This window comes from Marinimicrobium alkaliphilum, assembly GCF_003259155.1.
Lineage (GTDB): Bacteria > Pseudomonadota > Gammaproteobacteria > Pseudomonadales > Cellvibrionaceae > Marinimicrobium_A > Marinimicrobium_A alkaliphilum.
This window is the reverse complement of the sequence record NZ_QGMQ01000009.1, coordinates 57,672-172,489: the sequence shown is the minus strand read 5'-3', so window position 1 is coordinate 172,489 and position 114,818 is coordinate 57,672. Positions and strand designations below refer to the sequence as shown.

Here is a 114,818-nt window from a genome sequence, read left to right as displayed (position 1 = left end):
GTATGTGCTCCACGGACCGGGAGATGGACCTGAGGGAATTTTTGATGACAGCTCTAGAACGATCGCACTGATTCTTCCCGAGGAAGAAATACAGTCTTCCATCCAAGAATATCAGCCGAGAAGAAGGGGCTCTAAAGCAGTAAGCATCGTGTTATATGGGGAGCAACTTGATCTGGCTAACATTGGTGCGTCAGTTTTGTCGACATTTGACATGAGTACATTAGAGAAAGAGATAGATGAATACACAAACCACATGCGCTACTACAGGATGCCGAATAGATGGCTGTTGATCGACGAACATTATGAGCTAGTGGCTTTGTGTGGGGCGTCCGGTGTAACAGGCGAGGAAATAGTCTCGTGTGATTTTAGAGAAAATATTAAGGGTTTTGGAGTTCAATATTCCCTTAGAAGTGAGAATATGGAGTTGATCGAGAAATTCGAGAGTTTTATCGCAGAAAAGCTGGATGAGTGGCTCCGGTAGGCACCTCTGAGTACCTGCTTCAGGCGGTGGGTGGGAAATGCTTGTGGTAGATATCGGATTGTACGCACAAATAATAGGTGTTAGGGATCAATTTCCTGATAGCACCATATGCTCAATGAATTTAGGAATATGCAATGCCATTATGTCGTTCTGATCAAGATAGGGATATACATCAAATCGTTTATGAGGGTAACTGGCATCCGGTAGGGTTCTATAGTATTCCGTGTATTGTTACTAGTATGTCTCTGGGCCTTAATATTGAATACAATTATCAGAAGTATATTATTTTTACTCTTTCTTTTTCTGCACTGTATTTACTTAGCAAGTACATGTTTGGTCAAATTTATGGAGGGTTTTTTGGGTTTTCCAGATATTTTGTTTCTACGATTTCCTCTGGTTCGGTGATGCTATCGATAATTTATTTTGATAACCGTATTGTTTCTGCAATACTGGCTGCGTTAGCTTTTTACTTGGTGGTGGCTTATTTTAGAAGTACGTTAGCTCGCCAAAATATTACTAAATAACATATTGCATTTGAGTAAGATCGATGGCCTTAGGGATGACCCTGCCTAACAGTCAGTATTACGGATGTCGGTCATGCCATTGTTTTCACTGATGCTACAGATGCAGGTTGTATGGATACGGGTGTTTCCTTACGCTGGTCGCGGTCTGATCAATAGCGAAATCCACTAGTCATCCGTTACCACCTTATAGTCAAGCTGTTTCAACTAGCGTTGGAGCTGTGATCTCAGCGTATTAATCGGTTTAGAACTATGAGCCTTTTGGTTGTTGCTCTACTCCTAGTGATGTTTTCCATTAACAATTTACTAGTAGCTCGATGTATTAAGAAGCACTTTAATGCTAAAGAGTCGACTATTTAAACGGTGTTTATATGTAGATTCAGGTGATTCGGAGGCCCGAATCCTAGCGTGTTTGGTCCGACATGGTATCCGCCTGATACTGCCAAGGATGCCTTGCCTTAATTGGACGCATTAGTCAGGAGCAGCCGGCCATCACAACCTCACCTCTCTGCCACAAGCGCCACTCGCCGGGACGATAGATATCCCAGGTCTCATCGCTGGTGAGTGGCTCGGTGACTATCACGCTGACAATATCGTTGGGTGTGGTTTCGGATTCGAAGTCCACCATTACATCAGCGTCTTTGAGCCGGGCGGGGCCGAAGGGGGCGCGGCGCGTAATACTGGCCATTTTTGTGGAGCAATAGGTGAACAGCCAGTCGCCATTACTCAGTAAAAGGTTGAAGACGCCCTCGCGGGCATAGCCCGTGGCGAGATCGACCAGGTGGTCAACGAGGTCTTTGGTGGGTGTTGTTTTGTCGCACTGCTGACGCAAATGGTTGAGGATGGCGCAGAACAGGGCTTCGCTGTCGGTGGTGCCCACCGGTTCGTAGAAGCCCGGTACCGGTGAGAAATTCGACAGCTGACCATTGTGGGCGCAGACCCAGTAGCGTCCCCAGAGCTCGCGCGTGAAGGGATGGGTGTTCGCCAAGCAGACGCCCCCGACATTGGCCTGACGTATGTGGCAAATGGCCACCTCGCTTTTGATAGGGTGGGTCTGCACCACCTCGGCGATACGTGAGGAGGCGCTGGGGTCCGGGTCGTGAAAACAGCGCACCCCTTTCCCTTCATAGAAAGCCACGCCCCAGCCGTCTTTATGGGGGCCGGTCTCGCCGCCACGGCGGGTTAAACCGGTAAAGCTGAAGCACAGGTCGGTAGGGGTGTTGGCGCTCATGGCCAGCAGTTCACACATCGTCAGCAGACTCTCCCGTAGTACTCACATGTGATCAACGCGTTACCGAGACTTCTTCACCGGTCTGCTCCCGCCACAGAAAGGTCAGCGGTGCGTCCTGGTAGCGCAGGGTAAAGGTCACATAGGGGTTGGCCGAGGTGCCCGTGTAAAAACGGGCACCAAACACGGGTGTTTCGCCGTTGCTGACGGTCAGCGTTTCCACCAGTTGTTGCGGCGGTGCCTCCGATCCGTCGGTGCGAACGCCGGTTTCCATGGGGTGGTTGATCAGGGTGCGGTATTGACCCGGTTCTCCGCTCCTGGCGTTGCGCGGTGGCGCGACGCGGGGGTTGCGCATGACGATGTCGCTTTCGGGAACATCGTCCATCAGGCAGCCGCTGGTGGCGACACGGGTTTCGTGGGCGGCAATCCAGTAGTTGTCGGCGCTGCTTTTGGCCAGGGCGTAAACGGTTTGGGTTTCGCTCAGGCGTATGCGGGTGGCGACGTCGGGCAGGGCGTCGGGGGAGTGAAAATGAAAGTCGATGACTTCGGGGTTGGGGTTGCGCGGGGCGATGACCCGCACTTCGACGATGCGTTCGCCGTCCGCCAGGTCGCCGTCAAAGCTCAGTGCCAGGGGCACTTCGCCACCGTTCTCGGCGACCAGGGGCAGGTCGATGTCGATACCGCCGAGGGTTGGTTGGGCGTCGCCGACAATATCCCGTAGCGCGCCGATTCGCTGCCATTGGCTGTCGGCCCAAAGCGGGGTGCTGAACAACAGGGTTACCATCAAAACACCAACACGTTGAATCACAACAAACTCCTAAAAAAACATCAGTGAGCACTTGGGCTTTTGACCCGAGCCAGGCCTAGGCGTGTGCCCAGAATAATGGCCGCCAGGGCCAGGGGGCTGCCGAGTGCGAGGGTCGAAAATCCGGTCAGCCCCTGACCGATGCTGCAACCCAGAGCCAGAACCCCACCGACGCCCATCAACCAGCCACCCAACAGGTAGCGGCGCATCTGGGCGGGGCCGTCAAAGCCCTGCCAGCGAAAATCGCCACCGGCCAATGCGGCGATCAGGCTGCCGAGTAGAATGCCCGCTACGGTACATACGCCGAAGCGCAGGGCGGTGCCGGTGGAGAGCATCAGGTATTGCAGGCTGTCGCCAATAGGCGCGATAAACGTGAAAGACGCTAGCGGGGTCGGGTCGAAGTCGTCGGCCCCCAGTACGCCGGTCACCCACCAACCGGCGGTCACCAACAGGCCGATCAGCAGGCCGCCGAGCCAGTCCGCGGGCGAGCGGCGCAAGGCAGCGCTGGACAGGCTCCACACCAGCAATGGCAGCGCAATAAGGAGTGAGACCAGCAGGCGCGCCAGCGGTTCAGCGATGCCCACACCGGCGAGCAGGCCAGGCCAGTGAGTGGCGGGTAGGTTCCAGCGCCAGAGGTCGCCGAGCCACTGACGGGTGCCCGCGAGCAGCCCGGACATGGCCATGTAGGCACCGATCCCCAGGACCAGCAACACCACTAGCGAACGGAGGTTGCCGCTCCCCAGTAGCACCAGTGAGCGGGCGCCGCAGCCGTTGGCCAGGGCCATACCGAAGCCGAAGATCACGCCGCCCACACCGATGGCGATCACCGGTAGCGCACGGGGTTGGTAGTGGGTCTGGTGCAGGGCCAGTTCGGCGCTGTGGCCCAGCGCCTGGGTGGCGAGCACGGCAGTAGCCAGGGCGATGGCAAAGGCGCGCAGTTTGCGCCCGTCGTCCTGATGCCAGTAGTGCTCCAGCCCGCGCAACAAACAAAACCGGCTGCGCTGGGCCACCAGGCCCCAGAGTAACCCGAGGATCAGACCACCCCAGAGCACAGCCTGCAGCGGATCATCAAACAACCCGTTGATCATCAGCTCCCCCAGGTGTCCTGGGCGATGGCGTTATACCAACTGTAGGCGTACTCGGCTTCCAGGCGTCGGGTCGTGCCCGGTGCCTGGCCGGGGCTCAAGCCGCCCGAGGCGATGCTGATCTGATCGTTCTGGACGTTGTACACATGGGCCACCGAGATGCCGTATTCCGGGTTGATCAGGCTGTAACAGGTGTTGGCCCAGCGCGCCTCGAGCAGGGGCGTGCCTTCGAGGGAGGAAACAATGGCTGCCGCCGCCACTTTGGCCTGAGTGTTGGCCACAAAGCCGGACTTGGGCATGGGTGCGGCCACGGTGGCGTCGCCCACGACGTAGATGTCTTTCACTTGCGTGGACTCAAAGGTGTTCGGGTTCACCGGCACCCAGCCGGAGGCGTCGGTAACCCCGGCGCGGTCCGCAATGAGGCCGGCCTTTTGGGGCGGTACCACGTTGAGCACTGAGGCTTTATGGATCGACCCAAACTCGGTTTCCACTTCCCGGCGTTCAGCATCGACGCGCATGACGGCACCGTCACCGGACAGGCCCACCCATTCAATACGGTCGCCATAGAGCTCTTGCCAGGCGGAGGTGAACAGGCCCTGCTTGGAGAAGTTGTCTTTGGCATCGAGGATCAACACCTTGGCCCGGGGCTTGTGCTGGGTAAAGTAATGGGCGATCAGACTGGCGCGCTCGTAGGGCCCGGGCGGGCAGCGGAAGGGATCCGCCGGTGCTGACAGGATAAATACCCCATCATCGGGCATGCCTTCGAGTTGGCGCCGCAGTAACTGGGTCTGATCACCCGCCATCCAGGCGTGGGGCGCGTGCTCGGCGGCGGCGCGGTCGTAGCCTTCAATCGCGTCCCAGCGGATATCGATGCCGGGAGACAGTACCAGCCGGTCGTAGGTGAGCCGGTCGCCGTTGTCCAGGGTCACGCGGTGGCCGTCCGGGTCGATATCGTCGGCGCGGGCGTGAATGACCTGCACGCCGTAATGATTTTTCAATTCATCGTAGCTGTGGGCGATGCTTTCCATGCGTCGCTCGCCCGCGAGTACCAGGTTGGAGAAAGGGCAGGTATGAAACACTTTATTGGGCTCGATCAGCGTGACCTGCAAATTGGGCCAGAAGCGTTTCAGGTATTTGGCGGCGGTGGCACCGCCAAAGCCGCCGCCCACCACCACGACCCGTGGGCCTGAGGCATCGTTGCCACTACCCGGAGGGCCGCAGCCGATCAGCGGGAGCAACGCCCCTGCGCCCAGGCCTTTTAACAGGGTGCGCCGGGAGGCGCTGAGTGAAGCTGTGGTTGAGCGAGTCATGGCGCCTCCTTAAAGTTCTGGTTGATTGGCGAAGTAGTCCGCCAGGGCTTTGAGTTCGTCATCGGAATAGCCCTGGGCGATGCGGTCCATGACTGTTGCCCCGGCACTCTCGTCGTGCTTGAAGGCGAGCAGTTGGGACTCCAGAATCGACGCCGGTCGCCCGGCGATGGCGGCCAGGGTCATGGTGCCGCGCCCGTCGGTGCCGTGGCAGTTGGCGCAGGAGGAGGCCAGAAGCGCCGTTTGACGTTCGGCCTGGCGCTCGTCGGCAAGTGCGCCCTGGCTGGTCAGAGCCAACACGGTGGTCAATAAAAGAAGGCTACGCATAATCATAGGGTTTCTGCATTATGGGTGGGTGTTGTGAGCTGCTACCCCTTTCGGGAGTGTTAAAACCTTAGCCAGCTTTGCGTGCAAAGGCAAATACGCCGTGCTTATAGCACTATATGGAAGCATTATAACGGAAACGCAAATACCTGAGTATTTTACTCGGGTATTTATCAGCGCGGCGGCGGATGGTATTATTCGGGTAACGAAGGAGAGTCTATGCAACCGAGAATTCACATTTCCGACGATGCCAATCGCCACCTGCAAGCCTTGCTGGCACGTCAGGGCGTTGACGGAATGGCGGTGAAGCTGTTTGTCACCAACGCCGGTACCAGCCGGGCCGAAACCTGCCTCGCCTATTGCCGCCCCGGCGAGGAAAAGGATACCGACGTACGCCTGGAGCGCGATGGTCTGCTGGTGTATCTCGACAAAAAGAGTGTGCCCTATCTCAGGGACCTGGAGCTGGGCCTTAAAAAAGGTGAAAACACCAGCCAGGTTACGCTGCGCGCGCCCAATGCCAAACGCCCCCATAACGCCCAGGGCCAGACGGTCACCTTTGAGCGTGAATGCGAGGTCAAGATGGTGCCCTCGGGCGAACCCCTGTCGGTGCCGCCAGGTGCCGAAGCCATGGTGACCCAGGCGCTGGGTGCCAGTTATACGCTGCTCTACCACGGCAACCTGATCCGGGTAGAGGGCAGGGATGCAGACGCGCTTGGGCTGGCCTCCAACAGCCTCGACTTTGAGGTGCCCAGCGATGGCAAGATCAGTGAAGCCCAGGTTTGGGAGGCACTGGGCACCGTGTATGACCCGGAGATTCCGGTGAATATTGTCGAGTTGGGGCTGGTGTACAAGCTGCAGATTGATCAGGAAAAGCGTCATGTCTTTGTCGAAATGACACTCACCGCGCCGGGCTGTGGTATGGGTGATGTGCTGGTCGAGGATGTCAAAGCCCGGTTGGCCGAAGTCCCTTACGTGCAGTCGACGGATGTGCAGTTGGTGTTTGACCCGCCCTGGCATCGCGAGATGATGAGCGAGGCGGCGCAGCTGGAAACCGGCATGTTCTTCTGATTTTCCCTCCTGTAGTTGATCTCGTTGTAGAAGCAAGTTGTTATTGATATTGTTGTTGACAATGATTCTCATTATGATGTTTAATCGCTTTACCGTTTTAAAGCGCAGGCCGGTCTAGCGGTGCCTGCGGTAATGAGTTCAAACCAACGCCAATTTTCAGGATTGTTTTTATGACGCGAAAGATACTACCAGGACCCAACAAGCTCGCACTCGCCATCGCCGCTGTATTGCTGCCCGGCTCTTTGCTGGCCCAGGCGCAAGAGCCCTTGCGCATGCCCGCGTTGGAGGTGGTTGGCTCAGACGAGGACGCCATTCTGCGTCAGACTGGCGCATCTGTGGTGGTCGATCGCGAGCAGATTGAACGGGTTCAACCCACCTCGACCGAGGATGTGCTCCGGCGTATTCCCGGGGTCAACGCGAAAACCGAGGAAGAGTCAGCCATCGTCAGCAATATCGGCTTACGCGGTCTGTCGGCCAGTGAGTCCAAGTCTCTGGTACTGGAAGACGGTGTGCCGGTAGCGCCGGGTCTGTTTATCGGCAACGACCGTTACTTCAATCCGCGTATCCAGCGTATGGAGCGTATCGAGGTACTCAAGGGCTCTTCGTCGCTGCGCTACGGCCCGTCCACAATCGGTGGTGTGATCAACTACGTGACCAAAACCCCGGATGACGGCATTGCGGCGACGGCTCGGGTCGGGTCCTGGAATACCCAGGAGCTGAATGTCGAAGCCGGTGGCCGTTCGCCCTCGGAAGACGCGTTTGCCGGCTTTGTGGCCACCCATGTGAGCAGCGACGGTTTTATGGACAAGGGTTATGAGATGAGTGACCTGATGTTCAAGTCCGGTGTGAGTGTTGGCGCAAACCAGAGCCTGGGTTTTAAATTCTCCTGGCACGAGAACGATGCCAATATCTCCTATCGGGGTCTGTTTCTGGATGATTATCTGAACGGTGAAACCTACAACCCTGCACCGGATGATTACTACCTGACAGATCGCAAGGGCTTTGATCTGAACCACGAATGGAATATCAGTGAAAGCGCGACCCTGAAAACCCTGGCCTACTGGAGTGAAGTCACTCGCGATTACTGGCGTTACAACGTCGATACCGCCGCGTCCAATGAGGCGGGTCGCTGGGTGTATACCGACGACCTGACCGGCAATAACCGCACCTTTGATCGCTTGGGCGTCGAGTCCCGGTTGATGTTGGATCACGCCCTGTTTGGACTGGAAAACCAGGCTGAGTTCGGGTTGCGAGTCATGAAGGAAGAGGCGAATGACACCCGTATTCGCGCAACACGGAATCAGGACCGCACGGGCACCAACGATCGCCACCGTCTTGATGTTGCTGAAAGCGTTGCCGCTTACGTGCACAACCGCTTTGTGGTGAGCGAGCGCCTGACCGTGACCCCGGGGCTTCGCGTAGAAGCTTACGAGCAGGACCGCACCGTACTGACTCAGAACAACGACTCAGCGACCACGCGCAATACCGAATTCCTGCCCGGCATCGGCGCTACTTTCCAACTGGCCTCGGTGGCTCAGGTGTACGGTGGCTACTACCGCGCGTTTTCACCGGCGTCCAACGGTGTAGCGCTGGATGGTCTGGCGGATCAGAATCTGGACGGCGAGCGTTCCGATAACCTGGAGCTGGGTGTGCGCGGCCGCTCCGGCAACTTCACTTACGACGTTACTGCGTTCTATATGGATTTCAGCAACCAGGTGGTGACCGGTAATACCGATCCCAACCTGTCCCAGTCGAATGCCGGTGAAACCCTGCACTATGGTGTTGAGGGCGCCGTGGCCTATGACATCGGTCAGGGCTTCAGTGTCGATGCCAATATGACCTGGGTGCCGGTTTCGGAATTCCGCACCGGCGAGCTTGACGGTAATCGTTTGCCTTACGCGCCTGAGTATCTGGCTAACCTGTCGCTTAACTACAGCGCCGGTAATCTCGCGGCAGCGCTGAGCGCGACTCACCGTGGCGAACAGTACGGTGACCCGGAAAATACTGTGGAGATTCCCGACGGTGCCGCGGGTGGCATCTGGGGGGGGCAATTGCCGTCCTACACGGTGCTTGATCTGACGGCACAGTACCAGGTGAGCCCGCAGTTGCGTGTTCAGGGTGCGATCAAGAACCTGACTGACGAACAATACATCACAGGCTTGCGTCAGGGTATTTATGTGGGGCCGGAGCGTTCGTTCGAGATCGGGCTGACGTATCGGTACTGATTGCGTCCACTGACGAGAACGGCCTTGCGGAGACGCAGGGCCGTTTTTTTGTGCGCGCCTGATTAGCGCAGATTAAAACGGGCGGGGACTTCGATCACAAAGCGTTGGCCAGTGAGCGTGTCCGGTACCGGCGGTACCGGGTCGGCGCGTTCGATCATGTTCAGCGCCGCTTCGTCCAGAAGGCTGTGGCCGCTGGAGTCTACCAGACGGGCACTGATTACTTCGCCCTGTCGGTTGATCTCGAGCAGCACGTTGGCCTCGCCTTGTTGGCGGAGTCGTTGGGCCTGGCGAGGGTATTGATGGTAGCGGAACAGATGCTGTGCCAACTCCGCCAGGTAGGCGGGGACGGCATCGTGGCTGCTGGCTGCCAGGTCCACGGTGCCCAGGGACTCCTCCGGGTCACCGACGGGAAGTTCGATGGCCTCGGCGATGTGCGCCTGTGCATCGGTATCGGTGTCTTGGGGTTCAACCGTTGGTTCTGGTTCTGGTTCTGGCGTCGGTTCGGGTTCTGGCTCCGGCTCTGGTTCTGGTTCTGGCTCAGGCTCCGTTTCCGGTTCTGGTTCTGGTTCTGGTTCAGGCTCCGGCAGTGCCTCGCGCCTCTCTTGCGCGGCCGGGCTTGGGGGCGGGCTGGCGGTGCTCACCACATACCCTTTTGGCTGAGGGGTGCCCGCTGTCAGCTCCTGGCTTTGACGCGGCGACAGCCCCAGTAACAGGGCGTGTACCGAGACGGCGGTCAGCAGGGATAACGCGAGGGTTAGATGCCGCTGTTGTTCGGTCATGGCGCAACCGGGTCTGACAGCAGAATAATGTCCGGGTGCCCCGCCTGACCCAAGCGCTGCAAGAGCGTCTCCAACTGAGTCATGGTGACCTCGCCACTGGCGGCAACCACCAGCCGTTCCTCCGGGTTGTAATCCGGTAGCAGGGCGTTCAGTTGATCACGCTCGATGGCCTGTCCGGCCCAGCTCAGGGCGCCGTCGCTGTGGACAATCAGGTCAGCGCCGGACAGGCGCTCGGCCTCCCGGACCTCACTGCGGGGCAGGTCCGGCAGTTGGTCTTGCATCAGCACCCCGGCCAGCATAAAAAACACCAGCAGCAAGAACACGATGTTGATCATCGGCAATAGGCTGGACTCCATCCGGTCGAGCAGGCTGGGGTGGTCCAGTTCCGGGATGATGAGCGAGTCGTACTTCATTCAAGGCTCCCTGCGCCACTGAGGTTCGAGCCCCTGAGCGCGGACTTCCCCCAGCCACAAGGTAAAAGCCGATAGCGGTGTTTCCGGATCGGTGCTGATGCGCACGCGCTCACCGGAAAACTGTGTCAGGGCGGCACGCACTTGTTCGGCGCTCTGGTTGTTGCCGTCCAATAACAGCTCTCCACTCACTGCAATATGCAGATGCAGCAGGTCGGGTATCTGGGTGGTCTGGGGTTCACCGGGTGCGACTTCGGTGTCCAGATTGATAAGACCAAAGGGGGTCATACGCGAGGCGAGCATAAAAAAAATCAACAGAATAAACACCACGTCGATCAGTGGTGTCATCCGTATCGGCAGTCGCTTGACGGGGCGGGGTTTAACGAGCTGCATAGAGCGGGCGGTCGGCCTTCGCGGCGGGCGTCGTTTGCTCGGCGCCCACTTGTGCGCTCGGGTCGGGGAGATCGCCGGGGACCGGGGCCTGAAGTACGCGCACCAGGTAGTCGTTCAACATCTCTTGTTGGCGTCGCAAGCGGAATTCCATCAAGGCGGCAATGGCCGCAAAGGGAATGGCAACAATCAGGCCGGCGGCGGTGGTCGACAGGGCCTCATAGATACCGCCACTCAGCTGTCCCGGATCGGCTTGCCCGGCGGTGGATGCCATTACCTGGAAGGCGGTCATCATCCCCAAGACTGTGCCCAGCAGGCCCAGAAGCGGGGCGAGGGCGGCGATCACTTCCATCAGTTTTAACGGTGGCTCAAAGGGGGCGATAACTCGCTGGACCCGACGGGCCAGCTCTTCCCGCAGGTTTTGCTCGTTGCGACCCTGCTGGCGGCCGTCCATTGCAGCGCTTACCAGCTCCGCCATGGTGTTGCGACAGGAGGTGAGCGCGCTTCGTGCCGCCTGGCCCTGTCCGTCGCTCCACAGACGGGTTGCCTCCTGAACCCGAGCGGTTGCTCTGGGTGCTGAACGCAGGGTTAGTACCAAGGAGTAGAGCGCCGCTGTCAAACCGATCACAGACATGGCCAGCAGGACCAGAATCACCGGCCCGCCCATCTCAGCGAGGTTTTGAAGGGTGTTTCCCTGGGTGAGGGAAGCGGTGGCATCGTTCATGGCGACTCCTCGGTTGACCGGTGCCAAGAGGGGGATAAGCACACTAATAAGAACCAATATCATACCGAAAACGTTTTTCGTTATCAAATGATAATCAATGTTGTTTGTTGTGGTTAGCCCTCTGTGGGTAGCGGTAGCCTTTATTTGATCTGGATCAGAAACAAAGCGCGTCTGATCCGTACCATACCCTACATGTTGTTGCTTGCTGGGCTTGCGGGTACAAGATGGGGTGAATTTGAGCTTTTCTCCAGTTGATCTGCATAGTGGCTGAGCAGCCGGTAGAAGGGCCGAGGCAGTTTTTGTTCCGGCTCCAGAGTATCGAGAAAGTTCTTGATTGCCAGGCCCAATTCGGTGTCACCACTGACGCTCAGTAAGCGACGAAAGAACAGGGTATCGGGGTCGACTCGGCCCGCGAGCATCAGGGCCAGGCCCCGGTGGTCCCCTTTGAAGCGAACGTCACACGGGGTGGAGGGCGCTGTTTCCACCACCAGTCGCCGGTTGAGCAGTGTCAGGGAAAAGTGTAGTGCCAGGTCCGGCACATCTATCGCCAACCAACGACCGGCGAGAAAGTCGAGCTGACCGTCGCGGATGTCCGGTTTGAACAGGGTGTTGAAGAGCTGGCTGAGTGTTTGCGCCGTCAGCCGTTTCGGCAGGGGTTTGAGTAGCACTTTTGTCAGGGCGGGGACGGCGTCGAGAATTGTGCGGGTCATGTTCGTGGACTGGGTCATTGTTCAGAGCCTCCTGGGGAGCAGTGATACTAGCAAAGTGTTTTCGCGGGCGTTAATCACCTGAGAGAGGTAGCTATGGAGTTATTGTGTCCCGCTGGTAGTAAGCCAGCCTTGAAGGCGGCGCTGAAACACGGTGCCGATGCCATCTATGTGGGTCTCAAAGGCGAGACCAATGCGCGCCATTTTGCCGGGCTCAATCTCAATGACCAGGGGTTGGCCGAGGCCGCCGCCGAGGTCCATCGTCAGGGCCGCCGGTTGCATGTGGCCATCAATACCTTTGCCCACCCCGGCCACTGGAAGCGTTGGCAGGAGGCGGTGGATCACGCTGTGCGCGCCGGCGCGGATGTATTGATCATTGCCGACATAGCGGTTCTGGATTATGCCCATCAGCGTTATCCGGAGGTGGAGTTACACCTGTCCGTGCAGGCATCGGCAACCAACGTCGCCGCCATTGATTTTTATCAGCAACAGTTCGGGGTCAGCCGTGTGGTCTTGCCCCGGGTCTTGTCCATGCCCCAGGTGTCGGCGTTGGCGCGCAGTGTGTCAGTTGAACTGGAGGTTTTTGCTTTTGGCAGTCTGTGCATCATGGCCGAGGGGCGTTGTTATCTCAGTTCCTATATGACCGGGGAGTCGCCCAATAACGCAGGGGCCTGTTCGCCCGCCAAGTTTGTGCGCTGGGAGGAAAAGCCCAATGGCCAGTTGGAATCGCGGCTTAACGGCATTTTGATTGATCGCTTCGAAAAAGACGAAAACGCCGGCTATCCGACCTTGTGCAAAGGGCGTTTTGAATCCGGCGGCGAACGCTATCACGTGCTCGAGGAACCCACCAGTTTGAACACGCTGGCGTTGTTGCCCCAGCTGCACCAGGAGGGCATCAAAGCGGTAAAGATTGAGGGTCGACAACGCAGTCCGGCCTATGTGGCGCAGGTGACCCAGGTGTGGCGTGCGGCTCTTGATCGGGTGCTCGCGGACCCGCACAACTATCAGGTGGCTGAGGCCTGGAATACCCAGTTGGCGGGTTTGTCTGAGGGCAGCCAGACAACGCTGGGTGCTTATCATCGACGTTGGAGGTAGGTCATGCAATTTGCTTTGGGGCCGGTCCTGTATTACTGGTCGGCACAGAAGATGCGAGATTTCTATACACAGGTGGCGGCATCCCCGGCGCAGGTAGTGTATCTGGGCGAGACCGTCTGTCCCAAGCGTCGGGAGTGGCGCTTGCCCGATTATCTGGCAGTGGCACACGAGTTGCGCGAAGCCGGTAAAACGGTGGTGCTGTCCACCATGACCTTGTTGGAGTCGCCGGCAGACTTGAGAGAGCTGCGTCGCCACTGCGATAACGGCGAGTTTACGGTGGAGGCCAATGACATTGGCGCCGTGGGTCTGCTGCATGAGCAGGGGTTGCCCTTTGTCGCCGGGCCGGCGATCAACTGCTATAACCCAAGAACATTGAAAAAGCTGGCGACCTTGGGCATGCAGCGCTGGGTCATGCCGGTCGAGCTGTCCCGCGATTGGTTGGCCGAGCTGTTAGATCAGCCTGAGGTGCAGGATATTCGCTCGGCGTTTGAGGTCGAAGTTTTTGCCTTTGGACATCTACCGCTGGCCTGGTCGGCGCGCTGCTTTACCGCGCGCTCGGAGAACCGACCCAAGGATCAGTGCGGACTTTGCTGCATAGATTACCCGGACGGTAAAGCTGTGCACAATCAGGAAGGGCAGCGGCTCTTTACGCTCAACGGCATTCAGACGCAGTCTGGCAGCCGTTACAACCTGATCAACGAGTTACCCAGTATGGCGGGCCTGGTGGATTGTGTTCGTTTGAGCCCCCAGGCAGAGGGCACCTTCGACTGGTTGGCGCGCTTCCATGCCAATAGCGGGGGTGAATGCCCGGTCGCATTGGAACCCAATGACAGTAATGGTTACTGGCTCAAACTGGCCGGTATCGAGCAGGTAGAAACCGCATAACCAACAACAATTGACAGGGGAAACGCTATGACATCCGAGGAAAAACCACGCACAGCCGTCGAGCAGCCGCTGCTGGATCTGCAACCGACCTCTCAGGAAATCTGGGATAGCAAGTACCGGCTTAAAGACGATAAAGGCGAGCCCGTGGATCGGGACGTGCACGCCACCTGGGCGCGGGTGGCCAAAGCGCTGTCGGATATCGAGCCCAAGCGCAAAGCGCATTGGCACAAGGAGTTTCTCTGGGCACTGGAGAACGGCGCCATTCCCGCCGGACGTATTGTCTCCAATGCCGGTGCCCAGGACTACAAGCCGGCGACGTCCACGATCAACTGCACGGTGTCGGGCACCGTCGAAGATTCCATGCTTGATATTCTGGAAAAAAATACCGAAGCGGGCCTGACACTCAAGGCCGGATGCGGCATCGGTTATGAGTTTTCCACGCTACGCCCAAAAGGCGCCTACGTGGCGGGTGCGGGTGCGACCACTTCGGGTCCGCTGTCGTTTATGGATATCTTCGACAAGATGTGTTTTACCATTTCGTCTGCTGGCGGTCGGCGCGGTGCGCAAATGGCCACCTTCGACATCCATCACCCGGATGTGGCGGAATTTATCCGCGCCAAACGCGAAGATGGTCGCCTGCGTCAGTTCAATCTGTCGCTGCTGATTACCGACGAGTTCATTCAAGCCGTCAAGGCCGACGCCACCTGGGGCCTGTCCTTTCCTTTGACCGAACGCGATCAGGCTCGTGAACAACTGGATCTGGCGGACGTCGATCAGGTTACCTGGCGCCGACTGGACCACCTGGGGCCTCACTACCTGCGTAATGCCGAAGGTGAGGTGGCTTGCAAAATCTACAAGCGTCTACCGGCCCGACAACTGTGGAACCAGATCATGCGTTCCACCTACGATTACGCCGAGCCCGGCTTTATCCTGATTGATCGGGTGAATGAATGGAACAACAACTGGTATTGCGAAACCATCCGGGCGACCAATCCCTGCGTAACGGCTGACACTTGGGTACACACCAGCGATGGTCCACGCCAGGTACACCAGCTATTGGGTTCGCCCTTTCGTGCCCGCGTCGATGGTGTGGATCATGCCAGTGGCCCTGAGGGATTTTTCCAAACGGGAGTCAAGAGCGTTAAATGTCTGTTAACAGAGGACGGACACCAGCTCCAGCTCACCGAAGATCACAGGGTGCGTAAGGTCACTGCGCGTACCCGATGGCGTCTGGAAACGGAGTGGACACCTGCCCGGGAGTTGCAACCCGGCGATGAGGTTCTGCTTAACAATCACAGGGGTAACAGCGCTTGGCCCGGCGACTACAGCTATGAGCAGGGCTACCTCTTGGGTGCATTGGTAGGCGACGGAACCCTCAAGCAGGATGCCGCAATCCTCTCGGTGTGGCCGCAAGCTCAGCAGGTGAACGGCAGGGCGGGTCTCGACTCGTCAGTAATGAATGAAATCAGTCGGTGCGTGGCGACGCTGCCCCAACGAGCGGATTTTGCGGGCTGGATGCCGGTAGCAGGGCGCGGCGAGTACCGGCTGAAGCTCGCTGCGCTCAGGCACCTTGCCCTCGACGTGGGGATGCGTCCGAGGCAAAAAGTGATTACCCCGGTTATCGAAGCCGCATCCAGCGATTGCTATCGGGGCTTCTTGCGGGGCTTCTTTGATGCTGACGGTTCTGTTCAGGGCACACAAGTCAAGGGTGTGAGTGTGCGCTTGGCTCAGTCGGACGTCGAGCGCTTGGCGACTGTTCAGCGAATGTTATTGCGTTTGGGTATCAATAGCAGGCTATACCGTGAGCGTCGTCCGGCCGGTCCTCAGCGACTGCCCGACGGCAAAGGCGGTCAGGCTGATTACGCGATTAAGGCACAGCATGAGCTGGTCATTGCCGGGGACAACCTGGCGGTGTTTGCGCGGGAAGTGGGTTTTGCCGACCGCGAGAAACAGGCTCGCCTGGAACAATCTTTGACCGAATACCGACGGGCGCTGAACAAGGAGCGTTTTGTCGCACGCGTTTGCCAGTTGATCGATGTCGGAGATTTGCCGGTCTTCGATGTGCAGGTGCCGGGAGTCAATACCTTCGATGCCAATGGCCTGCATGCCCACAACTGCGGCGAACAGCCGCTGCCGCCCTACGGCAGCTGCTTGCTGGGCTCGGTAAACCTGACAGGATTTGTGGCTCAGGCATTTACCGAACATGCCACCTTTGACTGGGAGAAGTTCCGGCGATTGGTGCGGGTCTTCACCCGGATGCTCGACAATGTGGTGGAGATCAATGGCCTGGCACTGCCCAGGCAGCGGGAGGAAATTACCCGCAAGCGTCGCCACGGTATGGGCTTTCTCGGGCTCGGTTCGGCCTTGACGATGTTGCGTATTCCCTACGGGAGTCCGGCCTCGGTAGCTTTCACAGAGCAGGTCAGCAAAGAACTGGCACTGGCGGGCTGGGAAGAGGGTGTGGCTCTGGCCAAAGAGAAAGGCGGCGCGCCTATCATGGAGGAACGGTTCGAGATTACGCCCGCGCTGATCGCGCAGCGCCCGGAACTGGGGCGAGCGTACAAGGTAGGTGACCAGGTGCCGGGCAAGGTGTTGATGGCCCGCTACGGTCGCTATATGCAGCAGTTGGCTGACGAAGCGCCGGAACTGGTGGCGGCCATCGCCGAGCACGGCAGTCGTTTTACCCACCACAGCTCTATTGCGCCCACGGGTACTATCTCGCTGTCGTTGGCGAACAATGCCAGTAATGGTATTGAGCCGAGCTTTGCCCATCACTACGCGCGCAATGTGATTCGTGCCGGGCGCAAATCCAAGGAGAAAGTGGATGTGTTCTCTTACGAGCTGTTGCGCTACCGCCAGTTGATCGACGCCAATGCCAAACCCTACCCGCAAGCGGGTGAAACCGGCCTGCCGGATTACTTTGTGGTCAGTGACCAGATCAACCCGGAGCAGCATGTGGATGTCCAGGCGGCGGCACAGAAGTGGGTGGATTCCTCGATCTCAAAAACCATCAACGTACCGACCGATATCCCTTATGAATCCTTCAAGGACATCTACCTGTATGCCTATGAAAAGGGTCTCAAGGGCTGTACCACGTTCCGCTACAACCCGGAAGCCTTCCAGGGTGTTCTGGTAAAAGAGCAGGACCTGGAGAACACCGTCTACGTATTTGAGCTTGAGGACGGCGCCAAGGTGGAACTCAAGGGCAATGAGCCGGTGGTTTACGACGGCGAGACCCATACCGCTGCGAATCTCTACGACGCCTTGAAAGAAGGCTACTACGGTAAATTTTAACAGGAGCCTGCCATGACCGTTACCATTGACAAGAAAATCACCGGCTTCAGTGTTAAGAAGCCGGTTGTGCCCGAGCCCACACCCATTGAGCATATGCACGAGAAGCTGGAGCGCCCGGAGATTCTTCAGGGATCTACCTACAAAATCAAAACGCCCCTGTCAGACCATGCGCTCTATATCACCATCAACGATGCGGTGCTCAATCCGGGCACCGACCACGAGCAGCGCCGGCCGTTTGAGATTTTTATCAACTCCAAGAACCTGGAACACTTCCAGTGGGTCGTGGCGTTGACGCGGGTGATCTCGGCGGTGTTTCGCAAGGGCGGCGACATTACTTTTCTGGTGGAAGAGTTGAAGGCGGTGTTCGATCCCCAGGGGGGGTACTTCAAATCGGGGGGGCGTTTCATGCCTTCCTTGGTGGCGGAAATTGGTGATGCCATTGAAACCCACCTCAAGTTTATCGGCCTTATCCAGGAAGAGGTACTCTCTGATGCTCAGAAGCAGGTACTGGCTGACAAGCGCAAGGAGTACGAACAAAGGCATAGTGTCTCTACCAGTGAAGGTGGATATCCGCCGGGCTCGGAACTGTGTTTAAAATGTCATACCAAAGCAGTGATTGTTTTGGATGGCTGCAAAACCTGTTTGAGCTGCGGAAATTCCAAATGTCAGTAGTGATGAGAAAAGACTTTTTTGACCCCCTGAACGTCTCTTTGATGCCCTGACGGCTGGCCTGCAAGTTATTCGCTTGCAGGCCTTTTTTTTGCGCGCAAACCGGCTTGCATAATTCCCTGGAAAAAGGTGTGGGTTATGTGTTTGTGTGTTTCCCTTCCTCGTCTGTTCCTTATTGCCAGTGCGCTCTTGTTTGCACTGGGTTTCGCTGCTCCGACATTGGCCGACCCGGGTAAGGCGGGCTATGCGCGCCATTGTCAAGCCTGTCACCAGGCATCCGGCGACGGTATCCCCGGCGTTTTTCCGCCTTTAGCCAACAATAACAACATCAATAACAACCCGCAGTATCTCGCCGAGGCAATTGTGCAGGGTGTCAGTGGTCCCCTTGAGGTCAACGGCCAGCGCTACAACGGCACCATGCCCGCCATGGGCTATATCAGCGACCAGGAAGTGGCCGCCATTGTGAATTACATCATGGAGCGCTGGGGCGAGAGCGAGCAACGCCTGGCGCAAGACGACGTGAAAACCCTTCGTTAATCCCTTATTAAGGAGTCGTTATGTCGACTTTACTGAGTTCTGTTATAAAAGCATCCGCGCTGGCGGCCGTGGTCGGGCTGGTGGGTTGTTCGCAAGCGGCGTCTACGCCCAATGGCAACGAGTTTGTGATCGACGGCATGGTCTTTGGTTTGCCCGAGGCGGAAGTGTTTCGTGAGGACTACACGGGTCCAGCGGTGGTAGGTGACACCCTGAGTGCGTTGCCGCATCTTGAACCACTGACTTACAGCGGCAACCGGACCCACGAGGTACGTATTGATACCTTTGCCCAGGAGGTGGAAGTGGCACCGGGGGTCAGCTTTAACGCCTGGACTTACGGTGGTGCGGTACCGGGGCCGACGCTGCATGTGCGCGAGGGTGACCGGGTGATCTTTACCATGAAAAACCGCTCGGACGAGGAGGTGATTGTCACCGACCCGATGAAGGGCGGCTCGCCCTTCTTCCATCAGTTGGCGGCCAACCCCTACCAGAACAATCAGCCGTCAATCAGCCCCATGCCACACTCCATGGACTTCCACAGCGGTACGGTTGCGGCTGACGACAAATGGCGCACCATCGCACCCGGCGAGACCATCCGCTTCGAATGGGTCGCCAACTACCCTGGCGTCTATATGTATCACTGCGGAACGCCCAGTGTCCTGATGCACACCGCGATGGGTCAGTACGGCGCCGTGGTGGTTTCGCCTCGAGGCGGGTTCCCCACGGATCATCTGGTGGATCGCGAATACGTGATTGTGCAGTCGGAGTTCTACCTGGAAGATACCGGCAGCGGGCACATCTATAACCACCAGGCGGCCATGGCCCGCGATCCCAGTCACGTCACCTTTAACGGTCATGTGTCGGCACTGGTGGACGAACCTCTGCGAGCGGTTGAAGGTGAGCGGGTGCGGATCTACTTCCTGAATGCCGGACCCAGTGATACTTCCAGCTTTCATGTGATCGGCGCGATTTTTGATCGGGTCTGGTACGAGGGTAACGTCGAGAATGAATGGCGGGGCATGCAGACCGTTTTGCTGGGCGCCAGTAACAGTGCAGTGATGGAGTTTATCGTACCGGAAGCCGGCGTCTACAAATTGGTGGACCACGAGTTTGCCGATGCCGAGCGCGGTGCTGCCGGTGCCTTGATTGCCGCTCCGAGGGCACGCTGATGGCTCTGCGTCCGTTATTACTGGCTGCGAGTTTATGCGTGCCCTTGGTGACGGGCGCAGCGCCGGTGGTGATTCCGGCGGGGGACTTTACCTCGCCGGTATTGCTAGAGCGGGAACGGAGAACGGTGCCAGTAGCGGCGTTCAAACTGGACTCTGCCCCGGTGAGTGAGGCGCAGTTTGCCGGCTTTGTCGCGGCGAATCCCGGCTGGCAACGGGACCGGGTTCCCGCGATTTTCCACGACGGTGGTTACCTGCGCCACTGGTCGTCGCCGTCAACGCCTGGACAGGACGAGGATCGCCCGGTAACGCGGGTGTCCTGGTTTGCGGCGCGAGCCTACTGCGACGCGCAGGGCGGGCAGCTGCCCACACTCGAACAGTGGGAATACGCACTGGCGCATTTACGCGCGCGGGCTCAGATCACCGATGATGCTTACGCCCGTCTGGTATTCGCCTGGTACAACCAGACGCCCCTGGTCGAGCGCCATCAGACGGCGATCGATACCCTCGGTATGCTCGGGCAGGTCAACGAATGGTTGGAAGATTATCAACTGTTGCTCAGCAACGGTGAACAGATCGATTTCGGCGGCGGCTCCTGCGGCGATACCGCACGCTTGCTGGCCAGCTACGACGCCGCACACTACGCGACGTTTTTACGTTATCAGTCGCGCAGCGGGTATACCCCGGTAACTACTACCAGCACTCTGGGTTTTCGCTGCGCTTATCCTTTGGAGTCAGCGTTATGATGATGAATCAATACCTCTGCGCGGCGCGCGTGTTGGGTCCCCTGGCGGTTGGTTTTGGTCTGCTCGCCGCGCCACATTTTCTCAGCGCCGAGGAACCTTGCCCGCACCACGACCACAGCGCCATGGCGGCAGCGGAGGTCAGCAGCGAAGATTCGCTCTACCAAAGTGGCATTCTCTGGCAGGATCAGTTTGACCGGACCTTGCCGGTGACGACGCTGGCCGGCCAGCCGGTGTTGGTGACCATGGTCTATACCCGCTGTGCGACGGCCTGCCCGGTGCTGGTGGAAGACATCAAACAGATTCATTCGGCATTCGCCGACCAAGGCACCGACGCGCAGGTGTTGGTGGTCAGTCTCGACCACGAGCGCGACGACGCGGCCCATCTGCACGCTTTCGCGGAGCGGCACGGGGCCAACCGTGAAGGGTGGCACTTTGTCAGCGGTTCGGCGGCGGATATCCGCACCTGGGCGGCGCTGCTCGGGGTTCGCTATCGGCGCACAACCGAGGGCAATTACGATCACAGCAATGTGATTGCGGTGTTGGATGCCAGCGGCGAATTGGTATTTCGTCAGGAGGGGTTGGCGCAGGGTCCACACAAGGCCGTTGAGGCGCTGGCGCGCTTACCCCGCTAGGGGTAGTTGACTCTCGGCTTTGATATAAGTCAACGCTCGGCTGCCAGGCTGGGCGTAGCATCCTTCTTGTCAAATTCGACGTGATGGAGATAAGGAGGGCTGCTATGAGCCGCACTCAGAAACCGTTAGTCTACGCCTGTTCCGGCTGTTCCAATGTCGCCCAGCTCGCCAATGATATGGCCGTGGTGATGGATCGCGAAGGTCATGCTCAAATGTCCTGCATTGCCGGTGTTGGTGGTGATGTCAAAGGGTTGGTCAAGATCGCCCGCTCGGGCCGCCCGATTCTGGCCATAGACGGTTGTCCGATCGCGTGTGTGAGGGAAACCCTCGCACGCCACGGGGTAAAACCGACCTGGCACATGGATCTCACCGATATGGGCATCAAAAAGCGCAACGGAGAAAGCTGTAGCGTGCGAGAGCAGCACCGAGCCCTGTCCAGGGCCTATCAATTGCTGGAAATCATCCCCACACAAGTACTGGGTGCATGATTATTGAAAACGCTTTCCGCTCAGAGTAAAGGCTTGGGCTCGAGCGCGGTGTTCGTCGTGCGCTTGCCACGCTTTGCCTTCCGGTAACAGATAATCTGTTTTTCCTGCCGTGGTGTAGTCGACCCCCACGCCGGGTGTCTTGTTCATTTGATAGTACCCCTGCTCGACGATCGCCGGATTCTTGAAAACCCCCTCGTGCACGCTGCGGCTCTCTTCGGCCACAAACTCGAGAATATCGTCGACGCCAGCGTTGTTGGCGCGCCCGAACAGGGCCTGCTTGATGGCCTGAACCTGACGCATCCCTTCACACAGACCAATACCGCCGGTGTGCGGGCAGATACGAACATCGCGCCCCTCGCGCCGGGCCTTGATCGCGAGCAACAGTATCGCGAGGTTGTCGCAAATGCCCGCGACCCGGGCATAATCCATTTGAATCACGTCAATGGCGTAGTGTTTGTCGTTGCCCTCATAGTCGGGCGCAAACAGCAGATCTTTGAACACCACCGGTGAGCTGCCTTGCTCGCCGGTGGAGATGGGGACCCGAAGCGGTGGATCGTAATCGGCAAAGGCGCGGTTGAGTGCTTGCTGAATCGCGACATGGCTGATGGCACTGTGCTGGTTGGCCGGTTCTTCAAACCAGGCAATCTGGTAACGCGGATTGGCGCGATAGAGGCGTTCGGCCAGGTGCTTGATAAACACAATCGCTGAGCGGGTATCGAACACCTGATTGCTGTCGACGGCCACCAGCATTTTGGTACTGCGGCTGTCTTCCTTGTCGATGGTTTCATACACCAGAATCAATCGTTCGGCATCTTCCTCGGCGGCTGCCAGGGCCATTTGGTCCAGCTCCTCCCGATCCAGACGCTGGTCACTCGCCTGGGCGTTAATGCGTCGTTCAGACCAACTGGAGCCGACCTTCACTTTGATCTGCGGCCAGCCGGCGTGAATCATTTTTTCCGTTTCCTTGACCAGTGCATCGGTGCTGATGCCACTCCAGCCTGCGGTGTTGTAGGCCAGCAGGCCCCGCTCGTACACGTCGGCAATGCGCGCGTCCTTTCCCTCCTGGGCTTCCTCAAGCAGCGTGTAGGCTTCGGCGGGGCTGAGCACATCGGCGATGGGTTCGAAATCGATAAACTGGATCAGGTCCGCAGGTGCCATGCGCGCGATCAGTTCCCAGGCGGGCAGCCCCTGGCATTTGGCGGCGAGATCCCACAAGGCGTTGATCACCGCGCCAATCGCCATGCGCGAGATGCCCACGCCCCCGAGCCAGGCATAGTCGGAATCCTGCAGCATTGCCCGACCCAAACGCCCCAGGTTGCCGTTCTCGTGCAGGTGGTCGACGTCAACCGGTGCGTCTTTATCCAACAGAAAGCGTGTGGCGACACTGCGGGTCACACCACAGGTTTCCATCAGACCGTGACCATTGGTGAAAATAACGCCGGTGCCTACCAGTCCGGGTTTATCGGTGATGATTTCCAGTACCACATTGGCGTAGGTGGGGCCGCCCTGGGCGATATTGCGCGCGTCGCCGCCAAAGCCGGTAGGCGGGGCGGCAATGGCTTGCACATCAATGTCGACGATGGTGACCATAATGCCTCCTGTCATTGTGTACGGGGTTACCTAGAGTCTAGCAGGTGGACTTGGCGTCTACAGAACTTAACATAACTTAAAACTGCGGCGTGCCCGGGCCGGGGAGAAGGTGACATCGCGGCGCGCATCTGTTTACATAAGTTTTTCAACCAAAAATAACACAGAGGTTTCTGATGAGAGAGCATCCGACATACCCTTCGTTACGCCGGCGGATTCGCACCATGCTGGCGCCGGCGTTGCTGGCAGCGACATTGATACCCGCTGCCGGTGTCGCCGACGATATTTTCGCGCTGGAAGTTGAGGCCACCGAGGCGTCGAGCTGGTCGACGAGCTTGAGCCAGCGGGCATTGCCCCTGGCGGTGCAGATCCTGGTGGACGCGACTCAGCCGGTATCGGCCCGGCACGCGGCGGCTCGGCTGCTGGACCACGCCGGCTCGGAAGCCCTGAGCCAGGTGCCCGCGCTGATGGATAACCTGACCAATATGGCCCCCGATGATCGCTGGCGCATTGGTCCGGTATTTGTGCGGGCACTGGAACAGGAGCGGCTCTCCCCAGGCGCCTTGCAGGAACTCGCGCGCGAGCACAGTGACCCGGGCATCCGCCTTTTTGCTGTGCGTGTATTGTCCGCCGGCGCTGAAACTCAGTCTCCGGCCCGGTTTGCGGCACTCATGAACGATATTGTCAGTGCCGACCCCGATGCCCAGGTGCGTCGTGCGGCTTTGCGGGCGCTGGAACTGCACAGCTACGAGTCCCCCGAAGCGATTGCGACTTTCAAACGGTTACTCGATACCTCGGCTACGGATCAGCGCTTGATCGCTGCGCGAGGACTGGAGCGCGCGGGCCCGGCTGCGGCGGATGCGGTCACCCACCTTCTGGCGAGCCTGTCGGCGGAGGATGCGCACCCGGCGGTGCGCGAGCAGCTCTGGCGGGCGCTGGTCAGTGCCGGTGCTGACGATCCCCGGGTCATCGGCCCGGACGTGCCCAGGGCGCGCGGCGCCGACGCGGATGATCGTCGTCCGGGGATGAGACAGCGCTTAAGCGACACTTTTCAGCGCCGGGCTGAGCAGACCGAGCACCAGGCGGACACGGATAACGCCGGCGCCGCTTACTACTCGGGCAGTGGCTGGCGCAGTGATCGCCCCGCCTTGCCAGCCTTTCCCGATGCCCAGGGGTTCGGTATGTGGACCCCCGGTGGCCGCGGCGGCGAGGTGCTGCGGGTGACCCACTTGGGTGACAGCGGACCCGGCAGTTTGCGTGCGGCGGTGGAAGCCGAGGGGCCGCGAATCGTGATTTTTGATGTCGCCGGTGTGATCAATTTGCAGGATTCGCTCACCATTACCAATCCTTACATTACCATTGCGGGCCAGACGGCACCGGGGGAGGGGATTACCATTGCCGGACATCACACGCACCTGGGCACCCATGATGCGATTGTGCGTCACCTGCGCTTCCGGCCCGGGGGCAGCGCACCCTCGGGTGCCAAGGCGATCAACGTGCGCGAGAGTGATAACGTGATTGTGGATCAGGTGTCCACCAGTTGGGCCAAGGAGGAGACCCTGTCAGTGGTGGAGAGTGGCCGGATTACGGTTCAGCGCAGCTTTATCACCCACGGGTTGGTCAATGCCGGTCACCCCAAAGGCGAGCGGGGTTATGGCTCACTGGTTCGCGGCGCTGGGCCGGGCCGTCGTGATTATGCCCAGGGCGCTTATTACAGCTTTATCAACAACCTCTGGGCGCACCAGCGCTCGCGCGCACCGCGTCCGGGTAACTACGTCAACCACCGGGATGATCCGGTCGGACCTCTGTTCGATTTTCGCAATAACGTGTATTACAACTGGGGTGGTCTGAACTCGGGCGACAACTTCGACCGCGAGTCCATCTCCCGCTACAACTTTGTCGGGAATTACTTCAAGCCCGGCCCCAACAGTGACGGGAGCTACGGCTTTAACGAAGCCTCGCCCCACGCCCGGGCCTTCTGGAGCGACAATGCGCTGGATGGCGAAATCCCGGAGGATCAGTGGCGTCTGGTGCGCGGCGAAACCGGTGGCGACTACCGGCAGCTTGAACCCTTCAAGACCGGTCTGGTGCATACAGACTCGGCCCTCGCCGCCTTCGAGCGGGTGCTGGACGAGTCGGGCGCCTGGCCCCGGGATCGCTACGATGACGGTGTTGTCGAGGATGTGCGCACGCGCGGCGGACAGTTGATCGACGACCCGAGCGACGTGGGGGGCTATCCCAGCGTGCGCCCGGCATTGACCGTGGTCGATACCAGCGGCAATGGCATGCCCGACTGGTGGCAGGTGAAATTCGGGTTGGCGCCCGCCTATCCGTTGCCGACCAACGGCGATCTTAACGGCAGCGGCTACACCAATATCGAAGAGTATCTGAACGGCACCGATATGGAGGCTTACATCGACCCCGTTGGCGCTCACCGGTAACGATCAGTCCGCGCAGACCACGCAATTCCGGCCCTGGCCCTTCGCGGCGTAAAGGGCCTGGTCGGCGCGGTTAAACGCCGCTTTGAAGTCTTCACCTTGCTGCAGGGGCGCGATGCCGATGCTGATCGTGACCGAGCGCCCGTCGAGCTCTGGGTGTTGAATGGCCATCACTGCCTGGCGCAGGCGTTCTGCGAGGCGATAGGCGGCCTCGGTGTTGGCACCCGGCAATACCAGGAGAAACTCCTCACCGCCCCAACGGGTAGCACGGTCACTCTGGCGGGAATGGGCATTGATCACCTGCGCCACCCGGCTGAGCACCTGATCACCCACTTCGTGCCCGTAGGTATCGTTCACCGGTTTAAAGTAGTCAATATCCACCAGTACCAGGCTCATGGGCCAGACCAGGTCGGTGCTCTGCTCAAAAAAATTCGTCAGCCCCTGTCGGTTGAGTAAACCGGTCAGTGGATCCGTCATTGACAGGGACTGGAATCGAGCCTTCTCCCCCTGTAGCTCTGAGGCGTAGCGGCGCAGTATATAGATGCGCCCAAGCCCGGCAGCTGCCAACAACGTCGCCCAGGCGATCACGATCCCCAGATACCAATTTTCCGCCGACACCCAGGGGCCAATCAGGGTAACGCTATTGAGGCGGATCTGATGGTGGCCCAACGTGGAGGGGTGAGCGATATCGACACCGAACAGCATGACGTTCTCGCGGCTGGGGGTGGACAGGTGACGCGGCACATTGTTGTTATTGACCCACCAGTCAGCTACCAGAAACTCGTCCATATGGAGAGTCAGCGGCGTCTGGGTTTCAGATGAGGGCGCATAGGCACCCAGGTATTTTGTTGTCGCCGTGGTGATGGGGTCGTCCGGATCAGAGAAGCCCGGGACGTACTCGCTGAGGTAGAGCCTGAGCTTTTCGTTGCCGCCTTGATAATCGATGTCGACGACCATCCGCTGGTAGTTGCTGAGATCCACTGACCGGCGTTCGGGGGTGTCAAAATGGACATGAAAGCCGCAAAAAGGGGGGAAGCCCCGGTCGTTGGGCTCAAGCTCGCAGGAAAAGTGGATCTGCCCCTCATCAATCCACTGGGCGGAGCTGTTGCCGCCGTGAATTTCGTCGGCATAGATATGGGCAACGATGTCGGTGTCCGGTAGCCACTCCCAGTGCTTTTCCGGCAGAAGCTGATACGCGCCGGCAATCAGCAGAGTCACCAGCGCCAGGCTGAAGAGTATCCGGCTGATCCAGGGGGATTGGGGCATGCCTGGTCCTCTATCGGGGAGATTGGCGCAATATTCAACATTATGATAGCGGAAACCACTTTCGTTATCAAACGCTGGCATTGAACAAAAAGTGTGCTATATTATTTGTATAATAATAACATAATAGTATCAATAACCAATAATATAGGTCTCTATCATGATAGTAGCAACTAAAACCCCTCTGCGCCCGCTGCGTCGGGTGCTGGCTCTTGCCACGCTTGTTTTTGGTAGTCTGTGTGTTAACACGGCTTTAGCGCTGGATCTCACCGGTATTACCAACTCCCACGACCCCTCGACCCTGGTGCGTGACGGCAATACCTACTTTCACTTCACCACGGGCGACGGCATCTGGTACTCCACTTCGTCCGACCTGGTTCAGTGGGGCAACCCCGGCACGGTATTCCCCGTCGGAACCTGGCCCAGTTGGATCAATGACGCGGTGCCCGGCTTTGAAGGACACTTTTGGGCGCCGGATGCCATTCAGATGGGCGATTATTATTATGTCTATTACTCGGTCTCCACCTTTGGCAGCTCCCGTTCGGCAATCGGGGTAGTGCGCACGCCGTCGCTGGAAAATCCGAGCTGGCAGGACATGGGCATGGTGGTGCAATCCCATGGCGGTTCCAATGAAATCAACGCCATTGATCCCGCGGTGTTTCGCGATCACGATGGCCGTGTGTATTTCTCTTACGGCTCCTGGTTTGGCGGCCTTGGGGTAGCGGAAGTCAACCAGAGTAACGGCATGCTCGCCGAACCGGTGACACACATCTATGGCGGTGGTCACGACTCGATCGAAGCACCCTATATCACCCGCAACGGCGACTACTATTACCTGTTTTTTACGCGCGGCCGCTGCTGTCTGGGCGTTGATAGCGAGTACGAGATCCAGGTGGCGCGCTCGACCAGCGTCTATGGTCCCTATACCGGTGAACGCAATCTGTTCCCCAATGAGGTGGGCAACCGCAAGGGACCGGGACATGTGGGTATCCTGAAACAGGATGGCTGTAACTATGTGTCTACGCACTACTACGATTTGAATGACAATGGCAATTCCAAGCTTGATATTCAGATGATGAATTTCGTCAACGGTTGGCCGACGATTACCGACAACTTCACCAGTATTCAAAGTTGCGGTGGTGTGACTGAAGGCCTATACAGTTTTACCGCGCAGCACAGTGGCAAGAGTATGGAAGTGGAGTATGCGTCGACAGCCAACGGTGCCAACGTTGTGCAGTTTGACTTTATGGGTGGCTTGAATCAGAAATGGTATGTGATCGATCAGGGCACCGGTGAGTACAGCATCATCAATGCGCTGAGCCTGAAAGGCCTGGATGTCTGGAATGTCAGCACCGATGCCGGCGCCAACATCGCACAGTGGGATTATTGGGGCGGTACAGGGCAACGCTGGCAGTTCAATGCCGTGACCGGTGGCTACGTGGAAATTCAGTCAGTGCTCAGCGGGCATGTGCTGGATGTACAGGGTCAGAGTTCGGCAAATCACGCCAACATCCTGCAGTGGCCGAGTACTGGCGCCAGCAACCAGCGGTGGCAGATGCAACGCGAGTATTGATCTCGATTTTTCAAAAACAGAGGAGCCGGGCCGCCAGTGCGGCCCGGTTTTGCGTTTACTTGATCAGACGAATTGCAAAGGGTACGCGAAAGCCGTTACCTTTTGAGGTCGAAACAGCCCCCATGATGCAGAAAACCAGATGGCAGATGCCAATCACCGGAATCAGAAAAACGCCAATCACAATCACGGTCAATATGAGAGCGACGATATAGGCAAAGATGGCGGTGATCGACCAGTTTAGCGCCTCCTTTGACTGGTCCCGAATGTAGGCACTGTCGGTTTTGACGAAGTAGATGATCAGGCCGGGAATAAAGCCAAAGAACAGGGTCAGAATCCAGGTGATCAGGCCCATGTTCTTTTCATCCTGGTCTGTCGTTGAAATCGGCGTTCTGGCGCCCGTCGCCTCTTCGATAATATCGTTTGTCATGGTGTAGCCTCCTGTCAATCATCGTTGTTGTTCGAATACCTTCCTACCGATGGGTACCCGATCGAGTATAGTTCCGTTTTTTCACGATTGACAGCGAACGCCGCTGAGCATCTTCACGACCAGGGCCGGCGCGCGGTGAGCACAACCGCTGCGATGCGATCCACATCGGCATAGCCGGGCTCGGCCAGTTCTTCGCCGAACACGTCCGGATCGAGCTCCTGATAGTGCCACTGTAGGCCAGAGTCGGCGAAATTCGGAGTGACTGCCGTGAGGAACCGATCCGTACCGTTGACCACGGCAGCGCCGGTATAAAGCAGCAGCGAGCCGCCGGGGGCGAGCCTTGTTTTGGCCAGCTTCGCAATTGCCAGAGAAAGTCCTTCGCCAAAGCTGCCGCCACCGTGCCGGTAGCTGCGCTCATGGGCATCGAGCAGATAAGGGGGATTGGCGACGATCAGATCAAGGTCTCCGTCAACGCCATTGAGCAAATCCGAGTGCTGAGCGACGACGCGTTCGGTACCGGCGAGGTGGGCGTTGACGGCGGTGTAGTGCAGGGCGATGTCATTGATGTCTAGCGCAAACACGTCGGCGTGTGGCCGTTCAAGTGCTACGACCACGGCGCCGGGGCCAGCGCCGCAGCCGATGTCGACGGCACGCCGAACGGATACATCACTGGAAAGATAGCGAGCAATCGTGTTTGCGAAACGGTAGCTGTCCGGTCCGAAGAAAATCGCGTCGGTGGCTGTCGTCGGATAAGCCGAGTGGATGAAAAGTTGCCCGTGTAGCGTTGACGCGCGCACGCGCGAAACCCAGCCTTCACCGTGGGGGTTGAGCAGATCCGCGGCGCTCATCGCCTCGAACAGTTGAGGTGCTATCACCCCGGCCTTGAAGGGTCGGCTCCAACCGAAGACATCTGTGCTGTTACGCGCCCAGGCATTCTTCAGCCGTGAATTGACGCGCGCATGGGTGGCCGGTGTTACTGTGGTAAATGCATAGCCGGTAGCTTTGAGCGCGAGTGCCAGACGCAGGAGGCGGTCATCGTTCATGGTTAAAGCACTTGCTGAAAAAGATCGGTATAGAGCTTCGTTGCTGCCAGTCCTGCAGGCGTCGGGTGGTTGCCTGGCGAGAGCATTCCTTCTAACACCGCGAACGCCTTCGCCTTGGTGTCGGCCCTGGCCAAGTGACGGAAAAGCGCATCAACGTCCGGGCAGCTACCGGGGCTCGGTGCTGCATCGGCGTGGTGGGCAATAATGCGTTCGAGGCTGGCATCGCCGGGCACTACGGCGGTGGTCTTTTCGACATCTGCTAACCTGGGGCGACTGCGAAACCGGTTGCTGGTACGTGCTGTCGGTGTTTGCCCGGTATCCGCCAGAATCCAGTCCCGCAGAAGCTGTTGCTCATAGCCGTCGAAGACGCCGAACATGGGTGCCTGCTTATCGGTCACCAGATGCCAGAAGCGGCTTTTCTCCGGGCTCTCGCCGCGCCGGATCCATCCGGCGGATTGGAGCGCCTTGAGCAGGTCTGCAATCTCGCCCGGCGAAGTAAGCCAGTCGCTTACTGACCGTCCCGCAACCAGGCAGTAGTCAGAATGCAAGTTCGCACCGACCAGCGCCTTGTCGGCAAGAACCCGCAGCAGTTCTTGCTCGAGGTCGAAGGACGCAATGACCTGAGGCGTACCCACGCCCACCTGATTGAGCCGGAAACCGTTCCCGACACGGCGAATAAAATCGGCGGCATTGCCGATGCTTGGCGTACAGTCGAGCAGGCACTGCAGGGCCTTGCGCGCGTGCCCGGTCGAGGCATTATCGATCGTAATGTGCAGGGTGAAGTAGTAGGGGTCAATGTCGAGTTCGTTCAGCTCGTAGGCAGTGATGGGCAAATGCAGGGGCAACTGTTCGTAGCCCAGATTGTAGCCGATCAGCTCGGGCAAGAATTCGTGCGCGTGATGGGCCAGGGCGAGCTGCACGGTGCCTTGGGTGAAATGCTCTTCGGGACCGTTCTGCCACTTGTCGCAACCATAGCGCGCGAGCAGCCCCTTGTAGAGCAGGACATGATTTTGCAGCGTATTGCCGCAGCCGAGCTCTTCGAGGTAGGTTTGGATAAGGGGCGCGAGCCGCGGGTCCTGCCAACGCTGCAACAGGCCGTAGAGCCAGGCGCCGTCCACGAGCTTCGTGGGTGCCACGGCGCGAAGGAAGTACATTGCATGGGAGCGGCTGCTGAAATAGCTCCGGGGTGCACCGCCGTGACGCCGGTCGAGATAGTGTCGGTAAGCCTGGGCCGCATGCTTGTGGGACTGACGTAAAATGTGAGGCAATGACTGCAGGTCGGCGGGAAAGTCAGTGTCGATCGCCGCTGCCGCGCTCAGGTGTTTCAGCAGGAAGGTGCGCGATGTGGCGCGTGTCAGTTCGTCGATCCGTCCCGTTTTGTCGCCGCGTTCGTCCAGCATCGCGAAGTAGAGTTGCCTGCTACGCGCTTGCTCTGGTGCCAGATAAGGGGAGGCCGTTCGCAGAACTTTACGTGGTACTGAAAACATTATCTCTACGCCCTATGCCGCTTGCTCGCCAAAATGCTATGGGTCGGCAGCATAAGGCGTTCTTAACGCAATCAGCACCGAAGGTCTATCGTGCACCGCTCCACCCTAGGAGTCTGTTCGATGTCCCACACTCTGACCGCCTATCCGTGCGCACGTTGCACCATCTCCGCCGTGGATGTTGCTAAGGGTCTGGGGTAATCCCTGGGGGCGTTACCTAATCCAGAGTCCGAGCCCGAAGGTATTCCTCGCAATTCTCCGTTGTAAGCGGCTTGGCGTATAAAAAGCCTTGGCCCGCGTTGCAGCCCAAGGCTTGGAGGTGGCCTTCCTGTTCTTTGGTTTCAATCCCCTCGGCCAGCACGTCCAGCCCCAGGCTGTGTCCCATTTGAATGATCGCACTGGCAATCGCTCCAGTTTCCGGCTCGCCGCTCAGCTCCCGAGTGAATGACTGATCTATTTTTAGGCGATGGAGCGGAAACTGATTCAGGTAGTTCAGACTTGAGTATCCGGTGCCAAAGTCGTCTATGGCAAGCGTGACCTGCAATTCGCGAAGTGCTTTGAGCGTCTGGGTGACCTGGTCAATACTTTGCATGACGACGCCTTCCGTGACCTCCAGTTCCAGTAGGTCGGGCTGTAGTCCTGTGCGTGAAAGCACCTCGCTTATCCGATCACAAAAATCAGCCTGGCGGAATTGATGTGCTGAAATGTTCACCGCAATAGACCCTTTCGTCAAGCCTTGAGATACCCAGCGAGCGTGCTGTGTGCAGGCAGTTTCCAGCACCCAGTTCCCAATGGGTATGATTAGGCCGCAGTCCTCTGCAATCGGTATGAATTGGTCAGGGGGAATAAGTCCGCGGGAGGGGTGCTGCCATCGGACCAGGGCCTCCAGGCCGAGTACTTCGCCAGTGTTGAGGGAAAGTTGTGGCTGATACATCAGAAACAGTTCGTGACGTTCTACAGCACGATGCAAGTCACTTTCAAGGGTCAGACGATCCAGCGCTCGCATATTCATTTCAGGTGCGTAGAACTGGTAGCGGTTACGCCCCAATTCTTTGGCGACGTACATTGCCGCATCTGCATTGCGCAGTAAGGTTCCCGCATCCTCTCCATTGCGGGGGAAACAGGCAATTCCGATACTTATGCCCAGGATAATTTCGGTCTTCTCCAGAATAAATGGGGCGGCAATGACAGTGAGGAGCTTGTCGGCAACGAGAGCAGCATCTTGTTCTTTCTTGATTCCCGTAAGAGCCACGATAAACTCATCACCCCCTTGCCGGCTTACCGTATCCCCGGAGCGCACACAGCGGCACAGCCGCTTTGCAACCTGATGGAGAAGCTGATCGCCCAGTGCATGCCCAAAAACGTCATTTACATGTTTGAATCGGTCCAGGTCCAGGAAAAGTAAGGCGACTTGTTCATCATGCCGCTGAGCGTGTGACAGCGCTATGTTGAGCCGATCGGTTAGAAGCAATCGATTGGGTAGGTCTGTGAGCGGGTCATGAAGGGCCATATGGCTAAGCTGATCATTAGCTCTTTGGCGCTCGGCTGCGGCACCGAGGATATTGGCAACACCTTGCATAAAACCGACGTCATCAGCCGGAAACTCGCGAGGCTTAGTGGCGTAAGCGCCCAGCACGCCGACAGGATTTTCATTGCCACCAATCAAGACATCGACACCGCTTACAACGCCATGATGAGTGAGCAACTCGGACGGAGTGAATTGTGAATCCTCACTGAAATCATGAATGATGACGGGTTCGTGAGATGTAAGGATCCGATAGGTTTGTGTCTGCCCCTTTGGTTCCGCGACTTGGTGCCCAATCCAGCCTGCTTTCCAGCCGGTGCCAGCTTTCAGTACCAAAGGTTTTTGGGGGCCATCCAGTAGCAGAACGCTGCTAAACTCTACTTTCAGACCTTGCGTGACTGTCGATGCCGCCTCCGTATACACCTCGTCGAGACTCGCGGCAGACAATGCAAAGCGTCCTAGCGCGGCGACAAGTAGTTGTTGCTGTGCCCTTGCGTGTAGCGCCAGTTCGGCCTGTTTTCGTTCAGAAATGTCCTGAACCGTGCCAAAGAATCCTATGACCTCGCCACGATCATTTTTTCTCGGTACCGCGACTATCTGAACATGGGATACTTTACTGGGACCTTCGCTTGTTTGTAGGTCAAATCTTTGACTTTCACCTGATGTTGTCCCCAGATTGATCATTTTAGTCAAAAGCGCGGCGCTTTCAGAGTCGTACAGCATCGTGATCTCATGAAAGCTCTGGGGAGGACCAAGCCGACAGTCTCTTCCCAAAATTTGATACAGTACCTCGGACCAGGTTGATTGTTCGGTTATGAGACTGTATTCCCAATCCCCGATCTTGCCGACGCGCTGGGCCTCATCGAGGCGCTCCTGAGTTCGCTTCAGATCGTCAATGTCCGTGCAAGTGCCAAACCACTTTACGATGTTTCCTGCCGCATCGCGCATTGGCACAGCCCTGCCGAGCATCCAGTGATAAACCCCGTCCCATCGACGCAACCGGTACTCAATCTCATAGGGTTCTCCGCTGGTCGTCGCTTGCAGCCACAACTTGGCAGCATGATCCCGGTCCTCTGGGTGGAAGGGCGGATTCCAGCCAAACCCGAGGCTCTCTTCAAGTGTCAGTCCCGTGTAATCGAGCCAGCATTGATTAAAGTCAATATGCCAGCCATCGGGGCGGGTAACCCACACAATTTGAGGCATGGTTTCAACCAGCGTCCGGAATTCCGCCTCGCTTGTGCGCAACGCGTCCTGGACCCGGTTGAGCTCTGTTTGCCGATCGCTAAATAGCATGACAGCTAATCACTCGCTTTGCCCTCAATGGTAAACTCTGAAAGTGCAGTCTACACCCTATTGCGCTGGTGATATGGACTAATAGAGTTGGAAGCCGAGCTTCCCCTGCGCGCACCTCAGGAACGGGGGACTATTAACGATAGAAGCCGTCTGCTGCGTTGCGCGCCCAAGCATTGAAACGCGACCCGCTGAAAAGATCGCGCGGGGGAGGCGGGCCAGTAGGGAATCACGCGAACATATACCGAAGATATATCGTGCGCCCAACCCTCTCAGGAGTCTGTTCGATGCCCCACACACTGACGGCCCGTTGGTAATAGGTAGGCCGTACCACAAGGTACCGATGGTGATGAACCCCAAGTCGTTAGACACAATAATGACCAATAAAGGAAAAACCGATAGTTCTGTAGAATCAACAACCTATGCGTGCTTTTCAGGAGATATATCCCGAGCCTGGGCTCAAAAAGCAGTGCAGTTAAAGTAGAGAGTCGGGCAATACGTCAGCTCTCTTGTTTATAAGTTGCTGAAATTTAAAAGTATTTGTAAGGTTTCTGCCGTCAATGAGCGGTATTTTGGCCGTAGGGTTCGCCCTCAGAAAAGGATCCTTGACTGTCACGTAACGTTAGCGTTCAAGATGCTCAAGGTCGATGATTACAACATTCAGGAGAGTAGCCGTATGGACAATGAGCGTATCTACAGCGTCAGTGAGTTGAGTCGGTTGGCGGGGGTATCCGTACGAACGTTGCACCATTACGATCAGGTGGGCCTTCTGAAACCATGGCGGAAAGAGAACGGTTATAGGGAGTATGACCGGAAACACGCCGTTCGGCTTCAGCAGATCATTATTTATCGGGATCTTGATTTCTCTCTTGAGGAAATAACTCGCCTGTTAGATCTGGATGCTGATAACCAGGCAAAGGCACTGAACTCCCAGAGAGACTTGTTGTGGCAACGACAAAAGCAAATTCAACGCATGATTGACAGCCTTGAGGTCACTATGAAAAGTATTCAGTCTAAGCAGAACGTGGATATTATGTTTGAGGGCTTACCGAAAGAGAAGATAGCAGATTATGAAAAATCTGTGCGTGACAGGTTTGACCTGAGTTTTGAAGGTATTACCGAAGATTTACTTGGGGGGTTCAGCTCAGAAGAAGCAAGGGCGCTGAAGGAGGAGGGAGATCGATTTGCTGAGGATTTTGTCAATGTCATCCATCTTCCGGTGGAGTCGGAACAGGTTCAGCGCTTGGCCGAGCGTCATCACGATATGATAAGTAAAATGGCCAGCTTTGCAGAGGAGGGCGTTGAACTCGACTACGATACAGCTCTGAAAGCTTCTCATTTTTTAGCGAACGACGAAGCGACACAGGAGTTCTATAGCTTTTACCACGACGACTATGCAAGACGCCTTGGGGAAGCGTGGAGGTACTTTGCAGAAACCAGATTGAAGAGCTAGCCGGTTTGGCGGTGCTGGAGGGTGGCCGGGTTAGCCACCCTCCGTCTCTAGATATTGGAAATGGGCTGTTATCAATCAATTAGCCCTCTGTGTAAGCCTCCGGGCTCGGGCAGGAACAAATCAGATTGCGATCCCCGTAGACGTTATCAATCCGGTTGACGCTCGGCCAGACCTTGTGGATCTTGAGCCAGCTCGCGGGGCGCGCGGCGGTGTCGCGGTTGTAGGGGCGTTCCCAGTTGTCCGTAAGCACGTCGTCCTGGGTGTGGGGCGCGTGGCGCAGGGGGCTCTGGTCGGCGTTCAGTTCACCGCTTTCCACTTGTGCAATCTCCCGGCGAATGGCGATCATGGCGTCGCAGAAGCGATCCAGTTCGGCCTTGGATTCGGACTCGGTGGGTTCAATCATCAGGGTACCCGGTACCGGGAAGGACATGGTCGGGGCGTGGAAGCCGAAGTCCATGAGGCGCTTGGCGATATCTTCCTCAGTAATGGTGCTCGCCTCTTTGAGCGGGCGCAGGTCGAGCAGACATTCGTGGGCCACAAAGCCTTCGCTGCCCTTGTACAGGATGGGGTAGTGGTCGCCCAGGCGTTTGGCCACATAGTTGGCGTTGAGAATGGCGATTTCGGTGGCCTTGCGCATGCCCTCGGCGCCCATCATTTTGATATACATCCAGCTGATCGGCAGAATACTGGCGGAGCCCCAGGGCGCCGCGGAAATGGTGCCGTTGGCCGGATTGGTGCCCGGCACCGCGGAGATCGGATGGCCGGGCAGGAAGGGGGCCAAGTGGGCGCCCACACCGATGGGGCCCATGCCCGGGCCACCGCCGCCGTGAGGGATGCAGAATGTCTTGTGCAGGTTCAGGTGCGAGACATCGCCGCCGAATTGACCGGGCGCGGCCAGGCCCACCAGCGCGTTGAGGTTGGCGCCGTCGATATACACCTGGCCGCCGACCGCATGAATCATGTCGCACAGTTGGGTAATGCCCTCTTCAAACACCCCGTGGGTGGAAGGGTAGGTGACCATGATGCAGGCGATGCGCTCGCCAAAGGTATCGATTTTGGCTTGAAGGTCGGCCAGATCCACATTGCCTTTGCTGTCGCAGGCGGTCACTACCACCTTCATGCCCACCATCTGGGCGGAGGCCGGGTTGGTACCGTGGGCTGAAGCGGGAATCAGGCAGATATCCCGCTCGGTGTCGCCTTTGCTTTCAAAGTATTTTTTGATCGCCACCAGACCGGCGTATTCGCCCTGGGAGCCGGCGTTGGGTTGCAGGCTGATGGCGTCGTAGCCGGTGCAGGCCTTGAGCAGGTTCTGCAGCTCCTCAAACAGCGCCTGATAGCCCTGGGTCTGCTCGAGGGGGGCAAATGGGTGCAGCTTGCCAAACTGGGGCCAGGTCACCGGAATCATTTCGGCGGTGGCATTGAGCTTCATGGTGCAGGAGCCCAGCGGAATCATCGAGTGATTCAGGGCCACATCCCGGCTCTCCAGACGCTTAACGTAGCGCAGCATCTCGGTTTCACTGTGGTAACTGTTAAACACAGGGTGGGTCAACACGGCGTCGGTGCGTTTCAGTGACGCGGGGATGCCCGGCGTGCCCTGGGCTGCCAGCTCGGCATCCATAGCTTCCAGATCGAGGGCGTGGTCGCCAGCGCAGAAAACGTTGAGCAGACGGCTGACGTCGTCCAGGGTCGTGGTTTCGTTGAGGCTGATCCCCAGACGGGTCTCGTCGACCTTGCGCAGGTTGATCTCGTGAATCAGTGCCGCCTGGTAGATGCCTTCCTGTTTTTTGGCGCTGCCCATATCCACGGTGATGGTATCGAAGTAGCTGTCGTGTACCACGATAAAGCCTTTGGCGCTCAAGCCTTCGGATACCAGCGCCGCCAGCCGGTGGATGCGCTCGGCAATGCGTTTGAGGCCTTCGGGGCCGTGGTAGATGGCGTAAAACACGCTCATCACCGCCAGCAGCACCTGACTGGTACAGATGTTGGAGTTGGCTTTCTCGCGGCGGATGTGTTGCTCGCGGGTCTGCATGGCCATGCGCAGGGCGGGCTTGCCTTTGGTGTCGACGGATACGCCGATGATCCGTCCCGGCGCCGAGCGCTTGAACGCTTCCCGGAAGGCAAAGAAACCGGCGTGAGGGCCGCCAAAACCCATGGGGATACCGAACCGTTGGTTGGTGCCCACTACCACATCGGCTCCCATGCTGCCGGGTGATTTGAGCAGCATCAGGCCCATCAGATCGGTGGCCACGGTGACCAGGGTCTTGTTGTCGTGGGCCTGGGCAATAATGTCGGTAAGGTCGCGCACAGCGCCAGTGGAGCCGGGGTACTGGAGCAGGGCGCCGAAGCACTCGGTACTCGCCAGCTCATCGGCGCTGCCGGTGACCACCTCAATGTCGAAGTGCTCCGCGCGGGTGCGAATCACGGCCAGGGTCTGGGGGTGAGTGTCGGCGTCGACAAAGAAGGTCGTGGAGCGGTTCTTTTTGTTCTGGCGCGCGCACATGGCCATGGCTTCGGCGGCGGCGGTGCCCTCGTCGAGCATGGAGGCGTTGGCCATTTCCATGCCGGTGAGATCCATGATCATCTGCTGAAAGTTGAGCAGGGCCTCGAGCCGACCCTGGGCGATCTCCGGCTGGTAGGGCGTGTAAGCGGTGTACCAGCCCGGGTTTTCGAGCACGTTGCGCAGGATGACGTTGGGCACGTGGGTGTCGTGGTAACCCATACCGATATAGGTCTTGAAGAGCTTGTTCTTGCCCGCGATAGCGCGTAGCTCAGCCAGTGCCTCGGCCTCGGTTCTGGGGCCGTTGAGTGCCAGCCTGCCGTCCAGGCGGATACCGGCGGGGACGGTTTTGCGCACCAGCTCGTCAATGGATGCCAGGCCCAGGGCCTGAAGCATGGTTTGGGCCTGCTCGGCGTCGGGGCCGATATGGCGCTGGATAAACTCATCCTGGCCCGTCAGTTGGGACAGCGAAGCAGTGCGAAAATCAGCGGACATAGACGGGGTGCTCGTTCTGGCTGGACTACGGACGGGGCGGGCGCTCGGCACCGCCAGGGAAGGCCGCAATAGTAGCAATCACAGGCGGTTACGGCAATCAATCCGGGGCTTGTTTGACCTGGATCGGGTCCCGTTTGTCTGTCGAAGTGCTAGGATTGTCAAAAAGCACAACGGTGAGCCTAAGGATGCCCATGACCGACGATAAACCCCACAAAATTACCTTCCTGGGTGCTGCCCAGCAAGTGACCGGCTCTTGTCACCTCCTGGAAACCGGGGGTGAGCGCTATTTACTGGATTGCGGCATGTTGCAGGGCGAGCCCTCAGAGCAACCGGGTTTCACGTTCAAGCCCGCCAGTATCGACGCGGTGATTCTGTCTCATGCCCATCTGGACCACAGCGGGCTGCTGCCGCAACTGGTGCGCGAGGGCTTTGGCGGTGCCATCTATTGCACGCCGGGGACGCAACGGCTGCTGAAAATTCTGTTGGAAGATGCCGCCGGGCTTTACTTGCGCGACCTGGAATACGACAACCTGCGCCGTGAGCGCGCCGGCAAGCCCCTGCTGGAGGCGCGCTACACCCGCGAGGATGTGGCCGAGGTGTTGAACCGGTGTGAGGCGATCCCCTACGGCGAGCTCACCCGGGTCAGCGATCAACTGCAGCTGACCTTTTACGATGCCGGGCATATTCTCGGTGCATCGGTGGTCGAGTTGGGTGTCGGTCCGGGCAATCAGCGCAAAACCCTGGTATTCAGCGGCGACCTGGGCAACCCGGAGACCTCGCTGATGCGCGATCCGACCCGGTTGGAAAAGGCCGATGTGGTGTTGATGGAAGGCACTTATGGCGACCGGGATCACCGGGGCTTTGCCGAGACGGTGGCGGAACTGGAGCAGGTCTTGACTGAAGCCCGGGCGAGCAAGGGCAATGTGTTGATTCCGGCGTTTGCCGTGGGGCGTACTCAAGAGTTGCTGTTTCAGCTCGGTCACCTGTACCAACAGGGCAAGCTCGACGGTTGGCAGGTGTTTGTCGACAGCCCGATGGCCAAGGCGGTCACGGAGGTCTATGAAGACTTTCGCAGCACCTGGGACCGGGACGACCGGGCACTCTTGGCCAAGTACAAAAGCCGTACCCTGAAAGACTTTTTACCCTGTCTGTCGGTGACTGAAAGTGTGGATGAGTCGATTCAGATCAATCGTATTAAAAACGGCGCGATCATTATCGCCGGGAGCGGTATGTGTACCGGGGGGCGTATTCGCCACCACTTCAAACACCGCCTGTGGAAGGCCAATACCCATGTGGTCTTTGCCGGCTTTCAGGCGCGCGGAACCCTGGGGCGGATGTTGGTGGACGGCGCCAAGCTGATCAAGCTGTTCGGCCAGGAGGTGTATGTGCGCGCCCAGATTCATACCATCGGGGGTTTTTCGGCGCATGCGGGCCAGTCGGAGTTGCTGGCTTGGGCGGGCAGCTTCGTCAATAAGCCTAAATTCTATCTGGTGCACGGGGAAGAAAAGGCGCTCGACACGCTGGCCGAAGCCTTGTGGGAGCACACGCGCATTGAAGCGACGGTGGCGGCCAAGGGCGCCACCGTGCACTTCTGATTACATGCGGTCCATGACCTCGATGCCCAACAGCTCCAACCCGGTCGCCAGGGTCTGTGCGACCAGATGGCACAGGCGCAGGCGGCTGGTGCGCAGCGCCTCGGGCACGTCCGATTTCAGAATCGGGCAGTGCTCGTAAAAGGCCATATACAGGCTGGCGATATCGTACAGGTAGGTGCACAACAGGTGCGGCTGCGCCTCGCGGCCGACCTGTTCCAGGGCTTCGCTGAGTTGCAGCAGGCGAATAGCCAGGGCACGCTCCTGTTCCGCGGCCACGCTGATATCCCCCGACAGGCTCCCGGGCTCTACGTCAGCCTTGCGGAAGATGCTCTGAATACGGGTGTAGGCGTATTGCAGGTAGGGCGCGGTGTTGCCATCGAAGCTGAGCATCTTGTCCCAGTCGAACACATAGTCGTTGGTGCGGGTCTTGCTCAGGTCCGCATATTTGACTGCCCCGATACCCACTTTGCGCGCGATTTCCGCCGCCGCTTCCGGGTCCAGCTCGGGACTTTTGGCGAGCACCACCTGAGCGGCACGCTCGACCGCCTCCTCCAGCAATTGTGCGAGCTTGACGGTGCCGCCGGTACGGGTTTTGAAGGGTTTGCCGTCCTTGCCCATCATGGTGCCAAAGGCGTGGTGCTCCAGGCTCACCTCCGGGTGCACAAACCCGGCTTTACGCGCGGTAATAAACACTTGCTGCATGTGCAGGGACTGGCGCGCATCGATAAAGTACATGATCCGGTCCGCATCCAGCTGCCCGGCGCGGTAGCGCAGCGCTGCCAGGTCGGTGGTGGCATAGAGATAACCGCCACCCTGCTTTTGTATGATTACCGGGGAAGGGTTAGCGTCCTTGTCTGCGAGCTCTTCCAGAAAGACCACCTGGGCACCCTGGTCCTCGACCGCCAGTCCCTGGTCCTGCAACTCTTTGACCAGCACTGACAGGTCATCGTTGTAATAGCTCTCGCCGCACACGTCGTTGTCGGTGAGGGTGACGTTGAGCTTCTGGTAAATCTCTTTGCTGTGCTGGAGGGAAACCGTGCGGAACTCTTCCCACAGTTTCAGAATCTCCGGGTCGCCGGATTGCAGGCGCACCACATAGTCGCGCGCCTTGTGGGCGAAGGCTTCGTCCTGATCGAAATGCTTTTTGGCTTGCTGATAAAAAACTTCCAGGTCCTGCAGGGCCATTTCCGCGTCCCGCTCTTTGCCCAACTGCTCCTCCAGCTCGGCAATCAGCATCCCGAACTGGGTGCCCCAGTCGCCCACGTGATTCTGGCGGATGACATTGTGCCCCTGAAACTCCAGCAGGCGGGCGAGGGCATCGCCGATGATGGTGGAGCGCAGGTGGCCCACGTGCATCTCTTTGGCCAGGTTGGGGCCGGAATAGTCGATGACCACGGTCTGGGCTTCGGCGTCACTGGCCTGGGCGATGGCCAGGCGAGGGTCTTTCTCAGCCGTGCTCAGCTGCTCGGCCAGCCAGGCCGGATCCAGGTGGATATTGATAAAGCCCGGACCGGCGATGTCCAGCTTGGCGGCGATTCCGTCCAGCGCCAGGTGCTCAAGGATCTTGCCCGCCAGCTCGCGCGGGTTGCTCTTGGTCGCCTTGGCGGCACCCATGGCGCCGTTGGCTTGATAGTCGCCAAAGCCGGCTTTTTTGGATGGCGCCACCAGGGCCTTGCATTCAGCGGGAATACCGGCCGCCAGCATAGCCTGCTGGACTTTGTCGTTCAGGAGTTCGCGGATGTTCATAAGTGATGGGGTCGCTTTTAAATGAACGCGAATTGTACCGGCGCGATGGGCACCTGTCATCCTGAGCGGACGGTCTTTGGCCGATCGGTTTAGCCGAGCCAGTCAAGGCCCAGGATCAGCCGGGGTTCGCCCTCATTGGCGGGTGAGCGATGAACCAGACCGCGCCCTTCATTGCCCTCCCAGGCCTCGCCCTTGAGCAGGGCGACGGCGCCGGAGGATAAACGTTGAATGTGCTCTGGCTCCACGACCTGCTCCGGTAATGCTCCGGGTTTGTCTGCGCGCCTGACCTGGGGTTCGGACAACCATTCGGTGCCGGTTCCCCTGTAGGTACACAGCAGTCGGGCGGGGACACGGTCCACATGGAAGCGCGGACACATCGTGGACTTGATCAGGTGCAGACGCAGCCCCACGGCGGCAGGCTCAAACAGGCAGCGATACATGGCGACGAGCTGCGCTACGTCCTCCAGCCAGGCTTCGGCATGGGGCAGTGCCAATGCCCAGTCAGGTAGTATCCCGGCCGCGCCTCGGGTGTGCTCCAGGCTGACAAACCGTTCCAGTGTGCCTGCCCGCAGCGCAAAAGCCTCGGCAAACCCGGCGATCTCGGGGCTCAGAGTGCGCTGCCAAACCGCGAGGTTGACGTCATTGCGAAAGATCTCTGTCAGGCACTCGGGTTGGTCTCCCACAATGGCGATGGGAGCCGTCAGGGCATCGGGGTATCGGGTCATGGAGAGCTTGCCGTCTGGTTGAGTAGGAATAGTTATGATATAACATAATGAATATGAGTTGAACCGGGACACGGTTCGAAATTTCGGGAGTAGGCCATGTCAGATTTAATACCACAGCGCTATGAGGAATGGCGGCACTGTATTACCCACACCTGCGGTATCCCCTTGACGGAGCGTTATATTCGCGAGCGAATCAAGGCGCTGAACGACAGCCGTGATCATATGACAGCAGGATTCGTTCAGTTGTACGGCGAGGGTCATCGGCGTCAGACGCTGGCCTGGTTTGAGCGGGCGTTGGAGGAACTGAACTGAGGGAGGGGTGCGCACAAAAAAGGCGGCCCCTTAACGGGGGCCGCCTTTTTAAGAACCTCGGGGCCGGAGCCCCGCGTTCAAAACTATTAAGCGCAATGCTTAGATAGCTTGAATGTTCTCGGCTTGCGGGCCTTTTTGGCCTTGAGTCACATTGAAGCTAACACGTTGGCCTTCAGCCAGGGTTTTGAAGCCTGAACCGGTAATGGCGCTGAAATGAGCAAACACGTCTGCACCAGACTCTTGCTCAATAAAACCAAAACCTTTTGCTTCGTTGAACCACTTAACTGTACCAGTAACTGCTGACATAATCGTACCTAAATAAAAATATTGAGATTGGCCCTTGTGGACCGGTAGTGCTGGAAAGATTCTATTACTTAAAAAAGACAGGACGATTACGTGCGACTGAGTTGCTAGCTACTGGCAGGGACTCGAACGGGTTTTTACAATATAAATCAGAACTTCCTAACCCGACCCATAGTACAGGGTCTGTAGGCCTTGTCAACGCTTTTCGTATCCCTTGTGGCAGGCCGGGCCTGGGGCGAGGCGTCGGATTCAATGACTGCAGAGGCCCCGAGTCGCTTCGGCGTCAGCCCGTTGGTGCGAGTAGTCCGGAATTCACTGTCGGGGTAGAATAAGCAAATTTATAAAATCGAGGGATGATATGAAGCGCGTAATAGTAGGATGCTTGTTGGTTGTTATTGTGGTGATTTTTGGGGGTAACTATTACTACGGGCGCCAGGTGGATAAACACCTGGATGATGCCGCCCGGCTCATGGCAGCCATGGGTGGCTCTCTGGAGTACGACGGTACGCGCATTACACCGGGCGGCGATATTCGCATCAACGGTTTACGTCTGTATGCGCAGGGCGAGCGACTCGAGATCGACCGGCTAGTAGTGCGCACCGGAAGCATGTTGGGTGTCCATCGCCTGGCAATGGCTGTCCGCAAAGACCGCTTCCCGGAACAGTTGGGTCTATCCATCGAAGGGATGCGCCTGCCCCTGGGCGGGAGCGGTTACAACGAGCTCGACTTCATGATGGGCGACAGCGGCGGTAGTTTTGCCGCCGCTGGCTGTGGCGACCGCACCGACTTCAGTGCCCAGGACCTGGTTGCCATGGGCTACAGCACGCTGGTGATGGACAACCACATGGATTATCGGCTCATCGGCGGCGGTGAGTTGATGGAGCTAAGCATCAGCACCCATTCTCACGCTATGAACGATGTGGCCTTGAAGGCGGAATTCTTCCTGGGGGCTCGCTCGACCGGTATGCAAGCCATCGCAATGTCGATGGCCCAGGCTCAACTGCACTCTGTGGACCTGGAGTACCAGGATCGGGGATACGCCGGTCGCGTCATCGACTTTTGTCAGGCGGAAACCGGCCTGAGCCGGGAAGCGTTCCTCGAGCAACATCTGGAGGCCTGGCAAGGGGTTTGGAAGATGGCGGGCTTTGAAGCGGGCCCCAATCTGACCACGGCCTATCGGCAATTTTTGCAGAACCCCCAACATATTGGCGTTCGTGTGACTCCTCAAGGGCGGCTTGGCCTGGCAGAGCTGGCGGGCACGTCAGCAGAGCTGTTGATGTACCAGCTGCAAATTTCCCTGGACGTTAACCGCCGTGACGTGGGTCGGTTTGATCTGGCGGTCATCGGCCATGAGGCTCAGCAAGCCGAGCGACGCGAGCGGCGTCGGGCTCAGAGCCCGGCGTTGACGAACTCCGAGTCAGGCGCACCGGCCAGCGCTCAGCAGCCGCCCGAGAGTACCGGGCCAATCGCGGTCGAAGAGCTGCGTCGGCACCTGAATGCAGAGGTTGAACTACGACTCAGAAGTGGCCGGCAACTGCAGGGGCGTATCCGCGAGTTGGGTGACCATTCGCTGCGCCTGCAGATTTACCAAAGCGGGGGCCACCTGACCATGCCCGTGACCTATGCCGATATCGCCGAGGCTTATCTCAGATAGTGACCCATACCTTCGCTATACTCAGCTGATCATTGGGGGCTAGAGCGAGGAGGATTTATGAGTGTGACGGTAGCGTTAACCGGTCAAAGAGTATTGGTGGTCGGCGGCACCAGCGGTATTAACCGAGGTATTGCCGAGTGCTTTGCCCGAGCTGGTGCCAAGGTGGCGGTGGCCAGCCGTACCGAGCAGAAGGTCGAGGACACTCTTGTGGCCCTGCAAAAGCTCGGGGCTGAGGCGCGGGGCTTTTGCGCCGACGTGCGCGATGCCGAGGCCATCAAGGCAGGGGTTGATCAATTAGGCGAGGAGTGGGGCGGCCTGGATGTGGTGGTTTCGGGCGCCGCGGGCAACTTTCCGGCGCTGGCGTCGGACATGTCCGCCAATGCCTTCAAGTCAGTCGTGGATATCGACCTGTTGGGCACCTTTCACGTGATGCAGGCGGTGTACCCGCATTTGAGCCGACCGGGTGGCTGCGTTATCAATATTTCCGCGCCCCAGGCCGCGGTGGCTCTGATCGCTCAATCTCATGTCTGTGCGGCCAAGGCGGGTGTGGATATGCTCACCCGGTCCCTGGCGCTGGAGTGGGGGCCGGAGGGTATTCGGGTCAACTCGGTGATGCCCGGGCCCATTGATGGCACCGAAGGTATGGCACGCTTGGCGCCCAGCGAGCAGGCGCGCCAAGCGGTGGTCGACTCGGTGCCCTTGCGCCGTCTGGGGACGCCCGAGGATATTGGTCGGATTTGTGTACTTTTGGCATCGGAGTGGGGAGGGTATATTTCCGGCGCGGTGCTGCCGGTGGATGGTGGTTGGTCGCTCGGGGGTGTGTCCGCAATGAACAACTGGCACTGAAGTTTTCCTTTAATTCTGTTTTATCTTAAAAATCAGATAATTTTTTCTATTCTGTGAACTCGCTCTCACAGATGGCGCGTGAGTTTCTTCTCATCATTTTCAGGCTCCTTATACTGCGTGGTGATGTAACCGTTTCCACACACTGAGAATAGAGAGAGAAAAAATTATGTGCGATTTACTGTTACGACAATACCGTCAGTGGTTAGGTGCGACACTCGCACTTTTTGTGGCGTTCAGCGCGAGCTTTTCAGCATCCGCCGTGGCTCAGCCGAGCGCGTGTGAATACCGGGTTCAAAATGATTGGGGCGCCGGTGCGGTGGTCGAGGTAGAGGTTACCAATACCACCGATACAGCTGTTGATGGCTGGAGCGTGAGCTGGAGCTATGAGCACACCACGATCGACAATCACTGGAATGCCCAACTCAGCGGCGATAACCCTTACACGGCTGTCGATGCAGGCTGGAACGCCAGCTTGCAGCCGGGGCAAAGCGCCATCTTTGGCCTCCAGATCAGTCATCAGGCCGGTACCGAAATACCCGAGCTATCGGGCACCTTGTGTGATGATACTGACCCTGGCAACGGCAACGGCAACGGCAACGGCAATGGAAATGGCAACGGCAATGGAAATGGAAATGGAAATGGAAATGGAAATGGCAACGGTGGCACGCCTGACGGCCTGAGCAGTGTTGAGCTGACCTACCAGATGGGTATTGGCTGGAATCTGGGCAACTCCCTGGAAGCCGTTGGCGGCGAAACCGCCTGGGGCAATCCGCCCACCACTCGCGAATTGATCGACGCGGTGCGTGACGCCGGTTTCGACAACATTCGCATCCCCGTGGCCTGGAGTGTGTTTTCCGACGAGCAAAACTACATTATCGATAGTGACTGGATGGCCCGTGTTGAAGAGGTGGTCAACTACGCGTTGGACGCCGATTTCTATGTCATGATGAATATCCACTGGGATGGTGGCTGGATGCAGCCCACCTATGCGGATCAAGAGTACGTCAACAACCGTCTGGCGATTATGTGGACACAGATTGCCGAGCACTTTGAAGATTACGATTATCGTCTGCTGTTTGCAGGCACCAACGAAGTGATGGTCGAGGGTGACTATGGTACCCCCACCGAGGAGTACTACACGGTGCAAAACAGCTTCAACCAGACCTTTGTGGATACCGTGCGCGCCACGGGCGGCAACAACGCTGATCGCTACCTGATCGTGCAGGGCTTCAACACCAACATCGACCACACCGTCAACTTTGCCGAAATTCCCGACGATCCGGCCGATGACCGTTTGCTGATGGAAGTTCACTACTACGACCCCTACAACTTCACGCTCAATGAAAGCAGCGACATTACCCAGTGGGGCAGCATTGCCACCGACCCGAGCGCGACGGAAACCTGGGCTGACGAGCCCTGGGTAGATACGCAATTCCTGCGTATGAAAACCCACTTTGTGGATCAGGGTATCGGTGTGATTCTGGGTGAGTACGGCGTGATCTCGCGTCCGAACGTGCCGGATCACGAAATCTATCGCCGCTACTGGAACGAGTACATCACCGCCTCTGCCCTTGAACACGGTCTGGTGCCCGTGTACTGGGATAACGGGTGGGCCGGAAACTTCGGCTTCGCGCTGTTTGATCGTCACACCGGCGCTCAGATCGAACCGGAACTGATTCAGGTGATTTTGGGCACCGCGGACTGACCCTCTCAATCGCAACCAAGCGACAAAGCCGGGTATACTCTGTATGCCCGGTTTTTTTATGTAGAGGATATAACGCTTTATGACGACAACGGCCAAGCGCCCCCTGGACGGCGTGCGCGTGATTGAACTCGGCCAACTGATCGCCGGCCCCTTTGCCGGCTGCCTGCTCGGCTACTTTGGTGCCGAGGTGATCAAAGTGGAGCCGCCGGGCAAAGGCGACCCGCTGCGCGGCTGGCGCGTCGTGGAAGAGGGTACCTCGCTCTGGTGGCGAAGCCTCGGGCGCAACAAAAAAAGCGTCACCCTCGACCTCAAACAGGACGAAGGGCGCGCCCTCGCCAAACAACTTATCGACAGCGCCGACGTCGTCATCGAAAACTTCCGCCCCGGCGTCATGGAAAACTGGGACCTGGGACCCGAGACCTTCAAAGAATCCAACCCCGGCCTGATTTATACCCGTATCTCCGGCTACGGCCAGACCGGTCCTTACGCTCAGAAGCCGGGCTTCGCCTCGGTGTGCGAAGGCATCAGCGGCTTTCGCTACGTCAACGGCTTCCCCGACCAGGCGCCGGTGCGGCCGAACCTGAGTATCGGCGATTCCATCGCCGGGTTGCACGCCGCCCTGGGTATCGCCCTGGCCCTGTTCGAACGCGAACAGGACGACGCCCGTGCCGGGCAGGTGGTGGACGTGGCGTTGTACGAAGCCATGTTCAACCTCATGGAAGCGGTGGTGCCCGAGTACGACGGCGCCGGTGTCATCCGCGAACCCTCGGGCACCACGGTGACCGGCATCGTGCCCACCAACACCTACCGCTGCAAAGACGGCAAATACGTTGTCATCGGCGGCAACGGCGACTCCATCTTCAAACGCCTCATGGAAACCGCCGGACGTACCGACATGGCCGAAGACCCGAGCCTCGCCACCAACGCCGGGCGGGTAGAACACGAAGTCGCCATCGACGCCGCCCTGGCCGCCTGGTGCGTCACCCTGGACTCCGCCGACCTGCTCCAAAAACTGGAAACCGCCCGGGTACCCTCCGGCCCTATTTACAACGTCGCGGACATGTTCGCCGACCCCCACTTCAACGCCCGGGGCCTGTTCGAGCAAGTTGAAATCAATGGCAAACCCCTCAAAATTCCCGCTATGGCGCCACGCCTCACGGGCACCCCCGGACGCACCGACTGGGCCGGCGAAGATGTCGGCACCCACACCGATAGTGTCCTGGGTGATCTCTTGGATTTGGATGCTCAGTCGCTCGCCAGCTTGCGTGAGCGCGGAGTGATATAATTTTCGACTTGCCAGTCGTTCTCCCGCTGCTCACCATCAATCAGGTAGCGGTACTGGAAGTTAAAGAACTTGCTGGTGTCGTTCCTTAAAAAACACCTGAACGGATAAAACAAGGAGCTCGTTCTGAATAAGCGCCTGAAACAAGGTCTTGGTTGGCTGGATACGCCCAGCGCGGAAGTCGAACATCAACCGACTGTGGCCAACTTCGATGCCTTCCTGAGCAAGGCGCCAGAGTCCAGACTGGGTGCTCGCTGGCAGGTTGCTCGCTTCTGGCCTCTGATGGCTGGTTTCAATGGTGTGCTGGCGATGAATGCGTTGATGCTGTGGCCAAGCCGCAGTGGGGTGCATTTGCTGATTTTCATTATGACCCTGGTGCTGCTGCCATTTTTGTTGATGTTGTGGACGGCCCTTGCCGGCCTGATTGGGGGTCGAGCACCCTGGTGGCGGTGGCTGGTGACACAGCACCGGGATCCGGCGATCAATCTCTGGAGTTGCCGTCAGGCCCTCCTGGCGCAAGCGTCTTTCGTGGGCTCGGCGCTGGTCTGGTTGTGGTTGATGTTGATTTCCCGACAGATGGTCTTTTACTGGAGTACCTCCATCGAATGGGTCAGCCAGCGGGTCGATTCTCTGTTTCAGGTGCTTAGCCTCGGCGTGATCACTGCACCCCGAGCCCTGGTGATCAGCGCATCCGAGGCCGGCGCCATTACCGGTTGGGAAACGGCGTTACTCTCCCATGCGGCTTATTGGGGCGCCTGGCTGAGTCAGGTCATGCTATTGTGGGTGATTGCTCCGGCGCTGATACTGGCCGGTTTGTGCCATTGGCGCATGCGCCGCACCCTGGCGCATTGGCCCGACCACAACGCCCAGTTGCGTCGCTATTACCACAGCCTGAAACAGGACCCTTTGCGCTATACGGCACTGGAGCCGGCGCAGCCGGATGCTTCGCTTTCAGCCAATAAGCTGGCCATAGCCCGACACCCTTTGACTGAACCCGGCTTTGGCTGGCTTCAGCCAGAAGGTTATTTGCCGGCGGGCTCAGTGTATTTGGGGAGGGGAGGGCACAAGGCGGATGAGCAAAGTGTGCGCAACGAAGGCGGCGTGCTTAAGCACTGGTATTGTCGCGTGGACCAGGTTGCGACCGGCGACCTGGCCGATCTGATTCAACTCCATAGCCAGCAATGCGATCACCCCACTTTGATACTCTGTGTGCCAGACCCGGAGCCCTCAGAATTGAATAACCTGTTGCGCAGTTGGCAAACCTTCGTCGAGCGGCAACAGCTCAGGGTGCACCTGACTGTGGTGCAGCCGGAGGTGCAAAAGCATGGCTGAGTTTCCTTGTTTTGCCGTGGTGGGGCATCCCAATCAGGGGAAATCCAGTGTGGTGTCTACCCTGGCCCAGGATGATCACATCGCCATCTCCCCCGTCAGCGGTACGACCCGAGAAGCGCACCGCTATCGGTTGGTGCTCAAGGAGCGGGTGCTCTATGAGTGGATTGATACACCGGGTTTTCAGCGTGCGCGCCAGATACTGGAATGGTGTAATGAGCGAGCGCACTCGGCTGCGGATCGGCCCGCACTCTTGTCGCAGTTTGTCGAGGAACACAAAACCGACCCGCGCTTTGCCGACGATTGCGCCGTGTTGACACCGGTTTTGGCTGGAGCGGGCATTATCTATGTGGTCAATTCCAGCCAGCCCTACTCGGCGGCCCACGACGCCGAGTTGACGCTCCTGTCCTGGACGGCACAACCCAGGTTGGCCTTGCTTAATCCCATGGGGCCAGCAGATCAGGTAGCGGCAACCCGCACTCAGTGGCAGCAGGCGCTGCAACAGTATTTTTCGCTGGTGCGCACCTTTAACCCGCTGCGTGATTCCTTTACCAGCCAACTGGCGCTGATCCGTAGCCTCGCTGAAATCGCCCCCGATTGGCAAAGCGCTTTGCTTGAAGGTGTTGACGCTCTTGAGCATCAGCGTCAGGAGCGTCATGACCAGGCGGCAGATGCTGTGGTCGGTTACTGTGAGCAGGTTTATCGCTTTCAACTGCAGGTCCCCCTGGCCGGGCCCAAGGAGCAACTGAAAGCGCGGGCGCTGGCGCAATACAATGCCGAATTGCAACGCCGAGAATCCCGGCTACAACGAACGCTGGCGCGCATCTATGGGCATCATCATCTGGATTGGGAGGGCGAGTGGCAGCCACTGAGCCATCGAGATTTGACCGATCGGCGCGAGTGGCGTGCCTGGGGGCTGCCACGGCGCCGACTTGCCGCGTTGAGCACGGCCGCCGGTGCGGCGTCCGGGTTGGCTGTTGATGCAGCGGCCGGTGGCACCAGCTTACTGCTGGGTGCTGCTCTGGGCGGCGTGATCGGTGGTCTGGCTGGAAACTTTGCTGGTCGTGATCCGGTCACCGTGCAATGGGTCGAGAAGATACCCGGTTACGAGCATTGGCAATTGGGGCCCGTCAGCAATCTCGAATTTGCGGTTGCGCTGTTCGGGCGAGCATTGCGCATCTGGTATCAGGTTCGGGTGCGTAACCACGCGGATCGTGCGGCGCTGAGGCTGTCCGGGTCCGACTTGAACCAGTGGCTCGAAGGCTTGGCATCCCGTCAACAGGTCCAGTGGTTGTACTGGCTGCGCAAATGGTTGAAGCGATCTCTGACGGAAAGTGAACAAAAACAGATGAAGCATCTGATATTGTCGATTGGGGATCAAATGGATAGCCTTTAATGCGTCTTGATGGCTAAGGCGATAGGAAAGAGATACACTTTTACCGAGCTTTCAGCGCGACGATCCACTATCGAGACCATGAATATGACCCCAGAACCCGGCCTTTACCGTCACTACAAAGGCAGCGACTACGAAGTCATCCACACCGCCACCCACAGCGAAACCGGCGAACAACTCGTCGTCTACCGCTGCCTCTACGGCGACTACAGCTGGTGGGTGCGTCCGCTCGCGATGTTCACCGAAACCGTCACCCTCGACGGCAAAGAACAAGCGCGTTTTGCCTACGTCGGTCCCCTCGACAAAAGCGCACAGTGGGCCGGCCAGTGACCGAAACCAGCCTCGAAGAAGTCGATCAACAGTGGATGACCCACGCCCTGACTCTGGCTGAACAGGGTAAGGCCTTGGGCGAAGTGCCCGTGGGCGCGGTACTGGTGCGTCAGGGCACCGTGCTTGGGGAAGGTTTCAACCAGCCCATCAGCGGCTGTGACCCGTCCCTGCACGCCGAAATCGTCGCCCTGCGCCAAGCTGCAAAAGCGGCCAACAACTATCGCCTGCCGGGCAGCACCCTCTACGTCACCCTGGAGCCCTGTACCATGTGCATTGGCGCTCTGATCCATGCGCGCATCGAACGCCTGGTGTACGGCACCACCGAACCCAAAGCCGGCGCTGTCGTCAGTCAGTTACAGTTGCTCGACAGCGACCACTACAACCACCACATCGACTACACGGGCGGCGTTATGGCCGACAGTTGCCAGCATCAACTCAGCGACTTCTTCCGCGAGCGACGGGCGGCGGCCAAGGCCGCGAAAGCGACCGCCCCCCAAAGCGAAGGTCAATGACCCATCAGGGTCTCGACTACGGGTAAGAGTTCACTGGCCCAAATTTCATAGCCGACCTCTGACAGGTGCAAAAAGTCCGGCATCACCTCCGGCGACAGATCACCGTTGGTCATGACCAACTGCTCACCGATATCCAGATAGTGGACCCGGACCTGCCCGGTGGCCAGTGCTTCCAACTGGCGGTTAACCGCCTTCACCTTGTCCCGCTCCGGATCTTCCCCGGACTCCCGGTGGGGAAAAATGCCGTGGACAATGATCTCCGCCTCGGGAAAGTGGTGGCGCAGCTCCGTCACCACCGCCTCAATACCCCGATATACCTCATTCACATTATCCCCGCGCAGCCCGAAGTTGTTGACCCCGATCAGCAGAGATACCACTTTGGGTTCCAGCGTCCCGCTGGCACCGTGGCGCAAGCGCCAGAGCAGATTGTCAGTCTGGTCGCCCCCAATACCAAAATTAGCGGGCTGATAGCGCCCAAAGTGCTTTTCAAGCAAGTGCGTGGGCCAGCCCTCGGTAATGGAATCACCGATAAACAACAGCTCCACCGGCTCCCGCGCCGCAATGCCCACATCTTCGGCGTGCATCTGATACCAGCGCTCAAGGCTCATCCAGGGATACTCGACCATACGGGGCTTGGGGGTGATTGACTCGGGCGCTGCAGCGGACGCGTCCTCCGGGGAATGGGCGCAGCCAGCGGCGATAACACAGGCAAAGAGGACAATTAGTGTGGAGTGGCGCATTGGGGGAATCTCGGTTGTTATTGGAAAGCGAGATTGTAAACGGTTACACGGCAGGAATGCCAGCCCCGACAACAGCACAAAATTTGGCTGCAAAAGGGCCTGTCTTAGGCTTTCGCTACCTGTGAAATTGCGCTAGGATCGCTGAAAACTGGTTCGTTCTTATTGTAGGTTTTACGCGTTTATCACGCGCAACTGGTTTGGGCATTGGCCTTCGCTTCGTTCTGGGCCGCTGAACCTGACGCTACCCGTATTAGGGAATCAACGATCAGCTCAACCCCATAAAAGTCGAGCTTTCAAAATATGGGGAATGTCGGCAAAAGCTTTGACGGTGCGTGGGCCATGCCAGGGGATCTGCTCGATAGACACGCTGAAGCTGAAAGGTACACATGCGACGACGGTTATTATTGGGTCTGTAAGCAGTGTTTTAATGAATGTAAACGGAAATTTGGGCTAGTGCTGGTCCAGGGCGGCTAATAAATGTCAATGTCAGTGAGAGAGGTGCTATACCGGCAACTTGAGCCGAGCGCAAGGGAAGCAGGCCTGTCCTTTACAAACCGTTGTATCGCTTGTCTGATTATTTTTGCGACCCTGGTAGCTGTGTTTGAAACTGAAGTTACCGTTAGGTCTTTGTTTCCGGGGTTCTTTCTTTATGCCGAGATATTCTTTATTGCCCTGTTCTCAGTGGAATATATTGCGCGCTTAATAGCTGCTGGCGAGCAAGAAAAATATGCAGGGTTTGCAGGCCGTATCCGATACCTTTTTAGTAAATGGTCGATCATTGATCTTATAGCCATACTGCCGTTTATCCTGACGTTGGGCGGTGTCAATTTGGTGGTTGTCCGGCTGTTAAAGTTTCTTCGCCTGGTCAGGATTCTGCGGTTAGGGCCCTTCGGCGCAGCATGGTCGATTATGGGTGAGGCTATATCACGCCGAAAATATGAGCTGCTGTTGTCTTTGGTTGTTGCGGGTTTTCTACTGGTTTTTTCTGCATCGTTTATTTACGTGGCCGAAGCTGCGGCTCAACCGGAGGAGTTCGGGAGTATTCCGCGATCACTGTGGTGGGCGGTCGCCACCTTAACGACTGTTGGTTACGGCGATGTTACGCCGGTGACAGTGATGGGACGCATATTTGCAGGCTTTGCGGCGGCCGCTGGTATTGGCCTGGTAGCAATGCCTACCGGGGTTCTGGCTGCCGCTTTCAGCGACGCGTTTCAGGATCGCCGCAATAAAATGGAAGCCAAGGGTGACAGCGACCGGCGTTTTTAAAGCTATTGAGCCATTTACTGCTGCAGTACTGTAACGTCTAAGGGCTTTGGCTGCACCTTGGTTTGGCTATAGGAAATTTAAGCCCAGCATCTACAATGCTCAATATCACACAAGGAAAAAGGAATGAATGACAAAAAAGGTTTTCTAGGCGGCGCGGCGTTGGTTGTCAGCGCTGCTGTTGTTTTCGGTCTTGGAAAGTTTGCAGTCGGCAGTTTTTTGGGCGGTTCTAGCGAGGCGAGTATTCAGGCGGCATTGCTGGATTCCGCTGACCAGTTGAATGCGACCCTGCCCATGATGGTTGATGAGGAAACGCGCCTGGACTCGGCGTCGGGAAGCGACCGGACGTTCCGCTACAACTATACGATGGTCAATTACGCCTCAGAGGATATTGACCCCGAGGTGTTTGTGTCGCATATGCGGCCGCAGCTGACGGCCGGGGTGTGTACCAATAAGGAAATGGCGGTTTTCGTCAAGCATCGCATACCGGTGGTGTATGCCTATTATGGCAATCAGGGCAAGGAGATTGCCACGCTTGCGGTGCAGTCAACTGATTGTGACTGAGCTCTTCCCGATGGTACCCGCTACAACACTGACATCGACGCCGTAAATTCCGGGACGCGCCGCTCGCCGGCGTCGCGTTCGTCCAGTTCCAGGCTGGCGTCTTCCAGTAGGGCTTCTTCTTCGAAATGGCGGGCCATGGCCAGGCGGCGCTGCTCCTGTTGATCGTGGAGTGCGATGATGTTGTAGAAGTTGCGGATGTTGCGTACGTAAGTCACCGGTTCCCAACCGCGGGCGTAGCCGAAGCGGGTTTCCCGGTAGTACTGGCGCCGCGCCAGTAGGGGCAGGTATTGGCTGACGTCGGTCCAGCGGTTGGGATCGCCGCCATGTTCCAGGGTAAGCGTGCGGGCATCTTCAAGGTGGCCCAGGCCGACGTTATAGGCGGCCAGCGCCATCCAGGTCCGGTCTTCGCCGGTAACTTCCGGGGCCAGGCGGTCGTACATCCAGCGGTAGTATTTGGCGCCGCCATAGATGCTTTGAGTCGGGTCGAGACGGTTGGTTACGCCCATATCCTGGGCGGCGGCCTGGGTCAGCATCATCAGGCCGCGCACACCGGTGCGCGAGCGGGCATTGGCATTCCAATGGGATTCCTGGTAGCTGATGGCCGCGAGCAAATGCCAGTCCAGGTCAAAAGTTTCGGCGGCGGTGCGCATCTCTTCTTCCCAGCGCGGCAGGCGGTGCTCCAGGCGATAGGCGAACAGCAGGGCGCCTCCGGTGTTGATCTCATCAATATGGTCGTAGAGCTCCGCCTCCAGCTGCGCGAGGCTGCCGTCATGTTGAATGCGCGCGAGATACTGCTCGGCACGTTCCAGCAGGCTGCGATCGCGGCCTTTGGGGAAGGCCCAGGCCAGCGCCTGGGGGGTGCCCACGTCAAACGCCACCTGGGCGCGGGGGAAGACGTTGCGGTTCAGCTTGTAGGCATTAGAGTCCACCACGGCATAGTCGATCTCGCCTTTGTGCACCATTTCCAGCAGGTCGATCATTTCCAGCGCGTCGCGTTCTTCCCAGCTCAGGGCGGGGTGGATCTCTTTGTACTCCGCCAAGCGCTCCGCATGGGAGGAGCCGGCAATGACCAGCAGCTTTTTATCGGTCAGGTCTTCCAGGGTGCTGGGGCGCTCGGTGCGGCTGTTGTATATCAGCTGCTGGGTTACGTGTTTGTAGGGGAGGCTGAAGTGTACTTTGTGTTCGCGGCTCTTGGTGACGGTCAGCCCTGCCGCCGCGAAGTGGCTCTGGCGCTGCGCGATCCGGTCGATCATCCGGTCGAGCTTTTCTTCATCCTCGATAACGAGCTCCAGGCCCAGTTCGTCGGCAAAGCCCTGCAGGATGTAGTATTCAAAGCCGGTGCGGCCGTAGGGGCCTTCGTAGTAGGTCGTCGGCCCGTTGCGTGACAATACCCGCAACTCGCCTTGCGCAAGCAGGCGTTCCAGGAGTGTCGCGGGAGTCGCGCTGCCTGTTAACAGGGCGCTGATGCCGATAAAGAGCAGCCCACCGATGGCGTTCATAAAAGAAAAGCGCGCAGGGGCGTAATGATCGTTCATATCCATATATTGGTGTCTCCGGTTAAGAAACAGCGGCCGGGGGCTGCTTTTGGCAGGCCTTGTGGCCGGGTCCGATCCAAAGGTGGCGCGAATTTTACTTGTTCAATCCGTGAACTACCAGCTTGTTTTTTACACTAAAATCAGGTAGCACAAGCACGCACTGAACAAATATTAGCCAACTTTGGCCTCGAAATCCACATTTTTTCAACTCTTTAGTCGTCCGATCCAGAATCTTGGTTCAAAAATGATCGGCGAGGCTGCCTTGAGCGGCCAGATCAAGTACAATTCGCGCACTTCAAAACCCCCTGATAGCTCAAGGTCCGATCCCATCATGTTGATTCTGCGTGGCGCACCCGCTCTTTCCGCTTTCCGTACCCAAAAACTTTTGGCCAGCCTGCAGCAGGTAGCGCCCGGTATTCGAGGCGTCAGCGCCGAGTTTACGCACTTTGCCGATGTGGCCGCGCCGCTCTCGGAAGATGAGCAGCAAGTATTGGCGGGGCTGCTGACCTACGGCCCGCACCTGGAGCAGACTCAGGCTGACGGCGCCCTGTTTCTGGTAGTCCCGCGACCCGGCACCATCTCGCCCTGGGCGTCAAAGGCGACAGATATCGCGCGCAACAGTGGCCTGGCGTCGGTTCGTCGTTTGGAGCGAGGTATCGCTTACCGTGTCGCCGGAAACATTGAACCACAGGAACAAGGCGCGGTCGGTGCGGTACTGCACGATCGCATGGTGGAAACGGTACTGTCCGATCCGGAGCAGGGCAATCAACTATTCGTGCACCAACAGCCCGCGCCACAGACCACGGTCGATGTCCTGGGGGGCGGTCGCGAGGCGCTGACAAGGGCGAACCGCGATCTGGGTCTGGCTCTGGCCGATGACGAGATTGACTATCTGGTGGACAGTTTCCGCAACCTGGGCCGCAATCCGGTGGATGTGGAGCTGATGATGTTTGCCCAGGCCAACTCCGAGCACTGTCGGCACAAGATTTTCAACGCCTCCTGGACCCTGGACGGTGAGGATCAGCCCCACAGCCTGTTCAAGATGATCAAGAACACCTATGCCCTGGGGGGCGAGGATGTGCTCTCGGCCTACGCCGATAACGCGGCGGTTATTGCCGGTCCCGTTGCCGGGCGTTTTTACCCCGATCCCGACAATTTCACTTACGGCTTCCACGAAGAGCCGATCCATATTCTGATGAAGGTGGAAACCCACAATCACCCGACCGCGATTGCTCCGAATCCTGGTGCGGGCACTGGCGCCGGTGGCGAGATCCGCGATGAGGGTGCAGTAGGGCGCGGCTCCAAGCCCAAGGTGGGCCTGACCGGCTTTACTGTCTCGAACCTGCAGATTCCCGGCTTTACCCAGCCCTGGGAGCAGGACTACGGCAAGCCGGGCCGGATTGCCAGCGCCCTCGACATCATGCTTGAGGGCCCGATCGGCGGAGCCGCGTTTAACAACGAATTTGGCCGCCCGAATATCTGCGGTTATTTCCGCACCTTTGAAGATAATTTTGACGGCGAGCGCCGTGGCTATCACAAGCCCATCATGTTGGCCGGTGGTTACGGCAACATCAAAGCCGAGCATGTGGATAAGCCTGAATTTGAACCCGGTGCCAAGCTGGTGGTCTTGGGCGGCCCGGCGATGTTGATCGGCCTGGGCGGTGGCGCGGCCTCGTCCATGGATTCGGGCACGTCCACCGAGGACCTGGACTTCGCCTCGGTGCAACGGCAGAACCCGGAGATCGAGCGTCGCTGTCAGGAGGTGATCGATCGCTGCTGGCAGTTGGGCGAACACAACCCCATCGCCTTTATTCACGATGTGGGTGCCGGTGGTCTGTCCAACGCGTTCCCCGAGCTGGTCAAGGACGGGGGTTGCGGCGGCGAATTTGAATTGCGCAATGTCCCTAACGACGAGCCGGGTATGAGCCCGCTGGCGATCTGGTGCAATGAGTCCCAGGAGCGCTACGTACTGGCAATTCAACCCAAAGACCTGGCGCGCTTTGAGGCCATCTGTGAGCGCGAGCGCGCGCCCTATGCGGTGGTGGGCGAAGCCACCAGCGAGAAGCACCTGCGGGTCAACGACAAGCACTTTGACGCCAAGCCGGTCGACTTGCCAATGTCTGTATTGTTCGGTAAACCCCCGAAAATGCACCGCGTGGCCGAGCGCTATCAGGGCGCGACCCAGAGCTTTTTGACCAGTGATATTCACATTAACGATGCTGCCGAGCGGGTCCTCAAACACCCGGCCGTGGCGAACAAAAGCTTTCTGATCACCATTGGCGATCGCTCGGTGACCGGTATGGTTGCGCGCGACCAGATGGTAGGCCCATGGCAGGTCCCGGTGGCCGACTGTGCCGTGACCACCGTGAGCTACGACAGCACCCGGGGCGAAGCCATGAGTGTGGGCGAGCGCACCCCGGTGGCTTTGCTGGACGCCCCGGCTTCTGGCCGTCTGGCGGTGGCCGAAGCGATTACCAATATCGCCGCGACGCGCATCGAAAAGCTGTCCGATATTAAATTGTCTGCCAACTGGATGTGTGCGGCGGGCCATAAAGGTGAGGAAGAAAAACTCTACCGCACCGTGGAAGCGGTGGGCATGCAGTTGTGCCCGGCGCTGGGCATCACCATTCCGGTGGGCAAGGACTCCATGTCCATGCGTACCGCCTGGCAGGACGGTGACAAGGAAAAGGCCGTGACTGCACCTCTGTCACTGGTGATCTCGGCTTTCGCGCCGGTGCTGGATGTGCGTCAGACGCTGACGCCGCAAGTGCGTGTAGATAAGGGCGCGAGTGACCTGATCCTGGTGGATCTGGGTAACGGCAAGCACCGCCTGGGCGGCTCGATTCTGGCGCAGGTGTACAACCAGATGGGCGAGGAAAGCGCGGATCTGGACAGCGCCGAGCAGTTAAAAAACTTCTTTGGTGCGGTGCAGGAAAGCCTGGCCCAGGGGCAATTACTGGCCTACCACGATCGCAGCGACGGCGGTCTGTTCACGACCCTGGCGGAAATGGCGTTTGCCGGCCACTGCGGTCTGGATATCGATATTACCGGCCTGGGTGAGGACCCGCTGGCGGTGCTCTTCAGCGAAGAGCCCGGTGCTGTGCTGCAGGTGGCCAGTGAGCACACCCGGGTGGTGCTTGAGCGCTTTGAGCAGGCCGGGCTGATGGCGAAGACCATCGGTGCTCCAAACGATGAAGACTGGCTGCACATCAACAAAGATGGCGAGATGATCTTTGATCAGTCGCGCGTGATTCTGCAGACGCTCTGGACCGAAACCAGTTACCAGATGCAATCGCTGCGTGATAACCCCGAGTGCGCCCAGCAGGAATTCGACCGCCTTTTGAGTCGCGACCCGGGTTTGAGTGCATCGCTCAGTTTCGATCCGCAGGACGATGTGGCCGCACCTTATATCAACACCGGCGCCCGCCCGAGTATCGCCGTGCTGCGTGAGCAGGGCGTGAATGGCCACGTCGAAATGGCCGCTGCCTTTGATCGTGCGGGCTTCCAGGCGCAGGATGTACACATGAGTGATGTGCTCTCCGGGCGCGTGTCGCTGGCAGATTTCAAAGGCCTGGTGGCCTGCGGGGGCTTCTCCTACGGCGACGTACTGGGGGCGGGGGAAGGCTGGGCCAAGACGGTCCTTTACAACGCCCGGGCCCGGGACCAGTTCCAGGCTTTTTTTGAGCGTCCGGAAACCTTCAGCCTGGGTATCTGTAACGGCTGTCAGATGATGTCCAATCTTAAGTCCCTGATTCCGGGGGCGGGGCATTGGCCGCACTTTGTGCGCAACCTGTCCGAGCAGTTTGAGGCGCGCTATAGCCTGGTGCAGATTCAGGAATCGCCCTCGGTGCTTTTTGCCGGTATGCAGGGGTCGCACTTGCCGGTGGCGGTCGCTCACGGTGAGGGGCGGGCCGAATTCGCCAATGAGCAGGCCGCGGGCCAGTGCGACACCAGCGGTTTGGTGGCGATGCGCTATATCGACAACCAGCTGTCGGTGACCGAGACCTATCCGGCCAACCCCAATGGGTCGCCCCGCGGTATCACCAGTGTTACCAGTGAAGATGGTCGCGCCACCATCATGATGCCGCATCCCGAGAGGGTGTTCCGCACCGTGACCCATTCCTGGCACCCGGAGGATTGGGGTGAGGATAGTCCCTGGTTACGCCTGTTCCGCAACGCCCGGGTGTTTGTGGATTGATCATCCGACGGGAACTACAATGGGGGCTTCGGCCTCCATTGTCGTTATTGGGGTCTGTGGCCCGTATCCAATCAGAGAGTCGAGAGTCTATGTTGAACGCCTTAGCCAGAATTGCCCTGGTCAGTTTGGTCGCCCTTGTTCTGGGTGGCTGTGCCACCACGGCGGAGGAGCCGTCTGCCGGCCCCGTCGAAGAGCCCGTGCACGAAGGGGTGTTCGTGGCTCACGATGCCGATTTCAGCGGCTACCGGCGCCTGTTGGTGACCGACCTGCAACTGGATTCCGATGTCAGTGTGGAGTTGGGGGCGCCCGGGTTTGATCCCAGTGGCTGGGGCTTGAGTGACGCCGATCGGCGCTACTACCGCTCGCTCTATTCCGAGCTGGTGGTGCACTACCTGGTCGGCGAGGCCGGCTGGGGGATGAGTATTGATCCGGATGAGGATGTCCTGATTCTGGTATCCGAAGTACGTCAGTCACCGCCGCCACCGCGTTCCGCGGAGGGAGGGGACAGTACCGGGTCATTGATCATCAATATGGAGCTGTACGATGCCCAGAGTAACCGGTTGTTGGCGGTGATAACCAATCGCCAGCCGTTTGGTCAGAGTTGGCAGAGCAATAACCGGTCGGTGACCCGTGTGCAGGTGCAGCGGGCGTTTGAGCGTTGGGTGCGGATGTTACAGATGGAGTTGGATGATTGGGTTGAGCGTTATTGAGAGGGGTTTGGTTGAGGCTGGGTGCCTCATTGTCGGATTACGGCTTCGCCTAATCCGACCTACCTGAACAATGGCGCGATGTTTGGGTCGGGTGCGTGATTGTCGGATTACGCCCTGCGGGCTAATCTGACCTACTTGAACAACGGCACGCTGCTTCCAGTAGGTCGGATTAGGCGAAGCCGTAATCCGACACCCGTGGCACCATCACTCGTGGTTGATCACCATCACATCATCATCCAATGCTGCGATGATCCGCTCGGCGGTATTCCCGCGACGGGTCTTGAGCATGCCGGTCTGACCCAGAGTCCCCATCACCACCAAATCGGCGTTGATTTCTTCCGCTACCTGCGCAATCACGTCGGACGAGTAGCCGTTTTTCACGTGAATACGCTCGGACGGTGTCTGGGTCTCTTTCGCCAGGCGGCCGCGGTCCGGATAGAGCATGGAGTCCAGATAGGCATTCACCACGTGCAGTTCAGCGCCGTACACTTCGGCGTAGTGGCGAGCCTGCTCGATAATGATGGTGTTGAGCTCGCGCTGGACGTCGCGCCGTGCCTGGAAGTTTACTGCCGCCAGGATCACCTTGCGCTGGGGCTTGGCACCCGGGCGGATCAGGACGACCGGGCAGTCAGCGCCTTTGAGCAGCTCCCACTTGGATTCGCTGAAGGTAAATCGGCGGGTGTTGTGCTTGGCCTGTACCGGCAGGTAGATCAGGTCGGCACCAAAGCGCTTGGCAGACTGATGAATCGACTTCTGCCACTCGGTGGACCAGGAAACCTCAATCAGGTAGTCAAGTCCGGCAGATTCCAGGGGCTGTTTGATTTGCTCGTCAAACCAGCGCTGATCACGGAATAGGCTATCGTTACTGGCCCGGGTATCGGTGGCATCGCCATCCACAGCCACGAATACATAAATATACGGTTTGGTGGCGTGCAGGGCAGAGGTGATGACCGCGCGCTCAAGAGCAACGTGCTCTTTGGCGCTGGGGTCAACGACCACGAAAATTTTCTGCTGTATTGACATTAGGGGGCTCCTTAGTCGGTAACTGTCAATCGCTGACAACATACGTTGTTATCGTGTTGAACCGCTTGTGGCAGCAAACATACCCCAAGCATGCCCGCGCTTACAAGCTTTCAATGGCGGTGCTTTGATCCAGATCCAATGACGGCAGCCGTGGGCGGGATTGGCTAGTTGCCGCCTTGGCTGTTCTTCTCCCGCTGCTCCCGGGCCTTGCGCTCGGCCTCACGCTGGGCAAATTCAGCCTCCTTGCGCTGGCGCGAGGCATGTGAACGCTTGACCCAGTCGTCGGATCGGCGCTGCCACTGCTGGGAGTTGCTCATGAATCGGTCTCCGTGTCCTGGTCTTGCTCAAAAGGTTGCCAGCCGCCCAGCTCTTTCCAGCGGTTGACGATATAGCAGAACAGGTCTGCGGTTTTTTCGGCGTCGTAAGCGGCCGAGTGCGCTGCGCTGTTGCTGAATTCGATATTGGCGGCACGGCAGGCCTTGGCGAGCACGGTCTGGCCGCAGGCAAGTCCGCCCAGCGTCGCGGTATCAAAGCAGGAAAAGGGGTGAAACGGATTGCGCTTGATCGCGCAGCGCGCGACCGCCGCATTGACAAACCCAAGGTCAAAGTGGGCATTGTGACCAACCATGACGGCCCGTGTGCAGCCGCTGTCGCGCACTGCCCGACGCACGGCCTTGAGCAGGTCGTTCATGACCATATCTTCGGGTTCGGCCGGGCGCTCCGGGCTGTCGGGGTCGATGCCGGTAAAGTCCAGTGCCGCTTGCTCGATATTGGCACCTTCATAGGGTTCGACGTGAAAGTCGAACGTCTGGTCCCGGCGCAGGTAGCCCTCATCATCCATGAACAGAGTCACGGCGGCGATCTCGAGCAGGGCGTCGGTGTGGGCGTTGAAGCCCCCGGTTTCGACGTCCACAATGACCGGAAGGTAGCCGCGAAAGCGGCGTGCCATGGGTGATTTTTCGTCCTTTGCTTGTACCGGTTCGTTCACAATCTGTCCTTAGGTCAGTTGCCAGCTCAGGGTGTCCCCGGCGCGCAAAGGCACCAGAGGCTGGTCGCCCATGGGCAGGGTTTCAGGTACCTGCCACTTGCGTTTGACCAGGGTAATGGTGTCGGTGTTGCGTGGCAGACCGTAGAAATCTGCTCCAAAGTGGCTGGCAAAGCCCTCCAGTTTGTCTAGCGCGCCCGCCTCCTCAAAGGCCTCGGCATACAGCTCAATGGCCGCATGGGCAGTGTAGCAGCCGGCACAGCCGCAAGCGGCCTCTTTTTTGTTCTTGGCGTGGGGGGCCGAATCGGTGCCCAGAAAAAACTTGGGGCTGCCGCTGGTGGCTGCGTCGATCAGGGCGGCCTGGTGAGTGTTGCGTTTGAGGATCGGCAGGCAGTAATAGTGCGGGCGAATCCCCCCGGCCAGCATGTGGTTACGGTTGTAGAGCAGGTGGTGCGCGGTGATGGTGGCGGCGACGTTGGCGGGAGCCTGTGCCACGAATTCAGCGGCGTCCCGGGTCGTGATGTGCTCAAGCACCATTTTCAGTGCCGGAAAATCGCTTACCACCTGTTTAAAGGTGCGCTCGATAAAGGTCTTTTCCCGGTCGAAGATATCGATGCTCGCGTCTGTCACTTCACCGTGGAGCAGAAACCGCATATCGGCGGTTTGCATGGCCTCGAGCACTGGGTAGATTTTTGCCAGGTCGGTCACGCCAGAGTCAGAGTTGGTGGTGGCGCCCGCGGGGTAGAGCTTGGCTGCGACCACGCCCGCTGCCTTGGCGCGGGCGATTTCGGCCGGGTCGGTATTGTCGGTCAGATAGAGCACCATCAGCGGTTCGAAGCGGCTGCCGGGGGGGCGCTGGGCCAAAATACGTTCGCGATAGGCTTCGGCCTGGGCGGCGCTGGTGACCGGGGGCACCAGGTTGGGCATGACAATAGCCCGGGCGAAGGTTCGTGCAACGTCGGGAACCGTGCGTGTCAGCGCGTCGTCATCACGCAGATGGATGTGCCAGTCGTCCGGACGGGTCAGGGTCAGTTGTTCGGTCATGGGGCCGAAAGCTCTCCAGGGTCGGGTTCTGAGGAGCTTGCATCCTACCAAAATTGCCACGCGAGCGCACAAATTGCCGCTAAAGGCCCGGCCGTTTGCGCCGATAGACTACTGTAGAGCCATTTTCCCTTAATTAACGCCGGTGGGGCCTGTGTCGCAAACTTTCTGGAACCGGATCAGCCGTGTGCGCCTATGGGTGGTGTGCGCGTGTGTGTTGCTGCCCGCCGGGGTGGCGGCGTCGGCGGTGCAATTCGGTACCACGCTGAGCGATGCCCACTGGCGTGCCGACAGCTCGGTCTTCCAGTGCCGGCTGGTGCACCCCATTGATCAGTACGGCAGCGCCGTGTTTGAGCGGCGCGCGGGTGAAGGTCAGATTTTCTACCTCTACCAGAGTAACCACCAGTTTGCCCCGGGTGAGGCGCAGGTGGTGTCCCTCAGTCCGGCGTGGCGTCCTTTTACGGGGCAACAACCGTTGGGCGCTGTAGAGGTACAGCGTCGGGATCGCGCTCTGCAGCTTGATTGGCAGCGCTCTCAAGCCCTGGTGACCGAGTTGCAGGAAGGTCAACGACTATTGTTTGAGCGTGTGGCCTGGTATGACCGCGAGCAACCGGTGCAAGTGCTGGTGGAGCCGGTCGGGTTTCGTGTGGCCTACCGGGAGTATCAAGGGTGTCTGGCGGGGTTGCTACCCGCAAACTATGATCAGGTCGCCCGAACGGTGCTTTACTTTGGCAGTGCCCATGAAGATATGGCTGAAGCTGAGCTGCGGAAGCTCGATAGCCTCGCCCGCTACGTCCTCGCCGATGACGGGGTGACGGGTATTTACGTCGACGGCCATACCGATGGCGTGGGCTTGCGCGCCGACAACCTGGAATTGTCACGCGAGCGGGCCGAGGCGGTAGCGCAGTATCTGGTCGAGCGAGGGGTGCCGTCGCATTTGATTACCACACGCTGGCACGGTGAGCGCTACCCGGTCGCCTCCAACCGCGAAGCCAGTGGCCGGGCTCAGAATCGCCGGGTAACCCTTCGGGTCGATCGCCTGGATGAGAACGACGCTCCTCTGGCCTCAAACACCGCTCCCTAGTTAACATTACCCCAGCGCCTCGGCGCGGAATTTATTGCTCAGCGGTGGGTCGAACCGCTGTTAGTGGGTAATGATAGTGAGGAGTGATACATGCAAGACGCCTTTTTAAAAAGCGCTGTAGGGTTTTTTGTGGTGTGGCTGCTTGCGGCGGCCCAGGTCAGTGCTCAGGGGCTGCCGGAGTTCACTGGGCTGATCGAGAAGAGCTCGCCAGCGGTGGTCAAGATCAGCACCGTTGAGCGCGTGCGTGGCCGATCACAACAGCAACAACAGATGCCGCAACAAATGCCGGACATTTTCCGCGAGCTGTTTGAACCGCGTCGCCGCCCCGAGCGGGATGTGCGTTCCATGGGTTCGGGCTTTATTCTCTCCGGCGATGGCTACGTGGTCACCAACAACCACGTGATTGACAATGCCGACGAAGTGGTTGTGCGTCTTATTGATCGACGTGAATATATCGCTGAGGTGATCGGTACCGATCCGCGCTCGGATCTGGCGCTGCTCAAGATTGATGCCACCGACTTACCGACGCTGGGTTTTGCTGAGCCTGACAGCTTGCGGGTGGGGCAGTGGGTTGTGGCCATTGGTTCGCCTTTCGGCCTGGATTACTCGGCCAGTGCCGGTATCGTCAGCGCCCTCGGGCGCAGTATCCCCTCGGCCCGGAGCGAAACCTACGTCCCCTTCATTCAGACCGACGTCGCCATCAACCCGGGTAATTCCGGAGGCCCGCTGTTCGACCTCGACGGCCAGGTGGTGGGTATCAATTCGCAAATCTATACCCGCGGCGGTGGCTCTATCGGACTGTCTTTTGCGATCCCTTCGGGCGTGGCTCAGGATGTGATTGCCCAGCTCAAGGAAAAGGGCCGGGTCGATCGCGGCTGGCTTGGGGTGGTGATTCAGCCGGTCGATAAGGACCTGGCCAGCTCCTTTGGCCTGGATCGCCCCACGGGCGCCCTGATCAACCAGGTGGAGAGCGGCGGCCCGGCAGACGAGGCCGGTGTGCGTGTTGGTGATGTGATTCTCGGGTTTGGCGACGCCGATGTATTGACCTCGTCGGATTTGCCGCACCTGGTCGGGCGCACACCACCGGGTACTGACGTGACGTTGCGGGTGGTGCGCGAGGGCAGCGAGCGCGAGCTTACCGTCACTGTGGGGACACTTGCCGTGGATGAAACGGCCAGTACCCGCGAGCCTGGTCAGCGCCCCGATGGCACTGATCGTCTCGGCCTTGTGGTAGAGCCCGTCGATGAGCGCAATTTGCGTCGTTGGCAGCTTGAGGGCGGTGTCCTTATTCGCCAGGTTCGGCCGGCAAGCCCCGCCGCGCAGGCGAGCCTGATGCCGGGTGATGTCATCGTCCAAATCGGTTACAACGAGATCGACTCGGTGGAGGCCTACGAGATGCTGCTTGCCGAGCTGCCGGAGGACACTTTGTTGCCGATTCGCTTCTTCCGCAATGGGCGCCCCGCATTCCGCACCATCACCATCCCTGCCGAGGATTGAATGCTTGGTCCGTCGCGCCCTGCGGCGGACCATTTTCACCGTGATTTCATAGCGATAGGCCGCCAAATAGGCTAAACTGGCGGCCTTTTCCATCCATCGCTCAAGACGACAAGGTAGCTGACATCCGGTGACCGATTTAAGCCATATCCGCAATTTCTCCATCATCGCCCATATCGACCACGGCAAATCCACCATCGCAGACCGCTTTATTCAGGTGTGTGGGGGGCTTACCGATCGGGAAATGGCCGAGCAGGTGCTCGACTCCATGGATCTTGAACGGGAGCGGGGCATTACCATCAAAGCCCAGAGTGTCACACTCAACTACACCGCCCGTGACGGTAAGACCTACCAGCTCAACTTCATTGATACCCCGGGACACGTGGACTTCTCCTACGAGGTGTCGCGCTCGCTCTCGGCCTGTGAAGGAGCGCTGCTGGTGGTCGACGCCGCCCAGGGCGTCGAGGCTCAGTCCGTAGCCAACTGCTACACGGCGATCGAGCAGGGCCTGGAGGTGATACCGGTACTCAATAAAATGGACTTGCCCCAAGCCGAACCGGAGCGGGTGGCCCAGGAGATTGAAGACATTATCGGTATTGAGGCCACTGACGCCGTGCGCTGTAGTGCCAAGTCCGGGCTCGGCATTGAGGACGTGCTGGAAGAGCTGGTGCGCCGCGTGCCACCCCCCGTGGGCGATATCGACGCGCCTTTGCAGGCCCTGATTATCGATTCCTGGTTTGACAACTACATGGGTGTGGTGTCGCTGGTGCGCGTCACTCAGGGTAGCCTCAAAGTCAAAGACAAGATCATTTCCAAGTCGACCGCCAAGGCCCATGTGGTCGACAGCGTGGGGGTATTCAACCCCAAGCTGACCAAACAGAAAGAACTGAAAGCTGGTGAAGTGGGCTTTGTGATTGCCGGCATCAAGGAGATCCAGGGCGCCCCGGTGGGGGATACCATTGTTCATGCCAACAGCGCCGATACCCCGGCGCTGCCCGGGTTCAAGAAGGTCAAGCCGCAGGTCTACGCGGGGATGTTTCCTGTCAACGCGGATGACTTCGAAAACTTCCGTGAGGCGCTGTCCAAGCTGACCCTCAACGATGCCTCGCTGTTCTATGAGCCGGAAAGCTCCGATGCCCTCGGATTCGGTTTTCGCTGTGGCTTCCTGGGCATGCTCCACATGGAGATTATCCAGGAGCGCCTGGAGCGCGAGTACGATTTGGACCTGATCACCACAGCGCCCACGGTGGTGTACGAAATTATCGCCACCAGTGGTGAAACCCTCTATGTGGACAACCCCTCCAAGCTGCCTGAGCCGGGGTTGATCGAGGAGATGCGTGAACCCATTGTGGAGGCCAATATTTTGGTGCCCAAGGAGCACGTGGGTAATGTCATCACCCTGTGCGCGGAAAAGCGCGGTATTCAAAAGGATATGCAGTTCACAGGCTCGCAGGTGTCACTGCGTTATGATCTGCCCATGAGTGAAGTGGTACTGGACTTTTTCGACCGTCTGAAATCCGCCAGCCGCGGGTTTGCGTCGCTTGACTACAGTTTTGATCGTTTTGAGCCGGCTAAGCTGGTACGTCTGGACGTGCTGATTAATGGTGAAAAAGTGGATGCCTTGGCGCTGATTGTACACAGGGAAAAATCCCACAACATTGGCCGCTCTCTGACCGAAAAGATGAAAGAGCTGATTCCCCGGCAGATGTTCGATGTGGCGATTCAGGCCGCTATCGGTGGTCAGGTGATTGCTCGTACCACGGTTAAAGCCCTGCGCAAAAACGTTACCGCCAAGTGTTATGGTGGTGATGCTTCACGCAAGAAAAAACTGTTGGAGAAGCAAAAGGCCGGTAAAAAGCGTATGAAGCAGGTCGGGCGAGTAGAGATTCCCCAGGAAGCCTTCTTTGCCGTACTCAAGGTTGATAGCTAAGGGCGCCTCGGGCGTGACCGATAAAGGAACAGGACTCTGGTAATGAATATTGATCTCCCCCTGATATTGACACTGGCAGTGTTGATTACTGGCGGCATTTGGCTGTTTGACTGGTTGGTGTTATCCAAGCCGCGCAAGCGTGCGCTGGCGGCGCTCGATGCGGAGTACTCCGATGCCCGGCTCCAGGAACCCAAAGAGCGTGAACGCTACCGGCTGGCGCGGGATCAGGTCGAGCAGGAACCGACGCTGATCGAGTATTCCAAGTCGTTCTTTCCGGTGCTCTTGCTGGTGTTCGTGCTGCGATCGTTTATTGCCGAACCGTTTCAGATTCCTTCCGGGTCAATGGAGCCGACGCTGGAAATCGGTGACTTCATTCTCGTCAACAAGTTTACCTATGGCCTGCGCCTGCCTGTGATCAATCGCAAAGTCATTCCGGTTAACGATCCTGAGCGCGGTGATGTGATGGTGTTTTTTCCACCGCACCAACCGGATATTTATTTCATCAAGCGCGTCATCGGTATTCCCGGTGATGTGGTGGAATATAACAATCACCAGCTCACCATTAACGGGGAGCCGGTAGTAGAGAGCTCCGAAGAACTGCTTCCCGGTGCAGGCCCTCAGGTCCGGCAGGTGACCGAACAGCTGGGCGATACTGAATTCAGCGTTTATAAGAACCTGACGCCGGGATCGTTCAGTCGCGAGGGGCGCTGGACTGTGCCCGAGGGCTACTACTTTATGATGGGCGACAACCGCGATAGCAGTCATGACAGCCGTGGCTGGGGCATGGTGTCGGAAGATGCCATTGTGGGGAAAGCGTTTGCCATCTGGATGCATTGGGATTCACTGTTCAGCTTGCCCAGCTTCGAGCGCGTAGGGCGCATTCGTTAATCGTGTGGTACCAAAAAGGGGTAGACCATGAATAACACCAAACACACCCTGACGTATCGACGCCAGCGCGGGCTGGCACTGCCCGCCTGGATTGGCCTGATTGCTCTGGTCGGATTTTTCTTGCTACTGATTATTCGCCTGACGCCGCTGTATCTGGACGATCGAATGATCAGCTCCGCACTGCGTTCGGTGGCCGACAGCCCCCAGGAGTTGGAGGCCATGACCAACGCCGAGATCCAGCAGAAGTTGCGCAATTTTTATACCGTTAATGGTGTGCGCTTTGAGGAGGCTCGGGGCGTGGTGATTGAGCGTGGCGCGAACGGTATTCTGGTGCGCATTGACTACGATCGGCGCGTGCGTCTGTTTGAAAATGCACCGCTGCTTGGGACGGTCTATATCGTCCTCGAATTTGAAAATCATCTCGACAGTCAGCGCTTTGATCAGTGCTGCAAACCGGAACGTTGATACGTGAGTAACCCCGACGCACTGAACCAACTGCAAGCTCGATTGGGCTATCAGTTTAGTAACACCACGGCTTTGAGCCTGGCATTGACGCACCGCAGCCATGGCGCGGACAATAATGAGAGGCTCGAGTTTCTGGGCGACTCTATTCTCAACTTCATTATCGGCGAGGCGCTTTACCAGCAGTTTCCGCAGGGGCGGGAGGGGCAGCTGAGTCGCCTGCGTTCACACCTTGTGCGCGGGGATACCCTGGCCGAGTTGGCGCGCGAGTTTGAGTTGGGTGAGCATCTCCGCTTGGGAGAGGGCGAACTCAAAAGTGGTGGTAAGCGCCGCGACTCTATCCTGGCCGATACGGTTGAGGCCCTGATTGGTGCTATTTACCTGGAGAGCGGCCTGGAGCGTTGTCGCGAACGGGTGCTGGACTGGTACGCCGCACGGCTTGCCCAGCTTTCACTCAATACCTCGGCCAAGGATGCGAAGACCCGGTTACAGGAAACCTTGCAGGCGCGTCATGAGCCTCTGCCTGAGTACCGGGTCGTCGAGACGCAGGGCGAAGCGCACGCATTCGAGTTCACTGTGGAGTGCCGGATCAGCCTGCTGTCTGCGCCGACCCGTGGCCAGGCCAGCAACCGGCGCGAAGCGGAAAAGCAGGCGGCGGCCGAAGCGCTGCGCCAGCTCAATCTTTGAGGTTTATTAGCATGTCCGATGCATCCACCCATAATCGTTGCGGCTTTGTCGCCATTGTCGGCCGACCCAACGTCGGCAAATCGACGCTGCTCAATCATCTGCTGGGGCAGAAGGTCAGTATCACCTCACGCAAACCCCAAACCACCCGCAACAAGGTGGTAGGTATAAAATCCGGCAACGATTACCAAATCGTTTTCGTCGATACGCCCGGGGTGCATCAGGCCGAGGTGAAGGCGATCAATCGCTATATGAACAAGGCCGCCAGCAGTGCGATTCGCGATGTCGATTTGGTGGTGTTTGTGGTCGACCGGAGCGTCTGGACCGAAGAGGACGAAATGGTGGCTCTGCAAGTTGAGCAGTCCGGCTGTCCGGTGCTTATCGTGGTGAATAAAGTCGACAAGGTGGAGAGTAAAAATACCCTCTTGCCGCACCTGCAGAAGCTGGCCGAGCGTCTGCCGAAGGCGGAGATTATTCCGGTGTCGGCGTTGCGCAACACGAATCTGGATCGCCTCGAAGCGGTGATCCTCGAGCATCTGCCTGAAGGCGAGTATTTTTACCCGGAAGATCAGATTACTGATCGCAGTTCGCGTTTTATGGCGGCAGAAATTGTACGGGAAAAAATTACCCGGCAGTTGGGTGACGAGCTGCCCTACCAGATGGCGGTGGAGATTGAAGAGTATAAACACGACGGGAAGACGCTGCATATTTCGGCCTGCATTCTGGTCGAGCGCGAAGGCCAAAAACGGATTCTGATCGGTGAGAAAGGTGACCGCCTCAAGCAGATCGGGCAGCAGGCGCGCCAGGATATGGAGTCCCTGTTCGACAATAAAATCATGCTGCGATTGTGGGTTAAGGTTCGCTCGGGCTGGTCTGATGACGTGCGGGCCCTGCGCAGCCTGGGCTACGACGACCTCTAGGTAGTCGACCGTGCAACTGGCGTTTGAGCCTGCCTACGTCCTGCACACTCGTCCCTACCGGGATACCAGCCTGCTGGTGGATGTATTTACCCGCGATTGTGGGCGCTTGTCGGTGGTAGCGCGAGGGGTCCGTCAGCGCAAGAGTCCCCGGCGTCAGTTACTCAACCCCTTTGGCCGTATTTTGCTCAGTGCCCAGGGGCGCGGCAACCTCAAGACGCTAACCGGTATTGAAGCCGATGCACCGGTGTTGGCCCTGCAGGGGCTTGCGTCCTTTTCCGGACTCTACCTGAATGAACTGTTGGTGCGTCTGTTACCGGAGCAGGATGCTTCCCCGTCGCTGTTTGAACATTATCAGGACAGCCTGTACCAGCTTCAAGCATGCACCGATGTTGAGCCTGTATTGCGGGCGTTTGAGTTTAACCTGTTGGCCGATCTCGGCTATGGTATTTCTTTTACCGAACAGGCCGAGAGTGGTGCGCCGATCGAGCCGCAGGGCCACTACCGGCTAGTGGCTGACGCGGGTTTCGTCCCCTGGCGTGAAGGGGATGACGAGCGCGCGAAAATCAGCGGTGGCCACCTTTTGGCCATCAACACCGGCGACTATGCCGATGAGCTCTGCCGACGCCAGGCCAAGGCCCTTACGCGTCAGTTGCTACGCCCCTTGCTCGGTATTCGTCCCCTGCACAGTCGCGCGCTCTTCGCCGGTACTCACACCCAGGTCAAATAACGCATCAATGTCGCGGTTGTAGCTCCACTGCAGTAGGGCGGTGATCTGGTTGTTGAGACTGGTGACAGCTCCTTCCAATTGACCGTAACTTTGTTTCTGCAGCATCTTGTCCAGCAGTCCGCTAATACTTTTCAGGTAGGGTACGCCACAATAGCAGCTGCTGCCGTAAAGGCGGTGAACCTGCTCCTCCAGGCGCTCATAGTCGCGCTCGCGAAAAGCCTGATTGATGGCTTTCTGCTCCGCGGGCAAGCCTTCGATGAGCATCGTCAGCATATCCTTGGCCAGTGTCGGCTTGTTGTTGGCCAGCTTCAGGCAGCGGAGGATATCCACAGGGCTGGCATTGAGCTCGGGCTCAGACTCAGACTCTGCGCTCGAAGGTGATGGCGCCGGCACCGAGGGTGTCAGCGCGGCTCGGGCGGCCGCACGATCGCCGAGCCAGCGGTTAAGCAGATGTGCGAGCTGGCTCTCGCTAACAGGTTTGCTCAGGCAATCGTCCATACCCGCAATCAACAGTTCCGCTTTTTGCTCGGTAATTGAATGCGCGGTCAGGGCAATAATGGGCGTGCGTCGGCTGACCCGGTTGTTTTCCCGCAAGTGGCGAGTCGTTTCTATGCCATCCATCCCGGGCATTTGGATATCCATTAATATCAGGTCGAAGTCCGCGTGTTCACAAATATCCAGTGTTTGTCTGCCGCTGCGGGCTTGGCTGACCTCGACCTTCAGGTCGCGCAGCAGCTCACTTGCCAGCTGCAGGTTGGCGGGGTTGTCATCGACCACCAGTACGCGCGTCGGGCGCGTTTTTACAGGGACCGCCGGTGTCCCCGGCGCTGCGCCTTGAAGCGTGATGCTGAGGGCGCGGGCGAGGGCATCGAGCAGTGCCTGATAACTGACTGGGCGAGTGACAAATTCGGTGTTCAGATCCGGGTTTTGGGAGCGCAGCATGCGCTGATGGGCGGGCGTGCAGCAGGCGATCACTTTGCAGTCGAACTCGTCTTCCAACTGCTCGGTCAGGTTGCCAAGTAACACTGGCTGAATGCGTCGCTCGGCCGGCGCCAGATCCAGGATTACGGCCCGGTATGGCCGTTTGGCTTGAGCGGCTTCGCGCAAGGCCGGGAAGATGTCGTGGACGGTGGCAATCAGTTGGCTCTCGATTTCCCAGTGGTCGAGTAAATGGCTGAGCTGACGACTGGCCTCAGCTTCTTCACCACAAATCAGAATTCGCTGGCCGCTCAGCTCTGAGGGAATCGCCGCTTGCGGTTGGTGGGGATCGACGCCTAGACGGAGGGTAAACCAGAACTGGGCGCCTTGGGTCTGGTGTTGGTTGATCCCGATTTCTCCGCCCATGCGCTCAACCAACCCCTTACTGATGGCCAGCCCGAGCCCGGTGCCGCCGTGGAGGCGGGTGGTCGATCCGTCGGCTTGCGCAAAGGCGTTGAACAGGTCGCTGACCTGATCCTCGACAAGGCCCACTCCCTGGTCGGTGACCGTAATTTTCAGCGTGGTCTGGTTATCCTGGCGCGCGAGGGTCTGCACCTCGATAACAATATTGCCAGCATCACTGAACTTGATGGCATTGCCCACCAGATTACTGAGGACTTGTTTGATACGCATTGGGTCCCCCAGCAAGTGCAGGGGAACATCGCGCTGAATAAAGGTGAGCAGTTGCAGGTGTTTTTCGTGCGCGTCAGCGGCCAGGTTGTGGACGGTTTCCTCGATCAGGGAGCGAAGATGCAAAGGGGTATAGTCGAGCGAAAACTTGCCCGCTTCGATTTTTGAAAAATCGAGAATGTCGTTGATAGTGGTGAGCAGGTTCTGGGATGAGTCGCGAATGGTGTGCAAATATTCCAGTTGCTGCTCTCCCAGCTCGGTTTTGAGCAACAGGTTGGTAAATCCGAGAATACCGTTGAGCGGCGTGCGAATCTCGTGGCTGGTGTTGGCCAGGAACTCGGACTTCACCCGGCTTGCCTCGAGCGCTTCCTTGCGCGCCATGTCCAGCTCGATATTCTGGATCTCGATGGTTTCCAGGGTTTCGCGCAGGTCTTCGGTCGCCTGGTCGATGTGCAGTTGCAATTCCTGTTGAGCGCGCCCCTGGATTTCGGCCATGGTGTTTACGGCGGTGGCCAGGTCGTGGAATTCCCGGCTGCGTTGAGGCTCGACTTTTCGATCGTACTGGCCGCGGGTGATGCCCTCGATGATCTGCCGGATGTGTTCGACCGGGCGATTGATGCGCCGCTGCAGGCGCAGGGACAGGATGACGGTCAGCAGAATCCCGATCAGTGCCACGACACCGGTGGTCAGTAGCGTTTGGTAGTGGATAACCTGCATGGGCGCGTTGAGCAATTCAACTTCAACCCAGCCCCTGCTGCTGCCGTCGCGCCCGGGGCTCAGAGCCTGTGTGTAGCGCACGCTGCGAGGGGTTTCGACACGGCCCGGGTGTTGGCGAGGCTCATTCAGAGGGGTAAGCGGTTCGATAAAGCCTGGGCCCACCTGAAGGCGGGAGCCGTCCGGGTAGTGCACCGCCAGTGCCCGAATAAAGTGCTCTTCCAGTTGCGACGTCAAGAGCGGCTCGAGCAGCTCCTGATGGTCACTTTCGGCCAATTTGACGGTTTTGCGCACATAGGTCTGATTACGCACCTCCACGTACTGATGTAGCTGCGCCAGATACAGGTAGGCGAGAGTGCCCGAGAGCAGCAGGCTAATGGTGACGGCGGGAATCAGAATAAAGCGCCAGATTTCCGCCTTCAGGCTTTTATCTTTTTTCATGGGTCAGCCAGGGCCTGTAGTGGGTGTGAGTTTCGTCAGGGGGCGTTCGGCGGTAGAATAAGCCCCCTTTGCGGCTCGCCGCAACCGCATGACGCGTATTTTGAGGTGTTTATGGCGTTTCCCACGATCGAAGCTTATGTTGGCAATACTCCACTGGTGCGCTTGCAGCGTCTGCCAGGCGAGACCAGCAACGAGATTTTGGTAAAGCTTGAAGGCAATAACCCTGCGGGTTCGGTCAAGGATCGTGCGGCCGTATCAATGATTCAGTGCGCCGAGGAGCGCGGGTTGATCAAGCCCGGCGACACCCTTATTGAGGCGACCAGCGGCAACACCGGTATTGCCCTGGCGATGGCAGCGGCCATCAAAGGCTACCGCATGATTCTGATTATGCCGGATAACAGCACCGCGGAGCGCAAGGCGGCGATGACCGCCTTTGGGGCAGAGCTGATTCTGGTATCCAAGGAGGCCTCCATGGAGGGCGCGCGCGACCTGGCGCTGAAGATGCAGGCCGAGGGCAAGGGTAGGGTGCTGGATCAGTTTGGGAATGCCGATAACCCCCGAGCGCATTACGAGGGCACCGGTCCGGAGATCTGGCAACAGTCTGAAGGCAAAGTGACGCACTTTGTCAGCTCCATGGGCACCACGGGCACCATCATGGGGGTTTCCCGCTACCTGAAGGAGCAAAACCCCGCCATCGAAATTATTGGTCTGCAGCCGGAGGACGGCGCGAGCATTCCCGGTATCCGGCGCTGGCCCGAGGCGTACCTTCCCAGCATCTACGATGCTGCCCGGGTCGATCGGGTGGTGAATATGTCCCAGGCCCGGGCCGAGCACACCATGCGTGAGCTGGCCCGGCGCGAGGGGATCTTTTGTGGTGTCTCATCCGGGGGAGCGGTAGCGGCAGCACTGGATCTCAGCGCCCAGGTCAGCAATGCTGTGATCGTGGCGATTGTCTGTGACCGGGGCGACCGCTACCTGTCCTCTGGGGTATTTAATGAGTAGGCGGCGCGAGCATTCGCGCCGGGCACCCTCCAGGCGCGGCCGGCCGCAGGCCAAGCCCCAGATTCAGCGCCCCTTGGGCGAATTGAGTATCAGCCGGATGAGCCACGACGGCCGGGGCATTGGCGACTGGCACGGCAAAACCCTGTTTGTCGACAATGCTCTGCCCGGGGAGCGGGTCGAGGCGTTGCTGTTGCGCGAGCAAGGCAAGTTTGCAGAGGCCGTTGCGACAACCGTAATAGAGGCCGCCCCGACGCGCGTTGAGCCGCCGTGTGCGCACTATAGCCGCTGTGGGGGTTGTCAGTTGCAGCACCTGGCGCCCGAGCAGCAGTTGGCTCACAAGCAGTCGGCGCTACTGGACCAGCTTCAGCGCTGGGCCGGACTGGAGCCGGAGCAGGTCCTGGCGCCCATCACCAGCGCCAGTCAGGGCTATCGCAACCGGGCCCGGCTGGCGGTTTGGTATAACCGTGATGGCAGCGTTACCTTTGGTTTCCGCGAGCGCCAGAGCCGGCGCCTGACACCGATTAAAAGCTGTTGGGTGCTGACGCCCGAGTTGAATGCACTGATCCTGCCCCTGAGCGGCTGGCTCGCCGGGCTTCAGGCGCACAAAGCTGTGACGCATGTGGAGTTGGTGGCCGATGCCGAAGGCGCCGCATTGATTGTGCGCCATGTGCGCGCGCTGACCGACGGCGATCGCGCCGGCCTGGGGGAATTGGCCGTGAGCGCCAAAGCGCGTGTCTGGCTGGATGCCGGGGCAGACGGCCTGACGGCTCTCGACGGTGAACCCTGTGATCCGCGCCTGCAATACCGTCTCGACGGCGAACACCCCGACGGTGACTTGCGCTTGAGCTTCCACCCTGGCGACTTTATCCAGATCAATCCCGCTGTCAATCGCGCCATGGTCAGTCAGGCACTGGACCTGCTGGCCCCGACGCAGGATGATCGGGTGCTGGACCTGTTCTGTGGGATTGGCAACTTCACCCTGCCGCTGGCGCGCCGGGCGGGGGAGGTGCTCGGGGTCGAGGGGGTCGCCAGCATGGTCGCCCGAGCTCACGACAATGCCCGAGCCAATGGCATAGAACGTGCTGATTTCGTCCGGGCCGACCTGGCCGATATCGACGCCCGACGTTTTGAGCGTGAACGGGGCAAAATTGATGCTATTTTGCTCGATCCGCCCCGCGATGGTGCTCAAGCCGTGGTTGAGCACGTTGGGCAACTCTCGGCCCGTCGTCTGGTCTATGTGTCCTGCAATCCCGCGACCTTGGCGCGTGATGCCAAAATACTGGCAGCCCAGGGCTTCAGGTTGCAGTCCCTCGGGGTCTTGGATATGTTTCCGCACACTGCGCATGTGGAGTCAATGGCGTTGTTTGTTCGCGCTTGACGGTGTCGACAATGGAGAATGTTGTAAACAATTATGGTTAAAGTCAGAAAAGATCACCCGCTCACTGACGATGGTGCGGTCGATATTCAGGCCTGGATTGGCCGCTTGCCTCACGTCCAGTCGCATTCGGACACAGCGTTGGCAGTGCTTGAACGTGCCTGCGAGGCAGTGCGTGAGGCTGACAGTCGCCCGGGCGATGCAGAGAGTAGTTGGGGGGAGGGCACCAGTTGTTTTCTGATCGGCCTGGAGATGGCCGAAATCCTCGCCGATCTACAGCTCGACCCGGATACCCTGGTCGCAGCGGTGCTCTACCGGGCCGTGCGTGAGCAAAAACTGGCCCTGGATCAGGTTAAAGCCGATTTTGGTGAAACCGTGGCCAAGCTGGTCAAAGGGGTTCTGCGCATGGCGGCGATCAGCTATCAGCGCAGCGATTGCGAGGGCCGTGTGTTTGGACAGGAGTCGGTCGAGCAGGCCGACAACATTCGCAAAATGCTGGTGGCGATGGTTGACGACGTGCGTGTGGCTCTGGTCAAACTGGCCGAGCGCACCTGTGCCATTCGGGCTGTCAAAAACGCCAGCGCCGCCCGTCGACGCCAGGTCGCGCGCGAGGTCTCGGATGTCTACGCGCCTCTGGCGCACCGCCTGGGTATCGGGCACATCAAGTGGGAGCTGGAGGATCTGGCGTTCCGCTACCTGGAACCGACGGAGTACAAGCAGATTGCCAAGCTGCTGGACGAGCGTCGGCTCGCCCGCCAGGCCTATATCGACGAAGTGCTGACGTTGCTGCGCAGCGAGCTGACCAAGGTCAATATCGATGGCGAGGTCACCGGCCGGGCCAAGCATATCTACAGCATCTGGCGCAAAATGAAGCGCAAGGGCATCAGCTTTTCCCAGGTTTACGATATCCGCGCGGTGCGTATTCTGGTGCCGAGTGTGAGCGACTGTTATTCGGTGTTGGGGATTGTCCACACCCTGTGGCGGAACATTCCCCACGAGTTTGACGACTATATCGCCTCCCCCAAGGAAAACGGCTACCGCTCCTTGCACACGGCGGTGATCGGTCCGGAAAACAAGGTGCTGGAAATCCAGATCCGCACCCAGGCCATGCACGAGGAAGCGGAACTGGGGGTGTGTGCCCACTGGCGCTACAAGGGTACGGACACCCGCTCTAACCAGGACAGCTACGAGCAGAAGATTGCCTGGTTGCGGCAAGTGCTTGAGTGGCATGACGAGTTGGGTACGGACTCCCAGCAACTCCAGGACGATCTCGGCGGTGTCGATCAGGATCGGGTGTACGTGTTTACCCCCGAGGGCCATGTGGTCGATCTGCCCAAGGGGGCGACGCCTCTGGACTTCGCCTACCGGATTCACACCGATATTGGTCACCGCTGCCGGGGGGCCAAGGTCAACAACCGGATCGTGCCACTCAACTACGCACTCAACAATGCCGATCAGGTGGAAGTCATCACCGGCAAGCGCGAGGCGCCGAGCCGGGACTGGTTGTCCCCGGCGCTGGGTTACGTGCACACCGCCCGGGCGCGCTCGCGGGTCCAGCACTGGTTCAAACTTCAGGCGCGGGATCAGAATATTGCCGAGGGTCAGGCTCTGCTCGATCGCGAATTCCGCCGCCTGGCGCTGCTGGATCTGGACTTTCAGGCTCTGGCGAAAAAGCTCAAAATGGCCAGCCTGGACGATCTCTATGCCGCCGTGGGCGCGAGCGACATCGGCGTCGGTCAGGTGCTGGCGGCGGCCCAGCGGATGCTCGATGCGAGCAACCCCAAGGAGCCGGTGATTCCGTTCAAATCGGTCCCGAAGAACGCGCGGAAAAAGGATTCCGACTTCTTTATCGAAGGGGTGGGCAATCTGCTCACCGAGATTGCCAATTGCTGTCACCCGGTGCCGGGGGATGCCATTATCGGCTACATCACCATCGGACGGGGCGTGTCCATTCACCGCCAGGATTGCAACAATGTATTGCAGCTTCAGGCCGATGAGCCCGAGCGCATCATCAAGGTGGACTGGGGCCAGACGCCGCAGAGTACTTACTCGGTAGATATCATGATAGAGGCCTACGATCGACACGGGCTGTTGCGCGATATCACCACGCTGCTCGACAGCGAGCGGATCAATGTAAGTGCCATGCAAACCCTGTCGGATAAACGTAAAAACACGGTAGATATGCAATTGACCGCTGAAATTCGCGGCTTTGACGAGTTGAGCCGTATTCTCACCCGGCTCAATCAACTGCCCAACGTCGCCTCGGCGCGACGCAAGCACTGAACAAGGCGATCTATGTATTCGTTGGATGATCTGCTATACCTGATGGCCCGACTACGCGACCCGGACACCGGTTGCCCCTGGGATGTGGCGCAGAGCTACCGGACCATCGCACCTTCTACCATTGAAGAAGCCTATGAAGTGGTCGACGCCATCGAGCGCGGCGATCAGGGGCATTTGCGTGAAGAGCTGGGCGATCTGCTGTTTCAGGTGATCTTTTACAGCCAGTTGGGCAAGGAAGACGGGCACTTTGATTTTGCCGGTATTGTCTCCGAGTTGGTGGCCAAGTTGATTCGCCGCCATCCCCACGTATTTCCCGACGGCACCCTGGCGAGCCGGGTTGAAGATCAAGCCTCAGTACCCACCGAGGTCAAGCAGCGCTGGGAAGCCATCAAGCGGGAAGAGCGGGCCCAGAAGTACCCACCGAGGTCAAGCAGCGCTGGGAAGCCATCAAGCGGGAAGAGCGGGCCCAGAAGGGCGTGAGCGGGACGCTGGACGATGTGCCCGTGACCCTGCCGGCTCTGAGCCGGGCTGCGAAACTGCAAAAGCGGGCGTCAGGTGTGGGTTTTGACTGGCCCGCCGTCGATGGCCCGCTCGACAAGGTTCGCGAGGAGCTGACCGAACTGGAAGAGGCCGTGGCCGCAGGCGACAAAATCCATGCCGCTGAGGAGCTGGGTGACCTGCTGTTTGCCGTGGTGAACACCGCGCGCCACCTGAAAATCGACCCGGAAACCGCTCTGCGTGCCGCCAACCGCAAGTTTGAAACCCGCTTTCGCTATGTTGAGCAACACTGCCAAACGCCCCTCAAGGATGCAGACATGGAAGCGCTGGATCGGCTTTGGGAAGCGGCTAAAAGAGCGGACTGACGCGCCATTTGGTCTATACTGATGTGACCCAGAGCAATTGTTCGCGAAAGCCGTGCGCGGGAGGGCAGCGATGGGGGAGGGCAGTGAGAGTATCCAGGTGCATGTCTCCGAGCTTCAGGTGGGCATGTATGTGTCCAAGCTTGACCGGGACTGGTTGGAAACGCCGTTCCTGATGCAGGGTTTTTTGATCGAACACCCTGACGATATTGATACGCTGGCCGAATATGCTACCTATGTGTGGGTCGATGCGGTGCCCGAGCCCCGTCAGCGCACGCCAGAGCGCCCGGCCGCGGCGGCCCGAAAATCTGTTCCCCCCGCACGTAAAACCACGTCGTATATCAATAAAATTCCCGCGCGCGAAGAGCATCGGCAGGCGCTTGGGGTCTATCGGACCGCGCGCAAACTGACCCGGAGTCTACTCGATGAGGCCCGCCTCCGGGGGGTTATTGATACCCAGGGGGCCAAAGAAACTGTGCGTTCGTGTGTGGACAGTATTCTGCGCAATCCCGACGCCCTGATCTGGATGACCCGTATCCGCAGCGAGGATGAATACACCGCAGAGCACTGCCTGAATGTGTGTATTCTGGCCATTGCCTTTGGTCGCCATCTGGGGTTGAGCGAGGATGCCCTGGAAGAGCTGGGGCTGTGCGGGCTGCTGCACGATGTGGGCAAGATGCGGGTACCCACGGAGATTCTCAACAAACGGGGTTCCTTGACCCCCAAAGAGCTCAAGACCATGCGTGCCCACACCGTGTTCGGACGCAATTTGCTGATGGCCTCGCCCGGGGTATACCGGGGTGCGATCGATGTGGCACACAACCATCACGAGCAGATGGACGGCAAGGGTTACCCGCGCGGACTGGCGGCAACCGGTATTTCCGAGTACACCCGCATTGTCGCGATTGTCGATGCTTACGACGCCATGACTGCCGATCGCTGTTACGCCAGTGCCCGTCCCACCACCGACGCGCTGAAAGTGCTTTACCAGGCCCGCGGCACTCAGTTTGACGAGGCGTTGACTCTGGCATTTCTCAAATGTGTCGGTCTTTATCCGCCGGGTAGCCTGGTGGAGCTGAAGAACGGCCTAGTGGGTTTTGTCCTGGAAACCAGCCAGCGCTACCGCCAACTCCCCAAGGTGATTGTGATCAATCGTGGCGAGCTGCCTCTGGAGCGCCAGCGTATTATCGATTTGTCACTGATCGAACAGGGTAAACTCAAACGCGATTTTCTGATCCAGAGGGTTCACGCCGACGGTCACCTGGGACTGGCCCTAAAGGACTTCCAGCGTCAGGGGCTGGTGCTTAAGCACTAGCGGTCAGAGATTTCTGAGCGCATTGCGCGCCTCCCGGTGGGCTTTGCGCATCAGCCTTTCAAGCAGTGAGCGGATGAAGTTCTGCGTGAGTAGCTCGCGGGTGACTTTCGCTGTCATATTGAGTGCCTGCATCATGCGTCGAATAAGGTGGAGTACCCAGCGACTGATGCTCTCGGTCAGATCAATGCCTTTTTTCAGAATGTAGGCGAGTTTGTCGGCGATGGTAAAGGCGCCGATAAACGTGGCCTGAATCACAACAGCCGCAGCCGAGGCGACTTTGCTGATCACGTGGATCAGCGCGGAGTCCAGCCAGCGCCAGAAAGTCGCCGATGATGTGTCGACGGGCGATTTTGATTCCAGCCAGCCCTCAATGGCGCTTTCAAGGGTATAGGGTTGTTCGGGTTTTTCATTGATTTGCGCCCAGGCCAATCCCTCGACCGATTTAATGTAACGCACCATTCCGTGGGCAACCCCTGACAGTAGAGGTTCATTGGAATGGATATAGTGTCCTGTCTCTCTGAAGGGCGCATGCATAAACGGGTACAGTGGCACCAGGGACACCGGGTCGGTCCGATGGTAAACCCGATGGATATTGGCGCTGGTCAAGGCGGCGGTAGTGCGTTTGGCAAACTGCTCGGTCCCGACTCTGGGGGCGCCGAAGGTATACAGGCGGGTCGAGTGATGCAGTGTCCGCGCAACCCAGTCGGCCGCCAGAGATGCAATGGCGCCGCCGAGGCTGTGCCCGATACAGTGCACCGTTCTGATGCCCGCCTTGCACTGGGCAAAAAAGCCTTTTATCTGGGGCAGCATGCTGCTAAAGCAGTGCTCAAACCCGCTGTGTACTGGCACCCCACCCGAGGACACGGATAGCCCAATTCTCGCATCAGTCAGAAAGTCAGCGCCACTGTTCGCCGTTGTCGTACCCCGAAAAATCAGAAAAACGTCGCCCTGGTAACGGTTGGCGCCGTGCGCGCAGACGCCAAAGGCATCCTGGTGATTCAGTAGCAGGCGACCGCCGACTTCGGCTTTTAGTGGCTTCGCTCGATGTGATTGCTTGAAAAGCGAGCTGTTCAGAAAATCATCGACTCGCCTTTCGTTGCGTACCAGATAGATTTCGTCCGCAAGCCGGGCGGCCTCGGTGGGTGTTACGGTATGCATTTTTTGGTCTCCCTTCCTGTACTGTCAGTCCCATTTACAAGCAACCTTGCCAAGGCTGTTTGGTGTTCTTAAACTCTCAAGCTCTCGGAGCAGTTCGCAACGCAGGCCGCTTGGTTCCGCTCCAAGCTCGCCAAATTTCTCGCCGCCTTTCGTGGATATATCCCAGATTAAGTAGTCCGAACTCTTATATGTCACTCTGATTTCCTGATCAACTACCAGGGTAACAAGCGCTCCGCCTCTGTATGTGCCCCTATGCTCCGGTATTGAAAACTCCCCTCTCTCATTCGTGCGGTAGTGAAAGGTTTCGCCTTTATCATCCTTCCAGCGAAGGAGCAGCGTGATCTCAGCATTGGCCGCCGGTTCACCCTTGTAAGTCAGTGTCCCTTTCAGGGGAGAAAAGAGAACGGCTTCCGTTTTCGAGAAAAAAGGTGCCATGGCAAACCCCGTATTGATGTAAGCGAGTGATGAGAAGAGGGCAAAGACAAACAGTGCTCGGCGAAAATGTGAGTAACATTTTCTGCGCGGTAGGCGAGAGAGAGAGGCGATGGGTGTCGGCACGGATTGAAACTCCCTGTTAAAACATTGTCAGCTCCATTGCGCAAATCTTAACGGCTCATTTGCTCAGATGGCGTGATCGAAGTCACATTCGTAAAGGCTCATACTTCCGCATAAGGCCGATACTCAATCCTGCACACCCAATAGGTCAGCTCCCCCCGCTCGGGTGTGCGCACCACCACTTCATCATCCACCCGCTTGCCCAGAAGCTGGCGGGCGAGGGGGGCATCGACGCTCAGTTGTCCGCGGCTGAGATCAAATTCGTCGGGGCCGACAATCTGGTAGGTACGCTCTTCGCCCTGCTCGTCTTCGAGCGTGACCCAGGCGCCAAAAAAAATGCGGCTGCGGTCGTCGGGCAGGCGGTCCACGACGGTTAGCTGATCGAGTCGTTTGCTCAGGTAACGCACCCGTCGGTCGATTTCCCGCAGCCGCTTCTTGCCGTAGATGTAATCGCCGTTTTCCGAGCGGTCGCCGTTCTTGGCCGCTTCGTGCACCACCTGGGTGACCTGTGGTCGCTCTACCTTCCAGAGCTGGGTAAGTTCTTCCTGCAGGCGGCGGGCGCCCATGGGTGTGATGTAGGCGGAACTGCGCGGCCCGGGCGCACGCCAGCGCCCCATCAGTGCGCCTCCGGTCGGGTGATGGCGACAGGCTCCAGAGGATCGGCGGGGGTGAAGCCAAAAATCTGTCCATAGAAAGACAGTTCCGCTTCCATGGCCCGCTGAATACTGTCAGCCTGGCGGAAGCCGTGGCCTTCCTCGGCAAAGGTCACATAGGCATTGGCAATGCCCTTGGCGGTCAGTGCGTCGACGACCGCTTCGGCCTGACTCGGGGGGACGACCTTGTCCTGCAAGCCTTGAAGTACGATCACCGGGCAGCGTAGCTGTTCAATGGCGTGGATGGGCGAACGCGCCCGGTAGGTGGCCTGCTCGGTGGGATAGGGGCCGATCAACGAGTCCAGGTAGCGCGACTCAAACTTGTGGGTATCCCGGGCGAGGGTTTCCAGATCGCCGATACCGTAAAGACTGGCCCCGGCTTTGAAGACGTCGGTAAAGGTGAGGGCGGCCAGCACCGTATAGCCCCCGGCGCTGCTGCCACGAATGGCGAGCTGATCCGGGTGCGCCCGGGCGGCCTTCGCCAGATGGCGGGCGCCACTGCAGACATCGATCACGTCGGTCACGCCCCAGTTACCCTTGAGTCTGTCCCGGTAGGGGCGACCATACCCGGTGCTGCCTCGGTAGTTGACATCCAGCACGGCAAAGCCGCGGCTGGTCCAGAACTGAATCTTGGGGTTGAGAGACGACTCCGTCGCCCCCGTGGGGCCACCGTGACATACCACCAGCAGCGGCGGCAGGCTGTCTTTGGGCGCGCGGTAATCCGGGTTGTGCGGCGGGTAAAAGTGACCGTGGGCCTGCTCGCCATCCTGGGTGGCAAAGCTGACTGCCTCCGGAAGTGAAAGATAGGCTTCGGGCAAGGGTTTCGCACTTGCGTGGGCCAGTGCCTTGAGCTTGGTGTCGCCGTCGGTGTAGCGCCACAGCGTAGCGCTCTGCTTGGGACTGGCGCCAAGCAGCAGCCCTCGTCCGGGGCCGCAATGGATACCGGACACGTCGGTCAGGTTCTCGGCCAGGGGGGTGAGTTCGCCATTGCTCAGCGACAGGCGCGCCAGGTGCCAGCGACCGTTGCGGGTGTAGGTGCACAGAAGGTTATGGAAATCGAGGAAGCCGTAGGTGGACATGCCAAACACCCACTGGGGTGTGGCGAATTCCGCATCCATTGGGCAGAGGGCATCGCTGCCGGTGCCGTTCCACCGGTAGAGGTTCCACCACCCGCTGCGATCGGACACAAAGTACAGCTGTCCGTCTGGAGACCACTGGGGCTGGAAAATGGACTCATCCGGTCCGCCCGCAATGACGGCACTGTCAAAAATAGCGCCGTGGCTGTCCAGGCGTGCCAGGTGGCACTCGGTGCCGTCCCAGGGCATCTGGGGGTGGTGCCAGCACAGCCAGCTCATATGGCGGCCGTCGGGACTGATCCGCGGGTTGCTGTAAAAGTCGGCCCCGCTGACCAGCACCTCCACGTTGCCGGGTTCGAGCAGGTCGATGGCGACAATCTCGGCGCGCTCTTCCACGCCGTTGACTGTATGGTCCTCTCGCACACAAAGGAGTCGGTGGCGGCGGTAGTCCAGGTGCAAATCCGCGTAGCGGTAGGCGCCTTCAGGCGTCACTGGCTCCGGTGTGGCGCTGCCTGCTTCGAGTCGGTACACCCGCTGGTCAGCGTCGAGCACGCAGTAAACATGGCCGGCGTACACCGTGTAACTGCCGCCGCCGTATTCATTGGCCCGGGTGCGAACGCTATGGGGTGCGGGCAGGAGGTCGCGATGCTCACCCTTAGCGTTGAGTTCCACCAGTGCGTTGCGCCCACCCTCTTCGGGCCGTGCCTCAAGCCAGTAGCTGTTGCCACCGTCGATCCGGGGCTCGGACAGGCGGACGTTTTTCTCGGTCAGGCGTGCGGCGGTAATCGGAGAGCGCCAACTGCCATAGGGAGCTGTAGTAGTCATGGATTTACACGCGTGGATTATGGACAATGGTGAGTCACCCATTATCAATAGCCTGCGCCCAAGGATCAACCGCCCGTATGACAGACGTGAATCGCCAGGTGGATGCGCTGCTGCGCGACACCCCGCCCGGAACGCCCCTGTGGGTGGCGCTCAGTGGCGGGCTGGACTCCAGCGTCTTACTGCATGCTCTGGCTGGACGCGGGGCGGCGGGTCGTATCCGGGCGGTGCATGTCCATCATGGTTTGTCCGACAACGCCGATGCCTGGCAGGCCCATTGCGAGCAGTTGTGCGCGGCCCTTGGGGTAGTGTTGACCGTGCGCAAGGTCAGTGTTCAGGCGCAGGGCAAGGGCCTGGAGAGCGCTGCCCGGGACGCACGCTATCGGGTCTTCGAGTCGCTTCTGACGCCCGGCGCCCTGTTACTCACGGGGCATCATGCGGATGATCAGGCCGAGACCTTACTGTTGCGTCTGCTTCGGGGAAGTGGCCTGCGCGGTCTGGCCGCCATGCACCGAACCCGCCCTCTGGGCCAGGGGCTCGTGGTTCGCCCGTTGCTGACGCTGCCGCGTTCTGCACTGCGGAGTTATGCTGATACGGTCGACCTGCGCTGGGTTGAGGATGAGAGCAACCGGGATACCGCCTTCGATCGCAATTATCTGCGCCAGCGGGTCATGCCGGTGCTGGCCGAACGTTGGCCGGACTTTGCCCGGCGTTGGCAGCGGACGAGCGCACAGCTGGCCGAGGCTCAGACGTTGCTCGATGATTTGGCTGCCATTGATCTCCAAACATTGGAGCCGCGCCCGGAGCGTCTGGGGCAGAGCTTGCGGGCGGACGGTCTTTGCGCACTGACCCAGCACCGGCGAACCAACGTCCTGCGGTATTGGTTCGCCAAACAAGGTTTGGCTATACCCGAGCGGGTGCACTTGGCGGCGCTCAGGCAGCAGTTGCTCGAAGGAAGCACGGACAGTGAGGCACTGGTGGAGTGGGGTGACGCCCAGGCCGGACGCCACCGTGATCGCCTGGTGGTTTGGCCCCGTGCTCAACGGCCTGCTCCTTGGCCGGAGGGCGAGTGCGTGGCAGTGGCAAACCAGTGCGATCAGACCTTGGTGCTGCCTTCCGGGGGTGAGCTTGAGTGCGAATTTCGGGCGTTGGTACCGCCGGATCCGGTGCCGGGTAGCTGGCTCCGTGCGGACTTGCCGGATCTGCATGTGCGCGGGCGTATCGGTGGTGAGCGCTGTCAGCCGAGCGGGCGGGCGCACTCCCAGCGCTTGAAAAACCTTCTTCAGGAGCACGCGTTGGCACCCTGGCTGCGGCCGTCGCTGCCGCTGATATATAGCGGTGAGCAGCTGGTGGCGGTGGCGGATCTGTGGCTATGCCGGGGTTTTGAAGCCGCGCCGGGCGCCCCAGGCTATCGTCTGCACTGGCGCGCCGGGCGCAACTTTTGATTGAGAAGCGCAGGCCTTTCTGCTACCCTGACGCCCCGTCCTGAAGACAAATACCCGCGCTCGAGCCGAGCGTTCTGCGTGTATTTGCCTGCATCCTGTCGCACTCGATCTACTGAACAAGGCTATACATGACGCGATATATATTCGTTACTGGCGGTGTCGTATCCTCATTGGGCAAAGGCATCGCCTCGGCTTCGTTGGCAGCCATCCTGGAAGCTCGCGGGCTCAACGTCACCATCATGAAGCTCGATCCCTACATCAATGTGGATCCGGGCACCATGAGTCCCTTCCAGCACGGTGAAGTGTTTGTCACCGAGGATGGTGCCGAGACTGACCTGGATCTGGGTCACTACGAGCGCTTTATCCGCACCAAGATGACCCGGCGCAACAACTTTACCACCGGTCGGGTGTACGAGACGGTGCTGCGCAAAGAGCGACGGGGCGATTATCTGGGCGGTACTGTCCAGGTCATTCCGCATATCACCGATGAAATCAAGCGCCGGATTATTGAAGGCGGTCGGGATGTCGATGTGGCACTGGTGGAGATCGGCGGCACCGTGGGCGATATCGAGTCGCAACCCTTCCTCGAAGCGGTGCGTCAGCTCAAAGTCGAACTCGGTCCGCAGCATTCGCAACTGATTCATCTGACGTTGGTGCCTTATATCGCCACCGCCGGAGAAACCAAAACCAAGCCCACACAGCATTCGGTCAAAGAGTTGCGCTCCATTGGTCTGCAGCCTGATGTCCTCCTGTGCCGTTCGGAAAAAACCGTCGACGATGATTCCCGGCGCAAGATTGCGCTCTTTACCAACGTTGATGAGCGCGCCGTGGTGCCCTTGCCCGACGCTAATACCATCTACGCCATTCCTCGTTTGCTGAAAGGCTATGGCCTGGACGATATCGTCATTGAACGCTTTGGCCTGGAAGCGCCGGAAGCGGATCTGAGTGAATGGGATCGGGTTGTCGATGGCAAATTGCATCCGGAGCACCAGGTCACTATCGCCATGGTGGGCAAGTACATGGAGTTGCTCGATGCCTATAAGTCCTTGAATGAAGCCCTGGAACACGCCGGCATCCACACTCGCACCAAGGTCAAGGTGAATTACATCGACGCCGAGCGGGTGGAAAAAGAAGGCGTGGAGATTTTGAAAGACGCCGATGCGGTTTTGGTGCCGGGTGGCTTTGGCGATCGGGGTGTCGACGGCAAACTCATGTCTGTGCGTTACGCCCGTGAGAACAATGTACCGTACCTTGGAATCTGTCTGGGCATGCAATCGGTCGTGATCGAGTTTGCACGCAATGTTCTGGGCCTGAAGGACGCGGACAGTACCGAATTCAACAAGCACAGCAAGCACCCGGTGATCGGCCTGATCACTGAGTGGATCGACGCCGATGGCTCGGTTGAAACTCGCGATGAGAGTTCGGATCTGGGCGGCACCATGCGCCTGGGTGCGCAGGAGTGTCGTTTGGTCAAGGACGCCAAAGTGCGCGAGATTTACGGCAAGGACGTGATCATTGAGCGCCACCGTCACCGCTATGAGGTGAACAATAATTACGTCGATCAATTGCAGCGCGCCGGCTTGCGTATCGGGGGCTGGTCTTCCGATGACACCCTGGTGGAAGTGGTCGAAATTCCCGACCATCCCTGGTTTGTCGCCTGTCAGTTCCACCCGGAGTTTACCTCGACCCCGCGCGATGGCCATCCGCTGTTTACCAGCTTTATCAAAGCCGCGCTTGCCAATAGCCAGTAAGCGCACGGATCAGGAGTCAAGATGGATAACAAGCAGGTAGCGATAGGCAAGCTGAGCGTCGGCAATGATCTGCCCTTTGTGCTCTTCGGCGGTATGAACGTCCTCGAAAGCCGCGATATGGCCTTGCAGGTGGCCGAGGCCTACGTCAAAGCCACGGACAAACTGGGAATTCCCTATGTCTTTAAGGCCTCGTTTGATAAGGCCAACCGCTCGTCGATTCATTCGTTTCGCGGACCGGGCATGGAAGAAGGCTTAAAAATCTTTGAAGCGGTCAAGGCCGAGTTTGGCGTTCCGGTGATCACCGATGTTCACGAAATTCATCAATGCCAGCCGGTGGCCGAAGTCGCCGACGTGATTCAGCTGCCGGCCTTTCTTGCTCGCCAGACCGACCTGGTGCAGGCCATGGCAGAGACCGGTGCTGTGATCAATATCAAAAAGCCCCAGTTCCTGAGCCCGGGGCAAATGAAAAACATCGTCGAAAAATTCCGCGAGTGTGGCAACGACCAGATCATTTTGTGTGACCGGGGCAGTAACTTTGGTTACGACAACCTGGTGGTGGATATGCTCGGTTTCCGCACCATGCGCGAAGTCAGCGGCGGCGCGCCGGTCATTTTTGACGTGACCCACTCGCTGCAGTGCCGCGACCCTATGGGGGCGGCCTCCGGTGGCCGTCGTCATCAGGTAGCCGAATTGGCGCGTGCGGGTATGGCGGTAGGCCTGGCGGGCTTGTTCCTGGAAGCTCATCCGGACCCGGATAATGCCAAATGTGACGGTCCGAGCGCCTTGCCGCTCGATAAGCTTGCCCCCTTTCTGCAGCAGATGAAAGCCTTGGATGACCTGGTCAAAGGCTTCCCCCCGCTCGATATTGTGTAACCTCGCGCGGGTACGCTGTACAACCGATTTAATGTGAAACTGGAGTAGGAAAACTCATGAGCAAAATTGCTGATATTAAAGCCTTTGAAGTATTGGATAGCCGCGGTAACCCCACCGTGAGCGCTGAAGTGATTCTGGAAAGCGGTGTTGTCGGTCAGGCCTGCGCGCCCTCTGGCGCCTCTACCGGTTCACGCGAAGCGCTGGAACTGCGCGATGGCGACAAATCCCGTTACCTGGGCAAGGGCGTGCTCAAGGCGGTTGAAAATATCAATGGCACCATCAAAGGTCTGCTGGTGGGTAAAGATGCCGCCGATCAGCGCGGGCTCGACAAAATCATGATCGACGCCGACGCTACCGAGAACAAGTCCAAGTTTGGCGCCAACGCCATTCTCGCGGTTTCCCTGGCTGCTGCCAAAGCCGCCGCCGCCGACAAGGGCATTCCCCTGTACCAGCATATCGCCGACATCAATGGCACACCGGGCAAGTACACCATGCCGGTACCGATGATGAACATCATCAACGGCGGCGAGCACGCCGACAACAACGTCGACATTCAGGAATTTATGGTTCAGCCGGTCGGCGCCAAGAATTTTGCTGAAGCACTGCGCATGGGCGCCGAGATTTTCCACGCCCTGAAAAAAGTGCTGAGCGAAAAAGGCCTGAGCACGGCTGTCGGTGACGAAGGCGGTTTTGCGCCGGATCTGCCCTCGAACGCCGACGCGTTGAATGTGATTGCCACCGCTGTGGCCAATGCCGGTTACAAGCTGGGCGACAACGTCACCCTGGCGATGGATTGCGCTGCCTCCGAATTCTACAAGGATGGCAAGTACAAGCTCTCCGGTGAAGGTAAAGAGTTTACCGCCGAAGAGTTCTCTGACTACCTGGCTGAGCTGTGCAAAGAGTTCCCGATCATCTCCATCGAAGACGGCCTGGATGAAAGCGATTGGGATGGCTGGGCTTACCAGACCAAAGTCCTGGGCGACAAAATCCAGCTGGTGGGCGACGACCTGTTCGTCACCAACACCAAGATCCTGCAAGAAGGTATCGATAAGGGTATCGCCAACTCGATCCTGATCAAATTCAACCAGATCGGTTCGCTGTCTGAAACCCTGGACGCGATCAAGATGGCTCAGGATGCCGGCTACACCGCCGTTATCTCGCACCGCTCCGGTGAAACCGAAGATACCACCATCGCCGATCTGGCGGTTGCTACGGCCGCAGGTCAAATCAAAACCGGTTCCCTGTGCCGCTCTGACCGTGTGGCCAAGTACAACCGTCTGCTGCGCATCGAAGCCGAGCTGGGCGACAAAGCTGCCTACCGCGGTCGTGCAGAGTTCAAAGCCTAAATCAGGCTGAAACGCTCAGGCGCCACGAAAAAAGGGCCGGCATTTGCCGGCCCTTTTTATTTGGGGCTGATCGGCCAGTCATGATAATCCACCGAGTCCAGTTGTTGGGCCGGTGCAGCGCCTGCCCAGCGGTTTATGAACTCCCCGTTTGGGTCCCAAATCTGAGCCTGCTTGTCGATATTGAAATGTCGGCCCCCGCGCGGATCCGCTCCCACACCGGCGATGTACTGCCAGTTCCCCCAATTGCTCGCGACATCATAATCGAGCAGGTGCTGCTCAAAAAAAGCGGCACCGTAGCGCCAATCACATTTCAGCTCATGGATCAGGCAGCTGGCCGCGATCTGTCGGCCGCGATTACTCATATAGCCGGTGGCGAGCAATTGTTTCATGCAAGCGTTCACCAACGGATAGGGCGTTTCACCTCGGCACCATTTGCGAAAACGTTCCGGGTAGAAACTGGTCAGGGGCCTACGGGTTCCGATACCGCTGAATCGGTACAGGTGTTGTCGATGCTTGTGGGCGTACCATTGAAAGTATTCGCGCCAGAGCAGCTCGAAATAGATCCAGTAGCTGGAGTCGTTGGCGCCATGGGTGCGCTCGTAGGTGCGTAAATGTTGTACCAGCGTCTTGGCCGAGACGCAGCCGAGGGCAAGCCAGGGGGAAAACTTGGTGGAGCTGTTCCAGTCGTCCAGGGCGTTGCGGGTTTCCTTGTAGGTGTGGGCACGATTGTCAGCGAAGTAGTCCCTTACGTGCCGCTCGGCAGCGCTCTCACCGCCGGCAATCGGCGAGTCTGCACCGACGTCGGCGGGCCATAGGGGCAACGACACCGATTTGGGTGCGGGCGGCAATGACACCACGGTTCCTAACGGCGGGGCGACATTGAGCTTCTCTACCCGCTTACGAAACCCGGAGAAGGTACTGGGCAGCTCCTCGATGTCGAAAGGCAGCTCGTTGGGGCGAAACAGGGTGTGGGTGTGGAACTCGCGTAACGTCAGTCCGGGGTGGCTGACGCCGAGATTGTGCCAGTATCGGTTCTCGTATTCGCCTGCTTGTACGGAACGGAACAGGGCGTCGACCCGCTGCTCTGCGATCAGCGACTTTAAGGTCCCGAGCAGATCAGCGCGAATGACATACAGGGTTTGCCCCAGCTTGCTGAGACGCTGGGACAGGTCGGTGAGGGCCTCCTCCCGAAACCGTTGACGTTCGGCCCCTGGGGTGGCTTGAGGATAGAGGCTTGAGCGGGTCCAGGGCGCCTCTGGCCAGCATACACAAATCAATTTCTGACTGTGCAAGGCGGCCTGCTGTAGCGCTGGGTTGTCAGCGATGCGCAGGTCGTTGTTAAACCAGTAAATCGCGGTCTGGATCATAGGCTGTATACCTCGGAATCGTAGTGGGGTGATACGGCCTAAAAGCCTGTCCGGACGAGCGCGGTAGTGTGAGGTTTAATCCCCAACGATGACGCCGCAGGCGATTCGCGCACCGGCGCCGCCAATGGGCTGGCTGTAGTGATCGTCGGGGTTCTCGTGGATCACCAGGGCCGTACCGTCGCCACCCAGGAGTGCCGCAGCCCGGCTGCCATCCAGACTGACCCGCTCGTTAAACAGTTCGGCGCGCGCGTAGCCGTCTGTATGGACGTAAAAATTGTTCAGGTCACCGGCGTCCGGCCCTTCGGGGTTCATCAAGCCGTGCTGCTTGTCATCCGGGTTGAGGTGTCCGGACGAATCCTGAAAGCCGTGTTCGTGATCATCGCAGGTGCCCACACTGTGAATATGGATGGCTTTCATGCCGGGCTCGAGACCGCGTAACTCCAGGCTGAACAATACGCCGTTGGGACCCTGGCGCAGGTGAATCTGACCGACGGTGTCGCCATCGCTGTCGATCATTTCGGCGTAGGCACTGGCGGGCGCGTCACCGTGGTTGTGGGCCAGTGCGCCAGCGCTCAGGGTCAATGCCGTGCCGGCGACAAGTGCAGATAATTTGCTCATGATCAGTCCTCTTGGTGGTGCAAGTGTGTAGACAGATAACGTCGGCGACGTTGTTGGGGATCATTATAGGTAAAAAGTGTGATCTTTGCCGGAAGGGGTCGCTTTGCCCCCGCAGACCCTTGGTGTACCATGACAGTCCTCGAATTTCCAACCGGTTCTGCCATGAAATGGATGGTCACACTTTTACTGATTCTCCTGGTTGGCCTGCAGTATCGCCTGTGGGTCGGCGAGGGCAGCCGCGCGGATCAAGCCCGTCTTGAACGTGAGATTCAGCGTCAGCAAGCCGAGAACGAGCGCCTGCGCGAGCGCAACCGGGTGCTTGCGGTGGAAGTTGAGGATCTTAAAACCGGCCACGATGCCATAGAAGAGCGCGCCCGCCAGGATATGGGCATGATTCATGAGGACGAAACGTTTTTTATGATTGTTGAGGACGAGTAATTCCGTGAGTCTTGATCCTGCCAAAACCTGGGTGCTGGTGCCCGCCGCCGGCGTCGGCGTCCGGATGGGAGCGAATCGCCCCAAACAATACCTGCCGCTGTGTGATCATACGCTGCTTGAACAGACTCTGACGCGCTTGTTGGCAGCATCGGATATCCGCGCGTTGCTGTTGATGCTGAGCGCAGAAGATGACTACTGGCACCAGTTGCCTCTCAGTCATGACAGCCGCATTCAGACCTTGATTGGCGGCAGCGAGCGTGCTGATTCGGTGCTCAATGGTCTGCGCGCACTCGAGCCCTACGCCGGTGCCGATGACTGGGTGCTGGTACACGATGCCGCGCGTCCCTGCATTACCCCAGCTCAGATTGAGGCGCTGCGCACGGCCGTCGTTGAGCACCCGGTGGGCGGTATTCTCGGCGTACCCGTGAGTGATACAGTCAAACGCGTCAGCGCAGGTGAAATTTTGGCGACCGAAGATCGCCGACCCCTGTGGCGCGCGCAGACCCCCCAAATTTTTCGCTATCGCCTGCTGCGCGACTGCCTCGCCACCGCGCTTGAACAGGGATTGGCGATCACCGACGAAGCCTCGGCCGTCGAAGCCTTTGGCCACCGCCCGCTGATGGTTGAGGGGCGCGAGGACAACCTCAAAGTCACCCGCCCGGAGGATTTGCCCCTGGCGGCGCTGATCCTTGAACAGCAGGAGAAAACCCCATGAGAGTAGGACAGGGTTACGATGTCCACGCCTTTGGTTCGGGCGAAAAAATCGTTATTGGCGGCGTCTTGATTCCCCATACCCAAGGGCTGGTCGCGCACTCTGATGGCGATGTGCTTCTGCATGCGCTCTGCGACGCTCTGTTGGGGGCGGCGGCCATGGGTGATATCGGTCGCCACTTTCCGGATACCGATCCCCAGTACCGCAATGCCGACAGCCGCGCGCTGCTGCGTATGGTCTACGCCAAACTCAAAGCCGCGGGCTGGCGGCTGGGCAATGCAGATATGACTGTGGTCGCCCAGGCGCCCCGTATGGCCCGCCATATTGACGCCATGGTGGCCAACATTGCGGCAGACCTGGAGGTGGCGCCCGGGCAGATCAATGTCAAGGCGACCACCACCGAGCGCCTCGGGTTTACCGGGCGCGAAGAAGGTATTGCGGCCCAGGCGGTCGTCTTGCTGAACCCGGTACAGACCTGAGGTGTCGGTATTGACCTCGCGCGTCCCGACGTTCAAGGCGCCCTGGTGGCAGCCCGGGGGACACCTGCAAACCCTGGTGCCGCGCTTCGCGCGCAGGCCGGTGCTGACCAGTCAGCCGGTAGAAATCCCCCTGCCCGATGGCGATCGCCTGGTGGCGGACCTCTACCCGGATGCGCAGCCGGGAAAACCTCTGGTGATCATTTCCCACGGCCTGGAGGGTAATTCCCAGCGCGCTTATGTACTCGGCCTGGCGCAACAGGCTCAGGCGCTCGGTTACCCGGTACTGGCCTGGAACCTGCGCGGCTGCGGCCGCGCCGACAACCTGACGCCCACGCTTTACCATTCGGGCGCCAGCTACGATCTGGACGCGGTAATCACCTGGGCGGCCGAGCAGTGCGGCTATACCCATTTCGTGCTCGCCGGTTTTTCCCTCGGGGGTAATATGACCCTCAAGTGGCTCGGTGAGCAGGGGCCCGAGGCCGCCCGGCGGGGCGTGCGCGCCGCAGCAACGGCGTCGGTGCCCGCGGATTTGCGCGGTTGTGCGATCGCGCTGGAGCGCCCGGCCAACGTGATTTACCGGCGCCACTTTGTCCGGGCAATGAAGGCGCGGCTGCAACGCAAAGCCGCCCAGTTCCCGGAACACTTCGATACCGCGCCGCTGGCGCACTGTCGCACCCTCTGGCAACTGGATGATTACTACACAGCACCGCACGCCGGCTTCCGGGACGCCGAGGATTACTACCGGCAGTGCAGTGCGCGTTTCTTCCTTGCCCCCATTGATGTGCCGACGCTGATGGTCAGCGCGCGCAACGACCCTTTCCTGACCCCCGAGTGCTTCCCTGAGCCGCAGGCGGCGAAAAACGCCCAGCTACCCCTGGAAATCACGGCTTCGGGTGGGCATGTGGGCTTTTGGGGTGGCGGTGATCGATGGTGGCTGGATCGGCGCCTTATGGACTTTTTTGAGAGTGTTACCACTGATGACTGAGTTTGATCTGAATTTTCCGCGGGTTCTGGGTGAGCCCGAGGCGCGCGCCATCTTGAGAGCGACCCCTGAGGATTTTCAGGTGGATGAGGTACTCGGGTTCGAGCCTTCGGGTAGTGGTGAGCATTGGTGCATCCACTTGCGCAAGCGTGGCCAGAACACCGACTGGATCGCCCGTCAGCTGGCCAGCGTGGCGGGGGTAGAATCCAGGGACGTCAGCTACTGCGGACTCAAGGATCGGCATGCGGTCACCACCCAGTGGTTCAGCATCTACCAGCCCAAGGGCGCCGAACCCCGGTGGTCCGAGGTGGAGAATGACGACGTGCAGTTGTTGCAGGTGACCCGACACAATCGCAAATTGCGCCGCGGACAGCATAGGGGCAATGACTTCGTCATTCGGTTGCGGGACCTCCAAGGTACCTCTGAGGAAGCGCTCGAACCGCGTCTGCAACGGCTCGCACGGGAGGGCGCCCCCAACTACTTTGGGGAGCAGCGTTTTGGTCGCGAGGGAGGCAACCTGCCTTTGGCCCAGGCTTTACTGGTCGAACGGCGCCCCATCCGGCGGCGCCAGGAGCGTGGGTTGGTGCTTTCCGCTGCACGTTCCTGGTTGTTCAATCAGGTGCTGGCGGAGCGGGTTCGACAGGGCAACTGGCGGGCGTTGATTGATGGGGAGCCCGAGGCGCAGGCTTCAGGACCGCTTTGGGGGCGCGGGCGGCCCCTGACGAGCGGCGAGTTGGGAGCGCTTGAGCAGAAGGTACTGGCACCTTGGCAAGCCTGGTGTGACGGGCTCGAGCATGTTGGCCTGAATCAGGAGCGACGGGCCTTACAGTTGCTCCCGGAGGACCTGAGTTGGCACTGGCAGGGGGCGGATCTGGTTTTGCGCTTTCGGCTCGGTGTGGGCACCTACGCTACGGCATTGTTGCGTGAACTCTGTGACTGGACCAGCGCTTGAAGTCGGGGCCTTGTGCTATAGTGGCGTTTTTTACAGCCTGCAGTATCAAATGGAGGACTTGGGTTGAGCAGCCTGATTCTTGAAGGCGTGGGGATGACCTCACTGCGTACCCGCGAGCGCCTGTTGCAACGTCTGATGGACCAGGGCGTAACCAACTTTCGGGTGCTTGACGTTATTCGCAATACGCCCCGACATCTTTTTCTGGATGAAGCCCTGTCACATAGGGCCTATGAGGACTCATCCTTGCCGATCGGCTACGGGCAGACGCTGTCCCAGCCCTATATCGTGGCGAGAATGACTGAAATACTGCTGGCGGCTGCGGGTGGATCCCTGCGTCGCGTGCTCGAGGTGGGCACTGGCTCCGGCTACCAGACGACGGTGCTGGCACAGTTGGTAGAGCAGGTGTACAGCGTTGAGCGTATCAAACCACTGCAAGATCGTGCGCGTGAGCGCCTGCGGCAACTGGGGCTTCACAATGTCCAGCTCAAGCACGCTGATGGCGGTTTCGGCTGGCCCGAGCAGGGGCCCTTCGATGGTATTCTGAGTACGGCGGCGCCGCAATTCGTGCCGGAAGAGCTCAAACAACAGCTGGCCCCGGGCGGGGTGCTCGTGATCCCTGTGGGCGGGCAGACTCAGCAACTGCATCTGGTGATCCGCGAACCGGACACCGATAAGTTTGTGACCCAAGTGCTCGAACCGGTGAAATTTGTGCCCTTGCTGTCCGGCATAACCCGATAATTGCCCCGATCATCGGGGAGAGCCAAGGAGAGACCGTGCGTTCCTACCTGATATTGTGGTTGAAGGGCGTCGCCATGGGTGCCGCCGACGTTGTCCCGGGCGTCTCCGGCGGCACCGTCGCCTTCATCACCGGCATCTACGAAGAATTGATCGATTCCCTGCGCGGTTTGACGCCGTCAGCGCTTGGCGTGTGGCGGCGTGAGGGTATTCTGGCCTTCTGGCGGCGCATTAACGGCAGCTTTCTCCTGACCCTGTTTGCCGGGGTTCTGTTCAGTCTGTTCACACTGGCCAATGCCGTTACCTACTTGCTTGAGCACCACGCGTTGCTGGTGTGGGGTTTCTTTTTTGGTTTGATTTTGGCGTCTGTGCTCTATGTGGCGCGTCAATTAGTCTGGCGTAGCCCGGGAGTCTGGGTGGCGCTGCTGGTCGGCGTGGCGATCGCCCTGGTGATCTCCCAGTTGCGCCCGGCACAGCTGCCGGGAGAGTGGTGGATGGTGTTTATTGCCGGCATGATTGCTATTTGCGCAATGATCCTGCCGGGTATTTCGGGTAGTTTCCTGTTGCTGATGATGGGCATGTATCCGGTATTTCTGGCGGCGCTGAGCAGCTTCGATGTAGCAATCCTGGCGAGTTTTTTTGGTGGTTGTGTCGTTGGTTTGTTGGCATTTTCGCACCTGTTGTCCTGGCTTCTACACCACTACCACGCCCGGACACTGGCGTTACTGACGGGTATTCTGCTGGGGTCTCTGACCATCATCTGGCCTTGGAAACAGATGGTTACAGCCGGTCTGGATCATCGGGGCGAACCCCAGGCGCTGGTTCAGGTCAACGTATGGCCGGGCAATTATCCGGGGGAGTCTTTGTGGCCGGCGGTTCTGGCACTTGCCGTCCTTGGTTTTTTTCTGGTGTTGGCGGTAGAGTGGGGTGCGGCCAAAGGGCGCCCGAAAGCGGGCACAGAACCTCGGACGCCACACTAAGAAATCCGTTACATTGCAGGGCATTTTGGGAATTTGGTGCCAAAAACATAGAGTATTTTTAAATCGGATTTTCACTTTTTAGAGCGTTTTATTATAAAAAGTGGTCGTTTATTGGTCTAGCACATCGAGAATGGTATGCCTCAGGGGTGTCGAAAAGCCACATTCACAGTGATTCGATCGATCAGTATATTGATCGTTTGTGTGCTGTTGAAGAGTTGTGGCACGGCGCCTCCCGCACAGATCAGTGAGCGCGATCAGCCTCCCAGTCGGCGTATTCAGGACGGTGCCCGGCCCACCGGTGGGGGCGCCACTCAGCGGACACCGGTGCCCGATTCCGGCGAGCATCGGGTCGCTCGCGGTGAGACACTTTACTCAATTGCGTGGCGTTATGGCCTTGACTACCGGGAGTTGGCCCGTCACAACGGTATTGCTGAACCTTTTGTAATCTATCCTTCACAAACCTTGCGTCTGGACGTGGGGCGCACGGCCGCGGCGCAGGCGCGTGCTCAGCCGCCGGCGACCAGTCGCCCTCAGGCGAGTCAGCCGCCAGTCTCTAGCCGTTCAGAAAATAGAACAACTTCGTCGAGAGCTACGGCGACCCCAAGCGGCAGTCCGAACTGGCGCTGGCCCAGTGACGGACGGGTTATCGGGACCTTCAACAGCAATGCAGGACTGAATAGGGGTATTGATATTGCCGGCGATTTGGGACAGCCTGTGATTGCGGCCTCCTCTGGCCAGGTTGTATACGCTGGCAGTGGGCTGCGCGGCTATGGCAGGTTGCTTATCATCAAGCACAACGATACCTACCTGAGTGCCTATGCACACAACAACCGCTTGCTGGTAGAGGAGGGGGATGTTGTCGAAGCCGGGCAGAGAGTGGCCGAGATGGGCTCAAGTGGTACCGACAGGGTGAAATTGCATTTTGAAATACGGCGTGATGGCAATCCGGTGAACCCCATGGACTATTTGCCAAACCGTTGATCTAAATTGCACCTCGCTGCGTAGGCTTCCCTGAGTGTTTAAGAGTGGTTCCACTTGAAAACGCATCAGACCCACCCAAGGATAGTACGATGGACCTTCGGTGGAGCAATTGACAATAAGGGGCAGATCATGGCTATGCAAACAAGGGATTCGAGCAAAACCAACGATCGTGACAACGCTGCGGTCAGCGAAGTCCGGTTTGACAGTGAACAAAAAGATCTGAGCACCACCGATGATAAGGCCAGGGTTTCTACATCCCGGCGAAAAACCTCTCACCGCAGCGAAGCGGCTTCCGACAAGACGCTCGACGCCACCCAGCTCTACCTCAACGAAATTGGATTCTCCCCCTTATTGACGGCAGAAGAAGAGGTTTTCTTCGCCCGTAAAGCGCTGCGCGGCGATGAGAGTGCGCGTAAACGAATGATTGAAAGCAACCTGCGTCTGGTCGTGAAGATTGCCCGCCGCTATGTCAATCGTGGCCTGGCCCTGCTTGATTTGATTGAAGAGGGCAACCTCGGGTTGATTCGAGCGGTTGAAAAGTTTGATCCGGAGCGCGGGTTTCGTTTTTCTACCTACGCCACTTGGTGGATCCGCCAGACCATCGAGCGGGCTATCATGAATCAGACCCGAACCATCCGTTTGCCCATTCACGTCGTGAAGGAGCTCAACGTCTATTTGCGTGCTGCACGCGAATTGGCACAGAAGCTTGATCACGAACCCACGCCGGACGAAATCGCTCAAGTGCTTGAAAAGCCCGTTGCGGATGTCGAACGTATGCTCGGCTTGAATGAGCGTGTCACCTCTGCGGATAGTCCGATCGGCAACAACTCCGACCGCACCGTAGTGGATACCATACCCGACACCCAGGATTCAGACCCGGCTGCGCTGCTACAGGACAGCGACATCACTGATAGCCTGGATGATTGGCTTGACGAGTTGAACGATAAGCAGCGCGAAGTGTTGGCGCGGCGTTTCGGGTTGCGCGGCCATGAGACCAGCACGCTTGAGGAAGTGGGCCGGGAGATCGGTTTGACTCGCGAGCGTGTGCGGCAGATCCAGGTAGAAGCGCTGCGGCGCCTGAAAGACATCATGGCGCGTCAGGGTTTGGATAGTCAGGCCATTTTTAGCGCCTAAGCACTCGGCAGCCAAGCTCACGTAAAAACCGCGCTCAGGCGCGGTTTTTTTGTGGGACTTTGGGCAATGCTTGGCTTGAGGCGGAGTTCCACTTTTCGCCTATGGGCCTGAAAAGTGGGAATTCACCCTGTTGGCACTGCTCTTAATTCTCCGCCAGCCCTCGTCATTCGGCATTTCGAGGTACCACTTTGGTTTTTTTCCGCTAGTGGGACGATTTATTGTTGTCCCGGGCGCACTGTGAACTATCGGCCCATCTCCCAGAATCGGTTATGACGCTGAGAAATAACGATAAATGTAAACAGTGCAACGAGGTAGACTCCCAATGCGAAAAATAATCAAAGTCAACAAACTTATGCTGGCCCTATTAATCTCGTCCGGATTGGTTGCGTGTGGCAGCTCCAGCAGTTCTGATGAAGACGCCAGTGGTGGCAGCAGCTCCGTTTCCAGCGATCAGTCCTCCTCTGAGAGTAGTGCTAGCTCAGAGTCCAGTGAAGACTCCTCCTCAAGCAGTTCTGAGTCGAGCAATGACGAATCCAGTGAATCCAGCGAATCGAGCGAAAGCTCAGAGGAGCACCAAAGCAGTTCCGAGTCCAGCAACGACTCGTCCGAACCGGCAGCCCCCGATTCTGAAGCCTGGTCATTCTACGCTGACGGGCTGGCGACGCTGGCACTGACGGTCGATGGTGAGCAAGTCTCCAGTGTGCTGACGCCCGGCCAATACGGCACTGTTGAGTCCAATGCCGAAGGCATTGGCGCCGATGGCCAGACAGTCTGGGAAATCCAGTTTAACGATCCCAACGCCAGTAATGTTTTCCTCGGTGTGGAAGACACGCCGTTCAGTCATGGTCTGACGATGACCTCAGCCATGCGGGATCACGGCGAGGTTCAGTTTGATATCCAGGTGGATGCCATTGACGCCGAGACCCGTCTGACGGTCAAACTTGATAGCGGCTGGCCCAGCGTCAGTGAGTACACCCTGGAAACCCCCGAGGTGGGTGAATGGGTCTCCATGAGTGTCCCTGTTGCTGACTTTATCGACAACACGCTGGAGCCGGGCTCGGCTGATCTTGCGCGAATCATCAACGCTTTTGTATTGGAGGCCGCGGGTGGTACAGCACTGGTGCACCTGAACAACATCCAGTACGTTTGCGCCGCTGAAGACTGCGCGCTGGAAGCGGTACAGCCGCTCCAGGAAGATGATGAGCCCAGCCCGCCCGCGAGTGAGCTTGAGCAAATTCGCTTTGAGGCACTGACTGGCGGTGGTGCGCGCTTCACTATCCGTCTACCGGAGGAGCAGCATGTACTGCATCTATTTGCTCGTCACAACGGTGTTCAGGACTTTGTCGTTAACCATATCGAGGGCATCGACGGTGCCGTGACTGACAATGGCGATGGGACCTACTCCTATGAAGTGATCCGCGAGGACGGTTATGCCGACGATGACCTGGTCGAGGTACGTTTCTATGGTGCTTCCGACAGCGGAGCAGCCCCTTACCCAGGACCGACTGACGATGACTGGTTGTCTTTGACCTACGCTGCGGGCCTTGTGGTTGAAGGCGTTGATGACAGCGAGGATGGCGACAATGGTGGCGGTGAAACCGGTGATGACGACAACGGCTCGGGGGACAACGGTCACGACGAGATTGCCGGTGGCATTGGTGAGGTCGTTATTGCGCAGTTGGACAATGGCGATGTGCGCTTCAGTATCCGCCTGGACGAGCGCAAGGAAGACGTGCATCTGTTCGCCCAGCGCAACGGTGGCCAGGATTTTGTGGTTAACCACATCCAACATACCCCCAGCAATGAGATCGACAACGGTGATGGCTCCTGGACCTACGTGGCACTGCGAGAGGATACGCCTTACGAAGATGGCGACGTGATCAGGGCGCGTTTCTATACCTTCACCCCCGCTTCGGGGCAGTCATTCTACCCGGGCCCGACCGATGGCGATTGGGCAGAAACAACCTTCACTGACTGACCGTTAACCACAATCACCTCACGAGTCGCAGGATGCCATTAACCATGCATTCTGCGGCGCGCGGTCAGTGAGGCGTTCGAGGTAATTATTATGATTTTCTTCTCAATCAGCCGCCGGGTATTGTTTGCCCTCGCGGTCACTGTCATCCTGAGTGCTTGCGGCGGCTCCAGTGGCGAACAGCCGCCCCCCAATCAGGATGATGGTAATGGTTCACAGCAGTCTTCAATGAGCAGTGACCACAGCAGCAGCGCGCCTCCCGACGAGGGTGATAATGACGAGTCGGGTAACAGTTCCAGCAGCGTTGCGGACAACAACAGCAGCGAGTCGTCTGACAATAATCATTCTGACGGCACACAGTCCTCCAGCTCCAGTGCGCCAGCCGCGGAAGAGGCTAATTATCTGGATCAGGTGCGGATCAGTGCACTTGCCGGAGGCAGTGTCCGTTTCAGTATTACCGTGCCGATGCGTAAAGATGCGGTCCATGTCTTTGCCCGCCGCAACGGTGCCCAGGATTTCGTGGTCAACGATATCCAGAGTCAGAGTGGTGCCGAGGTTGACAACGGTGACGGCACTTTTACCTATCACGTGGTGCGCGAAAGCAGCTACGATGACGGTGACCGGATCGAAGCGCGTTTTTTCAGCTTTGAACCGGGTGCCGGTCAACTGTTTTACCCGGGCCCAACCGATGCCACTTGGGTATCTCTAGTGTACGCTGAAGGCGCCGAGTCGGACGAGTACTCCACTGGAGGAGACGCGAACTCCAGCTCCAGCTCAAGCAGCGATCCCGACGATAGCTCGAGCTCCAGCAGCAGTCCTCCAAATACCGATTACTCCGAGGGTGGATATACCCCGCCGCACGATCCGGATTATCAGCCCACAGAAGTTGGCGGTGTCATGCCACTTTTTCACGCAGGAACGCCACTGGAGCCGGTCATCACCTATGAAACTGATGATGCGCTGATTACCCGTTTTTCGGATCGCGCCCGTGACCGTCATGCCAAGGAAGATCAATTTCAGCAATACGACCATTTCCTGAGCTTCTATTGGGAGCACCGCACGGCGGCGATTGAAATTATCGACCGGGTTGCCAAAGGCGGCGACAGTATTCGTATGAATGTGCGTACTCAGTGGCGCTTGAATGACCTGGAAGCGGAAAATCGTTGGTTTTATGTGGGCAGAAATACCGTTGCGGAGTTTTGTGATAACGGCACGATGGAAGTGATTGACGATCTGAATTACTACAAGGAGCGCAGTCACAACTGCCGTCAGGGCCGTGCTATCCAGCTCGGTGATCGGCTCGAGTTTGAAATCAGTCAGTTCCTGGCTCCGGGTGTACCCAATGGTCGGGCACCTTATTACGGTACCACCTACCTCTATATTGTCGGCGAAGGTATCGTGCCCTGGAATGTTGGCGGCACAACACCCGCAGGGGGGATAAAAGATTCGGTTAAAATTCCCGAGCGCGCCTGGCTTGGTGGCGATACAACGCTGCATGCGAATACGTCCGGTGAACCCCAGAACCGGTTTATGCAGATGGCCACCAATCTTGGTTACGACAATGCCCAGCCGTTTGTCGAAGGCCGGCGAGTGCTGCATACCTCATTCGTCGATGGTACTCACGACGAATTGCCAGCGGAAAATCCGGTGTTTGAAGAACTCGCGGGTTTATCCGGTCCTCGCTATATCAATGAAGCCTGCTCGGATTGCCATGTACGCAATGGTCGTGCCGTACCTGAGGCTTTGGGTGAACATCTCGAGAAATGGGTTTTTCAGGTCGGCGACGAAGAAGGTAATCCTCACCCGTATTTGGGGCGGGTGCTGCAGGCCGAGGCCAATCAGGGGGCCGAGAGTGAAGGCCAAGTGTTTATCGCCTCCTGGTTTGAGCAAAACGGTCTGCGCCGGCCCGTTTATGAGTTTACCGGTGTGACGCCTGAGCGCTTCTCGGCCCGTATTGCGCCGCAGCTCGTGGGTATGGGGTTACTGGAGGCTATCCCTGAGGAAGCGATATTGGCGTTGGAAGATCCCTATGACGAGAGCGGCGATGGTATTTCCGGCCGTGCCAACCGGGTGGTTGATCCGGAAACCGGCGAAACCCGCTTGGGCCGCTTTGGCTGGAAGGCGGGCAAAGTGAGCATCCTGCACCAGGTTGTCGGTGCCCTGAACACCGACATGGGCGTGATGACCTCGGTGATGCCCGAGCCGGATTGTGGCAGTGCGCAGACTGACTGTGGCCCGAGCGGCGCCGAGTTGGACGATATCCACGTGGAGAATCTGGTCAAGTACATTGCGTTGCTCGGCGTGCCGCCACAGCAGAATTACGATGATCCTGCCGTGATGCGGGGTGAGACAGCTTTCTCCGAGATTGGCTGTGCGAGTTGTCATACGCCGAGCTTCCAGACCAGCCCCTATCACCCACTGGCGGAGCTGCGCGACCAGACTATTTATCCCTACACCGATATGCTCCTTCACGATATGGGCCCGGATATGGCGGATACCCTGGGTGAAGGCGAGGCCTCGGGTTCCGAGTGGCGCACAGCACCGCTGTGGGGTCTGGGGCATTCCGCCTGCGTAACCGGGGGCATGACCCAGGCTCCGCCAGGCCAACGCGAATGCACGCCGGAGCACGGTTACTTGCACGATGGCCGTGCGCGCACTATTGAAGAAGCGATTCTGTGGCACGGCGGAGAAGGCGAGTCCGCTAAAAATGCCTATGAGGCGTTGTCAGAGTCGCAGCAACAGGATGTTCTGGAGTTCCTTCGGTCGTTGTGATCCTCCTAGCTTGGGTGCTCTACAAGGGCACCCTTTTTTATTCGTAAAAAAAGCCCTCGGCTCGCGCCTGAGGGCTTTTTTGTCGGTCGGCACCGGGAACTGGGTCGAAGGTACTAACGCTCCAGGTACTGCAGTTTGTCCGGTACGCCATCCCACTCCTCGGCATCGGCCGGGGCGTCTTTCTTTTCCGTGATATTGGGCCACACTTCCGACAGCTCGGCATTCAGCTCCAGATAAACCGCCTGCTCCTCGGGCAGCTCATCTTCCGAGAAGATGGCATCCACCGGACACTCAGGTTCACAAAGTGCGCAGTCAATGCACTCGTCCGGGTGAATGACCAGAAAATTGGGGCCTTCATAGAAACAGTCTACCGGGCAGACTTCAACACAGTCGGTATGTTTACACTTGATGCAGTTTTCCCCAACGACAAACGTCATATCAGGCTCCAGTAGTCTCGATTGCGGTCACGGTTGTTTGGAATGCGCGCATTTTAGCAGCATTCTCAGCTTTTGGTAGGGCGCCGTGGCCCCGAATGACTATTTTAACAGCTCTTTCAGGGCGTAAAGGCGCTCCAGCGCCTGGCGCGGGGTCAGTTCGTCCGGGTTCAGCTCGCCCAGGGCATCCATCGCCGGGTGCGGCTGACTGTCGAACAGGCCGCCCTGAACGGGGCCTCCTGCCGGCGTTGGTGCCGCCCCGAGGATGTCTTTGGCGGGGGCCTTCTCGCCCTTGAGCCGTTCGTCGCTTTGCTCGAGTAGCGCTAGCTGGTGTTTGGCGTCATGCAGCACCGGGTCGGGGATGCCCGCCAGCTTGGCCACTTGTAAGCCATAGCTTTTGCTGGCCGGACCCTCCTGAACCTTGTGCAGGAACACAATATTGTCTTTGTGCTCGGTGGCGTCCAGATGGACGTTGGCAATACCGGGCAGCTCACTGGGGAGTAAGGTCAGCTCAAAGTAGTGGGTGGCGAACAGGGTGTAGGCTTTGACCTGTTCCGCCAGGTGGCGGGCGCAGGCCCAGGCCAGGGCAAGACCGTCGAAAGTGCTGGTACCCCGACCAATTTCATCCATCAACACGAGGCTGCGCGCAGTCGCGTTGTGGAGGATATTGGCCGTCTCGGTCATCTCTACCATGAAGGTGGACCGGCCACCGGCGAGATCATCCGAAGAACCGATTCGGGTGAAGATCCGATCGACCAGCCCGATCTCTGCCCGCGCAGCGGGCACAAAGCTGCCGATATGGGCGAGCAACACAATCAGTGCCGCCTGGCGCATATAGGTGGATTTACCGCCCATATTGGGGCCAGTGACCAGCAGCATATGGCGCTCAGGCCCGAAGTTGAGGTCGTTGGGCACAAAAGGTGCCTCGCTGACCTGCTCCACGACCGGATGACGGCCGTCGGTGATGGCAATACCCGGAGTCTCTTTGAGCGTGGGGCGGCAAAAACTCAGTGCGTCAGCGCGTTCGGTGAGCGTGCTGAGTACGTCCAGCTCCGCAATGGCCGCGGCGGAGTCCTGCAGCGGCAACAGCTGCTCATTGAGAATTTCCAGTAGCTCCTCGTACAGGGCTTTTTCCCGTGTCAGCGCCCGGCTCTTGGCGGACAGCGCCTTGTCTTCGAACTCCTTCAGCTCGGGCGTGATGAAGCGCTCGGCGTTTTTCAGGGTCTGGCGCCGGATATAGTCCGCCGGGGCCTGGCCGGCCTGTGACCGGGTCAGTTCAATAAAGTAGCCGTGGACCCGGTTATAGCCCACTTTCAGGGTGGAAATGCCTGTGCGTTCACGTTCGCGGGTTTCCAGATCGACCAGATACTGGCCGGCGTTGTTGCTGATATTGCGCAGCTCGTCCAGTTCCGGGTCGTAGCCCTCGGCGATGACGCCGCCGTCGCGAATGACCACCGGCGGATTCTCCACAATGGCGCGCCCAAGCAAATCTACCAGGGCAGGAAAAGTACTGATGCGCGCTGCCAACTGTTTGAGCAGCGGCGCCTCGTGGTCTTTCAGCGCGCTCTGCACTTCCGGGTAACAGGCCAGAGACATATAGAGACGCGACAGATCCCGGGGGCGGGAGGAGCGCAGTGCCAGGCGCCCGAGGATTCGCTCCAGGTCGCCGACGCGCTTGAGCAGTTGGTGGACAGGCTCAAAACCGTAGTTGTGTTGCAGGCTGGCGATGGCCTCCTGGCGCGCCTGGAGTTGCGCCAGATCCCGCAGCGGACGGTTTAGCCAGCGGCGCAGCAGGCGGCTGCCCATGCTGGTGGCGGCGGTGTTGAGGACCGCGAACAGGGTGTGCTCTTCGCCCCCGCCGAGGTTGATATCCAGTTCCAGATTGCGCCGGGTGGCGGCGTCCAGAATGACCGCCTCGTCGCGAACCTCTGCCGCCAGGCCGCGCACGTGGGGCAGAGCGGTGCGCTGGGTCTCCCGTGCGTAGCTGAGCAGGCAGCCGGCGGCCGCGAGCGCGGTGTGCATATGATCGCAGCCAAAACCGGCCAGATCCTGGGTGCCGAACTGCTGGGTCAGCAGGCGCCGGGCGGTATCCAGCTCGAACTCCCAGGGGCCGCGCCGACGCAGGCCCTTGCGGCCCTGCAGCAGCTCGGGCGCGCCCAGGTCGTCGCTCACCAACAGCTCGGCCGGACTCAGCCGTTGCAGCTCGCCCAGGGCGGCATCCAGGCCGTCCACCTCCAGCACCAGGAAGCGGCCGCTGGCCATATCGAGGGAGGCGATGCCGTAGTGCTCACCGTCCTGATGAACAGCCACCAGCAGGTTATCCCGGCGCTCGTCGAGCAACGCCTCGTCGCTGATGGTGCCGGGGGTGACGATGCGCATAACCTTGCGCTCCACCGGCCCCTTGCTGGTGGCCGGATCCCCAATCTGTTCGCAGATTGCCACCGATACCCCGGCGCGCACCAGTTTGGCCAGATAGCCGTCAGCGGCATGGTAGGGGATGCCCGCCATGGGAATCGGCTGACCGTTGGACTTGCCTCGGGCGGTGAGGGTCACATCCAGCAGCTCGGAAGCCTTTTTGGCGTCATCGTAAAACAGCTCGTAGAAGTCGCCCATGCGGTAGAACACCAACTCATGTGGGTGTTCGGCCTTGATGCGCAGGTACTGCTGCATCATCGGGGTATGCTGATCGGGCGCGCTGGTAGTTGCCATAGAGTGTTTGGACTGGTTGTCTGAATTTAAGGCGGGTATTCTACAGGGATTCATCGAGGCCTCAAAAGGGTGATTAATGCAGCACGCGGATTTGGATGTGACTCTGATGCACCTGGCGGCGGAGTTGGGCGCGGAGTTGAAGGCCCTTCAATGGCAGGTAACGGCGGCAGAATCCTGCACGGGGGGCGGTATCGCCGCGGCGATTACCGCCGTGGCGGGAAGCTCGGCCTGGTTTGAAGTGGGCTTTGTCACCTACGCCAACCGGACCAAAACGTCGCTGCTGGGCGTCCCTGAGGCGACTCTGGAGGCCCACGGCGCGGTGAGCGAGCCGGTGGTGCTGGCGATGGTGGAGGGTGCCCTGGCGGCCTCTGGCGCGGATCTGGCGGTGGCGGTGAGCGGTATCGCCGGGCCTGATGGCGGCTCGCGTGAAAAGCCGGTGGGGACGGTATGGCTGGCCTGGGGCCGGGCTGACGGCTGGCGCCGGGCACGTTGTTTCTATTTTGATGGCGACCGGGCGAGTGTGCGGCGCCAGGCGGTGGTGGTGGCCTTGCGGGAGCTGGTGGATATCTGTCAGCATGGCGGGCGTGCCTATGAGCCGCCGGAGGTGGGCAGGGGCTGAAACAAGGGTTGGTGACACGCGGTGAATACGTCCCTGTACGCTCGAGCGCGGCATCCCTGCCGCGCACGGTCACCAACCCTTGTTTCAGCCCCCACCCACCTCCTCAGACAGCGTTTGGGCCGTTCTGGAGAGAGCCCTTGAGGGAGGGAAGGGGGTGCTCGACCGTAGGAGGCATGGACGACCCACAGGGATGTGGGAAGTGTCCCGAAGCGCCTGGAGCGCGTAGGGACGGCCGACTTCGAGCGTACAGGGAAGTATTTACAGCGAGTCGAGGACCCCCTTCCCTCCCTCAAGGGCGTAAATCTGACAGTACCGGCCCAAGACCTGTAAAAATTCACAGTACTGTTTGCGTATACAGTGAAATGTTGTATGCTTACGGGTAATCGCTGGCGGGTCGGTAGGTGGTGGCGCCAGTGTCAACAACTAAGAATGAGAAGGCGCGGTACGACCGCGGTTTCAGTAACTTTTGACTTGATATTGAGGTGTCTCGGATGGATGCGAACAAAGAGAAAGCGTTGCAGGCGGCTTTAGGCCAGATTGAGCGTCAGTTTGGTAAAGGTACGGTCATGCGTATGGGGGACAAGGAATTGGTCGCAATTCCTTCGATTTCTACGGGCTCTCTGGGGTTGGACGCGGCGCTCGGCATTGGCGGTCTTCCCAAGGGGCGGATTGTGGAAATCTACGGGCCGGAATCCTCCGGTAAAACCACATTGACCTTGCAGGTAGTGGCCGAAGCCCAGCGCATGGGTGGCACCTGTGCCTTTATCGATGCTGAGCATGCGCTCGACCCGCAGTATGCCGCCAAGTTGGGCGTCAAGGTAGACGACCTGATCATCTCCCAGCCGGACACCGGTGAGCAGGCCCTGGAAGTGACTGACATGCTGGTGCGCTCCGGTGCGGTAGATGTACTGGTTGTGGATTCGGTGGCAGCACTGACCCCCCGGGCCGAGATTGAAGGCGATATGGGCGATCAGCACGTCGGCTTGCAGGCCCGTCTGATGTCTCAGGCACTGCGCAAAATTACCGGCAATATCAAGAATGCCAACTGCCTGGTGATCTTCATCAACCAGATTCGTATGAAAATCGGGGTCATGTTCGGCAGCCCCGAGACGACCACTGGTGGTAACGCTCTCAAGTTCTACTCTTCGGTACGTCTCGATATCCGCCGCATCGGCGCGGTGAAAGACGGTGATGAAGTCACTGGCTCCGAGACCCGGGTCAAAGTGGTCAAGAACAAAGTGGCGCCGCCCTTTAAGCAGGCAGAGTTCCAAATCCTGTACGGCACGGGAATCAACCGCTATGGTGAAGTGATCGACTATGGCGTGAAATACGGTATATTGGACAAGGCGGGCGCCTGGTACAGCTATCAGGGCGACAAGGTTGGCCAGGGCAAGAACAATGTGGTCAAGTTCCTGCAGGAGAATCCCGACGTGGCTGCTGAGCTGGAAGCGAAGGTGCGGGCAGAGATGCTCCCCACTGTCACCAACGCTCCCAAAGCGAAAGTTGAGGCTGGTCAGGACGCCGTTGAGGCTGAGGAGTAACACACTCCGATGCGGCCCCGGGGTCACCCGTCGGGGCCGTTGAACCTGGGCGCTGTTTCGCAGTCGATAGTTAATAATACTGTTGCCGGTTCCCGGACGAGGTCGATATGAGTCAACGCGCAACCAAAATGCTGCTTTTCGCCATTCTGGCGATCGTTATGGCGGCCTGTAGTCGAACGCCACAGGTGGTTACCGACCACGATACAACCTACGATTTTTCCGGGTTGCGAACCTTCGAGGTTCTGCCTTCGAGCCAAGTGGGCGAAGGTCGCTCGGTGCTGATCTCTCCCTTTACGTTCAACCACCTGCGGCACGTTGTCGAGCGTGAGCTGGGACTGCGGTATGCCCGGCTGGACCAGGACGATGAGCGCACGCCGGACTTTACTGTGCGCTATCATGTAGTGATGGAAGAGCGACTGGACGTGCGGGCATATGATCAGCGCTACGGATTTGGTTATTACGGGTATCGCTACCGCCCCATGTTTATGTACCACCCCGGCCCGGCCCCTCGGGTGTATCGTCAGGGCACGCTGATTCTGGATATGGTCGACAATCGCTCGGGTGAACCCATCTGGCGCGGTATCTCCGAGCAGCGCCTGCGCGACGGTATGCGACCGGAAGAGCAGCGGGAGCTGCTGGAGCGGGTCGCGAAAGAAATGTTGAGCCAGTTTCCGCCTGTCAACTGAGCCATGAAAGATAGTCAGGCTGCCAGCCACGCCGATGTGCGTTACACCGCTATGAATTTGTTGGCACGTCGGGAGCACTCGGCGGGGGAGTTGCAACAGAAGTTGCGCCAGCGTTTTGACGATACGACGCTGATAGATGACGTCTTGGCGCGGTTGGTGGAGCAGGATCTTCTGAGCGATGAGCGCTTTACAGAAGCGTTTGTCCGCATGCGGGTTGGGCAGGGCAAGGGGCCCTTGCGAATTGGTCAAGAGCTCAAGCAGAAGCAAGTGGCTGAGCATTTGGTTGATGTGTATCTCGGGCAGGCGGACGTCGATTGGTTCGCTTTGGCGCGTGATGTGTGCGAGCGGCGCTTCGGCGATACAGCAGCATCCGATCTTAAGGAAAAAGCCCGTCGGGTCCGGTTTCTTCAGTACCGGGGGTTCACTGGCGAGCAGGTCCGCGCAGCAATCGGGTAGATCGCCCGTCCTCCTTTTTCCCTCCTTCTTTGTAAATTATTGTTAAACGGGCATCCTTTGCGCTTTTACCAGCGAATCAAAGGTTTAGAATCCGTTTAATGCACATCCTGACCGTAATTGTCCCTCCAGTCAGGCAGAATCTTTTAATTTACGAGTAGTCGGTATGAATAATCGTTTTCTGGCCTTTTTGGGCGCCATGGTGTTGAGTGCGGGAGCACTGGCTCAGGAGGGCGACGAAGGCGGCCCCCAAGTCATCGTCAAAACTGTGGCGAAAGAAACTATCGAGAATCGAATCGAAGCTTTGGGTAATTTACGCGCCAATGAGTCCATTCGCGTGACCTCCAATATTACCAAAACGGTGACTCGCCTGAATTTTGAGGACGGCCAACGTGTAGAGCGGGGCCATATCCTCGTGGAAATGACAAGTGCTGAAGAACTCGCACTTTTGGAAGAGGGCCGTGTAAACACTGATGAGGCCGAGCGCCAATTGGAACGGGTGCGGTCGCTGGTCGAACGCGGTGCCGCATCCCAGTCTATCCTGGACCAGCGAACCCGGGAGTTTGAATCCGCGCGCGCCCGTTACGCGGCAATTGAGTCACGCCTCGAGGATTTGCGTTTACGAGCCCCCTTTGACGGTGTTGTGGGGCTGCGCAATATCAGTGTTGGCGCTCTGGTGACGCCTGGAGATCTGATTACCACACTCAATGACGATAGCCGCATGAAGCTCGACTTCACGGTGCCGGCCGTGAGTTTACGTCACCTGCAGACCGGTTTGCCCGTTGTGGCACGCAGCCGGGCATTTGGTGACCGCGAATTTGAGGGCGAAGTGGTCAGCATTGACAATCAGATCGACCTGGTCACCCGGGCGGTTACCGTTCGGGCTTTGCTGCCCAATGATGAGGGGTTGCTGCGCCAGGGTATGTTGATGAATGTAGAGTTGCTCACCGAGGCACGTGAGTCACTGGTAATACCTGAGGCGGCAATTCTGGCGCTGGGGAATGAGCAATATGTTTTTGTGGTGGTTGGCGAAGACGGCGATAAGCGTTCAGAGCGGCGTACGGTACACCTGGGGGAGCGGTTCCTGGGGCGGGTTGAGGTCCTGGATGGACTCGAAGCAGGGGAGCAGGTGGTCACTCACGGTCTTCAGCGGGTACGCGACGGTCAGCCGGTGCGCATTCTGACTGAGGACACTGGGGACCGCTCGGTGCGCGACATGCTCAACGCAGCGCAACAATAACCGGAGTCGTCCAGAATGCTGTTATCAGATGTCTCCATCAAGCGCCCGGTTTTCGCGTCGGTCATCTCGTTATTGTTGATCGCATTTGGTCTGCTCGCGTTCGACCGTCTGACGTTGCGCGAGTACCCTGATATCGACCCTCCCATTGTATCCATCCGCACCGACTACCCCGGTGCCAACGCTTCGATTATCGAAACCCGAATTACCCGGATCATTGAGGACCGTATCGCGGGTATCGAGGGGATTGAATACATTCAGTCATCCAGTGAAAACGGGCGATCCAATATCACGGTGAGGTTTGATATTGGTCGGGATATTGACGCGGCGGCCAACGATATTCGGGACCGGGTGTCGCGCTTGGGGCGAGTTTTGCCGACCGAGGCTGACCCTCCGGAAGTTATTAAAGTGAGTTCCGATGACAATGTGGTGGTGTGGTTCAACCTGGCCGGTGACGGCTATAGTCTCCCGGAGCTGACCGATTATGCTGAACGCTATCTTGTCGATCGCTTTTCGGTGATTGATGGTGTGGCGCAGGTTCGTATCGGTGGCCGGCAGCGCTATGCCATGCGGATCTGGCTCGACCGTCAGGAGTTGGCGGCCCGCGGACTGACGGTCAACGATGTTGAGGATGCTTTGCGGGCTGAAAATGTCGAGCTGCCCGCCGGGTCTATTGAATCGGCCGATCGTCAATTCTCTGTGCGCATGGCGCGCAATTACCGCACTCCTGATGACTTCAGTCGCCTGGTGCTCTATCAGGGTGACGATGGCTACTTGATCCGCTTGGGCGATGTCGCGCGGGTGGAGAAGGGGACTGAAGAAGATCGGAATACCTTTCGTGGCAATCGGGTTCCTATGGTCGGGATTGGTTTGATCAAACAGTCCACGGCCAACACGGTTGACGTGTCGCGGGCGGCGCGGGTTGAAGTGGCTCGGGTCAATGAAAATTTGCCCTCGGGCATGCGTATTGAGCAGAGCTTTGATAGCTCGATTTTTATTGAAGAGGCCATCAGCGAAGTCTATACAACGTTGCTGTTCGCCATTGGCATGGTCATCCTGGTCATCTATCTGTTCTTGGGCAGCGCGCGGGCGATGTTGATTCCGGCTGTGACCGTGCCG

General features: G+C 58.7%; 100 protein-coding genes (1 of these 100 only partly in view). 65 read left to right on the top strand and 35 right to left on the bottom strand.

The features are described 5' to 3' along the window. Nucleotides 1-481 (top strand): hypothetical protein (locus DKW72_RS14645; protein ID WP_157960511.1); only part of this gene is annotated, 481 nt, incomplete at its 5' end. Between the two features lie 134 nt (nt 482-615). Continuing rightward, nucleotides 616-1,005 carry a hypothetical protein gene (locus DKW72_RS16440; protein WP_157960510.1) on the top strand — a complete coding sequence of 130 codons (390 nt, stop codon included), beginning with the start codon at nt 616-618 and terminating at the stop codon, nt 1,003-1,005. Between the two features lie 472 nt (nt 1,006-1,477). Here DKW72_RS16440 and DKW72_RS14640 read toward each other — a convergent pair whose 3' ends face one another. Genes DKW72_RS14640 through DKW72_RS14620 form a run of 5 tightly spaced genes read right to left on the bottom strand, consistent with a single transcriptional unit; the run spans nt 1,478 to nt 5,754 of the window. After that, nucleotides 1,478-2,251, bottom strand: coding sequence for a class II glutamine amidotransferase (locus tag DKW72_RS14640; RefSeq protein ID WP_111643128.1), 774 nt, complete (start codon nt 2,249-2,251; stop codon nt 1,478-1,480). Between the two features lie 34 nt (nt 2,252-2,285). Next, on the bottom strand, nt 2,286-3,038 hold the full coding sequence (locus DKW72_RS14635) for a thiosulfate oxidation carrier protein SoxY (protein ID WP_111643127.1): 753 nt from the start codon (nt 3,036-3,038) through the stop codon (nt 2,286-2,288). A gap of 20 nt (nt 3,039-3,058) precedes the next feature. Continuing rightward, the gene (locus tag DKW72_RS14630; protein ID WP_111643126.1) at nt 3,059-4,123 is read right to left on the bottom strand and encodes a YeeE/YedE family protein; all 1,065 of its coding nucleotides are present in this window, start codon (nt 4,121-4,123) and stop codon (nt 3,059-3,061) included. Beyond that, entirely contained in the window at nt 4,123-5,430 is a 1,308-nt protein-coding gene (locus tag DKW72_RS14625) for an NAD(P)/FAD-dependent oxidoreductase (protein ID WP_111643125.1), read from the bottom strand. Before DKW72_RS14625 ends, DKW72_RS14630 begins: the two co-directional genes overlap by 1 nt. A gap of 9 nt (nt 5,431-5,439) precedes the next feature. Further along, nucleotides 5,440-5,754 (bottom strand): c-type cytochrome, encoded by a 315-nt coding sequence (locus DKW72_RS14620; RefSeq protein WP_198411378.1) that lies wholly within the window; start codon nt 5,752-5,754, stop codon nt 5,440-5,442. A 216-nt stretch (nt 5,755-5,970) separates the two neighbouring features. On the opposite strand from DKW72_RS14620, the gene sufT reads away from it, so the two are divergent. Further along, a complete protein-coding gene (gene sufT, locus DKW72_RS16615) occupies nt 5,971-6,819 on the top strand; it encodes a putative Fe-S cluster assembly protein SufT (RefSeq protein ID WP_111643123.1) in 849 nt (282 codons plus the stop codon). A gap of 170 nt (nt 6,820-6,989) precedes the next feature. Continuing rightward, nucleotides 6,990-9,044, top strand: coding sequence for a TonB-dependent receptor family protein (locus DKW72_RS14610; RefSeq protein WP_111643122.1), 2,055 nt, complete (start codon nt 6,990-6,992; stop codon nt 9,042-9,044). A gap of 62 nt (nt 9,045-9,106) precedes the next feature. Here the strand turns inward: DKW72_RS14610 and DKW72_RS14605 are convergent, their stop codons facing one another. The 5 genes from DKW72_RS14605 to ubiT all read right to left on the bottom strand — a co-directional run bounded on the left by DKW72_RS14605 (nt 9,107) and on the right by ubiT (nt 12,075). Continuing rightward, nucleotides 9,107-9,823, bottom strand: a complete 717-nt coding sequence (locus tag DKW72_RS14605) for an energy transducer TonB (RefSeq protein ID WP_111643121.1) — start codon at nt 9,821-9,823, stop codon at nt 9,107-9,109. Continuing rightward, on the bottom strand, nt 9,820-10,236 hold the full coding sequence (locus tag DKW72_RS14600; RefSeq protein ID WP_111643120.1) for an ExbD/TolR family protein: 417 nt from the start codon (nt 10,234-10,236) through the stop codon (nt 9,820-9,822). The genes DKW72_RS14605 and DKW72_RS14600 overlap by 4 nt, the downstream gene beginning before the upstream one ends. Then, nucleotides 10,237-10,581, bottom strand: coding sequence for an ExbD/TolR family protein (locus DKW72_RS14595; RefSeq protein WP_157960509.1), 345 nt, complete (start codon nt 10,579-10,581; stop codon nt 10,237-10,239). A gap of 31 nt (nt 10,582-10,612) precedes the next feature. Then, entirely contained in the window at nt 10,613-11,347 is a 735-nt protein-coding gene (locus DKW72_RS14590; protein ID WP_111643118.1) for a MotA/TolQ/ExbB proton channel family protein, read from the bottom strand. Nucleotides 11,348-11,535: 188 nt separating this feature from the next. Next, on the bottom strand, nt 11,536-12,075 hold the full coding sequence (ubiT, locus tag DKW72_RS14585; protein WP_111643117.1) for a ubiquinone anaerobic biosynthesis accessory factor UbiT: 540 nt from the start codon (nt 12,073-12,075) through the stop codon (nt 11,536-11,538). A gap of 75 nt (nt 12,076-12,150) precedes the next feature. Between ubiT and ubiU the strand changes: the two genes are divergently transcribed. The 9 genes from ubiU to DKW72_RS14540 all read left to right on the top strand — a co-directional run bounded on the left by ubiU (nt 12,151) and on the right by DKW72_RS14540 (nt 21,563). Further along, nucleotides 12,151-13,149 (top strand): ubiquinone anaerobic biosynthesis protein UbiU, encoded by a 999-nt coding sequence (ubiU, locus tag DKW72_RS14580; protein WP_111643116.1) that lies wholly within the window; start codon nt 12,151-12,153, stop codon nt 13,147-13,149. A 3-nt stretch (nt 13,150-13,152) separates the two neighbouring features. Then, nucleotides 13,153-14,034, top strand: a complete 882-nt coding sequence (locus tag DKW72_RS14575; protein ID WP_111643115.1) for a U32 family peptidase — start codon at nt 13,153-13,155, stop codon at nt 14,032-14,034. 27 nt (nt 14,035-14,061) lie between these two features. Further along, complete coding sequence (locus DKW72_RS14570; protein WP_111643114.1) at nt 14,062-17,328, top strand: LAGLIDADG family homing endonuclease; 3,267 nt, start codon at nt 14,062-14,064, stop codon at nt 17,326-17,328. A gap of 12 nt (nt 17,329-17,340) precedes the next feature. After that, complete coding sequence (locus DKW72_RS14565) at nt 17,341-18,000, top strand: TSCPD domain-containing protein (protein ID WP_111643113.1); 660 nt, start codon at nt 17,341-17,343, stop codon at nt 17,998-18,000. Between the two features lie 135 nt (nt 18,001-18,135). Then, complete coding sequence (locus tag DKW72_RS14560; RefSeq protein ID WP_111643112.1) at nt 18,136-18,534, top strand: c-type cytochrome; 399 nt, start codon at nt 18,136-18,138, stop codon at nt 18,532-18,534. 20 nt (nt 18,535-18,554) lie between these two features. Beyond that, on the top strand, nt 18,555-19,700 hold the full coding sequence (locus tag DKW72_RS14555; RefSeq protein WP_111643111.1) for a multicopper oxidase domain-containing protein: 1,146 nt from the start codon (nt 18,555-18,557) through the stop codon (nt 19,698-19,700). Nucleotides 19,701-19,738: 38 nt separating this feature from the next. Then, nucleotides 19,739-20,443 (top strand): formylglycine-generating enzyme family protein, encoded by a 705-nt coding sequence (locus DKW72_RS14550; protein ID WP_198411377.1) that lies wholly within the window; start codon nt 19,739-19,741, stop codon nt 20,441-20,443. After that, nucleotides 20,440-21,075, top strand: a complete 636-nt coding sequence (locus DKW72_RS14545; protein ID WP_111643109.1) for an SCO family protein — start codon at nt 20,440-20,442, stop codon at nt 21,073-21,075. The genes DKW72_RS14550 and DKW72_RS14545 overlap by 4 nt, the downstream gene beginning before the upstream one ends. A 104-nt stretch (nt 21,076-21,179) precedes the next feature. Beyond that, nucleotides 21,180-21,563: a putative zinc-binding protein gene (locus DKW72_RS14540; protein WP_111643108.1), complete on the top strand. Its 384-nt coding sequence runs from the start codon at nt 21,180-21,182 to the stop codon at nt 21,561-21,563. Here the strand turns inward: DKW72_RS14540 and DKW72_RS14535 are convergent, their stop codons facing one another. After that, entirely contained in the window at nt 21,564-23,153 is a 1,590-nt protein-coding gene (locus DKW72_RS14535) for an enolase C-terminal domain-like protein (protein ID WP_198411376.1), read from the bottom strand. Between the two features lie 173 nt (nt 23,154-23,326). On the opposite strand from DKW72_RS14535, the gene DKW72_RS14530 reads away from it, so the two are divergent. Further along, complete coding sequence (locus tag DKW72_RS14530) at nt 23,327-25,591, top strand: HEAT repeat domain-containing protein (RefSeq protein WP_111643106.1); 2,265 nt, start codon at nt 23,327-23,329, stop codon at nt 25,589-25,591. A 3-nt stretch (nt 25,592-25,594) separates the two neighbouring features. On the opposite strand, the gene DKW72_RS14525 is transcribed toward DKW72_RS14530, so the two are convergent. Next, a complete protein-coding gene (locus tag DKW72_RS14525; protein ID WP_157960508.1) occupies nt 25,595-26,854 on the bottom strand; it encodes a GGDEF domain-containing protein in 1,260 nt (419 codons plus the stop codon). Between the two features lie 157 nt (nt 26,855-27,011). Between DKW72_RS14525 and DKW72_RS14520 the strand changes: the two genes are divergently transcribed. Further along, a complete protein-coding gene (locus DKW72_RS14520) occupies nt 27,012-28,424 on the top strand; it encodes a family 43 glycosylhydrolase (RefSeq protein ID WP_111643104.1) in 1,413 nt (470 codons plus the stop codon). Between the two features lie 55 nt (nt 28,425-28,479). On the opposite strand, the gene DKW72_RS14515 is transcribed toward DKW72_RS14520, so the two are convergent. The 4 genes from DKW72_RS14515 to DKW72_RS14500 all read right to left on the bottom strand — a co-directional run bounded on the left by DKW72_RS14515 (nt 28,480) and on the right by DKW72_RS14500 (nt 34,196). Continuing rightward, complete coding sequence (locus tag DKW72_RS14515; protein WP_111643103.1) at nt 28,480-28,851, bottom strand: DUF4870 domain-containing protein; 372 nt, start codon at nt 28,849-28,851, stop codon at nt 28,480-28,482. A gap of 113 nt (nt 28,852-28,964) precedes the next feature. Then, nucleotides 28,965-29,894: a methyltransferase gene (locus DKW72_RS14510; RefSeq protein ID WP_111643102.1), complete on the bottom strand. Its 930-nt coding sequence runs from the start codon at nt 29,892-29,894 to the stop codon at nt 28,965-28,967. 2 nt (nt 29,895-29,896) lie between these two features. Then, complete coding sequence (locus DKW72_RS14505; protein WP_198411375.1) at nt 29,897-31,381, bottom strand: iron-containing redox enzyme family protein; 1,485 nt, start codon at nt 31,379-31,381, stop codon at nt 29,897-29,899. Nucleotides 31,382-31,595: 214 nt separating this feature from the next. Further along, a complete protein-coding gene (locus DKW72_RS14500; protein ID WP_111643100.1) occupies nt 31,596-34,196 on the bottom strand; it encodes an EAL domain-containing protein in 2,601 nt (866 codons plus the stop codon). Between the two features lie 673 nt (nt 34,197-34,869). Between DKW72_RS14500 and DKW72_RS14495 the strand changes: the two genes are divergently transcribed. Next, nucleotides 34,870-35,646 carry a MerR family transcriptional regulator gene (locus DKW72_RS14495; RefSeq protein ID WP_198411373.1) on the top strand — a complete coding sequence of 259 codons (777 nt, stop codon included), beginning with the start codon at nt 34,870-34,872 and terminating at the stop codon, nt 35,644-35,646. A 79-nt stretch (nt 35,647-35,725) separates the two neighbouring features. Here the strand turns inward: DKW72_RS14495 and gcvP are convergent, their stop codons facing one another. Next, on the bottom strand, nt 35,726-38,638 hold the full coding sequence (gene gcvP, locus DKW72_RS14490) for an aminomethyl-transferring glycine dehydrogenase (RefSeq protein WP_111643098.1): 2,913 nt from the start codon (nt 38,636-38,638) through the stop codon (nt 35,726-35,728). Nucleotides 38,639-38,829: 191 nt separating this feature from the next. Here gcvP and DKW72_RS14485 point away from each other — a divergent pair, with 191 nt between their 5' ends. Continuing rightward, nucleotides 38,830-40,233 (top strand): MBL fold metallo-hydrolase RNA specificity domain-containing protein, encoded by a 1,404-nt coding sequence (locus DKW72_RS14485; protein ID WP_111643097.1) that lies wholly within the window; start codon nt 38,830-38,832, stop codon nt 40,231-40,233. Here the strand turns inward: DKW72_RS14485 and argS are convergent, their stop codons facing one another. After that, a complete protein-coding gene (gene argS / locus DKW72_RS14480) occupies nt 40,234-41,979 on the bottom strand; it encodes an arginine--tRNA ligase (protein ID WP_111643096.1) in 1,746 nt (581 codons plus the stop codon). An 89-nt stretch (nt 41,980-42,068) separates the two neighbouring features. Further along, complete coding sequence (locus DKW72_RS14475; protein WP_111643095.1) at nt 42,069-42,704, bottom strand: DUF1826 domain-containing protein; 636 nt, start codon at nt 42,702-42,704, stop codon at nt 42,069-42,071. Nucleotides 42,705-42,800: 96 nt separating this feature from the next. On the opposite strand from DKW72_RS14475, the gene DKW72_RS14470 reads away from it, so the two are divergent. After that, a complete protein-coding gene (locus DKW72_RS14470; protein WP_111643094.1) occupies nt 42,801-43,016 on the top strand; it encodes a hypothetical protein in 216 nt (71 codons plus the stop codon). Nucleotides 43,017-43,115: 99 nt separating this feature from the next. Here DKW72_RS14470 and DKW72_RS14465 read toward each other — a convergent pair whose 3' ends face one another. Continuing rightward, on the bottom strand, nt 43,116-43,322 hold the full coding sequence (locus DKW72_RS14465) for a cold-shock protein (protein ID WP_111643093.1): 207 nt from the start codon (nt 43,320-43,322) through the stop codon (nt 43,116-43,118). A 355-nt stretch (nt 43,323-43,677) separates the two neighbouring features. On the opposite strand from DKW72_RS14465, the gene DKW72_RS14460 reads away from it, so the two are divergent. From DKW72_RS14460 to tadA, 8 genes are all read left to right on the top strand, one after another. Then, nucleotides 43,678-44,973, top strand: coding sequence for a hypothetical protein (locus DKW72_RS14460; protein WP_157960507.1), 1,296 nt, complete (start codon nt 43,678-43,680; stop codon nt 44,971-44,973). 57 nt (nt 44,974-45,030) lie between these two features. Continuing rightward, nucleotides 45,031-45,819 (top strand): SDR family oxidoreductase, encoded by a 789-nt coding sequence (locus tag DKW72_RS14455; protein WP_111643091.1) that lies wholly within the window; start codon nt 45,031-45,033, stop codon nt 45,817-45,819. 166 nt (nt 45,820-45,985) lie between these two features. Next, nucleotides 45,986-47,524, top strand: coding sequence for a cellulase family glycosylhydrolase (locus tag DKW72_RS14450; protein ID WP_111643090.1), 1,539 nt, complete (start codon nt 45,986-45,988; stop codon nt 47,522-47,524). Nucleotides 47,525-47,603: 79 nt separating this feature from the next. Beyond that, nucleotides 47,604-48,809 carry a CaiB/BaiF CoA transferase family protein gene (locus DKW72_RS14445; protein ID WP_111643089.1) on the top strand — a complete coding sequence of 402 codons (1,206 nt, stop codon included), beginning with the start codon at nt 47,604-47,606 and terminating at the stop codon, nt 48,807-48,809. Nucleotides 48,810-49,004: 195 nt separating this feature from the next. Beyond that, complete coding sequence (locus DKW72_RS14440) at nt 49,005-50,138, top strand: DUF2868 domain-containing protein (protein ID WP_111643088.1); 1,134 nt, start codon at nt 49,005-49,007, stop codon at nt 50,136-50,138. Next, a complete protein-coding gene (locus DKW72_RS14435; protein ID WP_111643087.1) occupies nt 50,131-51,531 on the top strand; it encodes a DUF3482 domain-containing protein in 1,401 nt (466 codons plus the stop codon). The genes DKW72_RS14440 and DKW72_RS14435 overlap by 8 nt, the downstream gene beginning before the upstream one ends. A gap of 84 nt (nt 51,532-51,615) precedes the next feature. Beyond that, entirely contained in the window at nt 51,616-51,858 is a 243-nt protein-coding gene (locus DKW72_RS14430; RefSeq protein ID WP_111643141.1) for a DUF1653 domain-containing protein, read from the top strand. Next, entirely contained in the window at nt 51,855-52,370 is a 516-nt protein-coding gene (gene tadA / locus DKW72_RS14425) for a tRNA adenosine(34) deaminase TadA (protein WP_198411372.1), read from the top strand. Before DKW72_RS14430 ends, tadA begins: the two co-directional genes overlap by 4 nt. Here tadA and DKW72_RS14420 read toward each other — a convergent pair. Continuing rightward, nucleotides 52,364-53,110, bottom strand: a complete 747-nt coding sequence (locus DKW72_RS14420) for a GDSL-type esterase/lipase family protein (protein ID WP_111643086.1) — start codon at nt 53,108-53,110, stop codon at nt 52,364-52,366. The two genes, tadA and DKW72_RS14420, sit on opposite strands and share 7 nt — an antisense overlap. 477 nt (nt 53,111-53,587) lie before the next feature. On the opposite strand from DKW72_RS14420, the gene DKW72_RS14415 reads away from it, so the two are divergent. Beyond that, a complete protein-coding gene (locus tag DKW72_RS14415) occupies nt 53,588-54,376 on the top strand; it encodes an ion transporter (protein ID WP_198411371.1) in 789 nt (262 codons plus the stop codon). 123 nt (nt 54,377-54,499) lie between these two features. Continuing rightward, entirely contained in the window at nt 54,500-54,937 is a 438-nt protein-coding gene (locus tag DKW72_RS14410; RefSeq protein ID WP_111643085.1) for a hypothetical protein, read from the top strand. Between the two features lie 20 nt (nt 54,938-54,957). Here the strand turns inward: DKW72_RS14410 and mltF are convergent, their stop codons facing one another. Then, complete coding sequence (mltF, locus tag DKW72_RS14405; protein WP_111643084.1) at nt 54,958-56,478, bottom strand: membrane-bound lytic murein transglycosylase MltF; 1,521 nt, start codon at nt 56,476-56,478, stop codon at nt 54,958-54,960. Between the two features lie 325 nt (nt 56,479-56,803). On the opposite strand from mltF, the gene purL reads away from it, so the two are divergent. Together purL and DKW72_RS14395 are read left to right on the top strand one after the other, a co-directional pair. Further along, nucleotides 56,804-60,670: a phosphoribosylformylglycinamidine synthase gene (purL, locus tag DKW72_RS14400; RefSeq protein WP_111643083.1), complete on the top strand. Its 3,867-nt coding sequence runs from the start codon at nt 56,804-56,806 to the stop codon at nt 60,668-60,670. 89 nt (nt 60,671-60,759) lie between these two features. After that, nucleotides 60,760-61,380: a DUF3313 family protein gene (locus tag DKW72_RS14395; protein ID WP_111643082.1), complete on the top strand. Its 621-nt coding sequence runs from the start codon at nt 60,760-60,762 to the stop codon at nt 61,378-61,380. A gap of 204 nt (nt 61,381-61,584) precedes the next feature. On the opposite strand, the gene DKW72_RS14390 is transcribed toward DKW72_RS14395, so the two are convergent. The 4 genes from DKW72_RS14390 to pyrC all read right to left on the bottom strand — a co-directional run bounded on the left by DKW72_RS14390 (nt 61,585) and on the right by pyrC (nt 64,432). Beyond that, entirely contained in the window at nt 61,585-62,403 is an 819-nt protein-coding gene (locus DKW72_RS14390; RefSeq protein ID WP_111643081.1) for a universal stress protein, read from the bottom strand. Between the two features lie 164 nt (nt 62,404-62,567). Further along, nucleotides 62,568-62,720: a hypothetical protein gene (locus tag DKW72_RS16435; RefSeq protein ID WP_157960506.1), complete on the bottom strand. Its 153-nt coding sequence runs from the start codon at nt 62,718-62,720 to the stop codon at nt 62,568-62,570. Then, nucleotides 62,717-63,352: a ribonuclease T gene (rnt, locus tag DKW72_RS14385; RefSeq protein ID WP_232522422.1), complete on the bottom strand. Its 636-nt coding sequence runs from the start codon at nt 63,350-63,352 to the stop codon at nt 62,717-62,719. The genes DKW72_RS16435 and rnt overlap by 4 nt, the downstream gene beginning before the upstream one ends. Before the next feature lie 48 nt (nt 63,353-63,400). Further along, nucleotides 63,401-64,432, bottom strand: a complete 1,032-nt coding sequence (pyrC, locus tag DKW72_RS14380; RefSeq protein ID WP_111643079.1) for a dihydroorotase — start codon at nt 64,430-64,432, stop codon at nt 63,401-63,403. Between the two features lie 151 nt (nt 64,433-64,583). On the opposite strand from pyrC, the gene DKW72_RS14375 reads away from it, so the two are divergent. The 8 genes from DKW72_RS14375 (at nt 64,584) to recO (ending at nt 72,618) form a co-directional block, all read left to right on the top strand. Continuing rightward, nucleotides 64,584-65,513, top strand: coding sequence for a flagellar protein MotY (locus tag DKW72_RS14375; protein ID WP_198411370.1), 930 nt, complete (start codon nt 64,584-64,586; stop codon nt 65,511-65,513). A 90-nt stretch (nt 65,514-65,603) separates the two neighbouring features. Next, a complete protein-coding gene (locus DKW72_RS14370) occupies nt 65,604-67,010 on the top strand; it encodes a Do family serine endopeptidase (RefSeq protein ID WP_111643077.1) in 1,407 nt (468 codons plus the stop codon). A gap of 127 nt (nt 67,011-67,137) precedes the next feature. Further along, a complete protein-coding gene (gene lepA, locus DKW72_RS14365; protein ID WP_111643076.1) occupies nt 67,138-68,937 on the top strand; it encodes a translation elongation factor 4 in 1,800 nt (599 codons plus the stop codon). A gap of 42 nt (nt 68,938-68,979) precedes the next feature. Continuing rightward, a complete protein-coding gene (gene lepB, locus DKW72_RS14360; RefSeq protein ID WP_111643075.1) occupies nt 68,980-69,825 on the top strand; it encodes a signal peptidase I in 846 nt (281 codons plus the stop codon). 27 nt (nt 69,826-69,852) lie between these two features. After that, nucleotides 69,853-70,290 (top strand): DUF4845 domain-containing protein, encoded by a 438-nt coding sequence (locus tag DKW72_RS14355; RefSeq protein ID WP_111643074.1) that lies wholly within the window; start codon nt 69,853-69,855, stop codon nt 70,288-70,290. Between the two features lie 3 nt (nt 70,291-70,293). Continuing rightward, complete coding sequence (rnc, locus tag DKW72_RS14350; protein ID WP_232522418.1) at nt 70,294-70,974, top strand: ribonuclease III; 681 nt, start codon at nt 70,294-70,296, stop codon at nt 70,972-70,974. An 11-nt stretch (nt 70,975-70,985) separates the two neighbouring features. Further along, nucleotides 70,986-71,891, top strand: a complete 906-nt coding sequence (gene era, locus DKW72_RS14345) for a GTPase Era (RefSeq protein ID WP_111643073.1) — start codon at nt 70,986-70,988, stop codon at nt 71,889-71,891. A gap of 10 nt (nt 71,892-71,901) precedes the next feature. Next, the gene (gene recO / locus DKW72_RS14340; RefSeq protein ID WP_111643072.1) at nt 71,902-72,618 is read left to right on the top strand and encodes a DNA repair protein RecO; all 717 of its coding nucleotides are present in this window, start codon (nt 71,902-71,904) and stop codon (nt 72,616-72,618) included. Here the strand turns inward: recO and DKW72_RS14335 are convergent. After that, complete coding sequence (locus DKW72_RS14335) at nt 72,544-75,381, bottom strand: response regulator (protein ID WP_111643071.1); 2,838 nt, start codon at nt 75,379-75,381, stop codon at nt 72,544-72,546. The two genes, recO and DKW72_RS14335, sit on opposite strands and share 75 nt — an antisense overlap. 111 nt (nt 75,382-75,492) lie before the next feature. Here DKW72_RS14335 and cysM point away from each other — a divergent pair, with 111 nt between their 5' ends. The 6 genes from cysM to DKW72_RS14310 all read left to right on the top strand — a co-directional run bounded on the left by cysM (nt 75,493) and on the right by DKW72_RS14310 (nt 82,216). Next, nucleotides 75,493-76,383 (top strand): cysteine synthase CysM, encoded by an 891-nt coding sequence (gene cysM, locus DKW72_RS14330; protein WP_111643070.1) that lies wholly within the window; start codon nt 75,493-75,495, stop codon nt 76,381-76,383. Beyond that, the gene (rlmD, locus tag DKW72_RS14325) at nt 76,376-77,761 is read left to right on the top strand and encodes a 23S rRNA (uracil(1939)-C(5))-methyltransferase RlmD (RefSeq protein ID WP_111643069.1); all 1,386 of its coding nucleotides are present in this window, start codon (nt 76,376-76,378) and stop codon (nt 77,759-77,761) included. Before cysM ends, rlmD begins: the two co-directional genes overlap by 8 nt. A 33-nt stretch (nt 77,762-77,794) precedes the next feature. Continuing rightward, on the top strand, nt 77,795-80,041 hold the full coding sequence (gene relA / locus DKW72_RS14320) for a GTP diphosphokinase (protein WP_111643068.1): 2,247 nt from the start codon (nt 77,795-77,797) through the stop codon (nt 80,039-80,041). Between the two features lie 12 nt (nt 80,042-80,053). Continuing rightward, nucleotides 80,054-80,521 carry a MazG family protein gene (locus tag DKW72_RS16610; protein WP_232522417.1) on the top strand — a complete coding sequence of 156 codons (468 nt, stop codon included), beginning with the start codon at nt 80,054-80,056 and terminating at the stop codon, nt 80,519-80,521. After that, nucleotides 80,518-80,904: a MazG nucleotide pyrophosphohydrolase domain-containing protein gene (locus DKW72_RS16605; protein ID WP_232522416.1), complete on the top strand. Its 387-nt coding sequence runs from the start codon at nt 80,518-80,520 to the stop codon at nt 80,902-80,904. Before DKW72_RS16610 ends, DKW72_RS16605 begins: the two co-directional genes overlap by 4 nt. Before the next feature lie 70 nt (nt 80,905-80,974). After that, nucleotides 80,975-82,216: an HD-GYP domain-containing protein gene (locus DKW72_RS14310; protein ID WP_111643067.1), complete on the top strand. Its 1,242-nt coding sequence runs from the start codon at nt 80,975-80,977 to the stop codon at nt 82,214-82,216. 3 nt (nt 82,217-82,219) lie between these two features. On the opposite strand, the gene DKW72_RS14305 is transcribed toward DKW72_RS14310, so the two are convergent. From DKW72_RS14305 to DKW72_RS14290, 4 genes are all read right to left on the bottom strand, one after another. Next, nucleotides 82,220-83,374 carry a lipase family protein gene (locus tag DKW72_RS14305; RefSeq protein ID WP_111643066.1) on the bottom strand — a complete coding sequence of 385 codons (1,155 nt, stop codon included), beginning with the start codon at nt 83,372-83,374 and terminating at the stop codon, nt 82,220-82,222. 24 nt (nt 83,375-83,398) lie between these two features. Further along, the gene (locus tag DKW72_RS14300) at nt 83,399-83,809 is read right to left on the bottom strand and encodes a DUF6795 domain-containing protein (RefSeq protein ID WP_111643065.1); all 411 of its coding nucleotides are present in this window, start codon (nt 83,807-83,809) and stop codon (nt 83,399-83,401) included. Nucleotides 83,810-84,030: 221 nt separating this feature from the next. Then, nucleotides 84,031-84,546, bottom strand: a complete 516-nt coding sequence (gene greB / locus DKW72_RS14295; protein WP_111643064.1) for a transcription elongation factor GreB — start codon at nt 84,544-84,546, stop codon at nt 84,031-84,033. Next, on the bottom strand, nt 84,546-86,483 hold the full coding sequence (locus DKW72_RS14290) for a S9 family peptidase (RefSeq protein WP_111643063.1): 1,938 nt from the start codon (nt 86,481-86,483) through the stop codon (nt 84,546-84,548). Before DKW72_RS14290 ends, greB begins: the two co-directional genes overlap by 1 nt. A gap of 77 nt (nt 86,484-86,560) precedes the next feature. Here DKW72_RS14290 and tilS point away from each other — a divergent pair, with 77 nt between their 5' ends. The 4 genes from tilS (at nt 86,561) to eno (ending at nt 91,895) form a co-directional block, all read left to right on the top strand. Continuing rightward, nucleotides 86,561-87,925, top strand: coding sequence for a tRNA lysidine(34) synthetase TilS (tilS, locus tag DKW72_RS14285; RefSeq protein ID WP_198411369.1), 1,365 nt, complete (start codon nt 86,561-86,563; stop codon nt 87,923-87,925). 128 nt (nt 87,926-88,053) lie between these two features. Continuing rightward, the gene (locus DKW72_RS14280; RefSeq protein WP_111643061.1) at nt 88,054-89,676 is read left to right on the top strand and encodes a CTP synthase; all 1,623 of its coding nucleotides are present in this window, start codon (nt 88,054-88,056) and stop codon (nt 89,674-89,676) included. Nucleotides 89,677-89,697: 21 nt separating this feature from the next. Further along, entirely contained in the window at nt 89,698-90,549 is an 852-nt protein-coding gene (gene kdsA, locus DKW72_RS14275; protein ID WP_111643060.1) for a 3-deoxy-8-phosphooctulonate synthase, read from the top strand. A gap of 56 nt (nt 90,550-90,605) precedes the next feature. Next, the gene (gene eno, locus DKW72_RS14270) at nt 90,606-91,895 is read left to right on the top strand and encodes a phosphopyruvate hydratase (protein ID WP_111643059.1); all 1,290 of its coding nucleotides are present in this window, start codon (nt 90,606-90,608) and stop codon (nt 91,893-91,895) included. 56 nt (nt 91,896-91,951) lie between these two features. Here eno and DKW72_RS14265 read toward each other — a convergent pair whose 3' ends face one another. Beyond that, nucleotides 91,952-93,262, bottom strand: coding sequence for a DASH family cryptochrome (locus DKW72_RS14265; protein ID WP_111643058.1), 1,311 nt, complete (start codon nt 93,260-93,262; stop codon nt 91,952-91,954). Between the two features lie 75 nt (nt 93,263-93,337). Continuing rightward, nucleotides 93,338-93,880, bottom strand: coding sequence for a superoxide dismutase family protein (locus DKW72_RS14260; RefSeq protein WP_111643057.1), 543 nt, complete (start codon nt 93,878-93,880; stop codon nt 93,338-93,340). A gap of 162 nt (nt 93,881-94,042) precedes the next feature. Between DKW72_RS14260 and ftsB the strand changes: the two genes are divergently transcribed. The 11 genes from ftsB (at nt 94,043) to DKW72_RS14205 (ending at nt 106,020) form a co-directional block, all read left to right on the top strand. Beyond that, nucleotides 94,043-94,318 carry a cell division protein FtsB gene (ftsB, locus tag DKW72_RS14255; protein ID WP_111643056.1) on the top strand — a complete coding sequence of 92 codons (276 nt, stop codon included), beginning with the start codon at nt 94,043-94,045 and terminating at the stop codon, nt 94,316-94,318. A gap of 4 nt (nt 94,319-94,322) precedes the next feature. Beyond that, nucleotides 94,323-95,033, top strand: coding sequence for a 2-C-methyl-D-erythritol 4-phosphate cytidylyltransferase (ispD, locus tag DKW72_RS14250; RefSeq protein ID WP_111643055.1), 711 nt, complete (start codon nt 94,323-94,325; stop codon nt 95,031-95,033). Beyond that, on the top strand, nt 95,030-95,509 hold the full coding sequence (gene ispF / locus DKW72_RS14245) for a 2-C-methyl-D-erythritol 2,4-cyclodiphosphate synthase (RefSeq protein ID WP_111643054.1): 480 nt from the start codon (nt 95,030-95,032) through the stop codon (nt 95,507-95,509). Before ispD ends, ispF begins: the two co-directional genes overlap by 4 nt. A 10-nt stretch (nt 95,510-95,519) precedes the next feature. Continuing rightward, complete coding sequence (locus tag DKW72_RS14240; RefSeq protein WP_157960504.1) at nt 95,520-96,494, top strand: YheT family hydrolase; 975 nt, start codon at nt 95,520-95,522, stop codon at nt 96,492-96,494. Beyond that, nucleotides 96,487-97,443, top strand: a complete 957-nt coding sequence (gene truD, locus DKW72_RS14235) for a tRNA pseudouridine(13) synthase TruD (protein ID WP_111643052.1) — start codon at nt 96,487-96,489, stop codon at nt 97,441-97,443. Before DKW72_RS14240 ends, truD begins: the two co-directional genes overlap by 8 nt. A gap of 93 nt (nt 97,444-97,536) precedes the next feature. Continuing rightward, the gene (locus tag DKW72_RS14230) at nt 97,537-98,181 is read left to right on the top strand and encodes a protein-L-isoaspartate(D-aspartate) O-methyltransferase (protein WP_111643137.1); all 645 of its coding nucleotides are present in this window, start codon (nt 97,537-97,539) and stop codon (nt 98,179-98,181) included. Between the two features lie 35 nt (nt 98,182-98,216). Beyond that, nucleotides 98,217-99,158 (top strand): DUF368 domain-containing protein, encoded by a 942-nt coding sequence (locus DKW72_RS14225; protein WP_232522415.1) that lies wholly within the window; start codon nt 98,217-98,219, stop codon nt 99,156-99,158. Between the two features lie 207 nt (nt 99,159-99,365). After that, nucleotides 99,366-100,139: a peptidoglycan DD-metalloendopeptidase family protein gene (locus DKW72_RS14220; RefSeq protein ID WP_232522421.1), complete on the top strand. Its 774-nt coding sequence runs from the start codon at nt 99,366-99,368 to the stop codon at nt 100,137-100,139. A gap of 129 nt (nt 100,140-100,268) precedes the next feature. After that, nucleotides 100,269-101,273, top strand: a complete 1,005-nt coding sequence (gene rpoS / locus DKW72_RS14215) for an RNA polymerase sigma factor RpoS (protein WP_111643050.1) — start codon at nt 100,269-100,271, stop codon at nt 101,271-101,273. A 352-nt stretch (nt 101,274-101,625) separates the two neighbouring features. Beyond that, complete coding sequence (locus DKW72_RS14210) at nt 101,626-103,251, top strand: hypothetical protein (protein WP_157960503.1); 1,626 nt, start codon at nt 101,626-101,628, stop codon at nt 103,249-103,251. A 90-nt stretch (nt 103,252-103,341) separates the two neighbouring features. Beyond that, the gene (locus DKW72_RS14205; protein WP_111643048.1) at nt 103,342-106,020 is read left to right on the top strand and encodes a di-heme oxidoreductase family protein; all 2,679 of its coding nucleotides are present in this window, start codon (nt 103,342-103,344) and stop codon (nt 106,018-106,020) included. Nucleotides 106,021-106,133: 113 nt separating this feature from the next. Here the strand turns inward: DKW72_RS14205 and fdxA are convergent, their stop codons facing one another. Beyond that, nucleotides 106,134-106,457 carry a ferredoxin FdxA gene (gene fdxA / locus DKW72_RS14200; protein WP_111643047.1) on the bottom strand — a complete coding sequence of 108 codons (324 nt, stop codon included), beginning with the start codon at nt 106,455-106,457 and terminating at the stop codon, nt 106,134-106,136. 99 nt (nt 106,458-106,556) lie between these two features. Next, entirely contained in the window at nt 106,557-109,163 is a 2,607-nt protein-coding gene (mutS, locus tag DKW72_RS14195; protein WP_232522414.1) for a DNA mismatch repair protein MutS, read from the bottom strand. A gap of 76 nt (nt 109,164-109,239) precedes the next feature. Between mutS and DKW72_RS14190 the strand changes: the two genes are divergently transcribed. The 6 genes from DKW72_RS14190 to DKW72_RS14165 form a co-directional block, all read left to right on the top strand. Beyond that, a complete protein-coding gene (locus tag DKW72_RS14190) occupies nt 109,240-109,782 on the top strand; it encodes a CinA family protein (RefSeq protein WP_111643045.1) in 543 nt (180 codons plus the stop codon). A 491-nt stretch (nt 109,783-110,273) separates the two neighbouring features. Next, nucleotides 110,274-111,323, top strand: coding sequence for a recombinase RecA (gene recA, locus DKW72_RS14185; RefSeq protein WP_111643044.1), 1,050 nt, complete (start codon nt 110,274-110,276; stop codon nt 111,321-111,323). Nucleotides 111,324-111,430: 107 nt separating this feature from the next. Next, entirely contained in the window at nt 111,431-112,009 is a 579-nt protein-coding gene (locus DKW72_RS14180) for a DUF4136 domain-containing protein (protein WP_111643043.1), read from the top strand. A 3-nt stretch (nt 112,010-112,012) separates the two neighbouring features. After that, entirely contained in the window at nt 112,013-112,465 is a 453-nt protein-coding gene (locus tag DKW72_RS14175; RefSeq protein ID WP_198411368.1) for a regulatory protein RecX, read from the top strand. A 163-nt stretch (nt 112,466-112,628) separates the two neighbouring features. Further along, nucleotides 112,629-113,702 (top strand): efflux RND transporter periplasmic adaptor subunit, encoded by a 1,074-nt coding sequence (locus DKW72_RS14170; protein ID WP_232522413.1) that lies wholly within the window; start codon nt 112,629-112,631, stop codon nt 113,700-113,702. A gap of 15 nt (nt 113,703-113,717) precedes the next feature. Then, nucleotides 113,718-114,818, top strand: partial view of an efflux RND transporter permease subunit gene (locus DKW72_RS14165; RefSeq protein WP_111643042.1) — the beginning only. Its footprint extends 2,040 nt past the window's final position; the window shows 1,101 of its 3,141 coding nt (coding positions 1-1,101); its start codon is at nt 113,718-113,720; its stop codon lies off the right edge, out of view.

Coding starts and splice junctions, on each gene's coding strand:
- DKW72_RS16440 (WP_157960510.1), top strand. CDS start 616: ATGCCATTATGTCGTTCTGATCAAGATAGGGATATACATCAAATCGTT.
- DKW72_RS14640 (WP_111643128.1), bottom strand. CDS start 2,251: ATGTGTGAACTGCTGGCCATGAGCGCCAACACCCCTACCGACCTGTGC.
- DKW72_RS14630 (WP_111643126.1), bottom strand. CDS start 4,123: ATGATCAACGGGTTGTTTGATGATCCGCTGCAGGCTGTGCTCTGGGGT.
- DKW72_RS14625 (WP_111643125.1), bottom strand. CDS start 5,430: ATGACTCGCTCAACCACAGCTTCACTCAGCGCCTCCCGGCGCACCCTG.
- DKW72_RS14620 (WP_198411378.1), bottom strand. CDS start 5,754: ATGCGTAGCCTTCTTTTATTGACCACCGTGTTGGCTCTGACCAGCCAG.
- sufT (WP_111643123.1), top strand. CDS start 5,971: ATGCAACCGAGAATTCACATTTCCGACGATGCCAATCGCCACCTGCAA.
- DKW72_RS14610 (WP_111643122.1), top strand. CDS start 6,990: ATGACGCGAAAGATACTACCAGGACCCAACAAGCTCGCACTCGCCATC.
- DKW72_RS14605 (WP_111643121.1), bottom strand. CDS start 9,823: ATGACCGAACAACAGCGGCATCTAACCCTCGCGTTATCCCTGCTGACC.
- DKW72_RS14600 (WP_111643120.1), bottom strand. CDS start 10,236: ATGAAGTACGACTCGCTCATCATCCCGGAACTGGACCACCCCAGCCTG.
- DKW72_RS14595 (WP_157960509.1), bottom strand. CDS start 10,581: ATGACACCACTGATCGACGTGGTGTTTATTCTGTTGATTTTTTTTATG.
- DKW72_RS14590 (WP_111643118.1), bottom strand. CDS start 11,347: ATGAACGATGCCACCGCTTCCCTCACCCAGGGAAACACCCTTCAAAAC.
- ubiT (WP_111643117.1), bottom strand. CDS start 12,075: ATGACCCAGTCCACGAACATGACCCGCACAATTCTCGACGCCGTCCCC.
- ubiU (WP_111643116.1), top strand. CDS start 12,151: ATGGAGTTATTGTGTCCCGCTGGTAGTAAGCCAGCCTTGAAGGCGGCG.
- DKW72_RS14575 (WP_111643115.1), top strand. CDS start 13,153: ATGCAATTTGCTTTGGGGCCGGTCCTGTATTACTGGTCGGCACAGAAG.
- DKW72_RS14570 (WP_111643114.1), top strand. CDS start 14,062: ATGACATCCGAGGAAAAACCACGCACAGCCGTCGAGCAGCCGCTGCTG.
- DKW72_RS14565 (WP_111643113.1), top strand. CDS start 17,341: ATGACCGTTACCATTGACAAGAAAATCACCGGCTTCAGTGTTAAGAAG.
- DKW72_RS14560 (WP_111643112.1), top strand. CDS start 18,136: ATGTGTTTGTGTGTTTCCCTTCCTCGTCTGTTCCTTATTGCCAGTGCG.
- DKW72_RS14555 (WP_111643111.1), top strand. CDS start 18,555: ATGTCGACTTTACTGAGTTCTGTTATAAAAGCATCCGCGCTGGCGGCC.
- DKW72_RS14545 (WP_111643109.1), top strand. CDS start 20,440: ATGATGATGAATCAATACCTCTGCGCGGCGCGCGTGTTGGGTCCCCTG.
- DKW72_RS14540 (WP_111643108.1), top strand. CDS start 21,180: ATGAGCCGCACTCAGAAACCGTTAGTCTACGCCTGTTCCGGCTGTTCC.
- DKW72_RS14535 (WP_198411376.1), bottom strand. CDS start 23,153: ATGGTCACCATCGTCGACATTGATGTGCAAGCCATTGCCGCCCCGCCT.
- DKW72_RS14530 (WP_111643106.1), top strand. CDS start 23,327: ATGAGAGAGCATCCGACATACCCTTCGTTACGCCGGCGGATTCGCACC.
- DKW72_RS14525 (WP_157960508.1), bottom strand. CDS start 26,854: ATGCCCCAATCCCCCTGGATCAGCCGGATACTCTTCAGCCTGGCGCTG.
- DKW72_RS14520 (WP_111643104.1), top strand. CDS start 27,012: ATGATAGTAGCAACTAAAACCCCTCTGCGCCCGCTGCGTCGGGTGCTG.
- DKW72_RS14515 (WP_111643103.1), bottom strand. CDS start 28,851: ATGACAAACGATATTATCGAAGAGGCGACGGGCGCCAGAACGCCGATT.
- DKW72_RS14510 (WP_111643102.1), bottom strand. CDS start 29,894: ATGAACGATGACCGCCTCCTGCGTCTGGCACTCGCGCTCAAAGCTACC.
- DKW72_RS14505 (WP_198411375.1), bottom strand. CDS start 31,381: ATGTTTTCAGTACCACGTAAAGTTCTGCGAACGGCCTCCCCTTATCTG.
- DKW72_RS14500 (WP_111643100.1), bottom strand. CDS start 34,196: ATGCTATTTAGCGATCGGCAAACAGAGCTCAACCGGGTCCAGGACGCG.
- DKW72_RS14495 (WP_198411373.1), top strand. CDS start 34,870: ATGGACAATGAGCGTATCTACAGCGTCAGTGAGTTGAGTCGGTTGGCG.
- gcvP (WP_111643098.1), bottom strand. CDS start 38,638: ATGTCCGCTGATTTTCGCACTGCTTCGCTGTCCCAACTGACGGGCCAG.
- DKW72_RS14485 (WP_111643097.1), top strand. CDS start 38,830: ATGACCGACGATAAACCCCACAAAATTACCTTCCTGGGTGCTGCCCAG.
- argS (WP_111643096.1), bottom strand. CDS start 41,979: ATGAACATCCGCGAACTCCTGAACGACAAAGTCCAGCAGGCTATGCTG.
- DKW72_RS14475 (WP_111643095.1), bottom strand. CDS start 42,704: ATGACCCGATACCCCGATGCCCTGACGGCTCCCATCGCCATTGTGGGA.
- DKW72_RS14470 (WP_111643094.1), top strand. CDS start 42,801: ATGTCAGATTTAATACCACAGCGCTATGAGGAATGGCGGCACTGTATT.
- DKW72_RS14465 (WP_111643093.1), bottom strand. CDS start 43,322: ATGTCAGCAGTTACTGGTACAGTTAAGTGGTTCAACGAAGCAAAAGGT.
- DKW72_RS14460 (WP_157960507.1), top strand. CDS start 43,678: ATGAAGCGCGTAATAGTAGGATGCTTGTTGGTTGTTATTGTGGTGATT.
- DKW72_RS14455 (WP_111643091.1), top strand. CDS start 45,031: ATGAGTGTGACGGTAGCGTTAACCGGTCAAAGAGTATTGGTGGTCGGC.
- DKW72_RS14450 (WP_111643090.1), top strand. CDS start 45,986: ATGTGCGATTTACTGTTACGACAATACCGTCAGTGGTTAGGTGCGACA.
- DKW72_RS14445 (WP_111643089.1), top strand. CDS start 47,604: ATGACGACAACGGCCAAGCGCCCCCTGGACGGCGTGCGCGTGATTGAA.
- DKW72_RS14435 (WP_111643087.1), top strand. CDS start 50,131: ATGGCTGAGTTTCCTTGTTTTGCCGTGGTGGGGCATCCCAATCAGGGG.
- DKW72_RS14430 (WP_111643141.1), top strand. CDS start 51,616: ATGACCCCAGAACCCGGCCTTTACCGTCACTACAAAGGCAGCGACTAC.
- DKW72_RS14420 (WP_111643086.1), bottom strand. CDS start 53,110: ATGCGCCACTCCACACTAATTGTCCTCTTTGCCTGTGTTATCGCCGCT.
- DKW72_RS14415 (WP_198411371.1), top strand. CDS start 53,588: ATGTCAATGTCAGTGAGAGAGGTGCTATACCGGCAACTTGAGCCGAGC.
- DKW72_RS14410 (WP_111643085.1), top strand. CDS start 54,500: ATGAATGACAAAAAAGGTTTTCTAGGCGGCGCGGCGTTGGTTGTCAGC.
- mltF (WP_111643084.1), bottom strand. CDS start 56,478: ATGGATATGAACGATCATTACGCCCCTGCGCGCTTTTCTTTTATGAAC.
- purL (WP_111643083.1), top strand. CDS start 56,804: ATGTTGATTCTGCGTGGCGCACCCGCTCTTTCCGCTTTCCGTACCCAA.
- DKW72_RS14395 (WP_111643082.1), top strand. CDS start 60,760: ATGTTGAACGCCTTAGCCAGAATTGCCCTGGTCAGTTTGGTCGCCCTT.
- DKW72_RS14390 (WP_111643081.1), bottom strand. CDS start 62,403: ATGTCAATACAGCAGAAAATTTTCGTGGTCGTTGACCCCAGCGCCAAA.
- DKW72_RS16435 (WP_157960506.1), bottom strand. CDS start 62,720: ATGAGCAACTCCCAGCAGTGGCAGCGCCGATCCGACGACTGGGTCAAG.
- rnt (WP_232522422.1), bottom strand. CDS start 63,352: ATGGCACGCCGCTTTCGCGGCTACCTTCCGGTCATTGTGGACGTCGAA.
- pyrC (WP_111643079.1), bottom strand. CDS start 64,432: ATGACCGAACAACTGACCCTGACCCGTCCGGACGACTGGCACATCCAT.
- DKW72_RS14370 (WP_111643077.1), top strand. CDS start 65,604: ATGCAAGACGCCTTTTTAAAAAGCGCTGTAGGGTTTTTTGTGGTGTGG.
- lepB (WP_111643075.1), top strand. CDS start 68,980: ATGAATATTGATCTCCCCCTGATATTGACACTGGCAGTGTTGATTACT.
- DKW72_RS14355 (WP_111643074.1), top strand. CDS start 69,853: ATGAATAACACCAAACACACCCTGACGTATCGACGCCAGCGCGGGCTG.
- era (WP_111643073.1), top strand. CDS start 70,986: ATGTCCGATGCATCCACCCATAATCGTTGCGGCTTTGTCGCCATTGTC.
- DKW72_RS14335 (WP_111643071.1), bottom strand. CDS start 75,381: ATGAAAAAAGATAAAAGCCTGAAGGCGGAAATCTGGCGCTTTATTCTG.
- cysM (WP_111643070.1), top strand. CDS start 75,493: ATGGCGTTTCCCACGATCGAAGCTTATGTTGGCAATACTCCACTGGTG.
- rlmD (WP_111643069.1), top strand. CDS start 76,376: ATGAGTAGGCGGCGCGAGCATTCGCGCCGGGCACCCTCCAGGCGCGGC.
- relA (WP_111643068.1), top strand. CDS start 77,795: ATGGTTAAAGTCAGAAAAGATCACCCGCTCACTGACGATGGTGCGGTC.
- DKW72_RS16610 (WP_232522417.1), top strand. CDS start 80,054: ATGTATTCGTTGGATGATCTGCTATACCTGATGGCCCGACTACGCGAC.
- DKW72_RS14310 (WP_111643067.1), top strand. CDS start 80,975: ATGGGGGAGGGCAGTGAGAGTATCCAGGTGCATGTCTCCGAGCTTCAG.
- DKW72_RS14305 (WP_111643066.1), bottom strand. CDS start 83,374: ATGCATACCGTAACACCCACCGAGGCCGCCCGGCTTGCGGACGAAATC.
- DKW72_RS14300 (WP_111643065.1), bottom strand. CDS start 83,809: ATGGCACCTTTTTTCTCGAAAACGGAAGCCGTTCTCTTTTCTCCCCTG.
- greB (WP_111643064.1), bottom strand. CDS start 84,546: ATGGGGCGCTGGCGTGCGCCCGGGCCGCGCAGTTCCGCCTACATCACA.
- DKW72_RS14290 (WP_111643063.1), bottom strand. CDS start 86,483: ATGACTACTACAGCTCCCTATGGCAGTTGGCGCTCTCCGATTACCGCC.
- tilS (WP_198411369.1), top strand. CDS start 86,561: ATGACAGACGTGAATCGCCAGGTGGATGCGCTGCTGCGCGACACCCCG.
- DKW72_RS14280 (WP_111643061.1), top strand. CDS start 88,054: ATGACGCGATATATATTCGTTACTGGCGGTGTCGTATCCTCATTGGGC.
- kdsA (WP_111643060.1), top strand. CDS start 89,698: ATGGATAACAAGCAGGTAGCGATAGGCAAGCTGAGCGTCGGCAATGAT.
- eno (WP_111643059.1), top strand. CDS start 90,606: ATGAGCAAAATTGCTGATATTAAAGCCTTTGAAGTATTGGATAGCCGC.
- DKW72_RS14265 (WP_111643058.1), bottom strand. CDS start 93,262: ATGATCCAGACCGCGATTTACTGGTTTAACAACGACCTGCGCATCGCT.
- DKW72_RS14260 (WP_111643057.1), bottom strand. CDS start 93,880: ATGAGCAAATTATCTGCACTTGTCGCCGGCACGGCATTGACCCTGAGC.
- ftsB (WP_111643056.1), top strand. CDS start 94,043: ATGAAATGGATGGTCACACTTTTACTGATTCTCCTGGTTGGCCTGCAG.
- ispF (WP_111643054.1), top strand. CDS start 95,030: ATGAGAGTAGGACAGGGTTACGATGTCCACGCCTTTGGTTCGGGCGAA.
- truD (WP_111643052.1), top strand. CDS start 96,487: ATGACTGAGTTTGATCTGAATTTTCCGCGGGTTCTGGGTGAGCCCGAG.
- DKW72_RS14230 (WP_111643137.1), top strand. CDS start 97,537: ATGACCTCACTGCGTACCCGCGAGCGCCTGTTGCAACGTCTGATGGAC.
- rpoS (WP_111643050.1), top strand. CDS start 100,269: ATGGCTATGCAAACAAGGGATTCGAGCAAAACCAACGATCGTGACAAC.
- DKW72_RS14210 (WP_157960503.1), top strand. CDS start 101,626: ATGCTGGCCCTATTAATCTCGTCCGGATTGGTTGCGTGTGGCAGCTCC.
- DKW72_RS14205 (WP_111643048.1), top strand. CDS start 103,342: ATGATTTTCTTCTCAATCAGCCGCCGGGTATTGTTTGCCCTCGCGGTC.
- fdxA (WP_111643047.1), bottom strand. CDS start 106,457: ATGACGTTTGTCGTTGGGGAAAACTGCATCAAGTGTAAACATACCGAC.
- mutS (WP_232522414.1), bottom strand. CDS start 109,163: ATGGCAACTACCAGCGCGCCCGATCAGCATACCCCGATGATGCAGCAG.
- DKW72_RS14190 (WP_111643045.1), top strand. CDS start 109,240: ATGCAGCACGCGGATTTGGATGTGACTCTGATGCACCTGGCGGCGGAG.
- recA (WP_111643044.1), top strand. CDS start 110,274: ATGGATGCGAACAAAGAGAAAGCGTTGCAGGCGGCTTTAGGCCAGATT.
- DKW72_RS14180 (WP_111643043.1), top strand. CDS start 111,431: ATGAGTCAACGCGCAACCAAAATGCTGCTTTTCGCCATTCTGGCGATC.
- DKW72_RS14175 (WP_198411368.1), top strand. CDS start 112,013: ATGAAAGATAGTCAGGCTGCCAGCCACGCCGATGTGCGTTACACCGCT.
- DKW72_RS14170 (WP_232522413.1), top strand. CDS start 112,629: ATGAATAATCGTTTTCTGGCCTTTTTGGGCGCCATGGTGTTGAGTGCG.